The sequence below is a fragment of the Bradyrhizobium sp. OAE829 genome (genome assembly GCF_040546575.1).
In the GTDB taxonomy this organism is placed as follows: Bacteria; Pseudomonadota; Alphaproteobacteria; order Rhizobiales; family Xanthobacteraceae; genus Bradyrhizobium.
The window spans coordinates 4,695,080-4,807,207 of sequence record NZ_JBEPOE010000001.1 but is presented as its reverse complement, the minus strand read 5'-3'; the positions used below and the strand labels follow the sequence as shown (position 1 = coordinate 4,807,207).

Below are 112,128 nucleotides of genomic sequence, written 5' to 3'. Positions count from 1 at the left end.
GGTAAATCATCTCCTTCAATTCATGAAGGGGTTGGTTTTCCGATACATCGACAAATACCACGGTCTTCTTGTTGGCTTCGCCGGTGCGATAAATATCGTAGAGGTCTGAAATACGCCTGACTAACGTGACATCTTTAAAGCGACCCAATTTTTCGTGGGTGCTCGGGAGCAGAAATGACGTAGCGCGTTCGTCATGCGAGACAACGAAAATTTGGAACTGCCTGGTATCTTCAATTTTGACCAAGGGAAGCGGTTTGCTGGCTTCGCTCACAGTGGCCCCATCTTGGATAGTTTCGAAAGGGTATCGATAATCGAAGTGAGCTTACTGGCCCCCGCGAACGCAAGAATAAACGCTAAGATGATTAGTGAGCCAACCCACGCCCCTCCCAGCCAGATGGCGAGCAGCGACGCGAGAACAGCAAATACAAATAAGCCGGCCCTTAGGTAAAGTTCGGTCATGAGCCACCCGCTGGTAGATATGGCTCACGATAGACTTACAACTCTTACTTATGCGTAAACGCCGTAAGTTGTCATCTTAACTTGCTGAAAAAGGTATCTAGATACTTCAACCTCACACCGGCCGCTCGCCTTTCACCGTAACCCGCGTACCCGACCTTGTATGCGGCCAGTAATCCCACATCGCGCGGTGCTGGGCGCAGCGGTTGTCCCAGAACGCGATGGCGTTTTCGGTCCAGCGGAAGCGGCACTGGAACAGCGGATTTTCCGCGTGCTGATAGAGATAGGCGAGCATCGCATCGCTCTCGTCGCGGGGAACGCCGATCAGGAAACGCGTAAAACCGCGGTTGACGTAGAGCGCTTTCTTGCCGGTGACAGGATGCGTGCGCACGACCGGATGCTCGGCGCAGGGATATTCCGGACGGTCAGCCACGCCGTAATTGGCATAGAGCCCGCGATAGGTCTGCTCGCCGTCATGCAGCGCGGTGAGCCCGTCGAGATAGGCCTTCATGCGGTCCGACAGCGATTCATAGGCCGCATACATGTTGGCAAACAGCGTGTCGCCGCCGCGCGGCGGGCACTGTTTGATGTAGAGGATCGAGCCCATCGGCGGCTCGACGTCGCAGGACACGTCGGTGTGCCAGCCCTCGCCATTGGCGCGCGGTGAATCCTTGTCGGCGTAGATCTTCATCAGCGCCGGGTCCTCGCCCTCATGTGGCGCCGCCGGATGGATGTGCAGCTCGCCGAACTGCCGGCCGAACGCCAGATGCTGCTGCGGCGTAATGTGCTGGTCGCGGAAGAAGATCACGAGGTTTTCGGCGAGCGCACGATGGATTTCGTCCATCGTGCGATTCGACAAGGAGCTCGCAAGATCGACGCCCGAAATCTCCGCACCGATGATCGGGGTCAGCTTCTCGACGCCGATGGTCTCATAGGGCTCGCTCTCGCCGGCGATGTGCCGATAGCGGGGGCCCTGCTTGCTGGAGAGTGAACTCATCGGCGTTTCTCCCAATCATTATTGATTGGAAGCATCGTAGCTCAGGCGCGGCGAAGTGCAATGCAAGTAGCTCGTCGTCCCTGCGAACGCAGGGACCCATAACCACAGGAGCACGTTGTTGTGAAAGCTGGAGCCACAGCCCGGCATAACCACAAAGCCCTGTGGTTATGGGTCCCCGCGTTCGCGGGGACGACGTGTGGAGAGCGGCTACTCCGCCGCCGTCACCGGCGTCTTCGCTCCCGCCCCATAACGCTGGTCGATGTAATCGATCACCAGCGCCTTGAAGTCGGCGGCGATGGAAGGGCCGCGCAACGTGCGGAACTTCTTGCCGTCGACGAACACCGGGGCGGCCGGGGCTTCGCCGGTGCCGGGCAGCGAGATGCCGATATTGGCGTGCTTGGATTCGCCGGGGCCATTGACGATGCAGCCCATCACCGCGACGTTCAGGGCTTCGACGCCGGGATACTGCGTCTTCCAGCCCGGCATCTCTTCCCTGATGAAATCCTGGATCGAGCGCGCCAGTTCCTGGAACGTGGTCGAGGTGGTGCGGCCGCAGCCGGGGCAGGCCGCGACCAGCGGCACGAAGGTTCGAAAACCCATGGTCTGCAGCAGTTCCTGCGCGACCTGGACTTCCAGCGTGCGATCGCCGCCGGGTTCGGGCGTCAGCGAAATGCGGATGGTGTCGCCGATGCCTTGCTGCAACAGGATGCCGAGCGCCGCCGAAGACGCCACGATGCCCTTCGATCCCATGCCGGCCTCGGTGAGGCCGAGATGGATCGCGTAATCCGAGCGCTCCGCGAGCACCTCATAGACCGCGATCAGATCCTGCACGGCGGAAACCTTCGCCGACAGGATCATCTTGTTCTTGGGCATGCCCAGCTCTTCGGCGCGCGCCGCCGACAATAGCGCCGACTGCACCATCGCCTCGCGCATCACCGCCCGCGCATCGCGCGGGTTCGGCAAGAGCATGTTCTCGTCCATCAGCTTGGTCAGCAGTTCCTGATCGAGCGAACCCCAATTGGCGCCGATGCGGACCGCCTTGTTGTTCTTGTTGGCGATCTCGATGATGTCAGCGAACTGGGTGTCGCGCTTGTTCTTGAAGCCGACATTGCCGGGATTGATGCGGTATTTGTCGAGCGCTTCGGCGCAGGCCGGATAATCCGCCAGGAGCTTGTGGCCGATGTAATGGAAATCGCCGATCAGGGGCGTGGTGATGCCGCGCTTGCGCAGGCCGTCGCGGATATGCGGAACGGCGGCGGCGGCCTCGTCACGGTCCACCGTGATGCGGACCATCTCCGAGCCGGCGCGCGACAAGGCTGCGACCTGGGCGATGGTGCCGTCGATATCGGCGGTGTCGGTGTTGGTCATCGACTGCACGACGATCGGCGCACCGCCGCCGACGGCGACATTGCCGACCATGACCTGGGTGGTTTTATGCCGGGCGCTGGGGCCGGCGACGTCGTCTTGCGGCGGTTTTTCGGGCTTGTTCATGGCGTCTCGAATATCAGGTTTTGGTGACATTCACCAAGGGGACGGGAATGGGCCAGTCGGCCGCATCCGAATTTGAACTTTATCTCTGTATTTTCAATGGCTTAATCCGGCCATTGCGGTTCGAGGTGGGCGATCAACACTCGGCCTCCCCTGTCAGCTATATTGGACAGGAATCGCCGGATTGAAAGAGCTGCTTGCGCCGGGCAGCCCGGCTTTTCATCCGTCGCCGCACACCCTAGCATTGTTCAAATTAACGGGAGGTCAGCATGTCGGAGCTCATCAGCACGGTGGAACTTGCCGGCATCCTCGATCAGCCCAACCTGCGGCTGTTCGATTGTACGACCTATCTCGAACCGGCGCCCGCGGGCAGCGACGTGCCCTATATCGCGGTGCCCGGCGACCAGACCTTCGCGGCCGGCCATATTCCCGGCGCGGATTTTCTCGACCTGCAGGGCGAATTCTCCAAACAGGGTATCGAGCTTCGCTTCATGATGCCTGATATCGCGCAGCTCGAGGCGGCGTTCGGGCGGCACGGCGTCGGCCCGGACAGCCGCGTCGTGCTCTATTCCATCGGCACGCCGATGTGGGCGACGCGGTTCTGGTGGATGCTGAGATCGCTCGGCTTTGACAATGTCGCCGTGCTCGATGGCTGCTTCGACAAATGGAAGGCCGAAGAGCGGGAGATCGAGACCGGCGCGCCTAAGGGATACAAGAAGGCCAAGTTCAAGGCGAAGCCGCGGCCCGGCTTTTTCGTCGGCAAGGACGAGGTGCTCGCTGCTGTCAGGGATCACAGCGCCGTCGTCGTCAATGCGCTCGGCCCGCAATTCCACAAAGGCCTGGAGCCGAGCCGCTATGGGCGGCCCGGGAGGATTCCCGGCAGCTGCAACGTATCAGCCGCAACCTTGCTCGATCCATCGACGCGCGTTTTCGTGCTGCTTGCGGACGCCGAAGCGAAATTTGCCACGCAAGGCCTGCGCAAGGACAAGCAGGTAATCGCCTATTGCGGCGGCGGCATCTCGGCCACCATCGATCTGTTCCTGCTGCACCGGCTCGGCTACGACGACCTCACGCTCTACGACGCCTCGATGGGCGAGTGGGCCAAGGACGAGGCGCTGCCGATCGAGACGGATTAGGGCCAGTCGTCATACCCGGCCTTGTGCCGGGCATCCACGTCTTTGCCCGCCATTAAGCAAGAAAGACGTGGATGGCCGGGATATAGGCGAGCGCAAGCGACGCCGTCCTTCAGACGGCTATATGCCCGGCCATGACGGGTCAATCACACCCTCACACGTTCGGATCCGGCGCTACTTCCGCCCTTGCCGCTTCCGGCCGGTTGACGAGATAGAGCCCGGCGATGACCAGCAGCGCTGCGACGCCAAACGCGATCGTCAGCGTGTCGTGCAGGATGAAATACGCGGCCACCACGCCGAACAGCGGCGTGATGAAGGTGAAGGCCGACAGTTTGCTGGCCGAATAGGTTTTCACCAGCGCAAACCACAGCAGGAACGTCAGGCCCACGACCCAGAACGCCTGATAGGCCAGTAGCGCCAGCGACAGCGGTCCGGGAACGTGGGTGATGGTTTCGCCGGAAATCCACGCAGCCAGCGCCAGGATCGGGATCGAGATCGCCACCTGATAGCCGAGGCCTTTTTCCGCCGGCGCCTTGATCAGCGCGGTCGCCTTGACGATCAGCGTCGTGGTCGCCCACAGCGCGCCGCCGGCGACGATCAGCAAGTCGCCCATCAACACATTGGCATCGACATTGGCCTGGGGGACGCCGATCGCGAGCGCCACGCCGGCGAAACTCAAAGCGAGCCCGCCCCATTGCGAGGCGCGCAGGCGTTCGCCGAGAAAGACATAGGAGCCGAGGGCTACGAAGAACGGCGCCGTGTACAAAAACACCGCGGCCCGCGACGCCGACGTCAGCAGCAGGCCGCGATAGATCAGCACGAATTCAATGCCGAAGATCATGCCCGCAATGACGCCTGGCCACAGCGTGCCGTCGCGCTCGAAGAATCTGACGCCGCGAAACCAGCCGATGATCAGCAACACCGGCAGCGCGCCAAGCGAGCGGACCAGGGCCTGCAGCATCGGCGGCACGTCCGGCAATACCAGCTTCACCGCGATCTGATTGAAACCCCAGCTCAGGCACAGCATCAGCATCAAGGCGATCGCGCCCGGGGTGAGGGCACGCCCGGCGGCAGAAATCACAGGATTGGACGACATTTATCCTCGTGGCCGGCTTGGCGCCGTGTTGGTTACTGGCATGATCCCGAAAGGTGGCCTTCCGGTTTTCGGATGAGGACCATGCCAAAAAAATCTAAGAAGCTTTCTGACAATGCGCGCAGGTGCCGGCAATTTCGACGACGGAAAGCTTTGGCGCAAAGCCGGACGCGCGCGCCGCCGCATTGAGGCTTTGGGCAACCGGGGCTGCGGGAATTTCGCCGACCGAGCCGCAATGGTCGCAGATCAGGAACGCCACCATCGCGGTCGCGTCATGGTCATGCGCGCAGGCAAGGAAAGCGTTGCGGCTTTCGATGCGGTGGACGAGGCCGTTCTCCATCAGGAAATCCAGCGCGCGGTAGACCGTGATCGGCGCCGGCCGCGGCATCGTCTTGGCGAGTTCGTCGATCACCTCATAGGCCCCGAGCGGACGGTGGCTGGACAATAGCGCCTGCAGCACCTGACGCCGGATCGGGGTGAATTTCTGCGCCCGCTTGGCGCAAACCTGCTCGGCATGCGCGATCGCGTCCGCGGCGCAGCGGCCGTGATCGTGGTCAGGTGCGGGAAAGGTTGGTTTTGCCAGGGTCATTGCGTCGGGTTTGTAGCATTTTGGCGGCCAATCCCAAAGCCCGCTGGTTCCGCAGACACCAGCCATGTTCTGAGGGCGGAGCTGGTAACTGCTAACCCGGCATGCGGAATTCATAAGCAAGCTTATAATATCCAAAGCTTATGGAGGCTGGCGATGCGCGGTTCCGTGGATATGAACTTCCTGTTTACGCTCGGCGAGGTGCAGCGGATGATGCGCGCCTATGCCGACAAGCAGGCGGCGCGCTATGGCATCACCCGCGCGCAATGGGCGGTTTTGGCCAAGGTCGAACGATCCGAGGGCCTGAAGCAGACGGAACTCGCCGAACTGATGGAAATGCAGCCGATCACGCTGACGCGGCTGATCGACAAGCTCTGCGACAATGGCTGGATCGAGCGCCGCGGCGACGAGACCGACCGCCGCGTCAACCGGCTTTATCTGAAGAAGGCTGCGCGCCCATTGTTGGGCAAGCTCTCCGGCTTGCGCTCCGAACTCACCGCGACCGCGCTGGACGGCATCAACCCCGCCGATGCCCACCGCCTGCTGTCGCAACTCGACCTGATCAAGGAAAACGTTCGCAACGCGGTCCAGAATCCGCCCAGCGAACCGCCCCGAAAGGAGCAGCGTTATGGCTGATCCCGTGCTCAAATTTCCCCCTGAACAGAAGGCCGCCGAACAGAAGGGCGCCGAACCGACCCCGCGCCCGAAACTGGCGTCGGAGCCGCGCCGCCGGCTGATGGCCGGCATGCGCCGCTATCGGCGCTTCCTGCTGCTGGTGGTGCTGCCGCTGGTGTCAGCGACGGCCGGCATCACCTTCTATCTCAATGGCGGCCGCTACGTGACCACTGACGACGCCTATGTCGGCGCGCAGAAGGTGCTGATCACGTCGGACGTGTCGGGCAAGATCATCAACGTGACCGTGAAGGAAGGCCAGCAGGTCTCGACCGGCGACACCCTGTTCCAGATCGACCCGGTGCCGTTCCGGCTGGCGGTGGCGCAGGCGCGCTCCAAACTTGACGACGCCAAGGTCAGCCACGACACCCTTGTCGCCAATGTGAAGCTGTACGGACAGACCATCGAACTGGTCAACGCCGGCATCGCGCTCAAGCAAAAGGACGTCGAGCGCAAGAATTCGCTGGTCAAGAGCCAGGCCGGCTCGCAGCTCGATCTCGACAACAGCGCCACTACCCTGGTCACCGCACAGGCGCAGCGCCAGCTCGTCACACAACAACGTTCCAACGCGCTCAACCAGCTGCTCGGCGATCCCGAGCTGCCGCTCGAAGCGTTTCCGGCCTACATGCAGGCCAAGGCCGCGCTCGACGACGCCCAGCGCAACCTCGATTTGACCACCGTGCGCGCGCCGATGAACGGCGTCGCCACGCAGGTCGAACAGATCCAGCTCGGCCGCTTCGTGATGGCGGGCAGCCCGGTATTTTCAATCATCGACGTCGCCAACCCCTGGGTCGACGCCAATCCGAAGGAATCCGACTTCACCTATGTGGCGGTCGGCCAGAGCGTCACGCTCGACGTCGACGCCTTCCCCAACCATGTGTTCAAGGGCACGATCGGCTCGCTCTCGCCCGGCACCGGCGCGCAGTTCGCGATCCTGCCGCCGCAGAACGCGACCGGCAATTTCGTCAAGGTGGTGCAGCGCGTCCCGGTGCGGATCTATTTCGACAAGAACGACAAGTTCGTCCGCAAGCTCAAGGCCGGCATGAGCGTCTATGCCAGCATCGACACCAACCACCGCCGCTCGCTCGCGCACCTGCTCGGCCTCTCGCCGGCCGCGGCTAACCACGAAACCGACTGACCATGCCGGCGCCGGGCCCGACAGCAGCTGCGGTTCCCGGCCTGCGCCGGAACATGGTGACGATCTGCGCCATGACGGCGACGATCATGCAGGCGCTCGACACCACCATCGCCAATGTCGCGCTGCCCTACATGCAGGGCTCGCTGTCGGCCTCGCAGGACCAGATCAACTGGGTGCTGACTTCCTATATCGTCGCCGCCGCGATCATGACCGCGCCGGTGGGATGGATCGCCAACCGCTTCGGCCGCAAGCGCATCTTCATCATCTGCTCGGGCGGCTTCACGATTGCTTCCGTGCTGTGCGGCCTGGCGCAAGACATCAACCAGATGGTGCTGTTTCGCCTGCTGCAGGGCGTGTTCGGCGCGGCACTGGTGCCGCTGTCGCAGGCGGTGATGCTGGATTCCTACGCGCTGCATGAGCGCGCCAAGGCGATGGCGATCTGGGGCATGGGCGTGATGATGGGTCCGATCATGGGCCCTTCACTGGGTGCCTGGCTGACCGAAACCTATTCCTGGCACTGGGTGTTCTTCGTCAATTTGCCGTTCGGCATCTTCACCGTGCTCGGCCTTGTCATCTTCATGGACGAGACCGGAAAGGACCAGGACCTGCGCTTCGACTGGTTCGGCTTCACGGCGCTCGCGATCGCGATCGGATCGCTGCAGCTGGCGCTCGACCGCGGCGAGCAGCTCGGCTGGCTGGAATCCAACGAGATCGTCGCCGAATTCATCATCGCCGGCATCGGCTTCTATTATTTCCTGGCGCATTCGTTCACGACCTCGAAGCCGTTCATCCAGTTTGCGCTGTTCAAGGACAAGAATTTCGTCGGCGGCTGCGTGTTCATGGCGGTCATGGGCCTGGTGCTGTTTTCGACCATGGCGCTGTCGTCGCCGTTCCTGCAGAACGTGATCGGCTATCCCATCATCACCGCGGGCGTGCTGCTGGCGACCCGCGGCTGCGGCACCTTCGTCGCGATGATGCTGGTCGGCCGGATGATGCGCTTTGTCGAGGCGCGCAATTTGATCATCACCGGCCTCAGCATCACCGCTATTTCGCTGTTCTACATGACGGGGTGGACCGACCAGACCGGCGTCACCGAGATCGTCGTGATCAGCGTGCTGCAGGGCTTCGGCTTCGGGCTGGTGTTCGTGCCGCTGTCCACCGTGGCGTTCCTGACGCTGCCCAATCATTTGCGCACCGACGGCACCTCAATGCTGACGCTGATGCGCAACGTCGCCAGCTCGATCGGCATCTCCGTCGTGATCTCGCAGCTGACCGAGGGATCGCGGCGGGTCTATGCGGGGCTGTCGGAAAATATCAACCCGTTCAACCACGCCCTGCAGATGCCCAATGTGCGCGGCATGATCGATCTTGGCACCGACACCGGCCGCGCCATGGCCGACGCCATGGTCAAGGCGCAGTCGCAGATCATCGCCTTTTCGCAGGACTACCAGCTGGTGATGCTGTTCGTTCTGGTCTCGATCCCGCTGGCCATCATGATCGGTTCGACCAAGGCGACGCTGCGCGCCCAGTCGGTGGCGCCGGACCATGCGGTGATTGAATAGAGACTATCTCGCCTCGCCGGGTTTGGCCTGCAGGCACAAGTACATGCCGCCAAGCGATAGTGCGCCGCCGATCAGATGGACGATCGTCGGCGCCTCGCCGAGAAAGACGATCGACAGCACCGCACTGACGACCGGGCCGAGGTAGAGGCTGAGCGACGTCGATACCGCGCCGAAGCGCGCGCCGAGAAAGGCATAGGCTGCATAGGCAAACAGCCCGGGGACGAGGCCTGCGAAGAGATAGACCAGCGCGGCGCGGCCGGTGAAGGCGGCTGATGGCGTCTGCCAGATTTCATGGAGCGCAAACGGCAGCGAGAACAGCGCGCCGGCCGCCGCGAACAGGCCGATCCGTGCCAGGAAGCTGACGCCCTGGCCGACGCGATTTTGCATCAAGGTGTATCCGGCCCAGCCCAGCATCGCGAGCAGCGCCAGGAGATCGCCGGTGGAGAGGCCCGTCCCGACTGAGGCCTGTCCCTTGGTGATGATCAGGAGCGCGCCGGCCAGCGCGACCGCCATGCCGATGATTTGCCTGCGGGCGATGGATTCCCGCCCCGTGGCAAAGGAGAACAGCAGCACGACGATCGGCGAAAGCGCCATGATCAGCGCGAGGTTGATCGCCGACGTGGTGATCCCGGCGACATAGACCGGGCCGCCGCAGATGAACATGCCGAGAAAGCCGGCCAGCGCGATGCCCGGCCACTGCCCGCGCAACGCTGCGGGCTTCTCGCGCAGCGCCATCACGACGACGGGCAGCAGGCCAAGCGCCACGATGCTCCAGCGAAAGAACGCGATCGAGAACGGCGGAACGCTGCCGGCCACGCCGCGCGCCAGGATCATGTTGGAGACCTGGGCGGTGGCGACCAGCAGGAAGCCGAGCAGGCCCAGCACTTCGTGGGTCCGTGCGTCTGTTCCGGTTTGTGGTTCGCCCATGGTCGATCGTCTCTGATATCAACGGCGGCGCGATCACGCCCCGCCGTTCCTATCAGCTACCACACCGACCCGCGTTGCTCTACCGGCAGCTGAAGCTGGCGGCCTGCGTCACCGGCCCGCTGCCGTTCCACGTCGTTTTCAGCGGATAAACGCAGATCGGATAGCTGATGCTCTTGTCGCGCGAGGTCAGCAGGATGTCGCCGGGCGCTTCGGCCTTCTCGACCCAATCGACCAGCGCGGTGAAGAACTGGTCCTGATCGCGCGTCGGCGTCTGGTTGGCGTTGCCGGGCAATTTCGGCATCGGCACGGTGTCGTTCTTGCCACCGACCGTGTAGGCCCGGCCCTGCGAAGAGTGCGCGACGCCCGGCACCAGGTACATCCGCATGAACTTCGCCACCTCGGCGGGCCCGCCCATCTGAGCCAACACGCGCTCATGATAGTTGATGTTGCCGGCGGGCGGGATCGCATCGTCGACGAGGCCGGTCCAGATCACCACCTTGCGGCCGAGGTCGCGCAGTTTTGCGAGATCCGCCTTGTCGGTGACGAGGTTGCTGAACAGCGTCGGCTGCAACGCGACGTTCTTGGCGACGGCATCGGCCAATCCGGCATAATCGAGTTCGAGCCATTTGTTGCGCACGGCTGTCGATCCGTTGGTGATCGGCACTGCCGCGGTCGCGCTGGCATCGGCGGCATAGCTGACGTCCTGCATCGCCTGGGCCACGGCGTCCGCACCGGCGCTCGTGATCTGGCCGCCAATCCCGGTCCCGCGGGTGAACGCCCACCAGACCTGCTTGGGACCGAGCGACTTGCCGCTGCGGCTGTCCGGCGTCTGGGCGGCGTCGAAACTGCCATCCGGTGTGGCGCCGTACCAGATCCGGTTCAGCGCCATCGCCTCCTTTGCGCTCATGCAGGTCGCGGCATCCGAATTGCTGCCGGTCACGCCGTCGCCGGTCGCACCGGCACACAGCGCGGCGGCATCGCGTGCGGGGTTGTAGTTGCAGGCAAAGGGATCGAGCAGGAAGCCGAGCCCGGCGGTGTCGCAGGTGGCGACGGCGCGCTGGTTGGCGGCGGCGACCTTGGCGGCAAAGGCCTTCGCCGCGTCCTTGTTCACTGACGTGAAGCCGAGTTCGGTCTTCATCACGATCTGCGGATACAATCCGGATGTTCCGAACTTCGCGATATTCGGCGCGGGCTGCGCGATCAGATAGCCGTCGTAGAGTTCAGGATATTCCTGGAAGACCTTCATGCCTTGCCGGCCGCCCTGGGAATGGCCGTCGTAATAAGTGTATTTGGGCGCCTTGCCGTAATAGACGTTGACCAGCGCCTTGGTCTTGTTGGCCTGCTCCACCATCGCGCGCACCGAGAAGTCGCGCAGCGACTCGGTATTGAGCTTGCCGTCGGAGAGGAATGTGAACGAGCCGTCCTGATACCAGGGCTGCCCGGCATCGGTGGTGCCCGAGGCATAGCCGATATTGGCGTTGACGATCGCCGGAACCTTGCTGCCGATCTGCCCGGCGATGCGATGTCCGCCGCCGACCCAGCCGCCGCCGCCATAGTTGCGGATGCGCTCGTTCCAGTTGGCAGGCGCCGGCAGCCAGACCTCGATGCCGATGCCCTCGGAATACGAGCGCGCGGTCTTGTCCTTTTCGGCCGTGGCGCCGGGGCCCACCAGCAGCTTCACCAGGCAGATGTCAGCCGCCGCCGTCACCGGCTGCGGCGCATCGGGCGCCTTCAATTCCTCGCCCTTCTTCACCTGACGAACCGCAACAACGGTCGTCTCGGCGTCAGGCTTGAATGCCGTCTTGATGCCATCGTCGCAAGGGAGTTGCTGCGCCAAGGCAGGCGTGATCTGGCCGCAGGCAGCCAGCAACAGGACCGCCCAAATGCGGTTGCCCGGTGTGATCGACATCGTTTTCGCTCCCCTGATTTTTATGTAACTGTCGCTTATGCGGATGGCTGATCGATCGCGCCGCCGAGAAAGAGCTGGCCGACGCGGGGATTGCTGAGCACCTTGTCGGCCCTGTCGACGAGACGGGTCTGGCCGAGTTCGAGCACGATGCCGTAGTCCGAAATTTCCAGCGCCGAGCGCGCGTTCTGCTCGATCAGCAGGATGGAGACGCCGCGGTCGCGCAGATCCTGCAGGATGCCAAACGTCTGCCGGATCATGAGCGGGGAAAGCCCGATCGACGGTTCGTCGACCAGCATCAATTGCGGATTGAGCAACAGCCCGCGCGCGATTTCGAGCTGCTTCTGTTCGCCGCCCGACAGCGTGGACGCCTGCTGCGTCGCCCTCTTGCGCAGAATCGGGAATCGATCGAGCGCGGCTTCGATGCGCGCCGGCAGATCGGGGATATCACGTCCCGCGACCACGGCACCGAGCTCGATATTGTGGCGCACGGACAATTCCGGGAAGATGTTGCGGCCCTGCGGCACGTAGCAGATGCCGGATGTGAGCAGTTCGCGCTGGCTGAGGCCGGTGACGTCGCGGCCCTTGAACATGATCTTACCTTCGCGCAGTTTGAGCAGGCCGAAGATCGCCTTGAACACGGTGGATTTTCCGGCGCCGTTCGGCCCGATCACCGTGGTGATGGTGCCCGCCGGCACCGAGAAACTGGTGCCGTTGAGGATGGTCATTTTGCCGTAGCCACCGATCAGGCCTTTAACGTCGAGGATGGGTTCGCTCATCCGTGTTCCCTCATCCACCGGTTCAGTGACCGAGATACGCGTCGATGACGGCGCTGTTGGCACGGATTTCAGCGGGCGTACCGATCGCCAGCACCTTGCCTTCCGCCATCACCACCACGCGCGAGCACAGCGACATCACGAATTCCATGTTGTGCTCGATCACGACGAAGGTGGCGCGCTTCTCGCGGTTGATCTCGGCCAGCCGCGCCTTGAGATCGCCGAGCATCGTCAGATTAACGCCGCCGGCCGGCTCGTCGAGCAGCACCAGCCGTGGCCCGCCCATGAAGGCCATGGCCGCATCGAGCAGTTTCTGCTGGCCGTAGGACAATCCACCGGCCAGTTCACCGGCGAGATGGCCGAGCTTGAAAAACTCGATCATCTGATCGGCCGCCTTGCTGAGGCCCGCATCCGATGGACCCAGCAGCCGCGACAGCATGTTGCCCTGGTGCTCCTGGCCGGCGAGGATGAGATTTTCCCGCACCGACAGTTTTGGAAACACCTGTAGCAATTGGAAGGTGCGGCTGACGCCGAGCCGGTTCAAATCCGACGGCCGAAACCCGGTGACGACCTTGCCATCGACCTTCACCTCGCCGGCACTCGGCTGCAACTGGCCGAGAATGCAATTGAACAAGGTCGACTTGCCGCAACCGTTCGGGCCGATCAGGCCGAGGATTTCGCCTTCCTGCACGTCGAAGCTGACGCCATCGACCGCTTTGATGCCGCCGAAATTCTTTTTGATGTCGCTGATTTCGAGAACCGCGGTCATGGCGCCGGCTCCAGTCCTGACTTCGCGACCGCGCGCAGTGCGGAGGCGGCCTTGGTGCGGCGCTCGGTCAGATAGCGATCGAGGATGCCCAGAATGCCGCTCGGCGAATAGATCAGCAGCAGGATCACCGCGACCGCGTAGAGCATCAGATAATAGCCCTGGGTGAAGCGCAGCCATTCGGGGAGCAGCACCGCGATCATCGCGCCGAGGAACGGGCCGAAGAAGAAGCCCGAACCGCCGACGATCACCATCATCAGGAGATCGAGCGAAAGAGAAAGGTTGAACGGGACGGGATCAATGTACTGCGTCAGCGGCGCATACAGCGTGCCGGCGACGCCGCCCAGCGCCGAGCCGATCGCAAACGCCATCAAGGTGTAGCGCCGTGTGTCGATGCCGAGCGAGAGCGCCCGCACCGGGTTTTCGCGCAGGGCTACGAAGGCGCGGCCCCAGGGCGAGCGGATCAGCCACCAGGTCGCGAACGACACCAGAGCCAGCGAGCCGAGGCAGACATAGTAGAAGGGCAGCGGCCGGTTGGTCGGATAGCCAAAAATCGTGGGGCGCGGAATATTGCTGATGCCGTAGATGCCGTTGGTGAGCCAGCTCTCGTTGCGGAACACCAGGAAGGCGAGCGTGGAAAACGCCAGCGTCACGAAGGCAAGATAATGGTGCCGCACCCGCAGCGCCGGATAGCCGAGGATCCAGCCGATCGCGAAGCACAGGACGATGGCAACGCCGAGCCCCGCGATCAGTGGCATCCCGTTCGCGGTCATGATCGCCGCGGAATAGGCGCCGATGCCGACAAAGGCGCCCTGCGCCAGTGAGACCTGGCCGGCATAACCCAGCGTCAGGTTGAGCCCCATCGCGGCGATGGTCATGACAGCCCATTGGCTCAGGATGAACAGGCCGTAGCGATTGAGGTACATCGGCGCGATGATCAGGGCCGCGATCACGACCACACCGAGCGCGACGCGCCAATATCGGTTGAGTATGCTCATACCGTACGCTCCTCGGCGCGGCCAAGCAGTCCCTGCGGACGAAGCAGGATAATGAGAATCAGCAAAACCATCGGCACGGCCGCGCGATACTGCGTCGAGACATAGGCGGCGGCGAGATTGTCGACGACGCCGATCAGCAAGCCGCCGGCGATCGCGCCGCGCACCTGGTTGAACCCGCCGACGATTGCCGCGATGAACGCCGCCTGGCCCAGCACTTCGCCGCTGGAAAATTTGGCCAGATAGATCGGCGTGATCAGCAGCGAGGCCAGCGCCACCAGGAAGGCATTGATCAGGAACGTCAGCAGGATCATCCGCTCGACGGGAATGCCGATGATGCGGGCGACGGTCGGGTTCTGTGCGGTAGCCTGCATCTGATGGCCAATGGACGTGCGGTTCAACAGCATGGTCAATCCGACCACCGCGGCGATGGCGAGCGCGAGAACGCCGACGCTTTGCAGCGCGACCTGGCGGCCGAGGATCGAGATATCACCAGCCGGCACGATGGAGGGAAACGGCGAGGCTTCGGCGCTGAAGAACTGTTTCACGGCTTCCTTGATGCCGATCGCCAGCGCCATGGTCGCGATTGCCAGCGGCAGCACACCGTGGCGGAGCATCGGGTCGACCAGCAGCATCTTGAAGCCGAGGCCGAGCAGCAACAGCGACAGCAGCATGCCGATGACGATCGCGAGCCAGAACGGCGCGCCGACGTGCATCGCTGCCAGCATCAGGAACGCCGGCAGCATGACGAATTCGCCCTGCGCGAAGTTGATGGTCTGCGACGTCTGCCACAGCAGCGTGAAGCCGACCGCGACGATGGCGTAAATCGCCCCCGTCGCCAGTCCCGCTATCAGAAGATCAAGCAGATTGGACATGCTGGCCTCTGACCTTCAAAGCCCATGATTAACCGGAACAAGCCTCCACGTCATTGCGAGGAGCTTTTGCGACGACGCAATCCAGCCTTGCCTTGCGATTCTGGATTGCTTCGCTTCGCTCGCAATGACGAGAGAAAGAAGCCGCTACCTCAGTTCAGCTTCGGCAGCACCTGCTTGATGACCTGCTTGCCATCGACGATCTCGACCAGGAAACCCTGGCGATCGATGTCGCCGTTCTTGTCGAAGGTCGCGTCCATCAGGATGCCGGGCTCACTGGCCGCCTTGATGGTGAGGCCATGGAGGTTATCGGCGAACGCCTTGGAATCGACCTTGCCCATCTTCTCGGTGGTGGCCTTGATCATGTAGATCGCCAGATAGCCCTTGAGGCCGTTATGGTCAGGCACGTAATTGTACTTCTTGACGAACTTTTCCCGGAACGCCTTGATCAGATCGACCGGCGCGTCAGTGGTGAGGCCGACATGGCCGCGGGCGCCGTTCGCAGCATCCCCCGCCAGTTCGACCACCTTCTGGCCGACCAGCGTGGTTTCGCCGATCAGGGGCACGGTGACGCCCTGGCGCTTCAGCTCTTTCAAGATGCGGGCGCTTTCCTCTTCGTTCAGATAGATGAAGACCGCGTCGGGCGCAGCAGCCTTGATCTTGCTGACGTCGGCGGCGAAATCGGCCTGACCGGCTTCGGTGGAGAGGTCGGCAGCGACCTTGACGCCGAGCTTGGCGAATTCCTTGGTGATGACGTCGCGTCCGCCGCGGCCGAAATCATTATTCACCCAGACGATCGCAACCGATTTCGCCTTCACCTCGTCGTTGATGTATTTGGCGACCTTCGGCATCGAGGACTGCTGACCGAACGAGGTGCGGAACAGGAATTTGTTGCCGCCCTGCGTCAACTCGGCGGCTTCGCCGCCCATGATCTGGGCGATGCCGGCTTCGGCCGCGAGCGGCGCCGTGACCTTGACCGATCCGGAATAGCCGGGGCCGAGCAGGACGTAAGGCTCGCCGTCGAGCGCCTTCTGGACCTGGGCGCGCGCCACGCCGGGGTTGGATTGCGAATCGGCGTGGGTGACTTCCAGCTTGCGGCCGAGCACGCCGCCCTTGGCGTTGACTTCCTCGATCGCAAGATCGATGCCGTTCTTCCAGTTGGTGCCGACCGTGGCGCCGCCGCCGGACAGTTCGGCCACATTGGCGAGCTTGATGGGGGCGCCGGACTGCGCCAATGCCGCTGCAGCCGTCATGGTCGCGAGCAGGATACCTGCTAAAATTCCTGATTTCATTTCCATCCCCTGTTGTTTTGATCTTTTGATCTTGTCGACGCGAGCCTTGTCGTCGGCTACGCGTCCGATGTCGCAGAGTAGCGTCTTGCCATCACGGCGTCGAATGCATTTCCCATTTCGACGATCGACGGCTTCATTCCCGTGAACAATTCAAAAGCGTCCGCCGCCTGATGGATCGCGAGGTCGCGCCCGGTCATGACCTCGGCGCCCCTGGCTTTGGCCGCGGTCAGCAGCGGCGTCCAGAGCGGCGAATAGACCGCGTCGGCCACCCAGACGTCGCGACGGAGCAGCGCCTCCGGCACCGGCGTGCCGCGATCCGGCAGCATGCCGATCGGCGTTCCGTTGACCACGCCGACGGCACCCCGCAGCGCGTCTTCCACGGTTTGCGCAATCCGCACCGGTTGGCGACCGCGCAACTGTGCCGCGATCTGTTCGGCCTTGGCACAGTCGGTATCGAAGATGCTGAGTTCGGCGACACCGAGCGCGGCGAGCGCGTTAGCAATCGCCTTGCCGACGCCGCCGGCCCCGATCAGGGCAACGGGGCCATGACCCGATGCTTTCACAAGATTGCCGACCGCACGCTCAAAACCCGTGGCGTCGGTATTGTACCCGACCAGTCTTTTGTCGCGGACGACCACCGTATTGACCGCGCCGATCTCGCGCGCAGCCGGCGACAAATCGTCGAGCAGCGGAATCACGGCTTCCTTGTAGGGAAACGTCACGTTGACGCCGGCAAATCCGATGCGCTTGATGTTGTCGAGCAGCGTGCGCAGTTCAGCCGAGCCTTGGCCCGCGACCTCGATCAGTTGATAGTGACAACGGATACCGAGAGCAGCGGCCGCCTCTTCGTGCATCGCCGGCGACGCCGAATGCGCAATCGGGGCCCCGATCAGGCCGGTGAGAAACTTTTGACTGATCGAGGGCGGGCGTTTGGACACGTCGCTATGGTCTCGCAGTATCAACATGGGATTGCGCGGCTTAGAGCACCAAAACCGCGCAAACGATACCGCCTTTGCCAGATAACACAATTACCCATTTATTCCACAAACATAACTTGATGTTATTTTTTTCGGCCGCGCGATGCCGCCACCGCCGGACTTTTCCGGCTCGGCTCCAGTGCCCGCATTTCCGACCGCAGGCATTCGATGAAATGCTCGACATGCAGCGAGAGCGAGGCGCCTCGTTTCACCGCGATGTAGGTGTCGAACCTCGTGGGCTCCACGATCCGAAGCATTTCCACGCCGGGGTAGCCGCCATGCGCGACGGTGAACTGATCGATGACGGCAATCCCGAGCCCCGCCTTGACCAGCGCGCAGACCGTGGTGCCGAACCGCGCCCGGATCGTGATGTCGTAGGACAATTTATTGCGCGCGAAGATCTCGGCCATGATGCGCCCATAGGGATCGTTGGGGTCGATGCCGATCAGGGGGTAGCGGATGATCTCCGCGGCAGTGACCTGCTTTCGACCCGCCAGTTCGTGTCCCTGCGGCACGATGCAGAACAACTCACCCGACGCCAGCGGCATGAAATCGAGGCCCGGATGATCGAGCCGATAGCTCATGGCGACGCAATCGCCCTTGCCGAGCAACAAATAGTCGATCGCCTCCTCGATCTTGAGGATGTTGATGTCGATGTGCAGATCGGGATAGCGCCGACGGATGCGCTCGATCGCGCGCGGCACCATGATCTGGGAAATGCTCGGCACCGAGCCGATGCGCAGTTCCGACAGCGTGCCACGCCCGATCTTGGAGATGATTTCGGTGAGGTCGTCGACCTTCTTGTAGACGCCGTTGATGTGCTCGAAAATATTATGCGCTTCGGAGGTCGGGAAGTAGCGCCCGTTCTGGCGCTGGAAGAATCGGATGCCGAGCGAGCGCTCGGTATATTTCACCAGCCGGCTGATGCCCGGCGCCGACACGTTGAGCAGTTTTGCCGCCCCGCCGATCGTGCCCGTGATCATCACGGCCCTGATAACCTCGACCTGGCGCAGCGTCATCATATGCAGAAACTCCGACGGTGAACCTGAGAGATACTCCCATGTTCGATCGACGCAAATGACCTTATCAATGCCTTCTCAGGCTCGTTGTCAGAGTTTGGCCGCGGCGATCACCGCCTTGGCAGCATCCAGCGCGCGCTGGGCGCGGTCCTTATGGCCCATGGTTTTGGCCAGCTCGACGGTCGGGACTTCGAGGCTGACGGTGATATCCGCCGGCATGGCGCGCGCCAGCGAGACGAGGTCGATGCCGCCCTCGCCGGGAAACATCCGCTCATGGCGGGCGGCGTGGATCAGTTCTTCGTTCGTGGCGGGCCGCTCGGCCGGGCCGTCGCATAACTGCCAGTAATGCAGCCGGTCGACGGACACGCGCGCAAGTTCGGCGGTCGAACTCCTCGACCTGTCGAAATGCAGCGCATCGACCAGGATACCGGCATTGGCCTGCCCCATCGGCGCGACGATGCTGTTTGCTGTCGCCAGATCCGGGACATAGGTCCAGGGCATGAATTCGAGATCGGCCGTCAGCCCGTATGGGGTGGCGGCCTCGCAAAACCTCGCAAAGCTATCTCTGAACCGGGCGAGATCAGGATCGTAACCCGCGACCAGGATGTGCTTGGCGCCGAGCCCCGCGCCGGTCTCGAAGAACGCGGAAAAGCTGGCAATGTCGGTCTCGGGCCTGAGCGCGACCACTTCGAGGTCGGCTACTTTGATGCCGGTAGCGTCCAGCCGGGCCAGTGTTTCGTTCAGGCTCGCTTTGTCGTCCAGCGGATAGGCGATACCGCCGGGCATCGCGGGCAGCAGGCGAATCCCGACGGCGTCATAGCCGCAGCCAGCTGCAATGTCGATCAGCGCGGGAGGCGCCAGATCGAGGACGGTCAGCGCGGCGAGTGAGAACGACGGCATTATTCAAAGTCTGCGATACGGGCGTCGAGTGCGAACATGCCCTGATAGACCTCCGGCTCACCGCCGCCGAACAAGTCCGGCGTCATTTCGGTTGCTCGACGCAATGCGCCACCAAGCGCTGTCTCGTCAAGCGCCTCGATGATCACAAGGCCAGCAAAAATCCCTTCATCCTTCCGCATGCCCTTCTCGACCGTCGGCACCGAGGTGCGCGCCAGATCGGTCGTGCCGATCTGCACCGCAGCAATGCCGTCGAGTGCGACGAGCGCGTCCGCGAAGGCTTGCAGTTTTTCCGGCAGACGTTCGACGCGCAGTGCGGCGATGGTCGATCCCTCGCCGCGACCCGCTCGGGCCGTCATGACGCCGCCGCCGCGAATGAAATTGCCGAGCCGGGGCATGGTGCGTTGCGACCACGGCGTCGGGGCGTTGAGCCGCGCCAGATAGGCCGGGCCGTCGAGCACCTCGGGGGCTTCCAGTTCGTAGAGAATGAAGAACCTGGCGATGTCAGTTCGCGCGGCGCGGAACACGCGAACGCCCAAAAATCCCTTGGTCGTCACGCGCTCGGTGGTGTGCTCGCGCGTCAACCAGTGCCGGTAATCGGTCAGATGATCGGGCTCGACGTCGCTCCAGATCGCCAGAAAGCCTGCGCCGCGCATTCTCTATCTCCCCTTTAAGCCGTGCAGCGAGGCCGGAACCGCGTCCGGCAGCTTCCCGAGCCTTTGAACGGCGGCCAGCATCGCCGCAATATAGCCGTATGGGCCGAGACCGCAGATCACGGCGGTGGACGCGCTCGACGTGATCGAATGCCGGTGCAGCTCGTCCCGCGCATGGATGTTGGAGATATGGACCTCGATCTTGGGGCCTTCGAATATTTTCAGCGCGTCGATCAGCGCGATCGAGGTGAACGAATAGGCCGCCGGGTTCATGATGATCGCGTCATAATTGCCGTGCGCCGACTGGATCCAGTTGACCAGTTCGCCCTCGAGATTGGACTGGTGAAACGAGACCGTGACCCCGAGATACTTTGCTACTTCCTCGCAGCTTGTCTCGATCTCCTTGAGCGTGGTCGGGCCATAGATATGAGGCTCCCTGATCCCCAAAAAATTCAGGTTGGGTCCGTTCAGGATCATGATCTTGGTGGACATTGAGCCTCCCCCTTTACGCGCCTGATATGCCGCTTCTAGCCGGCAAGCCACTTGGCCGGGACCGTCACCAATGCCGGGAACAGCACCAGCAGAAACAGCACGATAAGCTGGGCGATCATAAACGGCCAGACGCCCTTGATGATATCTTCCATGCTGATCCTGGAGACGCCGCAAACGACATTCAGCACGATACCGACCGGCGGCGTAATGAGGCCGATGGAATTGTTGATGATGAACATCACGCCGAAATAGACCGGGTCGATGCCGGCCGCCTTGACGATCGGCATCAGGATCGGCGTCAGGATCAGGATCGTCGGCGTCATGTCGAGCGCGGTGCCGACAATGACGACGACGACCATGATCGCGAACATCAAAAGCGTCTTGTTGCCCATGAAGGGTCTCAAGAGGTCCACGACCTGGCTCGCTATCTCCGACACCGTGATCAGCCAGGAAGACACCAGCGCCGCGGCGACCAGGAACATCACGATGCTGGTGGTCAGGGCCGCGGAGACAAAGATGCCATACAGCTGCGAGAATTTCAGTTCGCGATAGATGCAGGTCGTCACGAACAGCGAATAAACCGCGACGACGACCCCGGCCTCCGTCGGCGTAAAGATGCCGAAACGCAAGCCGACGATGATGATCGCCGGCAACATCAGCGCCCAGAAGCCGTCGATCACGGCGTGGGCAACTTCCCTGAATGACGCCCGCGGCGGCGGCGTCAGGTTTTCCTTGTGGACCACCCACCACCAGGCGACACACAAGCCGGCACCCAGCATCAGCCCCGGAAAGATACCGGCGAGAAACAGCTTGGAGATCGACACGTTGGCGGCGACGCCGAAGATAACGAAACCGATGCTGGGAGGAATGACGGGACCGATGACGCCGCTCGCAGCCACAAGTCCGGCCGCGTATATCTTCTTGTGCCCCGCCGCAACCATCATCGGCACCAGCACGGCTGCGAGCGCCGCGGCATCGGCCGCGGCGGATCCTGATAGCGATGAGAGGATACAGGCCGCGAGGATCGTCACATAGCCGAGCCCGCCGCGGAAATGTCCGACCGCAACGAGGGCGACATTGACGATGCGCCTGGCCAGCCCTCCCTTGTTCATGATCTCGCCGGCGAGCATGAAGAAGGGAATCGCCATCAGCGGAAAGCTGTCCGCGCCATTGATGATGTTCTGCGCCACGATCTGCGAATCGAACATGTTGATCGTGCTCATCAGCGCGACGCCGCAGATGATCAGGGCGAATGCGATCGGCATGCCGAGCGCCATGGCGCCGAGCAACGAGATGGTGAAGACCGCGATGGTCATGTGCGGCGCCCCCGCGATGCCATCAGGCTTCCTCCTCCCTGACGGCGACCAGGTCCGATTCGCCGGCCTGGCCGGACACGACGCGGTACAGATCGTAAAGCAGCACGATGCCGGCGGAGACACCGAAGACGACACCGGCGAAATAGAAAATGCCGAGTGACAGGCCGGTTGCCGGCGCACGGTCGTCGAGGTTGATGATGGTCTGGCGCCAGCTTCCCGTCAGCAACAACCAGTCGGCAAACAGCATCAGGCAATAATTGACGATGAAGCAGATCCGTTTGCCTGCAGGGGACAGCATCCGGACCAGGCTGTCGACGCCGAGATGCGCGTGCTCGCGGACCGCCACGATGGCGCCGAGAAAGGTGAGCCAGACCAGCAGCCAGCGCGACAGTTCCTCCGAAATGGTAATGCCGGAGTTGAAGCCGTAGCGCAGCACGACATTGCCGAACACCAGCACGACCATGGCCGCAAGGCACAGCGCGATGACGAATTTGAGCATCGCGCAGTACAGGTCGAGAATGCGTGCCATCGGCGCCGTTCTTGAGCTGGAGTGGTTGCAAGACCGATCGAGACCGGCCCTGCTTTTTGCATATCAGCCGCGCATCACTTGACCGTTTTGCGGATTCGATCGAGCTCTTCGTTGAACAGCTTCACTGTTTCCGGCTTCAGGCTTGCGGAAACCTTTTCGACCACCGGCTGGACGGCCTTGCGCAGGCGCTCCAGCTCCTCCGGAGCCACGGCATTGTATTGCATTCCCTTGGCCTGCAATTCGGCGAGAGCCTTTTCGGTCTGCAGCAGCGTCTGTTCCTTCTGGTAGCCGCGGCTTTCCTCATAGGCTTCTTGCATCATCTTCTGCTCGGCCGGCGTCAGCTTGTCCCAGAATATCTTGCTGACGAGAATAATGTTCTCGGTGAAGGTGTGGCCGGTGGCGGAAACATATTTCTGAACTTCATAGAATTTGTTGGACAGGATGACGGTGTAGGGATTTTCCTGGCCGTCGACCGTGCGCGTTTCCAACGCCGAATAGAGTTCGCCGAACGCCATCGGGATCGGATTGGCTTTGAAGGCGCTGAACGATTCCAGATAGACCGGGTTCGGAATCACGCGCAGCTTGAGGCCGTTGAAATCCTCCAGCTTGGCGATCGGGCGCTTGCTGTTGGTGACGTTGCGGAAGCCGAGCCCCCAATAGCCGAGCGCGACCAGCCCGCGCTGCGGCAGCACATCCATCATCGCCTTTCCGAACGCACCCTGGACCAGCGCATCAGCCTGATCGGTGGTAGAGACGATGAAGGGGAAATCCAGCAGGCCGAATTCGGGAACGACCGTTGCGAGCGACGTGGTCGAAGCCGACAGCATCTCCTGCGTTCCGCCGCGCAGCGCCGACTGCTGCTGCAGTTCGTTGCCAAGCTGGGAAGCGGCAAACTCGCGAACGCTGAGCTTTCCGCCGCTCTTTGCCAACAGGATTTCGGCAAATTTCTTCACCCCAAGGCTGACGGGATGGTCGGTGTTGTTGAGATGTCCCCACCGGATGGTCCGCGCCTCTTGCGCGGAGGCAGCGCCGACCAGAAGCGTACCGGCGAACAGCGCCGCGGACAGACCTGTAAGCAGTCTCATTCATTCCTCCCTGAAACGATCCGGCGTCAGGCCCGCAGCTTGTTGCCGCGAATTCTTGTCTCAGCGCCGTCTTTTCGGTGGAAACCACATAACGAAATCATTGTCAAAGGATAATCACAATAATATATGATATATCTGATTTCATCATATGATCGTCGCATGCGGTAAAGCGGCCATTCGCGGTTATGTTGCCGGCGAATCGCCAGAGCCATGCCGGGCCCAACAACGGGATTAAGCATTGTCCATCCTGGAGCATCCCCAACCACCGATGTCAGCCGGCGACAGCGGCTATCACCGCATTCGCTCCGACATCATCTTCGGCGTGCTCAACCCGTCGGGACGGCTCAAGCTCGACTCGATGAAGGAGGATTACGGCCTCAGCGTTTCGACGCTGCGCGAGATCCTCAACCGGCTGGCTTCGGAAGGCTTTGTCGTTGCCGAAGGCCAGCGGGGCTTCGAGGTAGCTCCCGTCTCGATCCAGAATTTGCGCGAGCTCGCACAGCTGCGAATTCTGCTCGAACATCACGCGATGACCGAATCCTTCCGGGCCGGCGACATGGAATGGGAAGGCCGCGTGGTGTCAGCGCATCACAAGCTGGCGGCGACCGAGCGCGCCATCCTCACCGCGGGCGACGACCCCGAGCTTCGCAAGCGTTACGACGGCGAATTCCACCAGGCCTTGATATCGAGCTGCGGCTCGCGCGAACTGATGCAGACTCACTCGGTCGTGTTCGACAAATACTTCCGCTACGCCCTGCAATACCGCGGCAGCGCCACCATCGCGCAGCATCAGGCGCTGCTGGACTGCGCGCTGAAGCGCGACATCGAGGGTGCAAAGTCGATCCTGACCCAGCATATCAACAGCTGCGTGGCGCATGCGCTGGCGATCGGGACGCTGAAGTGAGTTGTTCGGTCGAGTTGTTGTGACCGGCCAAACAGATAACCGCCGGTGGGATGCCGAGACCGATTTGCTGGTGATCGGCGCCGGCGCGGCGGGCATGACGGCAGCATTGGTCGGCGCGCTCGAAGGCCTCCAGGTCATTCTGTGCGAAAAGTCCGACATGGTCGGCGGCACCACGGCGACCTCGGCGGGAACGGTGTGGATTCCCGGCAGCCGGCAGAGTGAGGCGGCCGGCGTGCCCGACAGCATCGAGGCCGCGAGAACCTACCTTGCGGCGATATTGGGCGATGACGCCAATGATGCGCGGCTCGCCGCCTTTCTCGCCACTGGGCCCGCGATGCTCGATTATCTCCAGCAAAGAACCAGCGTGGCCTTCGTGCCGCCGCCGGTGCATCCGGACTATCACGCACAGCCCGGCGCCGCGCTTGGCGGCAGGGCGCTGGGTGCCGTGCCGTTCGACGGACGAAAGCTCGGCGATGACTTCGCGCGGGTGCGGCCGTCGCGCCGTGAATTCATGGTGCTCGGCGGCATGATGGTCGGCAAGACCGACATTCCGTCGTTGCTGCACCCGTTTCGCTCCCTGGCAAATTTTTCGAACGCGGCTCGCCTGCTGGTGCGGCAAGCGCTGGACCGGATCAAGCATCCGCGTGGCACGCGCCTGATCATGGGCAACGCGCTGGTGGCGCGGCTGCTTTACAGTTTGAAGCAAAGCACGGTCGAAATCCGTTACCAGACGCAGCTCAGCGAGCTGATCGAGGACGATGGCAGACTCATCGGCGCGGTGTTCACCACAAACGATCGCGAGATCAGCATTCGCGCGCGACGGGGCGTCGTGCTGGCGGCAGGCGGCATCGGCTGGAGCAGCGAATTGCGCAACCGGCTGTTTCCGGACGGCACCCAGCGCTATTCGATGTCCCCGGACAGCAACACCGGCGACGGCATCCTTGCGGGCGAACGAGCGCATGGCGAGATTGCGCAGGACATCAGGAGCCCGGCGCTGTGGATGCCGAGCTCCGTGATGCCGCAGGACGACGGCCACCTCTCGGTGTTTCCCCACATCATGCTCGATCGCGCCAAGCCCGGCCTGATGGCGGTGAACAGTGCCGGCGTTCGCTTCGTCAACGAAGCCAATTCGTATCATGACTTCGTCGACGGCATGCTGCGGGCGCACCAGACGGTGCCCAGCATCCCGGCGTTCCTGATCTGCGACCGTGCTTTTATTCGCGATTATGGTCTTGGCCTGATCCACCCCGGGACGCGCGACCTCTCGCGTTTCATCAAGTCAGGCTATCTGTTCACTGGTAGCAGCATCGCTGCACTGGCGCTGCAAATCGGCGTTGATGGCGGCGCGTTCGCCGGTACCATCGAACGGTACAATCGCTTTGCCGAGACCGGTGTCGACGAGGATTTCGGCCGCGGCACCAGCGACCTCAACCGCTTCAACGGCGATGCCGGGAACAACCCAAATCCCTGTCTGCGCAAGATCGGCCCCGGTCCGTATTTCGCCGTCGCAGTCTGGCCTTCGGACCTCGCCAGCAGCGCCGGATTGCGCACCGACGCCAACGGCCGGGTGCTGACGTCTACAGGGCAGCCGATTCCCGGCCTCTATGCCGCCGGCGCCGACGCCGCCTCGATCTTCCTCGGCACCTATCCCGGTCCGGGGACCATGATCGGGCCGGCCATGGTGTTTGCATGGCGCGCGGCGATGGACATCTCAGGCAAGTCGAACGAGCTGGGCGTTACTTGATCGGCGGACGCGGCAGCACGGCTTCGCCGGCTTCCATCCGGTAGACATAGTCGAGCGAATACCAGGGCGAGCCGACGTCGGTTGCAGTCGGATGCGCCTCGTCATGCCGCACGAACTCGCCGATCAGCGCCTTGGTCACGCCGAACTGCACGTCACTGTCGATATGCGGGTCGGCGGGATCGTAGACCTGCGAAATCAGCACCTTGAATCCCGGCTTGAAGATCAGCGCATGCAGATGCGCCGGCCGATAGGGATGCCGCTGCTGCGCCTTCAAGAGCCGCCCGACCACACCATTGGTCGGAATGGGATAGCCGACCATCATCACCGAACGAAACGCGAAGCGTCCGTCGGCATCGGTCGTGAACTTGCCGCGCAAATTCATCTCGGCCTGTTCAGGATCCTGATTCTCGTACAGGCCGACCGGCGAGGCATGCCAGATATCAACCTCGGCGCCCGCAATCGGACGACCGGCGTGATCGACGACGCGCGCGGTGACGAACAGCGCCGCGCCCGGCGTGTCGGACCGGACGATCGAGCCGCCGTTTTCGACGCGCGGCGAGTTCAGCCGCCAGAACGGCCCGAGCAGCGATTGCGCCGTCTCGGTGTTGCCCTGATCGCCATTGTTCAGCAGGCATACCAGCGAGGAAACGCCGAGCGAGCCCGCGATCAGGATGACTTCGTTGTGCGTGTCTGTCGTTTGCTTGCCTAGCTCCACGAGGATAGCGGCGGCTTCGCGGAATTCGGCTTCGGTCAGCCGGACATCACGGACAAAGCCGTGCAGATGCTTGACCATCGACAGCATGATCTCGCGCAACCGTGGATCAGAGGTCCGCTCCATCACGGCAGACGCTGCAACCGTGACATCCTGCTCGCGCCCGATGATCATTCCGCGCTCCTTGCGGCCGCGACGGCGCCGCGCTTAGACGTCGAAGAACACCGTCTCGTTGTCGCCCTGCATGTGGATGTCGAGCCGGTAGACCGCGTTGCCGTTACAGTTGGCCTGCTGGGCGATCAGCGTTGCGCGACGGTCGGCCGGCACCAGCGCCAGCACGGGATCCGTGGCATTGCCTGCCTCGCCGCTGAAATAAATCCGCGTGTACAGATGCAGCAGCATGCCGCGCGCGAACACCGCGAGCGCTAGATGCGGGGCCTGCGGCTTGCCATCGGGATCGGGCACGATGCCCGGCTTGATGGTGTCGAAGGAATATCCACCATTGCCATCGGTCCCGCAGCGGCCAAAACCCTTGAACGACGAATTGGGCAGCGCGCGCTTGTCCTGCGGATCGGAGAAGCGGCCTTGCGCATCGGCCTGCCAGATCTCCAGCATGCAATCCACCATCGGCTTGCCGTCGCCGTCGAACACCCGGCCCTCGACGCGGACGCGCTCGCCTGACGTATCCGCCGTCACGAGATTGTTCGAGAAAGCGTCGTTCCAGTCATACTGGCCGTTCGACGTCAGGCCGTAGGCGAAATACGGGCCGACGGTCTGTGATGGGGTAACGCCTTCCGGCTTGCTCTGCGCCTTGGACACTTACTTGGTCTCCATCGGCGTGGCGTTGCGCCCGCGCAGCACAATGTTGAAGCGATAGCACAGCGCCCAATCCGGCTTGGTATTTTCGAGGTCGAAGTCGGACACCATCCGGTTGCGCGCCTTCTCGTCGGTCACCGAATTGAAGATCGGATCGAACGGGAACAGCGGATCACCGGGGAAATACATCTGCGTCACCAGCCGCGAGACGAAGGAATGCCCGAATACCGAGAAATGGATATGGGCCGGACGCCAAGCGTTGTGATGGTTGCCCCAAGGATAGGCCCCGGGCTTGATGGTGACGAAGCGGTAATAGCCTTCGCTGTCCGAGTGCGTGCGGCCAGCGCCGGTGAAATTCGGATCGAGCGGCGCGGGGTGCTGGTCGACGACATGGACATAGCGGCCGCAGGCATTGGCCTGCCACAGTTCGACCAGCGTATTGGGGACGCCGCGGCCGTCTTCATCGAGCACGTGGCCATGCACGATGATGCGCTCGCCGAGCGGTTCGCCCTTGCCCTGGAGCGTGAGGTCGTTGTCGTTTTCGCGCACCGTCTCGTGGCCGTAGACCGGCCCGGTCAGTTCCGACAGCGTATGCCGCATCGGGATCAGCGGCTTGGTGGGCGAGCGCTTCACCGTGCTCTTGTAGGCCGGCGACAACCGCGGCGGATGCGCCACAAGGCTTTGCAGCGGATAGGACAGTGTCATGACGAATTCCTCCCTGGCCTGACCGGTCGCCGCGCCGCAGATCCATTATATGACATAACTAATTTGGGGAAGGACGTTTTTACGTCCTCCCAAACCATTGCATCAATTGATCTTTTCGATCGCCATCGCGACGCCTTGGCCGACGCCGACGCACATAGTTGCCAAGGCAAGCTTGCCGCCGCGCTTCTCCATGCCGTGCACGGCGGTCATGGCCAGCCGCGCGCCGCTCATGCCGAGGGGGTGACCGAGCGCGATGGCGCCGCCATGCGGGTTGACGAAATCGGCATCGTCCTTGACGCCGAGTTGCCTGAGAACGGCGATTCCCTGCGAGGCGAACGCTTCGTTGAGCTCGATCAGATCGAAATCGCTGATCTTGATGCCGAGCCGCTCCATCAGCTTCCTGGTCGCCGGCACCGGCCCGATGCCCATGATGCGCGGCGGCACCGCAGCCGACGCTAACCCAAGGATGCGCGCCCGCGGCGTCAGGCCGTGCTTCTTCACGGCAGCTTCCGAGGCGAGGATCATCGCGGCCGCGCCATCATTGACGCCGGACGCATTGCCCGCCGTCACCGTGCCGGGATTGCGCACGATCGGCTTCAATTTCGTCAAACCTTCCAGCGTGGTTTCGGGGCGCGGATGTTCATCCTTGTCGACCGTGATCGGACCTGCCTTGCCGCCGGGCACCGACACCGGGGTGATTTCTTCGGCGAAATAGCCGGCTGCGATCGCAGCGCCCGCGCGCTGCTGCGAGCGAATTGCCATCGCGTCCTGGTCGGCGCGCGACACCTGGAATTCCTCGGCGACATTCTCGCCGGTCTCCGGCATCGCATCGACGCCGTACTGCGCCTTCATCAAGGGATTGATGAAACGCCAGCCAATCGTGGTGTCGAAAATATCAGCGGAACGTGAAAACGCTTCCGGCGCCTTGCCCATCACGAACGGCGCTCGCGTCATCGATTCGACGCCGCCGGCAATTGCGAGATCGATCTCGCCTGCGCGGATCGCGCGGCCGCCGGCACCGACCGCATCGAGGCCCGAGGCGCAGAGACGATTCAGCGTCTGGCCAGGAACCGAGTCGGGCATACCAGCCAAAAGAAGCGCCATGCGCGCGACGTTGCGGTTGTCCTCGCCAGCCTGGTTGGCGCAGCCGAAGAACACCTCATCGACCGCTTTCCAGTCGAGATTGGGATGCTTCGCCATCAGGGCCTTGATCGGGGCGGCGGCCAGATCGTCGGCGCGCACCTTGGCGAGCGAACCGCCAAAACGGCCAATCGGGGTCCGTACGGCATCGCAAATGAATACATCACGCATTGAATCTCTCCCTGAACGCCGCGTTTGGGCCGTTGACCCGCTGGATTTGATGGCGAGTTTTAGGAGCGGCGCTGCAAGAGGTCAATTGAGGCGGTTGCAAAGCAGACGATCTGTTCCCTCCCCCCTTGCGGGGGAGGGTTAGGGAGAGGGGTAAACCACACGCACTGCCGTTGCCGCCACCCCTCTCCCCGGCCCTCCCCCGCAAGGGGGGAGGGAGCGGATGGAGCGGGTCGTGTGGTCTTTTTTCCGGGCGTGGAAAACCGGGATGAAACGACCAAACCAATAGGACCAGACTTCAAAATTTTGTAGTTTGCGCCCCGCAATGACGATCCAGCAAAACATCCCCGCACCCCCGCCCCCCGAGGCAACTCCGGCCGCCGACGCGACAGCGCGCGTCACGCCGATGATGGAACAGTACCTTGAAATAAAGGCCGGCCATCCCGGGCTGCTGCTGTTCTACCGGATGGGCGATTTCTATGAGCTGTTCTTCGAGGACGCCGAGATCGCCTCCAGGACGCTCGGCATCGTGCTGACCAAGCGCGGCAAGCACCAGGGCATGGATATACCGATGTGCGGCGTGCCGGTGGAGCGCTCCGAGGATTATCTGCATCGCTTGATCAATGCCGGCCACCGGGTCGCGGTGTGCGAGCAGACCGAGAATCCCGCAGCCGCACGCGCGCGCGGCAACAAGAGCGTGGTGAGCCGCGGCGTGGTGCGGCTGGTTACACCGGGCACGCTGACCGAAGACACGCTGCTCGACGCCAAGACCAATAATTACCTGCTGGCGATCGCGCGGGCGCGAGGATCTGCCGGAGGCGACCGCATCGGCCTTGCCTGGATCGACATCTCGACCTCCGAATTCATGGTCACGGAATGTTCGACTGCAGAGCTTGCGGCGACCTTGGCGCGGATCAATCCGAACGAAGTCATCGTCACCGATGCGCTGTATGGCGATGCTGATCTGGGGCCGCTGCTGCGCGAACTGCCGGCGGTGACGCCGCTGACCCGCGACGTCTTCGACGGCGCCACCGCGGAACGACGACTGTGCGATTATTTCGCGGTCGCCACGATGGACGGTCTGTCCGCGATGTCGCGGCTGGAAGCGACCGCGGCGGCCGCCGCCGTCACCTATATCGATCGAACACAAGTTGGAAAGCGCCCGCCGCTGTCGCCGCCGTCGCGCGAAGCCGCCGGCACCACCATGGCGATCGATCCGGCGACCCGCGCCAATCTCGAATTGACCCGCACGCTGGCGGGCGAGCGACGCGGCTCGCTGCTCGATGCGATCGACTGCACCGTCACCGCCGCCGGATCGCGGCTATTGGCGCAGCGCCTCGCAGCCCCGCTCACCGACAGCGCTGCAATCGCGCGGCGGCTGGACGCCATCGCCACTTTCGTCGCCGACAGCTTTGCGCGCGAGGATATCCGCACCACCCTGCGCGCCGCGCCCGACATGTCGCGCGCGCTGGCGCGGCTGTCAGTCGGTCGCGGCGGCCCGCGCGATCTTGCAGGCCTCCGTGACGGCATCCTCGCCGCGGACCAGGCGCTGGCGCGGCTGGCGCAACTTGATGCGCCGCCGCCGGAGATCGCTGCCGTGATGGAGGCGCTGCGCCGTCCGTCGCGCGATCTTGCGCGCGAATTCGAGCGGGCGCTGGCCGAACAATTGCCGCTGATCAAGCGTGACGGCGGCTTCGTCCGCGAAGGCTATGAGCCCGCGCTCGACGAGAGCCGCAATCTGCGCGATGCCTCGCGTCTCGTGGTCGCCGCGATGCAGGCCCGCTATGCCGACGACACCGGCATCAAGGGCCTGAAAATCCGCCACAACAATGTGCTGGGCTATTTCGTCGAAGTGACGGCGCAGCATGGCGACAAGCTGATGACGGCGCCCTTGAATGCGACCTTCATCCATCGCCAGACGCTGGCCGGCCAGGTGCGCTTCACCACCGCCGAACTCGGCGAGATCGAAGCCAAGATCGCCAATGCCGGCGACCGCGCGCTCAACCTCGAACTGGAAATCTTCGAGCGGCTGTCGGTCATCGCGCTTGCCGCCAGCGACGATCTGCGCGCCGCGGCGCACGCCTTTGCACTGCTCGATGTCGCAACCGCGCTGGCAAAACTTGCGGTCGACGACAATTACGTGCGGCCCGAGGTCGACGGCTCGCTCGGTTTTGCCGTCGAGGGCGGCCGCCATCCCGTGGTCGAAGCCGCGCTGAAGCGCGACGGCCAGCCGTTCATCGCCAATGCCTGCGATCTTTCGCCCGGGCCGAGCCAAAAATCCGGCCAGATCTGGCTGATCACCGGCCCGAACATGGCGGGTAAATCGACCTTCCTGCGCCAGAACGCACTGATCGCGCTGCTGGCGCAGATCGGCAGCTACGTGCCGGCCTCGCGCGCGCGGATCGGCGTCGTCGACCGGTTGTTCTCGCGCGTCGGCGCCGCCGACGACCTCGCACGCGGGCGTTCGACCTTCATGGTCGAGATGGTCGAGACCGCCGTGATTTTGAATCAGGCCAGCGAGCGCTCGCTTGTGATCCTCGACGAAATCGGCCGCGGCACCGCGACCTTCGACGGCCTGTCGATCGCATGGGCAGCGATCGAGCACCTGCACGAAAGCAACCGTTGCCGCGCGCTGTTCGCGACCCATTATCACGAGCTGACTGCGCTCTCAGCAAAACTGCCGCGGATGTTCAACGCCACGGTGCGCGTCAAGGAATGGCAGGGCGACGTCGTGTTCCTGCACGAGGTGCTGCCCGGCTCGGCCGATCGCTCCTACGGCATCCAGGTCGCAAAGCTCGCCGGCCTGCCGCCGGCCGTGATCGCGCGCGCCAAATCAGTGCTGGCAAAACTCGAAGCCCAGGACCGCGGCCAGACCGCGCGGGCTCTGGCCGATGATCTGCCGCTGTTCGCGGTGCCATCGCGCGCCGCCGCCGAGCCGGCACCGCCGAGCGAGGCCGAGCAATTGCTCGCCGCCGTAAAGGCGCTGCATCCGGATGAGATGTCGCCGCGCGAAGCGCTGGATGCGCTCTATCGGCTCACGACGCTGGCGAAAGAACGCAAGGCTTGAGGCGCGCCGCGAAAGCGTTCGCGTGGATCGCGCTGGTGTACGGCGCGCCGCCCGTGCTGCTGTTGATCTCCGGGCTGTTTGAAGGCGGCTGGCGGATAATCGTGTTTCTCGGATTGATCGCGCTGCCGCTGTTGCCGCTGATCCTGATGCAGGATTCACGCGACTGGCGGACGCCACCGCCCAGCGTGCCGCTGGCGGTGGCATTTGTCTCGCTGGTGGCGACAACGCTGCTGTATTTGCGGCTCTTCGGCGTCATTCAGTGGAGACTGCCCTGGTCCGCAGCCGGTTAGCCAGCCGCCTCGGCGAACGGCTGGATCAACTTCAGCGTAGCGGCCAAGCGGATGCTGCGCTTGCCGGCCAAGGCGGTCGCCTCCATTTCGGCACCGTTGGCGTCGCAGCGGCCCAAGAAACCGATGCCGACTTCATAACCGCCGAACAGCGGATGCTCGGCCTTCGCCGGGGTGTGTTCCTGATTGACGAACTCGCCCTTCCAGCGGCCGTTCGCCGAGCTATAGGCGCCGAGATAATAGAAGAACGCGTCGCCGCCGAGAATGCGGCCGTCGTGCAGCAGCATCACGCCGGTATGCCCGCCGGCAAGACCATCCAGCATCCGGATGTTGATCGAGTAGAGTCCGCTGATGATACCACCGTCGCCGACCCTACCGGGCGGCGGAACGTCGTCGTTGCCGAGCGGCGTCATCACGGCGCGAAACACCGAACCTGTGTCCTCCACCACTTCACCTGCGAAGCGATAGGCCTCGCCCTCCGCCCTGCCGCGGATGCTGAGCGTGACCTGGTCGGAACTGACCAGCGATCTAGGGCGGGGCGACGGGCTGTGGCGCCGGGTCCTGAGCCTGGCGACGATTTCGCCGTCCACGATCTGGTAGCTGCCGAAATGGGCGAATGCCGTATTGCCGCCAAGCATCGTTCCGGCATTGGCGTACAGCACGCTGCGGCCGGAACCCTCATTGATGTCGTACTCGACCTTGTACAATCCCTCCACCGCGCTGCCCCAGTTCTGCTCTGCCAGCAACCTAGCGGGTCTGCCGGTGGCGGTAACCATCAATCTTCAGTTCAGCGACGAAATGCCTGATACCGCCGCCTACGTCTCTCGCAACCAGACCTCACCAACCGAGTGATCGGAACGCTTGCGGAGCACGACATCGGCACGTGTGCGGGTAGGCAGAATGTTCTCACGGAGATTTGCGCGATGATGCTCACGCCACAGCCTGTTCGCGACCTCGCGCGCATCGCTTGGTGGCAAATCCCTGTAGTGGTGGAAATATGAGGCGGGCTGCTGGAAGGCGGTCCGCTGCAGACTGAGAAAGCGCTCGACGTACCACGACTGGATATCGGCCTCGTCAGCGTCCAGGTAGATCGAAAAGTCGAAGAAGTCCGAGACGACCATGGGCGCCGTGCCGCGCGCATGCAGCACGTTGAGGCCCTCAAACATCAAGATGTCCGGATGCCGAACGACCTGATGCTCCGAAGGCACGATATCCCCGATCAGATGCGAGTACCCTGGCAGTTCGAGATCGCCCCTGCCCGCTTTCACCGCCGACAGGAACCGCAGCATTCTCGGCAGGTCGTAACTCTCAGGAAAGCCCTTCCGTCGCATCAGCCCTCGTTCCTCCAGAACCCGGTTGGCATGCAGGAACCCGTCAGTGGTAACGAGTTCGACCCGGCGATGGTCCGGCCACCGCGCTAAAAGCGCGCAAAGCACGCGGGCAAACGTGCTCTTGCCAACGGCAACACTGCCCGCCAACGCGACGATATAAGGCGCGCTGTGCGGTGCGCGACCCAGGAACGCACTCTTGACATGTGCAAGGCTACGCGCCGCGGTGAAATGAAGGTTCAGCAGCCGAGCTAGCGGCAAGTATATGTCGGCGACTTCGTCTGACGTGATCGGCTCGTTCAGGCCGCGAAGCGCCGTGAGGTCCGCTTCGGAGAGCGTCAGCGGTGTGTTGAAGCGTAACGCTGCCCACTCGCTTCGTCCGAAGGTCATATATGCCGAAAGCTCCTCGGATTGGCTCATCGGTTCCGTTCTCGGCAAAGGTGGACGCACTCGCCAATCTGGCCGCAGCAAATCCATGTTGCAACCCGGATTACGGAAGGGATCGTCACCGCGCCACCTTCCTTCGTCCCTTCCACCAAAGCGCCAGATTCCAGCTGACGCAGGTCGCGAGCCCGAGGCTCAGTCCGATCACCGAGCCGAACTGCAACGCGGCAACATGCAACACCGCAATGGCAAGGCCCAATCCGATCAGGCCCCAAGCGCTGTTGGCGAGCACGGCCGCGGTCGGCGGGCCGCCGATGCGAGGATGCAGGATCAACATCATGGAGGTGAACACGATCGGAAACAGCGCGATGATGCCGCTGATTTTCGGGCCGACCCAGCCTGACGTCGTGACCACGGTCGCAACCAGTGTCGCAACCAGCGAGGCGCGCAGGGGGATGTCGTACCAGCGCCGCGCGACCGGCGGCATCTTGACGTGACGGTAGCGCGCCAGCAGCGGCACACAGATCGCAAAGGCGATGGCGTTGACGATCAGGCCACCGGCCAGCGTCCAATGTACCGCGCGAATGATCGAGGCAAGCGCGATCCACACCGCGACCGCAGCAAGGCAACTGACGACCGCGCTCCGGCGCTGCGCCAGCACGACATAGGTCAGCCCCATAAAGATCGTCGCGGCGTTGATCGGCAGGCTAGCCAACGCGCCTTCGGCGATGAAGGCCGCGTCATGATCGAGCGCGAGAAACACATAGGACGGCCCCGCCGAAATCGGCAATGTCGCGATCAGCGCGCCGATCACCGGGCCTGACTTCTCGGTGATGATCGACGCCGTCACCACGAACGCCGCTGTTATCACCATGCGCAGGACGAGCGTCAGGAGGAAGATGGATTCGGGGGACATTATGTGCCGTCGTCCCGGCGAAGGCCGGGACCCATAGCCACAATTATTCGTGTGGCGCGAAAGGCATCGAACATCGGTTCTCGAAACGAGGGGCCGCGGCGTATGGGTCCCGGCTCAAGGCCGGGACGACACCATATTGCAGGCTCACACCCGCTTCATCGACACCGCGACCTTCGGGCCGTTGCGGATGGTCTGATAGACCACGCAATAGCGCTCGGTGAGCTTTAGCAAGAGATCTAGCTTGTCCTGCGGCGCGTCGGTTTCGACGTCGAAGCGCAGGCGGATTTCGGCGAAACCGACCGGGGCTTCCTTGTCGACGCCGAGCGTGCCGCGGAAATCCAGATCGCCCTCGGCAATGACGTGGCCGCTCTTGAGCGGAATTTCGACCGCGGTCGCGACCGACTTCAGCGTCACGCCGGCGCAGGCGACGAGCGCTTCCAGCAGCATGTCGCCGGAACACAGCTCAAGCCCGGAACCGCCGGTGGCGGGATGCAGGCCTGCAACGGCCAGCGCGCGGCCGGTTTCGACCTTGCAGGTCAGGCCTTCATTGTCGATCGAGCCCTTGGCCTTGAGCGTGATGACGGCGGCTGAGGGATCGGACTTGTAGCGTTCCTTGATCGGGGCCTGCATCGCACGGAGTTCGGCGGCGTCCATTTTTTTCTCCCGGATTTTTTGCTCTTTGTTTGCGCATGATCTTTTCGGAAAACCGGTTCCCACTTTTCCGGATCATGCGGCATTTAAAGCCTTATGGAGCCCAAGTCACCACCCAATGTCACCACCACATCGCCTCGCCCGCGGTCGATTTGGCATCGGCGTCGGGCACGTTGCGGTCGAGCGAGCGATCCAGCGCGGTCAGCACGCGGCGCTTGAAATTGTCGAAGTGCGGCGAATTACGGTCGCGCGGCCGCGCCAGATTGACCTTGATCTCTTCGAACAGCCGTCCCGGCCGCGGCCGCATCACAAGCACGCGATCCGCCAGCACCACGGCCTCGTCGACGTCATGCGTCACCAGCATGAGCGTTGGCCTTGTATCGTTCCAGAGATCGAGCAGATGGTCCTGCAGGTCGCGCCGCGTGAAGGCATCGAGCGCCGAAAACGGCTCGTCCAGCAGCAGCACTTCCGGCTGCGGCACCAGCGCGCGGGCAATCGCGACCCGCTGCGCCTGCCCGCCGGACAATTCGCGCGGCCAGGCGTTGGCCTTGTCCGCGAGGCCAACCCGGTCCAATGCACGCGCGACCTTTTCGCGCCGCGCGGCGGCGGACAGCTCAGAGAGGCCAAAGCCGATATTGTCGGCCACGCTCAGCCACGGCAGCAGCCGCGGCTCCTGGAAGATGATGCCGATTTTTGCGTGCGGGGCAGTAATTGCAATGTCGTCCAGCGTCACCGTGCCCGTGGTGGCACGGTCGAGGCCGGCGATGGCGCGCAGCAAGGTGGACTTGCCGCAACCGGAGCCGCCGATGATGGCGACGATCTCGCCGAGCTTAATGTCGGCGGAAAACCGCTCCAGCGCGTGGACGCCGTTCGGATAGGTTTTTCCAACGCGATCTAGCGCCAGCATCAAGCCGCTCCGCTTCTGCCGCCGAACGCATCCTGCCAGCGCAGCAGCGGCGCGGTGGCGATCTCGATCAGCCAGTCGGTGGTCTTGCCCAGGATGGCGAAGATCACGATCGCGGCGACGATCTGCGCCGGCTTGCCGAGCTGCTGGCCGTCGATCAGGAGATAGCCGAGCCCTTCGGACGCGCCCATGAATTCGGCGGCGACGACGAACATCCACCCCAAGCCAAGGCCGACGCGCAGCGCCACGACATAGGCGGGCAGCACCGCGGGCAACAGGATGCGGCGTATCATCGCCGGGCCACTGAGCCGGAACGTGCGGCCGACCTCGACGATCTTGCGGTCGACCGAGAGGATCGCGCCCATCACGCCGAGATAGACCGGAAAGAACACCCCGACCGCGATCAGCGCAACCTTCGAGGTTTCGAAAATGCCGAGCCAGAGGATGAACAGCGGCACCCAGGCGATCGACGGTATAGCGCGCAGCGCCTGCACGGTCGGATCGAGCAGCCGCCGCGCCAGGCCCCAATAGCCGGAGATCGCGCCAAACAACGTGCCGGCGACGACACCGATGACAAAACCCGAGGCGACGCGGCTCAGCGTCGCGATGATATGGCGCGAGAGCTCGCCGCTCCTGGCGAGTTCCACCATGGTGGCGAAGATTTTGGTTGGCGGCGGCACCAGCCGGCCGTTCGACAGGCCCGCCCAGACCGCGATTTCCCAGGCCACCGCGAGTCCCACCGGCAGCAGCAGCCCCAGCGCCGGCCCCGCATAACGCCGCAGTCGCGCCGACGACGCTTTCGTCTCGGGCGTCATCGCATCGGTCCGTTCCAGCGCTGGCAGTTCAACGGTCATGGCCATAGCAAGAACGCGTCTTTCGAGGGATTGCAAGGTGGCGGGTTATGGTGCGTCTTTATCCATTCGTCGTCCCCGCGAACGCGGGGACCCATAGCCACCGGCCTTGGTGGTGGAAGAAGGTGATAGACGCCACGAACCATAATGACGGCCGCGGCGTATGGGTCCCTGCGTTCGCAGGGACGACACCAATACTTCCTTCCCTCAATTCGTCGGCAGCGGGACCCGATCGTCGATCAGCGCATCCAGTGTCGCCTTGACGTCGACCGTGGCGGCAACGACCCCGGCCTGCTGCAAAGCAAGGCCGGCGGCGAGGATGGATTCGCGCTGCGGCGCGCCGATGCGGCTGTGGGTCAGTTCGGTGCGCTCCTTGAGCTGCTTGTCGACCACCGCGTCCGGCAGCTTGGTGATGCCGATGAACGTCTTCTTCAGGTCGTCGTAATTGGCCAGCGAATATTTGCGCGCCTCCTCATATACCGCGAGCACGCGGCGAACCGCGTCCGGATGGTCCTTCAGGAACTGCTCGCGCACATTGAGGATGCCCCAGGTGTTGGCGTCGGGCTTGCGGAAGAACAGTTTGGCGCCCTCCTCGACTTCGGCCTGCGCCATCATCGGGTCGAGCCCCGCCCAGGCGTCGACGTCGCCGCGGATCAGCGCGGTCTTGCCGTCGGCGTGTTGCAACAGCACCGGCGTGATGTCCTTTTCGGACAGGCCGGCGCCGAGCAGCGCGCGCACCAGGAAGATGTGCGGATCGGTGCCGCGCGTCACCGCAACGCGCTTGCCCTTGAGGTCGGCAATGCTGGCGATCTTGGAATCTTTTGATGTCACCAGCGCGGTCCATTCGGGGCGCGAATAGACATAGATCGACTTGATCGGATTACCGTTGATCTTGGCGACCAAAGCGGCCGAGCCCGCGCTCGATCCGAAATCGATCGATCCGGCGTTGAGGAATTCGAGCGCCTTGTTGGAACCGGCCGACTGCACCCAGACGACGTTGATGCCGTCCTTGGCGAATTCCTTTTCCAGGAGGCCCTTCTGCTTGAGGATCATCGACACCGGGTTGTAGGTCGCCCAGTCGATGCGAATTTCCTTGAGCGGGTCGGCGGCGAAGGCCGCACCGGGCAGCAAGGTCGAGGCTGCGATAACAGCACCAAACGCGCGCCGTGAAATCCTGAACATTCCCTGGTCTCCTCATATCCCCAAAAACTGTCTTTTGTTTCAATGAGTTAAGGTCAAAGGTCAACGAGAAAATAGCTGCCGCGAAAGCTGCGCCCTGAGAACAGGTTTGTCCAAAGCAGCACGAATCCAGCATAGAACTACTGCTGCCTCACAATCATCCGTGACAGCGTCTGCGCGGTCCGATATCGGGATAGATCATGGACAGCGTTGTGACCGAGGACCGCCCTGTGGCGGATGATCGTTTTGATACCGCGCGGATCACCGCCGCGATCGATGCGCTCGCCGAGAAAAATGCCGGCCGCGAGGACGTGTTTCGCACGGCGATGGCGCAATTGCTCAAGGCCGAGATGATCGCGGCACGCGCCACCGCGCAGGCCGTGCTGCTGAAGGACCGTCACGGCCGCCGCTGCGCCGAGCGATTGTGTTTCGTGCAGGACGAGATCATCCGCATTCTCTATTCCGCCGCGACGCGGCACCTCTATCGCTCGCATGTCCGATCGGGCGAAGAGCGGATGTCTGTCGTCGCCACCGGCGGTTATGGCCGCGGCCTGATGGCGCCGGAATCCGACATCGATCTGTTGTTCATCCTGCCCTACAAGCAGACGGCCTGGGGCGAGCAGGTCGCCGAAGCCATTCTCTATTGCCTGTGGGACATGGGGCTGAAGGTCGGCCACGCCACGCGTTCGGTCGACGAATCGGTCCGGCAGGCGCGCGGCGACATGACGATCCGCACCGCCATCCTCGAGACCCGGTTCCTGACCGGCGACCAGCCGCTCTACGACGAACTGGTCGCGCGCTTCGACAAGAACGTGGTGCAGGGCACCGCCGCGGAGTTCGTCACCGCCAAGCTCGCCGAGCGCGAAGAACGCCATCGCCGCGGCGGGCAGTCGCGCTATCTGGTCGAACCCAACGTCAAGGACGGCAAGGGCGGCCTCCGCGACCTGCACACGCTGTTCTGGATCGCGAAATATGTCTATCGCGTGCGCGAGACCGATGAACTGGTTGAGCGCGGCGTGTTCGACGCGCAGGAATACCGCACCTTCCGCCGCTGCGCCGATTTCCTTTGGTCGGTGCGCTGCAATTTGCACTTCGTCTCCGGCCGCGCCGAAGAACGGCTGTCGTTCGACATGCAGCGCGAGATCGCGGTCCGCCTCGGCTATACCTCGCATCCCGGCATGCAGGATGTCGAACGCTTCATGAAGCATTACTTCCTGGTCGCCAAGGACGTCGGCGACCTCACCGCGATCCTGTGCGCCAAGCTGGAAGACGAACAGGCCAAGCCGGCGCCGGTCTTGAGTCGCGTGGTGGCGCGGTTCCGGCCCGGCATCAAGCGGCGGCGGGTGCCCGACTCTGACGACTTCATCATCGACAACAACCGCATTAATCTCGCCGCACCCGACGTCTTCAAGCACGATCCGGTCAATCTGATCCGGATCTTCCGTCTCGCACAAAAGAACAACCTCGCCTTCCATCCCGATGCGATGCGCACGGTGACGCGCTCGCTGAAGCTGATCAACACCCAGCTGCGGGAAAACCCGGAAGCCAACCTTCTGTTCATGGAGATCCTGACGTCCGACAACGCCGAGACCGTGCTGCGGCGCATGAACGAGACCGGCGTGCTCGGTCACTTCATCCGCGCCTTCGGCAAGATCGTGTCGATGATGCAGTTCAACATGTACCACCACTACACGGTGGACGAGCATCTGATCCGCTGCGTCGGCTTCCTGCAGGACATCGAGCGCGGCGGCAACGACGAATTCACCGTCGCCAGCGACCTGATGCGAAAAATTCGTCCCGAGCACCGCGCGGTGATCTACATCACCACGCTGTTGCACGACATCGCCAAGGGCCGGCCCGAGGATCATTCGATTGCGGGCGCCAAGGTGGCGCGACGGCTGTGCCCGCGGCTCGGCTTCAACGCTGCCGACACCGAGACGGTGGCATGGCTGATCGAAGAACATCTGACCATGTCGACGGTGGCGCAGTCGCGCGACCTGTCGGATCGCAAGACGATCGAGAATTTCGCCGCCGTGGTGCAATCGGTCGAGCAGATGAAGCTCTTGACGATTCTGACCACCGCCGACATCCGCGGCGTCGGCCCGGGCGTGTGGAATGGCTGGAAGGCGCAATTGCTGCGCACGCTGTATTACGAAACCGAGCCGGTGCTGACCGGCGGCTTCTCGGAAGTGAACCGCGCCCAGCGCATCGCGGTGGCGCAGTCCGAATTCCGCGCGGCTTTTACCGAATGGCCGGAGCAGGAGCTCAACGCCTACATCGCACGGCATTATCCGGCCTATTGGCTCAAGGTCGAACTACCACGAAAAATCCGCCACGCGCGTTTCCTGCGCGCCAGCGAACAGGCCGGCCACAAGCTTGCGATCAATGTCGGCTTCGACGAAGCGCGCGGCGTCACCGAACTGACTATACTCGCGACCGACCATCCCTGGCTGCTGTCGATCATCGCCGGCGCCTGCGCGTCAGCGGGCGCCAACATCGTCGACGCGCAGATCTACACCACCACCGACGGCCGCGCGCTCGACACCATCGCGATATCGAGGGAATACGACCGCGACGAAGACGAGGGACGCCGCGCCACGCGAATCGGCGAGATGATCGAGCAGGTGCTGGAGGGCAAATTGCGCCTGCCCGAAGTGGTGGCGCGCAAGGCGGCCGCACGCGGCAAGGCGCGACCATTCGTGGTCGAGCCTGAGGTGACCATCAACAACCAGTGGTCGGACCGCTACACCGTAATCGAGGTCTCCGGCCTCGACCGCCCGGGCCTGCTGTACCAGCTGACGACGGCGATCTCGAAGCTCAACCTCAACATCGCCTCCGCCCATGTCGCGACCTTCGGCGAGCGCGCCCGCGACGTGTTCTACGTCACCGATCTGCTCGGTGCGCAGATCACCGCGCCGACGCGGCAGGCCGCGATCAAGAGCGCGCTGCTGCACCTGCTCGCGAGCGAGGACAACGCCGCCCAGCCGGCGGCGTAATCCGTCGCTCTCCTCAGAACTGGGTGATCGGCTCCAGCTTTTCGCCCTTGCGGAACGCGCGCAGCGGCGCGGTGTCGGTATAGACCCGCTCCTCGATGATCTTGCCATTCTTGATGCGGAACTTGTCGACGCCGCGCCATTCGAACCTGACGCCGCCTACGTTGCGCGTGGTCTGCCATTCGATGATCACGACGTCGCCGCGCGAGGTCCAGTCCAGCAATTGCCAGACGAAATCCGGCGCCGCCGCCGTCTGCACTTCCATCAGCCGGTCGAGTTCGTTGCCCGCCACGCGCCGGCCCACCAGCGGCGTATGAAGCGAGCCTTCGGGGTGCCAGAGATCGAGAAAGGCTTTTCCATCCCGCGCCGCCCAGGCGGCGGCAAATCGCGTCACAAATTCCTGAATTTCTGCATCAGTCATTGATCGTCTCCGTGGTTGAATGTGGGGAGACGCTAGGGGTGTCGCGCAAGTCTGTCTGGCGGTTTGCGGACCTGACATATGCATCGTCATTGCGAGCGCAGCGAAGCAATCCATCTCACCGCGGAAAGGAAGAATGGATTGCTTCGTCGCGGAGCCTGTCATCGGGCGCGCATTCGCGCGACCCGTTGGCTCCTCGCAATGACGGAGACAGATCGTAGGGTGGGCAAAGCGAAGCGTGCCCACCATTCGCGATGACAACGCAAGATGGTGGGCACGGCGCAAGAGCGCCTTTGCCCACCCTACGTTCTGAATCACACCTTCAGCCTCACGCCCTCATGCTCCAACAACCACCGCTTCCGCTCGAGGCCGCCGCCATACTTGACCAGCGCACCGTTGGCGCCGATTAGGCGGTGACAGGGCACGACGACGCTGATCGGGTTGGAGCCGTTGGCATGACCGACCGCACGCATGGCTTTTGGCGCGTTCAGCTTCGCTGCCAGTGCGCCGTAGCTCATCGTTGTGCCCGCAGGAATTTTTGGCAATGCGGTCCAGACCTTTTGCTGGAACGGCGTGCCCGCAACGCGCCACTTGATCGCGTTGAGGCGATCGAGATCGCCTTTGAAGTACCCTGTCAGCGCCACCCTCAACTCTTTCGGTGACCGCGCCTCCTCCAGATCGACTGCGCCATACTGCAGCCGCAGCAGCTCCTTCATGCGCGGCTCGTGCTCTTGCCAGTCCAGCGCGCGCAGCACGCCGCCGGAATCGGTCACCAGCAACGCGGTTCCGATCGGCGTTTGCAGCCGGTCGAGATTGAAGGTTTCAGGCGGCTTCACGCTCATCGATTTCCCCTGACAGCACGGGAGGCCGGACGCCCGCAGCCCACAGATGCAACGCCGCATAGGCGCGCCATGGCCGCCAGCGCTCGCTGCGTGTCAGCAATTCCGCAGGCGACGGGCGACGCCCTTCACCGTCGGTCATCGCGCGGAGTAAACCGATGTCGGCGGCGGGGAACGCATCGGGTTCGCGCAGCTCGCGCATCGCGATGTATTGCGCGGTCCATTCGCCGATTCCCGGCAGCGCCCTCAATTTCACGATCGCATCCTCAAGGCTGGCGCCGCGGCTGAAGATCGCGGGATCGGCGGCAATTGCCTGCGCGAGCGAGGTCACCGCCATCGCCCGCGCACCGGATATCCCGAGCGTTGTCAGATCGGAGCTCGCAATCCGAGTCGCAAGGGGAAACAGATGGCTGAGACCCTCGCTCTCCGTCATCGCAGACGGCAGCGGATCACCAATGGCCTGCACCAGTTTGCCGAGCAGTTTGGTCGCGGCAGGAACCGTGATTTGCTGGCCGAAGATCGCGCGCACCGCGAGTTCGAAACCGTCCCATGCCCCGGGGACGCGCAAGCCCGGCCGCGCCGCGACCAGCGGTGCCAGCACGGGATCGAGTGCGAGATGCGCGCCGATCGTATCGGGATCGGCGGCGAGATCGAACACCCGGCGAACCCGCGCGATGATCTGCGGCAAGGCCGCCATGTCGGGAAAGCGAACGCGGACGTCGATCCGGTTCTTCGGCGCGGGCACGACGCTGATCACGCCGCACTTGCCGCCGATCGCAATCGTGCGGCGATAGCTATCGCCGGCAACGATCTCGACACCGGGAATGGCGCGGGCGGCGAGGAACGACAGCATCGCGTCCCAATCATAGGGCGGCCGATACGGAAGACGAACCGACAGCGCGCCGGCTTCACGCCTGATCTTGTCGCGGGAACGCCGTAGCGCGGCCGGCGGACGCCCGAACAGCTCCGAGAAGGTTTCGTTGAAGCGGCGCACGCTGTTGAAGCCGGACGCCAGGGCGACCTCGGCCATCGGCAACGACGTTTCGTGGATCAACTGCTTGGCAAGCAGCACCCGTCGGGTTTGGGCAACCGCAATCGGCGAAGCCCCGACATGTTGACGGAACAGCCGCCGCAATTGCCGCCCGCCGACGCCGAGCCGACTAGCCAGACCTTCTACATCGTCGCCATCGAGCCCGCCGGATTCGATCAATGCCAGCGCACGCGAAACCGTGTTGGAGCTTCCGCGCCAGAATGCGAGGTCAGGCGACACTTCCGGCCGGCAGCGCAGGCAGGGACGGAAGCCGGCCTCCTGGGCTGCGGCCGCCGAAGCATAGAACGACACGTTCTCGAATTTCGGGGTGCGCGCCGGACAGATCGGCCGGCAATAGATGCCGGTGGTTTTGACACCGACAAACAGCCGCCCGTCGAACCTGATATCCCGGGTCGAGATCGCGCGGTAGCAAGCGGTACGGTCCATATCCATCAGGAAATCATCCATCATCGTGCAGGGCATGTCCCGCGCTATGCGCGCGGATACCCGCTCAGTTCTCGAAAATCAGGCAGGTCGTGGTGCCCTGGGCAAGCAAACGTCCCTTGCTATCGGTGATGCGCCCTTCCGCGGTGCCGACCCGCCGGCCGCAGCTGAGCACAATGCCCTCGGCCCTGATCGTGCCGGTCTCGGGCGTAATCGGTCGCACCAGCGAGATCTTGAACTCCAGCGTCGTCGATCCCAGACCTTTCTCCAGGGTCGACTGAATGGCCAACCCCATGCAGCTGTCGAGCAGCGTAGCCGAGAAGCCGCCATGCACGGTGCCGGCCGGGTTGAGATGGTCGTCGCTCGGTTCGGCAGTGATGACCACGCGCCCGCTCGCGGCTTCGGTGACATCGTAGCCCAGTGTGCGCGCGATCGTGTTGAGGGGCAGCGAGCCATCGGCGAGCCCCTGGACAAATTCCAGGCCGCTCATTTCCTTGCGCCTCATGGCGCTGACGGTGCCGTATGTTCTGTCGGTACGCATTCCCGTTGATTCCTCGCGCTGTCGCTCGATCGAAGCATCTGATATCGCGCCCCGGCTGTCTCGCGGTTTTCGGACCTCATCATTTTCTGCAAAATATCGGCACGCCGCCGCACTTTTCACGCTGAGCGTGCTAGCGTCCACCCGAATTCCGCTGTCGGTTGGGGGGCCGCCATATGAACATGATCGCCAATTGTCTGGTCGCGGTGGTCGCCGCGCTGCATGTCTATTTTCTGGTGCTGGAGATGTTTCTCTGGACCAAGCCGCTGGGGCTGAAGACCTTCCGCAACACGATCGAGAAGGCAACGGAATCGGCAGTGCTGGCCGCCAATCAGGGCCTCTATAACGGCTTCCTCGCCGCCGGCCTGGTCTGGGGCCTGATCCATCCAAACCCGGGCTTCGCGTTCCAGATCAAGGCATTCTTCCTGCTCTGTGTGATCGTGGCCGGTGCCTATGGCGCCGCGACCGTGAGCCGCCGGATCTTGTATGTGCAGGCGGCGCCCGCAGCCCTGGCATTGATCCTGCTCTGGTTGGCGTAAACGCCTGGCCGTTCTGGCTGCGCCGCTTCGTTCAGAGAGGAACTGGCGATGTCGTGTTCCGCACGGCATCGTTGTCCGTTTTCGGTATCAGGTGCGGGCTCCAATGCCCTATGTGGTGCCATTCGGAACGTGAACATGTCGATTGGATTCATTTTGGGCAGACTGCAATTGCTGCCCTCGAATTAACCTTGCCCTCGCCAGCCAGAAATCCCGGGCCGTTTCAGCTTGCGTCGCCTTGCATTGCAGCATCCGTTCCGCCACTATTCCAACCAGCGATGGCGTCCACCGGGTCATATTAAGTCCCAAGACAAGATCATCGGCTCAATCAACACATGAGGAAACGAAAAATATGAAGAATGGTATTTTCCATTTGGTCACCGGCACGGCGCTTGCGATCGCCCTGTCGGCTTCGTCGGCCTACGCGCAGAAGAAATACGACACCGGCGCGACCGATACCGAAATCAAGATCGGCCAGACCGTGCCGTTCTCTGGCGCCTATTCCGTCTATGCCAATATCGGCAAGACGCAGGCCGCCTACATGAAGATGATCAACGACCAGGGCGGCATCAACGGCCGCAAGGTCAACCTGATCCAGTATGACGACGCCTACAGCCCGCCGAAGACGGTCGAGCAGATCCGCAAGCTCGTGGAGAGCGACGAAGTCCTCCTCACTTTCCAGGTGATCGGAACCGCGGCGAACGCCGCCGTGCAGAAATATCTCAACGGCAAGAAGGTGCCGCAGCTGTTCGCCGCCACCGGCGCGTCGAAGTTCACCGATCCCAAGAACTTCCCCTGGACCATGGGCTACAACCCGAACTACTTCGTCGAGGGTCGCATCTACGGCACGTACATTCTGAAGGAACATCCGGATGCCAAGATCGGCATCCTCTACCAGAACGACGATCTGGGTAAGGACTATGTCAACGGGCTGAAGGCCGGCCTTGGCGACAAGGCGGCAAAGATGATCGTGGCCGAGGCTTCCTATGAAGTCTCCGACCCGACCATCGATTCGCAGGTGCTGAAGATCAAGGACGCCGGCGCGACCCTCTTCTATAGCGCTACGACGCCGAAGCAGGCGGCGCAGGCGATCCGGAAGATCCATGAACTCGCCTGGAAGCCGGTGCACATCCTCGACATCAACGCCAGCCCGGTCAGCGCCACGCTGCAGCCGGCGGGCCTCGAAGCGTCGAAGGGCGTGATCAGCGTCCAGTACGGCAAGGATCCGGCCGATCCGACATGGAAGGGCGATCCGGGCCTGCAGAAGTATCTCGACTTCATGGCGAAGTACTTCCCGGAAGGCGACAAGATGAACACAGTCAATACCTACGGCTATTCGACCGCGCAGCTGCTCGTGCAGGTGCTCAAACAGTGCGGCGATGACCTGACCCGTGAAAACGTCATGAAGCAGGCGGCCTCGTTGAAGGACGTCGTACTCGACCTCGGCCTGCCGGGCATGAAGATCAACACCGGCCCCAACGATTACCGCGTCAACAAGCAGCTGCAGATGATGAAGTTCAACGGCGAGCGTTGGGAACTGTTCGGCCCGATCCTCGAGGACGCCGGCCCGGCGGGCTAGCATCAACTTCCATCGATACGAACGATCGGCGGCCTCTCGAGGCCGCCGATTTGTTTTTGTAGGGTGGGCAAAGGCGCGCACTTCGCGGCGTGCCCACCATCTGCTGGACCGTCACCTTGAATGGTGGGCACGCTTCGCTTTGCCCACCCTACGCATCCGCTACGTCGGGATTTCCCCAAACGTCTTGCCAACGGGCAGCGCCGCGTGCCGGATCAGCCGCGAATCCTCGACCGCCGCCTGCCGGTGTTTTACGGCTTCCCGATAAACGGGGTCGCGGATCATCTCGGCGAAGGCGGCGACACTTGGGTATTCGGCGATGAAGCAATGATCCCAGCGCTCTTCCGCCGGCCCGATCAGCATCAGTTCGAACCGCCCCTGCCAGACGATGCGGCCGCCGAGCCGTTCGAACACCGGCCCGCTGTCCCGTCCATACGCCGCATAGGCTTCCGCGCCTGACGCCTTGCGGCCGTCGGGATAGGCAGCCTGTTCCCGCAACCGGACCAGATTGAGCATGTGGATCGGGCCCGGCCGGTCATTGGCCCGAAATTGTGCGAACACTTCCTTGGTCGGATCGATATGGCCCATAACGGTTCCCTTATGCTGACATGCCGTCTTTTATCACGCACCGCCGCACCTCCTAATCCCGCGTTAACCTCTCCGTAACCGACCCTTAAACTGCGGACGTTAGCTTGCATCGGCCGTGGTGTGAGCAGCGTTGACGTATGGCGTGGGGACGGAAAAAGAGCGGCGGCCGCAAGGAACCGCAATTCGGGCTCGCCGCCGCGCTGAGCGAATTGCGGCTGTCGCCGCAGGACCGCGTCACTGTAAGCGAAGACAAGCCGAAGAAATCTTCTGCGAAGCGCAAATCCGAGAACGAAAACGACGAGCCGCCGCGCGAACGCAAGCCCCGCGCAGGCCGTAGCGGCGCCAAGCGCCGGTCGACATCGCGGGGCGGATTCCGGATCGGACGGCTGTTCTATTGGGGCGCGGTGCTCGGCCTGTGGGCCGCGATCGCGGTCGTCGGCGTCGTGATCTGGGTCGGCGCGCATCTGCCGGCCATCCAGTCGCTGGCGATCCCAAAACGTCCGCCGACCATCCAGATCGTCGGTCTCGACGGCAGCGTGCTGGCCTCGCGCGGCGAAATGGCCGGCGCCAATGTCTCGCTGAAGGATCTGCCGCCCTATCTGCCGAAGGCATTCATCGCCATCGAGGACCGCCGCTTTTATTCGCATTACGGCGTCGATCCGATCGGCATCGCGCGGGCGGCGGTCGCCAACGTCATGCATCGCGGCGTCTCGCAGGGCGGCTCGACACTGACCCAGCAGCTCGCGAAGAACCTGTTCCTGACCCAGGAACGCACCGTCACGCGCAAGCTGCAGGAAGTGGAACTCGCGATCTGGCTGGAGCGCAAGCATTCCAAATCGGAAATCCTCGAGCTCTATCTCAACCGCGTCTATTTCGGCTCCGGCGCCTATGGCGTCGAGGCCGCGGCGCAGCGCTATTTCGGCAAGTCCGCCAGGAACGTCACGATCGCGGAAGCGGCGATGCTGGCGGGCCTCGTCAAGTCGCCGTCGCGGCTGGCGCCGAACCGCAATCCGGAAGGCGCGGAAGCGCGCGCCCAGATCGTGCTCGCGGCGATGGCGGATGCCAAATTCATCACAGATGCGCAGGCGCAGGCCTCGATCGGCCATCCCTCCTACAATGTGAAACCGGTCGGCGCCGGCACCGTCAACTACGTCGCCGACTGGATCGGCGAAGTGCTCGACGATCTGATCGGCCAGATCGAACAGAGCATCGTGGTCGAGACCACGATCGACCCCAAACTTCAGAGCGTGGCGGAAGCCTCCATCATCGACGAACTCGCCGCGAAAAGCGTGAAGTTCAACGTCACCCAGGGCGCGCTGGTGGCGATGACGCCAGACGGCGCGGTGCGCGCCATGGTCGGCGGTCGGAACTATGCCGAGAGCCAGTACAACCGCGCGGTTACGGCCAAGCGCCAGCCCGGCTCGGCCTTCAAGCCGTTCGTCTATCTGACCGCGATCGAGGCGGGATTGACGCCTGAAACGATCCGGCAGGATTCGCCGATCGATATCAAAGGCTGGCGGCCTGAGAACTACACCCATGAATATTTCGGATCGGTGACGCTAACCCAGGCGCTTTCGATGTCGCTCAACACGGTGGCGGTGCGGCTCGGCATCGAAGTCGGCGCCAAGAGCGTGGTGCGGACCGCGCATCGGCTCGGCATTTCCTCCAAACTCGATGCCAACGCCTCGATCGCACTCGGCACCTCGGAAGTCTCGGTCATCGAGCTGGTCGGCGCCTTTGCGCCATTTGCCAACGGCGGGCTTGGGGTTTCCCCGCATGTCGTGACCAAAATCCGCACCAATGAAGGCAAGGTGCTGTATGCGCGGCAGCCGGATCAGCTGAGCCAGGTGATCGAGCCGCGGCACGTCGCGATGATGAACACCATGATGCAGGAGACGCTGCTGTCGGGCACCGCGCGCAAGGCGGAGCTTCCGGGCTGGATGGCCGCCGGCAAGACTGGCACCAGCCAGGATTTCCGCGACGCCTGGTTCATCGGCTACACCGCAAACCTCGTCACGGGCGTCTGGCTTGGCAATGACGACAACTCGCCGACCAAGAAGGCGACCGGCGGCGGCTTGCCAGTCGAGGTCTGGACCCGCTTCATGCGATCAGCTCACCAGGGCGTGCCGGTTGCGAACCTGCCGAAATCACAAGCCGGCGGCGGTGGCCTGCTCTCAAATCTGTTCCCAGCCTCGCAGGTCAGCGCGCCGCCACAGCCATCGTATCAGCCATCCGCGCAGACGCCGGTGCCGCTTGCTCCGGTCCCCTCAGGCGGTGGCTATCGCCAGCCACCGACGCGCACGTCGGCGCCGCCACCGAATCCATCGGCCCGCCCTGAGGCGGCTGCGGGTCTGGATGGATGGCTGATGGACCGGGTGTTCGGCGGCAGGTGACAGCGCGCGCAGTCAGCTGTTCCGCTTTCATTCGATCACGTCGTCAGCAATAGCCAGCACCGCCGGCGGTATCGTTAAGCCGAGCGCCTTTGCGGTTTTGAGATTGATCAACAGTTGAAATTTCGTGGGTTGCTCGACAGGCAGATCGCCGGGGCGAGTTCCCCTGAGAATTTTGTCCACATAGTCCGCTGCTCGGCGATACCTGTCCTTTCGGCTGGAGCCATACCACATCAGCGCTCCCGCGAGCACGAAGTCACGAAGACCGGTCATTGTCGGCAGCCGTAGCCTGTTGGCTTGATCGACAATTGTCACCCGGATGCTGCTGGTGAGAGGGTCCTCGATGACAAACAGGCTTGTTACGCCGTCCGCAACCAGCGCGTCCATGCGAGCCGCCGTTAAGTCCGCCGGCCTTCTCACCTCCAGGAGTTCAAGCCGGATGCCCTCGTGATCCGCGGCCGTCCTTAACTCCTTCAGGGCCAACGCGCTGTAAGGCGTATCAGGATTCAAAAGCACGCCGACGACCCGTTGGTTTGGAACACACGTCAGCAGCAGTTGGAGCTGCTTGCTTTTGAAGTCCGCGGACTGGCCGCTAAGCCCGTCAGATTGCCGCCCGGCCGCGCAAGATTTTGCACGAGACCCGCTCCGATCGGATCGCCGACAGTTGCAAAAACAATAGGGATGGTAGCGGTCGCGGCCTTGAGTGCCTTTGGTGCAAGCGTTCCCCACCCCGCCACGAGGACGTCCGGCTTTGTCTGCACCAGTTCTTCGGCAAGGCCGGCTAGCCGCCGGGGCTCGCCCTCGGCGGAGCGATGTTCGAGGTTTAGGTTCTTTCCCTCGACATAGCCGAGGTCTCGCAGCGGCCCGGTGAATTGAGAGATTTCTTCGTCCGCTTCCAGGGTGAGAAGTGCCACCCGATGCATTCTGGACTGCGCCAGCGCCGCAAGGGGCCACGCCTGCGCTGCACCAACAACAAGGCCAATAAATTCACGGCGTTTCATGGGCGCGCCCAGGAGCCACGACCATCATTCTATTCGCTCGCCTCAGCACCTCCAACGTCCGATTTGGGGCAAAGCCGCTTGATTTTTGGCTTCAATGCCGGTGTTGCGTTGGCTCGAAGTCCGGGAGCGATCGGTGGCGCTTGGACTCCCGGATCAGCGCTTCCGCATGCTAATCCTCGACCCCGTAACGGTGCAGATCGTTGCCGTGGGTGTCGAGCCAGGACTTGGCGCGCTCGACGTGGCCGCAGACTTTCGCGACGACCCGCCAGAACCGCGCCGAATGGTTCATCTCGACCAGATGCGCGACCTCATGCGCGGCGAGATAGTCCAGCACAAAGGGCGGCGCGAGGATCAGCCGCCAGGAAAACGACAATGATCCGGCCGAAGTGCAGGAGCCCCAACGGCTCGATTGATCGCGGATCGACACCCGCTTGACCTTGACGCCGAGTTCTTCCGCATAGGCCAACGATGCCTTGTGCAGATCCTTGCGCGCTTCACGCTTGAGGTAATCATGGACGCGGCGGTCCATGTGATCGGCGCCGCCGGCGACGCAGAGAACTTTCTCGCCGCTGTCGCGGGTTTCGGTCCACACCGTGCCGCGCTCGCCGGCACGATGCACGATGCGGTGCGGAACACCGCGGAGCGGTACCACTGTGCCAGCTTGAAACGGCGCCGCCTTCGGCAGGCGGCCGAGACGTGCGGCGATCCATCCGCCATGCAGCTGCGCAAAGTCCTTTGCTTCCGCCAGCGTGCCGCGCGGCGGCATGGTCAGGATCGCCTCGCGATCGGTCGGATGAATGCGTAACGTGTAGCGGCGCGCGCGGCGGTGCCGGCGCAGCCGAATCGCAAAGAATTGCGAGCCGTGTTTGACCAAAAGAGTCGCGGGTTCGGCGGGCCGCCGATAGAGGAGGGCGCGAGTAGCCATGTCTGACAGTCCGGGGGGCAAGAGTTCGCCCGGATTCTGCCATAACCGCTGCCACTCAAGCCGCCACTGAAACCGTTCGGCGCAAAAACAAATCATTTGCCCAATATACAGGGGCTGGACTCTATTCCGCCCCTACCGGCAGGGGCTGGAACCGAAAATTTTTGGCTGAATCCAGCCTCACTCTTCGTTGAAAAAGTGAAATTACACTCACTTCTTCGGCGACGTGCGAATCCGAATTCTTTTAATCGATTCAGCGACTTAGTTGAGCCGCCAAATCGACGCTGAAATCGACACTATTCAGCAGCCCCAACCAATTTGTCTGATGCAGCGACCAATTTCGGCTTGGTATCGGCCGAAGACAGCATGAAATCGGAAATGCGCGGCACGATTTCAGAGCGGAACCGCGAACCGTTGAACACACCGTAGTGCCCGACGCCCTTTTGCACGTAATGCACGCGGCGATGATCGGGAATCGACGTGCACAGCGAGTGCGTCGCTTCGGTTTGTCCAAGACCGGAGATGTCGTCGTTCTCGCCTTCGACCGTCATCAACGCGACGCGGCGGATCTTCGACGGATCGACCAGCTTGCCGCGATGGATCATCTCGCCCTTGGGCAGCGCATGCTTGACGAACACGACGTCAACGGTCTGCAGGTAATATTCTGCGGTCAAATCCATCACCGCGAGATATTCGTCATAGAATTCGCGGTGCTTGTCGACCAGATCGCCGTCGCCCTTCACCAGATTGCTGAACAGCGCCTTGTGGGCGTCGGTGTGGCGATCGAGATTCATCGTGATGAAGCCCGAAAGCTGCAGGAAGCCTGGATAGACGTCGCGCATCACGCCGGGATGCGGGAACGGCACCTTGGTGATGACGTGATTGCGGAACCATTCGATACCGCGCTCGGCGGCGAGATTGTTCACGGAGGTCGGATTACGACGGGTGTCGATCGGGCCGCCCATCAGCGTCATCGACAGCGGCACGAAGGGATCGTTGGCGGCTTCCATCACGGAAACCGCTGCCACCACCGGCACCGAGGGCTGGCACACCGCGATGACATGCATGTTGCCGCCGAGCACGTGAAGCATCTCGATCACGTAGTCGACATAGTCGTCGAGATCGAAGCGGCCTTCCGCGAGCGGCACCATCCGCGCGTCGGACCAGTCGGTGATGTAGACCTCATGCGTCGGCAGGAAGGCTTCGACGGTACCGCGCAACAGCGTCGCGTAGTGACCGGACATCGGCGCCACGATCAGCACCCGCGGCTGCGGGCTGCGCAGCGGCCGCGTCAGCTTGCGATCGAAATACAGCAAGCGGCAGAACGGCTTTTCCCAGATCGAGCGAACCTCGACCGCGGTACGGACGCCGTTGACTTCGGTCGTGTCGAGGCCCCAATCCGGCTTGCCGTAACGGCGCGTGGTGCGCTCGAACAATTCGCAGGCCGCGGCGATCGATTTGCCAAATTCAGTGTGCGACCACGGGTTAAGCGGGTTCTGAAACAGGATCTTCGTGGCATCAGTCACGGCCCGTGCCGGATTGAGCGACGCGTGGCCCATTTCGTACATCCAGTACATCGGCGTCGTAAGCGCCGGACTGCCTTCGGCCACTAGCGGCGGTGCACCACCAAACTCACCAATCGGCATTGAATTCTGATCCCCTGTTTTGCGCCGCAGCATAGTGCCGGCTGCGCAATAATGCGTCAATGCACACCTCCGTATATATACGTACCGAAATGGCCAAAAACCTCAGAAATACACGGGAATTTGTGACTTATTCACCACCACCGAGCAAAGAACCGTGGTGTTTGGCGCTGCGCAAAAGGGCAAGAAAGATCGCAAATGACGCGATAAACAGCACCGCGTTGATCGCGAGCGACCACACCATCAGGTCGGTCCGGAACACGTGGTCGATCAACAGCGCGCGCATGCCCTCGAACACGTAGGTCGGCGGCAGCGTCCAGGCGAGATATTGCAGCCAGACCGGCAGCACCGACACCGGGTAATAGATACAGGCGAGCGGCATCAGGCCGAACATCAGGGTCCAGACGATGCTCTCGGCGCCGAGGCCATTGCGCAGCACCAGACCCGACACGAAGATCCCGATCGACCAGCTGGTGAAGATCAAATTGCAGAAGAACGCGATCAGCGGCAGGCCGATGGCGAAAAAATTGAAGTCGAAGCAGAACAGCGCCAGCAGCGTCATCGGGATCACGCCGATCGCAAGCCGGATCAGGCTCATCACCATCAGCGAGATCAGGAACTCGATCGGCTTCAGCGGGCTCATCATCAGATTGCCGAGGTTGCGCGCCCACATCTCCTCGAGGAACGAGATCGAAAAGCCGAGCTGGCCGCGGAACAGGATGTCCCACAGGATGACCGCGCCGATCAGCGAGCCGCCGGCCTGGGCGAAAAATCCCGACGTCTGCGAAATGTAGTTCTGCAGGAAGCCCCAGGTGATGATCTGCAGCGCCGGCCAGTAGATCAGCTCCAGAAGCCGCGGCCAGGACGACATCAGCAAATACCAATAACGCAGCACCATCGCGTTGATACGGTGCACCGAAATCCCATGATGGACCGCAACCCCGCTCATGGCGCGCCTTCCCTCACCCGTCCGCGCGCGACGTCGAGGAACACTTCTTCCAGCGTCGCGCGGTTGTAGCGGGCCATGATCTGATCGGGGCTGTCGTCATCCTCGATCCGGCCGCGCTTCATGATGATGACGCGGTCGCACAAGCGTTCCACTTCCAGCATGTTGTGCGACGCCAGCAATATCGTCGCGTCATGTGTCTTGCGGTAATCCTGCAGGTGCTGCCGCACCCAATCGGCCGTATCCGGGTCGAGCGAGGCCGTCGGCTCGTCGAGCAGCAACAGTTCAGGCTGATTGATCAGCGCTTTCGCCAGCGCAACGCGGGTCTTCTGCCCAGCGGAGAGTTTTCCGCTGGCGCGGTCGAGGAATTCCTCGAGATCAAGATCGGCGGCAAGCTGCGCGATGCGCTCGCGCAGGTTCTCCACCGCATAGAGCCGGCCGAAGATGGTGAGATTCTGCCGCACCGTGAGCCGCATCGGCATGTCGACATAGGGGCTTTCGAAATTCATCCGGCCCAGCACTTCGGCGCTTTGCTCGGGCATCGGATGTCCCAGCACCTGGATACGGCCCGACGTCGGCAGCACCAGCCCCATGATCATCGCAATCGTCGTGGTCTTGCCGGCGCCGTTGCCGCCGAGCAGGCCGGTGATGCTGCCGCGCGCGATGCGAAATGAGACGTCGTCTACCGCGCGGGTGGTCTTGTAGAGTTTGATCAGGTGCGCGACCTCGATCGCGGATCCTGCCGGATCGGCTGCGGGCAACGGCATTGGCGCGGCGTCGTTATTGACCATTTGGGCCTGTTCATTGGGCCATCAGGGCTGATAGCGCAAGGGTTCGGAGTGCCTGGCGGCAAGCGGGCCTGCATGGTTCGAGACGCGCGGCTCTGCCGCGCTCCTCACCATGAGGGTGAAAACTATCGCCTCATGGTGAGGAGCCGCGAAAGCGGCGTCTCGAACCATGCAGGCCCCCGACCGGACGGAATGACTGCGCGAATTTGTGATCGCGGCGCCACGCGGCTAAAGTTGCGGAATGACTGAAATTTCCGGCTCCGATTTTCGCCATCCGCTCCGCCATGTCCGTCTCGATACAATATTGCGGCTGCGCTGGCTGGCGGCGCTCGGCCAGCTCACCGCGATCTTCATCGTGGCGCACGGGCTGGAATTCGACGTTGCCATTATTCCTTGCGTCGCCATTGTCGGCCTCTCGGCGCTGGTCAATCTCGCACTGCAGATCGCGTTCAATCCGATGCAGCGGCTGGAACCGGTCTACGCGGCCGCCTTGCTTGCGCTCAACATCGTCGAACTTGCGGCGCTGCTGTTCCTCACCGGCGGGCTGCAAAATCCGTTCTCGTTCCTGTTCCTGGCCCCCGTCCTGATCTCGGCGACGGCGCTGCCGATCCGGCTGACGATTGCACTTGGTGTGCTCGCGGTCGCCTGCGCCTCCGCACTGGTGTTTTTCCATCTGCCGCTGCCGTGGGACAGCGACGACCCGCTGGTGCTGCCCCCTATCTACCTGTTCGGCGTCTGGCTCTCGATCCTGGTCGCGATCGGCGTCACCTCGCTCTATGCGTTCCAGGTCACCGAGGAGTCCCGGAAACTGTCCGACGCACTGGCGGCCACCGAACTGGTGCTGACCCGCGAGCAGCACCTTACCCAGATCGACGGCCTTGCCGCCGCTGCCGCGCATGAACTCGGCACGCCGCTGTCGACGATCTTCCTGATTTCGCGTGAGCTCGAAAAGACCGTTGATGGCAACGAACAGCTCGCTGGCGACCTCAAGACCCTGCGCGAGCAGGCGCAGCGCTGCCGCGAAATTCTGGCCAAGATCACCCAGCTCTCCTCCTCCGGCGCACCGTTCGATCGCATGCCGCTGTCGACGCTGATCGAGGAAACGGTTGCACCGCACCGCGATTTCGGCGTCGCCATCAAGGTGCGGCTAGCGGTCGCAGCGACGCGTGAGCCGGTCGGCGCCCGTAACCCCGCCGTCCTCTATGGCGTTGGCAACATTCTGGAAAATGCGGTCGATTTCGCCCGGACCACGGTCGAGGTTAACGCCTGGTGGAACGCCGAAACGGTCGAGATGATCATTTCCGACGATGGCCCGGGCATCGCACCCGACATGCTGAAACGCATCGGCGAACCCTATTTATCGCGGCGGCGCGGCACCGATGAGGACCAAAGCGCGCGGACCGGCCTTGGGCTCGGCATCTTCATCGCCCGTACCCTGCTGGAGCGCACCGGCGCCAAGGTCTCGTTTACCAACCGGACCTTTCCCGATCACGGCGCTGTGGTACAAATCGTCTGGCCGCGCGAACGGTTCGAGGCGGACGACACGGCGCCGGAAACCGACTCCTGGAATGGTTCCAGCGACCGCGAATGACAGCCTGATCGACTATTGAGGGCCTTGGCAGCGCCGTCAGGTAACGCCATATCGTAGTTGTCTGTTTTGACGCGTTTTCTTCACGCGAACCGGTACCCACTTCGCTCGAAAACGCTATAGTGCACCTGCAACCGGGGGATACCCGACTTTGAACGCCATCACCGAACTGAACGATCTCACCGACCGCTCGCTCCTGATCGTCGAGGACGACAAGCCGTTTCTGGAACGCCTGTCGCGCGCGATGGAGAGCCGCGGCTTCGCCGTGACGTCGTGCGATACCGTGTCCGACGGTCTGGCCCAGATCGGCCGTTCCGCGCCGGCTTTCGCCGTCGTGGATCTGCGGCTCGGCGACGGTAACGGGCTCGACGTGGTATCGGCGCTGAAGCGCAAGCGCCCCGAGGCGCGCGCGATCGTGCTGACCGGTTACGGAAACATCGCCACCGCCGTCACCGCGGTGAAGATGGGCGCGGTGGACTATCTCTCGAAGCCCGCCGACGCCGACGACGTGGTCGCAGCGCTGCTCGCCAGCGGCACCGAGAAATCCGAACTGCCGGCGAACCCGATGTCGGCGGACCGCGTGCGCTGGGAACACATCCAGCGCATCTACGAAATGTGCAACCGCAACGTCTCGGAGACCGCTCGGCGCCTGAACATGCACCGCCGCACCCTGCAGCGGATTCTGGCCAAGCGCGCGCCGCGGTAACAGCAGCTAGCCAATTCAAAATTGGTCGTCGTCCCCCGCGAAAGCGGGGGCTCCAGTACGCCGCGGCCCAACGATTCAATCACGGCCGTCTCTGGAATACTGGGCCGTCCGCACGTTCATCTCTTGGACCCGTCATCCCCGTGCAACGGCTATGCCGTTGTCGCTGGAGGTGCGTGTTCTTGCGCGCCTCAAAGGACGACGGCCGGACCAGGACATCTGCGCATTGCAGCAATCTTGCGGACTTGAGAAGAAGATAGAGAAAGCAACGGGATAACAGCACAGATGCTGCACGGCTCATTGCTCAACTGGAGGATGATGTTTTCCAATCTTTCTCTCAATCGAAAGTTCGCCACATTGCCGCGACAATGGAGTTGGTATAATCTCCCGCTGCTCAGCTGATTGATACACCGGCTTTCGTTCGCCCCTTTCGTTGCGTTGCAAGAAAAGGAAGCACAGCATGCCGATTACCTCGCTGAAGGTTCTATCGACCGTCCTGCAACTGCATGGGCCCGGCGCAACGATCCAGAGCGATCATCAGGGCATCGAGGCGCTCCTGAATGATCTGCGTGGGCAAAATGAGGTAGCACCGACCGAGGTTTACTTCAGACGCGGTTTTGCTCGCGGCCGCGGAGGGTACGGCGGTTTTCGTAAAGGCGGAGGATACTACGGCGGTGGCGGGTTCCGCAGGGGCGGATTTATCCGGTACTAGGCTTCTTATATCCGCTAACTAGCCTTGCTTCGTAGTTTCCTCGTGCCACCCGGTATCGGCATGTCGGCTGACGATACTAATCCTTTGCCAGATGCTTTGGGCTTCAAGGAGCAGCCGATCTCGCAGATGCTTGTCAAGGTTGCCTCGCGATGCAACATCGACTGCTCCTATTGCTACTGGTTTCGCGACGCGGCGGTTTATGACAAGCCGAAGCTGATGAGCGACGAAGTGCTGCAGCAGTTATTGCTGCGCATAGAGGAGCATGTCGCCAGGTATTCCCTCATCGATTTCCCGATCATTCTGCACGGCGGCGAACCCCTGCTATGGGGAGTCGAGAATTTTCACCGCATTGCCGAAGCTTGCGAAGGCATCTCGTCACGAACCGGCTGCGACATACCGATAGCGGTGACTACCAACGGCGTGTTGATCGACGATGAATGGCTGGACTGTTTCGAGGCTCGCAACATTTCGGTCGCGATCAGCCTGGATGGGCCCGAACACATTCACGACATTCATCGCCGGACGTTTCAAGGCACCGGCACCCATGCCGCGGCGGAACGGGCCGCGCGGATGCTTGCATCGCGCGACATCGGCATGACCGCCCTCGCCGTCTGCAATCCCGCTTACCCGCCAAAACAGTATGTCGAGTTTTTCGCGGAATGCGGAATTTCCAGCTACGACATCATGATCCCCGACGCGACGGTGGATGAGACCCCCGCGTCCGTTGGCTCGTTCTACAACGGCCTGTTCGACCTGTGGCTGGAGGCCAACCGGACCAAACCCACGGCCGACATCCGGATCATCAGCGACATGATCACCGCCATGCTCGGCAACAATTCGCCGACCGAGGGCGTCGGCTACAAACCGATCGAACTCTGCACCGTCATGACCGACGGTTCCGTCGAGGCGCACGATGTGTTGCGGATTGCCGGCGACGGCCTCACGCGGACGAAATTCAACATTTTCGAACATGCGATCGACGACGTCCGGAACGAGCCGCGCTGGAAAGCCGCGCGCGAAGCCTCCATCAACCTTTCCGAGAAATGCCAGCGTTGCAAATTCATGAACGCCTGCGGCGGCGGCTATCTTCCGCATCGTTTCTCCAAAAAGAACGGCTACGACAATCCGTCAGTCTACTGTGACGACCTCTATTCGATGTTTGAGAACATGCAATCGGTGCTGGCTAACCATCTTTACGTCAGCAAGCCGGACGGGCAACGCCTCGACGTGCGCGACGTACTGGCTGGCGCCTGATCCGTCCGTCACACTCGCCCGCCGTCGACGACATAGTGCTGACTGGTGCACGCGCTCGCTTCTTCCGAGGCCAGGAACACCACGACCCGGGAGATGTCGTCCGGATAGAGCTTGCGCTTGAGGCACTGCGCCTTCATCAGGTCGGCCTCGCCTTGCGGCGTCACCCATTTTTCGATCTGACGCTCCGTCATGATCCAGCCGGGAACGACGGCGTTGACGCGGATATTCCAGGCGCCGTAATCGCGCGCGAGCCCGCGCGTCAAGCCAAGCACGGCCGACTTCGAAGCGGTGTACACCGGCATCCCGCCCTGCGCGGTCATCCAGGAGATCGATCCGAAATTGACGATAGCGCCGTCTTTCCCGGCTTGCATGTCCGGCAGGACGGCTTGAGCGGCAAAGAACTGGTGCTTCAGGTTGACGGCAATTCTGTCATCCCAATATTCCGGCGTGACGCTCTCGACCGAATGCCGGTCATCATGCGCCGCGTTGTTGATCAACACGCGAATCGGCCCAATGCCGGCCCTGATCCGGCCGATCGCGGCGCGCAATTGATCGATGTTGGTCACATCGCAATATTGATATCGAACTGCAAAGCCCTGTGCAGCGAGTTCATCGACCAACCGCGTCGAAGGATCTCTGGCGATATCCAGAAAGCCGACTTTGGCCTTCTGCCGCGCGAAGGCACGCACGATCGACGCGCCTATGCCCGACCCACCGCCCGTGACCAGGACAGACTTGCCCTCGAGATCTGGATAGATTGCAGCCATCAAATGATCCACCGTTGCTGGACGCCGGCGTCGATGCCGGATTCCATTTTGATTTCGAAGCCCGCTGTGCAGCGACAGATAGACCACAACTACTCGCGTTCGTCATCTCGGCACAGCTCGCAGCGGCGGCATACCGGTTGTGCGGCAATGCGGGTTTGCGAAGGGCGCACATGATTCAGATCAATGAGCCACCAGCTTCGAAGCAAACGCCCGCACCCTCGATTTTGCTGCCGCGCACACAACGCATGCCTTGAGACGGCAAGCGCCTTGACAGTTGAAATGTTTCGCGCGCACATTCTTACACTAAGTAAGAATGACGACAGGGACGGAAATGCCGGAGCAGCCGAGAAGTCGGCGGCAGACGCGTGCGGCCATTCTGGGGCATCTGCTTCAGTCGGGCGGCATGTTTCGACCGCCTTTGGCCAAAGCCGTGCGCCTCTCCGAGGCAAGCCTGTCGCGTATCCTGTTTGATCTGAAGGCGGAGGGCCTGATCGAGGAAGTGAGGCGGCCTGCGCCTTACTTCGGTGGCCCGACCGGTTTGGTATCACTCGACAGCTCGGTAAGGCTGGCCGCCATCGAGCTGACCGGCCAGCGGCTGACCGTTGGGGTCGGCGGGCTTTCCGGCGAGCTGCATTATACCGACCGTCTGCCACTGCCGAAATCGCCAACCGTCAAATCCGTCAGCCGGCTGTTTCAGCAAGCGCTGCAGTTACTGCAGCACTGGACGCGGCAGCATCGGGTTCAGCTCTCGCAGATCGGCGTTTCGGTCCCGGGGCTTGGCCGATTGAGCGAGCTCGTCAATCCGATCATTCCCTGCGACGTCAAGCGCGTTCGCGGCATGCTTGCCGAGATGTTTGCGGACGTGCCGGTCGCGATCACCAATTCGGTGGTGGCGCACGCCACGTTTCATCGCTGCCGCACGGAAGATTATCCGTTTACCGGCCCGCATCTGTTCGTCTTTGTCGGCCAGGGCGTCGCAGGCGCCTGGATGGACGACCCGATCGAGGCCGATGCGTTGCAGCCGGTCGAGCTCGGCCACATGGTGTTCGACGACGGCGGTCCGCCCTGCCGCTGCGGCCATCATGGCTGTGTCGAGGCCTATACGTCGCTTCCGGCACTGGCCGGGCTTCTCGGTGTTGGCGAGCCGGAACTGCTGCAGCTCGGCGACGAGTGGGTGAATGTAATCTCGATTTCCGCCCGCATGCGCCAGGAACTGCGTCGACGGCTGTTCCGGCTTGGCCTTGCGATCGGCAATACGCTGAACGTCAAGCCTTGTGCCGGCGTGGCCATCAGCGGCTGGCCGTCTGTTCTCGCGGAAGCAGATCGAAAGGCGTTGATCGACGGGATCGATGCCTGCGTGATGGGCGGGCGGAAATTCGCCCAGGTATCACTCGCTTTCGTGCCGCCTTCGAGCGGCAATGATCCGAATGCCGCGCTGGCCTTTGCAGCCTGCTGTCTGGCTTGCCGCGGCGGCATGCCGGCCTCATCGGCGGAGGCCGCCTGACAAGCAATGAACGGCGCGGCCAACGCGTCAAGGTTTTGAAACCGGGAGGAACGTACCATGCCAATGATCACAAGGCGCCGTCTGCTCGCTGGATCCACGGCCGCGCTCGCGCTACCGACGTTCGCCCGCGCGCAAAGCGCGACCAAGCCGCGCCTGACCGCCATCTCACAATGGTCTGCCGGCAGCGATGGCGCGGCTATCACGGCGCTCGGCAAGAAATTCGAGGAGAAGGGCGGGATTTGGCAGCACTCGCCCGTCCCCGGGTTCACCACCGAGATGATGAACAAGCTGCGCGCCCAGATCATGGCCGGCGATCCGCCCGCCTGTTCGCAGCTCAAGGGACCCGAGATTGCGGCCTGGTCGAAGATCGCCCCGACCGTGAGCCTCGATGAGCTGGTCGCTGCCGCCGGCTACGAAAAGGTCGTTGCCCCGGACCTTGCGAAACTTCACAAGCCCGGTGGCAAGTGGATTGCGCTGCCGTTGCAGATCTACAGCACCAACATGCTGTTTCTGTCCAAGCGCGCGATGGACAAGGCCAAGGCCGACAAGATCCCCGTCACATGGGCAGACTTCAACGACCTGGCCGAAAAAATGAAAGCGGGCGGAGTCGCCTATCCCATCGCCAACGGCGGCACCCGCCCCGATGACGGGCAGAAATTCGAAGCCTCCCTGGCAGGCATCAGTCCCGCCGCATACCGCGCAGCCATCATGAACCTCGACAAGAAGGCCCTCGAGGGCCCCGAGATCAAGGCCGCCTTCGTCCAGGTGCGGAAGATCGCCGACTGGATGGACCCCAACGTCGGCGCCCAGCACTTTTCGACCAACCTGAAGCGCTTCGTCGACGGTGACATGGGCATGATGATCATGGGCGGGTGGGCGCAGGGTGTGTTGCGCAATGCCGGTTTCAAGTTCGAGGACTTCATGATTGCGCCCGGCCCCAGCGACAACGGCAAGCCGGTGTTCCTGTTGAATGCCGACGCGTTCATATTCTGGCAGCGCAAGGAGCCCGACCTGCAGGCCGGCCAGGCGCTGATGGCGCAACTCGTCATGGATCCCGCCGTCCAGACCATGTATTCGCAGATCACGGGATCGATACCCGTGCGTACCGATGTCGATCTTTCCGGCGAAGGCTGGTCGGACGGTCAACGCCGAACCGCAGCAGCGCTGAAAGACGCGATCGCCAGCAATCAGGCGGTTCTCAGCGTCGCGCACAACATGGCACAGGAAAACGGCCTGACCGCTGCGTTGATCGACGTGATCACGGAGTATGTGAAGAACAAGACGATCAAGCCGGAGCAGGCGGTCACCCGCCTCGCCGAGGCCGTCGAGAGCGCGCGTTGAGAGACGCCGCGGCACCGCGAGCAGGGCGCCCGACGACACCAGAAATGGTGCGCCGGCTGCCCGAGTATCTGACGATCTGGGTACCGCTGCTGTTGTCGGCCGCGCACCTCGTTTCGTTTTCGCTGTGGACCATCTGGATCTCATTCACGCCGTCCACGCTGGTCCCGGTGTCGGGCTGGGTCGGTTTACGCAACTACACCTCGGTTTTGGCGTCGCGTAACTGGCAAGTCGCCTTCGACAATCTGCTGCTGTTCGGCAGTGCGTTCGTCCTGCTCAGCCTGGTGACGGGTCTCATACTCGCGATCCTGCTCGATCAGCGCATTCGCGGCGAGAACGCACTGCGATCCATCTTCCTCTACCCCCTGGCGGTATCGTTCGTGGTCACCGGCACGGTCTGGAGCTGGCTGCTCAATCCCGGCATCGGGATCCAGAAGCTCGTCCACGATTTCGGCTGGACTTCCTTCCGGTTCGATTGGCTGATCGACCGCGACATGGCGATCTGGACGATCGTCATCGCTGCGATCTGGCAATCCTCGGGCTTCGCCATGGCGCTCTTCCTCGCCGGCCTCAGGTCCGTCGATGCCGACCTGATCAAGGCGGCGCAGATCGACGGCGCCGGACCGGTCCGGATGTACCGGCGCGTCATCCTGCCGACGCTCTGGCCGATCACCATAACTGTCATCGTGATCCAGCTGCAGTTCGCCATTTCGACATTCGACCTCGTCCGCGCGCTGACCAACGGCGGCCCTGGAATCGCGACCCAGTTGCCGGCCCTTGTCGTCTACGACCTGATGTTCCAACGCAACCTGCTCGGCCGGGGGGCGGCGGCGGCCGTGCTGATGTTGCTGATTCTTCTCGCGGTGCTGCTGCCGTACGCGGCATGGCAATATCTTTGGCGAAGGCGGGCCACCCATGCGTGAGCGAACGTTGGCGCCGAGCCGTTTGCTGATCTATCTCGTCGTGTTGCTGGTCGCAGTGGCGTATCTCGTGCCGCTGATCGTCGTCGTGCTGAATTCGCTGCGCAGCAATGAGGAAATCGTCCAGACCTCGATGATCGGCTGGCCGCGGCAGTGGGCCTTTGGCAACTACCTCACAGCCTGGTCCGACTTCTGCGTGGCGCAGACCTGTGTCGGCATCCGCCCCTACATGTTGAACTCCGCGCTCGTCACCATCCCCGCGACGATCTTTTCCACCCTGCTTGGTGCGGTCGCCGGTTACGCGGTTTCGCTCTGGCGCTTTCGCGGCGACAACTGGATCTACGGCATCGTCACGCTGGGCATCTTCCTGCCGCAGCAGATGCGCTTGCTGCCCTGGACCATCGTGCTGCGCGATACCGGCCTGATGAACACGCTAACGGGCCTGGTGCTGATCCACACGATCCAGGGACTCTCCTTTACCGTCTTGTTCTGCCGAAACTACTACGTTGCCATCCCGCAGGAGTTGATAAGGGCCGCGCGCATCGATGGCGCGGGGTTCTTTCGTATTTTCTGGCGCATCATTCTCCCACTCTCGCCGCCCATCCTGGTTGTCACCGTGATCTGGCAGTTCACGCATATCTGGAACGAGTTCCTCTATGGCGTGACATTCACGACCGGCCAACAGCAGCCAGTCACCGCTGCGCTGATCGCGCTCTCGGCCGCGGTCGCGGATATCCCGCATCATGGCGTGCAAAGCGCCGCGGTGATGATCGCGGCCCTGCCCACCCTGTTGATCTATCTGATCGGTGGCAAATACTTCGTACGCGGCCTTACCGCCGGCGCCGTGAAATGAAGGGGAAGTCGTTGAAGGGGAAGTCATGGCAGCGTTGAGCATTCGTGCCCTGTCGAAGCGGTACGCCAATCTGGAAGTGTTGAAGGGGATCGACCTCGACATCGAGAGCGGTGAATTCACCGTGCTGGTCGGGCCATCCGGCTGCGGAAAATCCACCTTGCTCAACATCGTCGCCGGACTGGATCGCCCGAGCGCCGGGACCGTGGAAATCGGCGGGCGGGTCGTCAACGACATCGCGCCGAAGGACCGCGACATCGCGATGGTGTTCCAGTCCTATGCGCTCTATCCGTCGATGACGGTGCGCCAGAACATCACGTTCGGCATGGAATGCCGCCATGTTCCGAAGGCGGAGCAGGAGAAGGCGGTAGCGAATGTCGCGCGGCTGCTGCAGATCGAGCCGTTGCTCGGCCGCAAGCCGTCGCAATTGTCCGGCGGCCAGCGCCAGCGCGTGGCGATGGGGCGGGCCCTGGTGCGCGATCCCCTGCTGTTCCTGTTCGACGAACCGCTCTCCAATCTCGACGCCAAGCTGCGCGTCGAGATGCGGATGGAGATCAAGCGGCTGCACCAGCGCATCGGCGCCACCATCGTCTATGTCACCCACGACCAGATCGAGGCGATGACGATGGCGACGCGGATCGCCGTCATGCATCACGGCGAGGTGCAGCAATTCGCCGATCCGGATACGGTGTACCGCTATCCGGCCAATTTGTTCGTCGCGCGCTTCATGGGATCGCCGCCCATGAACACAATGCCGGCACGGCTGGTGGCGGAAGATGGCGGGCCGGTGGTGGTGATCGGCGCCGGGCGGCCGGACGAGGTCCGCCTTCCCCTGCAGGGGTACGATGCGGCCGCAGCCTTTGTCGGCCGCGACGTGGTGCTTGGCATCAGGCCGGAATGCATTGCCGAGGGCGGCCGCAGTTTTTCGGGCGCATCGGGCGCCCCGATCGTCGTCCAGGCGCCGGTCGAGATGGTCGAACCCACCGGCGCGGAGACCATCGTGTTGCTGCGGCTCGGCGGGGAGCAGGTGCTGGCGCGCATCACGCCGGACATCAGGCCTGAGCCCGGTAAGCTTGCCGCCTTCGCGCTCGACACGCGACGGATCTGCCTGTTCGACCCGGTGACGGAGCGCCTGATCGCATGACCCATGCCCTTTACCCCAGCCTTGCAGGCCGTGTCGTGTTGATCACCGGCGGCGCCAGCGGCATCGGCGCCGCGTTCGTCCGTGCGTTCGCGGTACAGCAGGCCCGTGTCGCTTTCCTCGACATCGACGCCGCCGCCGGCGAAGCGCTGGTGCGCGAGGTGACGGACGCGTCCGGTTCCGCGCCGCTGTTCGTGCCCTGCGACTTGCTGGATATCGACGCCTTGCGCGCCGCGTTGGCCAAGGTCCATGCTGCGCTCGGCGATGCCGCGGTGCTGGTCAACAACGCCGCCAACGACCAGCGCCAGGTGCTCTCAGAAGTGACGCCTGAAGAATTCGACTGGTCGATCGCCGTCAACCTCAAGCACGTTTTCTTCGCCGCACAGGCGGTGGTGCCGCAGATGCGGGCGCAGGGCGGCGGTTCGATCATCAACATGTCGTCCGTGGCATGGACGCGCGGCGCACCGGGGCTGCCGGTCTACGCGGCGGCGAAAGCGGCGATTGTCGGTTTCACCAATTCGCTGGCCCGGTCGGTCGGCCCCGACCGCATCCGCGTCAACGCCATCGCACCCGGCATGGTGATCACCGAGCGCCAGCGCCGGCTGTGGTATCCGGACGAGCAGAAGATCGCCGAACTTCGCACGCGTCAGGATATTCCCGACGCGGTGACGCCCGACGACATCGCGCGCATGGCATTGTTTTTGGCGTCCGACGAGAGCAGGCGCATCACGCGCCAGTGCTTCACGGTCGATGGCGGCCTAGGCTAGCAGGGAATCCACATCGTCGATCGACGCTCGTTTTGCAAGGCAGGAGAAAACAGACATGGCAGGCATTCTTGAGCGCAAGGTGGCGCTGGTAACGGGCGGAGCTTCGGGCATCGGACGCGCGACGTCGCTGGCAATGGCGCGCGAGGGCGCGCGGGTGGCGGTGGCCGACCGCACCGAGGAAAGCGCGGCCGGCACCGTCGCCCTGATCAACGCGGCCGGCGGTCAGGCCATTGCGATCGGCGGCGACGTCACTGCGGAAGCCGACGTGGCCGCGATGGTCGCGCGCACCGTGGCGGCCTATGGACGGATCGACTGCGCGTTCAACAATGCCGGCGTTGCCGGCGGATCGGTTGGCCCCGGACGCCAGCGCCTGCACGAACTCAGCCAGGTCTCGTTCGACACCATGCTCGCGATCAACCTCACCGGCGTGTGGCTCTGCATGAAGCACGAGATCGTGCAGATGCTGGCGCAAGGCGGTGGCGGCGCCATCGTCAACACCGCCTCGATCGCCGGGCTGATTGGTCTTGCGACATCGGGGCACTATGTGGCGGCAAAGCACGGCGTAGTCGGGCTGACGAAGACCGCGGCGATCGAATATGCGCAGGACGGCATCCGCGTGAACTGCGTCAATCCCGGCTATATCACCACACCGATGACCAAGGAGGTGGTGGAGACGCGGCTCGATGCCACGTTGGCAAAGGTGCCGATGAACCGCATGGGCGTGCCCGAGGAGATCGCGGAAGCCGTGGTCTGGATGTGTTCCGACAAGGCGTCGTTCATGACCGGCGCATCGCAGGTCGTCGACGGCGGGTACTTTGCGGCGTAGGATCGGCGAAATACCGGGAGGCTTTGTTGAAAGTCTGGCAGGTCGCACGCGAATGGTCGATCGACGCCATGGAACTGGTCGACCGGCCCGATCCGGAACCCGGCCCCGGTCAAATCGTGGTCCGGATGCGCGCGGCATCGCTGAACTATCGCGACCTTATAACCGTGACGGGCCAGGGCGGCGCGTACAGGCTTCCCCTGATTCCGTTCTCCGACGGCGCGGGTGAAGTTGCCGCCGTGGGACCAGGCGTGAGCCGGGTCGCGGTCGGGAATCGCGTGTGTCCGATGTTCTTTCAATCATGGTTCGACGGCGGGCCTTCGGCCAGCGGCCGCCGTCTCGCACTCGGCGGCACGCGCCCGGGCGTGCTGCAGGAACTGCTGCTGCTTGACGCCGAAGGCGTCACGCGCGTCCCCGATCATTTGAGTTTTGTGGAGGCCGCCACGTTGCCATGCGCGGCACTGACCGCCTGGCGGGCGCTGTTCGACGAAGCCCATCTGCGGCCCGGTCAGACCGTCCTGGTGCAGGGCACCGGCGGGGTTTCGATTTTCGCGCTGCAGTTCGCCAAGATGGCGGGGGCCACGGTCATCGTGACGTCGTCGAGCGACGAAAAACTCGAACGCGCAAAAGGGCTGGGCGCGGACCATACGATCAACTATCGCGCGGTCGCCGAATGGGGCAAGGCCGCCGCGGACTGGGCCGGCGGCGGCGTCGATCACATCGTGGAAGTCGGCGGCAAGGACACCTTTCAGCAATCGCTCGAAGCGGCGCGCGTCGGCGGCACCATCCTCGTGATCGGGGTGCTGTCGGGCTTTTCCCAGCAGGTCTCGATCCCTGCCCTGTTCAGCAAGAATCTGCACGTGATCGGACTCTCCGTCGGCAGCCGAAAAATGTTTGAAAACATGGCCGCCGCGATCGGGCAGAACCGCCTGAAACCCGTGATCGACCGAACGCTCGATTTCACCGAAGTGCCGGACGCGCTGCGGCTGATGCAGCAGGCCGGCCATTTCGGCAAGATCACGATCGCGTTTCCGTAGGCTGAGGTATCCCTTCCACCTCGTCGCAAGACGGGTGTAGTCTGGTTCCGCAGGGCGTCCAGATGGATTGCAAATCCGCGACGTAGCGCACTGTGGAGGAAGCATCATGAAATTTCCCCGCCGCACATTCTTGCAGCTGGCCGTGGGTGCTGCGGCGCTGCCGGCCTTGCCTCGCACTTCGTGGGCGCAAGCCTATCCGTCCCGGCCGGTACGCATCGTCGTCGGCTTCGCCGCCGGCGGGGCCACCGACATCCAGGCGCGCCTGATGGGTCAATGGCTGTCGGATCGCCTCGGCCAGCAATTCATCATTGAGAACCGCGCCGGCGCCAGCGGCAACATCGGCACCGAGGCGGTCGCCAGGGCGCCCGCGGATGGCTACACATTGCTGCAGATCGTGACGCCGCATGCGATCAATGCAGCGCTCTACAGCAATCTCAGTTTCGACTTCATCCGCGACATCGCGCCGGTGATCTGCTCCGCGCGACTGGCATATGTCGTCGTGGTGCATCCGTCAGTCCCCGCCACGACGATCCCGGAATTCATCGCCTACGCCAAGGCCAACCCTGGCAAGGTCAATTACGGGTCGGCTGGGCCCGGCACCCCGCAGAACATTGCTTGCGAACTGTTCAAGATGATGGCCGGGGTGAATCTGGTCCACGTCCCGTACCGCGGCGGCGCGCCTGCGACCACCGATCTGGTCGGCGGCCAGATCCAGGTGATTTTTGCTCCGATGTCCGAGTCGATCCAATACATCAAGGCGGGTACCCTGCGTGCGCTCGCGGTAACGACCGCGAAGCGTCTGGACGTGTTGCCGGATGTTCCAACGGTGGCAGACTTCGTGCCTGGTTATGAGGCCAGCGGCTTTGCGGGCATTGGCGCGCCGAGGGACACCCCGGTCGAAATCATCGACATGCTGAACAAGGAGCTCAATGCCGGTCTCGCCGACAGCAAAGTGAGAGCCCGGATCGTGGAGCTGGGCGGCACAGTGCTCGGAGGCTCGCCTGCGGAATTCAGGACGATCATCTCGGATGCCACCGAAAAGTGGGCGAAGGTGATCAAGTTCGCGGGCATCAAGGCTGAATAGGACCGGTCGCACTGGACTCCAAACCTGCGTTCGTGAGGCCGCACGACCGCACTTCCGTGTTGAGCCGAGAGTTGAGCTGACACGAACCTCTGCATTTGGTGGCAGTCGTTTCGCAAACGAACCGGACGCAATTGTACCGGACCGTGCACTTAGATTTGAATCGCCTCCTAACAGCCGGCCGTCTATGGTGCGCTCATGTCGCGCTTCGTGCTCTTCTTGATTGCTGTTGTCCTGTCGCTCCTGCCGGTCGTCGCGCCGGCTGCCCCGGCTCATAAGCGGCCGGCGCCACGCTGGCAGGGCTACGGCTTCCTGCCGGGCTACCACCAGCCTCCGAACAACAGCCGCCCGGCTTACACCCAGAGGGCCGCGGTTTTGCGCGCCGCGCGCCGCAACCAGCGTCCCTGGTATATCGATCCGGTCCCAAGTTATTACGGGTACGATGGCGCCTGGCACTATTTCGGCCGGCCCGGCTTTTACGGCGGCCGCTACAATGGCGGCAGTTTTGGGCCTTGCTGGACACGGACGCCGGTCGGAGCGGTCTGGAACTGCGGCTGATCAAGTCATTGCCTGCAAACCCCGTCCGCTGTCGGTCAAGTGCCAGGGAATACACGTCCCCTGCCTTGAGTCGTCCACATTGACGATGGATAAGCAGCCGGATTATGGCGCCGGTTTATTGAACAATGGGCATTTGGGGGACGATGACGCGACGCGCCGTTGGTGGATTGGCCGCAGGCTTTCTGCTGCTGGCGGCGCCGGCGATGGCCGCCGAGTCGCCGGCTGACCTGATCTCCGGCTTTCGGCTCAAGCATGGCCAGGTCCGCGTCGTGCGCGATGCGACCCTCGACCGCATCGCGATGGATCAGGCGCGAGCGATGGCGGCGAAGAATGAGCTTAGCCACGATGTACTCGGCCCGTTCACCAAACGGGTCGCGCCGGCGGGTGCGGGTCGCGCCGCCGAGAACATTGCCTATGGATACGAGAGTTTCGAGAAGACGCTTGGCCAGTGGATCGACTCCTCCGGGCACCGCAAGAACCTGCTGTTGCAGAATGCCTCACGCGTCGGGATCGCGAGCGCGAGAGATGCCAGCGGCAAGCGCACCTACTGGGCCATGGTGATCGCCGGCGATTACGAGCCGAAGCGCCCCAAGGGCAAGAACAAGAAAGAGACGGAGCCGCTCGTTGCTGTGAAACGGGATGCCGCACCCGCATCCAAGCCAAAATCAAGCGACTGCCGCATCAAGATACTCAGCCTTTGCATTTGAAGCGGAGCCCGGCGGCGACAGTTGCCGCAAGCCTGGCACGAAGTGGAATACTTCGAGTCGAGCCGGCAGGAGAAATCGCACCAGGTCGCCTCAACAAACCGGCCGCTGCGCGATAGGATCGCCCGGTCATTCGAAGGCCACGTCCATGGCAATTGGTGCTTCCCCGCGTTTCGGTCTCCGCTTCACCGCCGGCGTGATTTCGGCGATCTGGACATTTCATGCCGCGCTTGCGGCGTCGCCGATGCCCGACCAGGTGTCGCTCAGCGAGCAGGCGATCCATTGGAGCACCGTCAAATACGCGACCTCCGAACAGAACGGTTTCGTCAACGGGTCGCTCGACAAGAACACCATCGTCGATCGCAAGTTCAAGGGCCGGGTGCTCGAGAACCGCTATCTGAAGGTCGTGCTGCTGCCCGAATTCGGCGGGCGCATTCTCTCGATCATCTACAAGCCGACCGGCCATGAGCAGCTTTATCGCACCGAAGTCGGCGTGCCCTACGGAATGGGCGAAGGCAATTTCTATTACGACTGGCTGATGGTGTATGGCGGCATCTTTCCTACCTTTCCGGATGCCGAGCACGGCAGGACGTGGTCGAAACCCTGGGATTTCAAAGTTGTGAAAGAGAGTGCCGACGAAGTGACGGTGTCGATGTCGCTGACGGATAATTTCGAATATGCGGCGGCACCGGAGAAGTTCGAGAAGGGATCGAGCGGCATCGAAGCGACTTACTTTGTGACGCTGAAAGCCGATCGTGCCGCGGTCGATGCACGCCTGGTGCTGAAGAACTCAAGCGACAAGACAATCCCGTACGAGTACTGGACCTGCACGACGCTGGCGCCGGGATCGGATCCGAACAATCCGAAGACCACCGGCGGCGCCGAGATCATCGCGCCGATCGCGGCCTACCGCACGCCCGCCTGGTCGAAGAATATAGCCGACGGCGACGCGGGTGCCGGCTCGGGCACCAGCCGTTTCGAAAAGCTGCGCCACTTCAAGAACTGGCCGACGATGGGCATCGCCTATGCGGCGCCGGACATGCAGGGCGGCAATTTCTGGGGCGTGATCAACCACGACAATCAAGAAGGGATCATCCGCATCGCGGACAACACGATCACGCGCGGCCTGAAAATGTGGACGTGGGGATTTCCCTCGTTCACGAACGAAACCGACCAGCGCAAGGATCCAAACCCGGCGCGGCCTTACGTCGAGTTATGGGCGGGGGTGTCGGACGAGTTCTTCCACAGCGCCGAGTTTCCGGCGCGGAGCGAGGTGTCGATTCCGGAGACCTACAGCCCGACCGTCGGCATGAGCAATGTGACGCATGCGAACGCGAGTATCCTGATCAATCTTGTCGCCGAGGCGTCCGGTGCCACCCTTCAGTTCTTCAGCATTGAACCTGTGACGCCGCTGCGCATCATCATGAACCGCGGCGACGCTGTCTTGTTCGACGATGCCGTGACGGCCGACCCGAAAAACGGGAATCGCATCTTTGCGCCGATCTCCGCAGGCAGCAGCGACGAGCCGGTCCAGCTGACGATCACGACCGCGGCAGGTAAGGAACTGATTGCGGCTACAGCCAGGGTGAAGTGACGCGGAAGGGGCCCGCGCCCTCACCCGCTTGCGGGGCGATATCAAGAGATGGATACCGGCGATGTGAATCAGAGTCCTTCGACGCCAACCAGGCGGGCCGAACTGCAGGCGTCCCGGATGCTTTTCAATCCCTGATAGGTCGGACCGTTATAGAACGCCTCCCAGGCGGCGACGGAGGGAAATTCCAGCAGCACAATCCGGCGCGGCTCCCAGTCCCCTTCGTAGACCTTGTGAGGGCCCCCGCGCGCCAGATATCTGGCGCCGGCCGCTTCCAGCGCCGGCTTCACGCCCGACATGAACTCCTGGTATTGCGTAGCGTCCCTGATTTCGACATCGAAGATCACGTAAGCAGGCATTCCATTTTTCTCCCTGTTTACCGACAGCTTAGCGGCAAGCGCGGCGGTTCGAAAGCCGTCCGGACCCATGTCCGCATTTGCCTGGTTTCACCGGTTTTGCTACCGCCTGCCGTCTGCTAACGAGTACGGCAGTGCCGGCATCTTCAAGTGCCGGCGTTCAGCAATGGAGGCGCGAGCAATGATTGAAACAATTGGCATCATCGGGGCGGGTACGATGGGTAACGGCATCGCGCAGGTCTGCGCCGCGGCGGGGCTGAAGGTCACGATGATCGACATCTCGGATGCCGCAGTGGCGCGGGGGATGGCGACGCTGACCGGCAGCCTGGAGCGCCTCGTCAACAAGCAGAAGATGACCGATGCCGACCGGCAGGCCGCGTTGGCGCGCATCACCGCGACGACGGACAATTCAAAGCTTGCCAATTGCGACCTCGTGATCGAGGCCGCGACCGAGCGGGAAGACTTGAAAATCAAGATCCTCAAGGACCTTTGCGCGACGCTGAATCCGCGCGCGATCGTCGCGACCAACACTTCCTCAATTTCGATCACCAAACTCGCTGCCGCGACCGACCGTCCGGATCGCTTCATCGGCATGCACTTCTTCAACCCGGTGCCGCTGATGGCGCTGCTGGAGCTGATCCGCGGTTTGCAGACCTCCGACGACACCCACGCCCTGGCTGAAGAATTTGCAAAGCGGGTCGGCAAGGTGCCGATCACGGCGAAGAACAGCCCGGGCTTTGCAGTCAACCGCATCCTTTGCCCGATGATCAACGAGGCGATCTTTGCGCTGCAGGAAGGCATCGCCACCGCCGAGGACCTCGACGCCGGCATGAAGCTCGGCTGCAACCACCCGATCGGTCCGCTGGCGCTGGCCGACATGGTCGGCCTCGACACCATGCTGTCGGTCATGGAGGTGTTCTATGAAGGCTTCAACGACCCGAAATACCGGCCCGCGCCGCTGCTGAAGGAAATGGTCGCCGCCGGCCATCTCGGCCGCAAGACCGGCAAGGGATTTTATAATTACGGCAAGTCCGCTTAGGCGGTTCGGCCTGCGCCAACGCCGATGGTCCGCCTGCCGGCGGGCCATTGGGGGGGCTTGGCCAGCGACAACTTTCAAGCTCTCTCCGCAGACTTCTCCGCGTGACATCGGTCACAGCGGCTATCCGTGTCACCGCCTAGGGTTTGCGAACGGCAGCAAGTCCTTCAGCCGGGACAAGGGAGAGACGAACATGATCGCGACCGACCACGAGACCCGCGAACTGACTCTGCAGGAACTCGATATCGTTGCCGGCGGCGGACTTGCGACCCCGAAAGGCAGCATCATCATCTTCGGCTACGGCATCCAGTGGAACGATCGCAGCATCTGCATCGTCACGCCGACCCAGGACACCATCATCAACCGGCCGCAGTGAACGCGCGCGTCTCTTAAAACTCCGAATGTCCCTGCGGATCGACCAGCCGGTTGATCCGTTGCGCCGCGGCCATCGCAAACCGCACCGTCATCAGTTTGCGGGTCGGCGCCGCCAGGCGATGCTCGGGCGCCTCGCAATGCAGATGGGCGCCATAGGCATCGGCAACGATCAGGCCGGTGCCTTCAGGGAAAATCTCGCACGGCAGATCCTGCGTGAACGCGAAGAACAGCCGGTCGCAATGCATCCGGTAGTCCTGCCATTTCTGGTCGGCGCGCAAATCCTCCACCGACGATTTGATTTCGACGATCCAGATCTCGCTTTTCTCGTTCAGCGCCACCAGATCGGCGCGCCGCCCGGACGGCAAAGGCAGTTCGCTGATGCAGGAAAAACCCAATGTTCGCAGCATCCTGGCGGTACCGCGCGCGATCGCGAGCGCGGTCTCCGACTGGCGGCGGTCCGGCGGCGGTACGAGGCTGACCTGGCGGGCGGGCGATTCCATGCTCCCTAGCCTATCCGATTCCGCGGCGGTCGCCATCCGGGGTGCGGCGCGGAATGCGCCGCAAATTCGTACCCAAGGCGCCTTGATTTGGACCACACGCCACCGCGAAGCCGAGGGAACCTGGGTTCCGAGGGACGGAACACATGGAGGAGAAACCATGAAGCAACGCTTCAGGGCTCACGGCATCACGCTTCGCTCACTCGCCTTCGCTCTCGCGACCCTACCCCTGTCCGCCGGCCTGTCACAGGCCATCGCCAAGCCCACGGTCGAAGTCGCGTTCGTTCTGGACACCACGGGCTCGATGGGCGGCCTGATCGAAGGCGCCAAGCGCAAGATCTGGTCGATCGCGACGGCAATCGTCGATTCCAATCCCGACGCCGAGATCCGTATGGGCCTCGTCGCCTACCGCGACATCGGCGACGACTACGTGACCAGGAAGGTCGAACTCACCCGCGACATCCAGGATCTCTACGCCAATCTCCTGGAGCTGAAGGCCCGTGGCGGCGGCGACTGGCCGGAAAGCGTCAACGAGGCGCTCGATATCGCCGTCAACAAGATGCAATGGACCGACGGCGGCGACGTCAGGCGGATCGTGTTCCTGGTCGGCGATGCGCCGCCGCACATGGACTACGCGCAGGACACCAAATACCCGGTGACGCTGAAGGTGGCGAAGCAGAAGGACATCATCGTCAACGCGGTGCTCGCCGGCAACGCCGTCGACACCGAACGGGTGTGGCGCGATATCGCCCAGAACGGCAATGGCCGCTTCATTCCGATTCCGCAGGACGGCGGACAGGTGGTCGTGATCGAAACGCCTTACGACGAGGACATCATCATCCTGCAGCGCGAGATCAACGGCACCGTGATCCCCTATGGACCGCGGGCGATGCAGAAGCGCACCGAAGACAAGACTCTGCAGTTGTCGAAGGTGGCAGCCGCAGCACCTTCGCAGGCCTCCGAAATGGCGAGCTTCATCAACAAGCGTTCCAAGGCGACGTCGGAAGCCGTCACCGGCGACGGCGATCTGGTCGCCGACGTTTCGGCCGGCCGCAGCAGCTTTTCCTCGATCAAGGAGGAAGACCTGCCGGACAATCTGCGCGCGATGAAGCCCGAGCAGCGCGTCGACGAAGTCAACAAGCAGATGCACCAGCGCAAGGCGCTCAACGAGAAACTCGGCGCATTGGTGGCGAAGCGCGACAAATACGTCGCCGATGCGCGCGCCAAGGCGCCGCCGAAGGCGTCATCGTTCGACCGCGTGGTCGAGGATACGCTGAAGGCGCAGATCAAGCGGTAAAGCCGGCGCCGTAATCCTTGCGTGTCGTCGCGGCCTGGTGCCATCGCGCACCGGGCCGGGACGGCGGGCCTTGGGGCGGGATGCCGGCAACCGATTAAGCCTTGCCGAATCTTTTGCTTGGCGGGAGGCCAAAAATCGGCAATCTGCCGCCATGACCCAGGAAAATCAGAACCAAAATCAAGACCAGAATGAAACTCCGCCGAAGGCCGGCGCGATCATCGTTCCGGTGACGCTGTTCGAGCAGAACTGCACCATCATCTGGCACGAACCTTCGAAGAAGGCCGTGGTGATCGACCCCGGCGGGGACGTGCCAAAAATCCAGGCAGCGATCCAGCAGACCGGCGTCACGGTCGAGAAGATCTGGCTGACCCATGGCCATATCGACCATGTCGGCGGTGCGGCCGAATTGCGCGACGCGCTGGGCGTGAAGATCGAAGGGCCGCACATCGCCGACAAATACCTGCTCGACAATGTCGTCTCGAGCGGCGAGCGTTTCGGCATGACCGGCGTGCGCAATTTCGGGCCGGACCGTTGGCTCGACGAGGGCGACCAGGTCTCGATCGGCGATCTGACTTTCGACATCCTGCACTGCCCCGGCCATTCGCCGGGCAGCGTGGTGTTCTACAACAAGGAATTGCGCTTCGCCCATGTCGGCGACGTCTTGTTCGCCGGTTCCGTCGGCCGCACCGATCTGCCCGGCGGCAGCCATGCCACGCTGATCAGCTCGATCAGGGAAAAGCTGCTGCCGCTCGGCGACGATGTCGGCTTCGTCTGCGGCCATGGCGCCGGCTCCAGCCTCGGCCAGGAGCGGATGACCAACCCGTTCCTCACCGGCGAGATGTGAGCCGCAACTAATTGCGTGAGGCTGCGCTACTTCATCAGCCCCGCAGCGGTCAGCGCGCGGGTGATGACACTACCGACATCGATGCCGCGACGCCGCGAGGCATCCTGCGGCTTGGCGCGCGGCCATAGTACCGTCGCCAGATCCGGCTCCGGCGCGGGCACTGGAACGGTCATCGCGATGGCGCGCTCGCGCGCAACTCCCGTAGGCGCCTTTGCGGGGGTCTTTGGCGCGGTCTTCTGTTCGACCTTGGGGGCGCGAATCCGTTCGGTCAGGCCGAAGAAATTCGCGATGTGATAGGACGACGAAATCCCCGCCTCGATCAGGAACGCGCCTTCCGCGCCATACGGTTCGTCATTGCCGCTGATGCCAAGCGGTGTGCCGTGGGCCATGTCGGTAATGGTGTAGGATTCGACGATGGTCTCGCCATCGGCATTCCACCAGACGTCGCGTGGATGACCGTCGACTTCGCCTGACGACATCGGCTCATGCGGCAGCCCGTGCAGATCGAGCCACTGCTTGACGATCTCATCGGCATTGGCCGGGTTCACGGTACGATCGGCGCTGCCGTGCCACACCGACAATTTCGGCCACGGGCCCTTGTGCGTGGAAGCGTTGCGCACGAGGTCGCCCAGTTCGATTGCCGGACGTGACGGCGACTGCATCATGCCGCTCAGCGCTTCGCGCACATTGCTGGCAATGCCGAAAGGAAGGCCGGCGATGACGGCGCCGCCCGCGAACACCTCCGGATAGGTCGCGAGCATCACCGAGGTCATGGCGCCACCGGCGGAGAGCCCGGTCACATAGATGCGGCGTGAATCGATGTTGTGATCGCCGACCATGCGCGCGATCATTTGCCGGATCGAACCGGCTTCACCACCATCGCGCGAAATGTCTTCCGGATTAAACCAGTTGAAACAGGTGTTGCCATTGTTCGATGCCTGTTGTTCGGGCATCAGCAAGGCAAAACCGTAGCGCGTCGCCAGCGTCGACCAGCCGGTGCCGAGATCGTAGCCGGCCGCGGTCTGGCCGCAGCCATGCAGCACGACGACCAGCGCCGGCGCAGGCGAGAGGTGTTCCGGTACGAACGAGAACATCCGGAGCGCGCCCGGATTCGGGCCGAATTCGTTAATTTCCACCAGTGGGCTGGGCCCAGCGCTCCTGCCATGCCCGGCCAAGCCACTGAAGGCGTTCAGCTTCGGAAAATGGCGCAGGAATTCGACGTTCTTGACGAGGGACAAACTGCAGCTCCTGGGGAGGGTCGTTCAGCTAACGACACACCAAACAGATAGTTGCTGCAGTGCAAAATAAAAAGACCGTGCACTGTCGTTCCCCAGAATTGAATTTTCGTTATCGACGTTAATTTGTCATCCCGGAGTCTCGAGCCGCGATCCCGGAGTCGCGAGCCGCGATGCCGAGGTCGCGTGCCGCATCCATGTCAGGAATGCGGCACATGCCACGATCGACAACGCGAACAGCGCGCACGCGACAAGAAGGGCCGGTCGCGCCGCGCCCGCGGCTTCGATCGCAAAGAACACCGCGCCGATCGCGGCAACACCGGCAGCGTTGGCGATCTGCGCCATGGTGCCGTACATGCCGGAGCCCGCGCCCGCACCCGAAGGTTTTACGGTCGATAGTACCGCGCTCGACAACGGCGCCATCACTAATCCCTGGCCGTAGCCGAAGATCGTCAGCACCAACGCCAGTACAATGGCTGATGGCGCGCTGACCCATTCGATCACAGCCACCAGCGCGGCAAGGCCGGCGAGCTGCACCGCGCAGCCCTCGATCAGCACCAGCGTGCCGCGATGCTTTGCGCGCACGCCGCTGTGGCGCGACGCGATCACAAAGGTCAGCGCCAGCGGGATGAAGACGAGCCCGCCCTGCAGCGGTGGAATCTGCAACGCCTTCTGCATGAACATGGTCATGACCAGATAGAACGACAGATTGGCAAAGAAGAAAAAGAACACGGCCGATAGCCCGCGCATGAACGCGGGGTCCGACAGCAGCGAAAGATCGATCAGCGGCATGCCGCCGTTTCGCGCGACGGCGTGTTCGAGCCGCAGGAACGCGGCGATGATGACGATTCCGGCTGACATCACCAGCCACACCCATGGCGACCAGTGCAGATCATGGCCGAACAGCAGCGGGCCGATCAGGCACAGCAAGCCTGCGAACAGCACGATGGTGCCGGGAATATCCAGCCGCGTGCCCGCGCGCCGCGGCGCCACCGGCATCAGCTTTACAGCAGCGGCAATGATGACCGCGCCAAACGGCACGTTGACGAAGAACACCGCGCGCCAGCCGAGGCCGGCGAGATCTGATGTCACCAGAATGCCGCCGAGCAGAAAGCCGGCAGCTCCCGCCAGCCCCAGCACGATGCCGTAGATGGCAAAGGCGCGGCGGCGCGAGCTATCGGCAAACAGCAAGTGGATGGTCGCAAGCACCTGCGGCACCATCAGCGCCGCAGTGGCACCCTGCGCCAGCCGCGCCAGGATGAGTTCGGGACTGGACTGCGCGAGCCCGCACCACAGCGAGGTGACGGTGAAGCCGAACACACCCGATATGAACACGTTGCGCGTGCCGTAGATGTCGCCAAGCCGACCACCGGTAACCACCAACGTGGCGTAGGCGATCAGATAGACCGCGATTACGGCCTCGATCTGCGCTGCGCTCGCCCTCAGTTCGGCTGCAATGGTCGGGATCGCGACGTTGACGATGAAGGCGTCGACCCCGAACATGAATTGCGCGGACACCACGATCGCGAGCACCCACCAGCGGCGCCAAGAATCGACGGGGTTATCGACGGAGTTATCGACGGGGTTATCGACGGGGTTATCGACGGGGTTTGTGACGATCTGGTGCATTGGCGGCGGCCTGTCCGAAATCTGTTGCACGCATCCGTTACAGCTTTCGGTCATGCGAGCGATTACTCGGGAGGTAAGAGTCCCGCGAATTTGGCCCGATTGCTGCATGGCATTCCGGGCTTCCTCCAGTTTTTCAGGCATTTGCGCGTTCGGGACGGCCTTCAATGTACGACTATGACATGCTGGTGATCGGGTCCGGCCCTTCCGGGCGCCGCGCCGCCGTGCAATTCGCCAAGCTCGGCAAATCGGTGCTGGTGGTCGAGAAAGGCCGCCGGGTCGGCGGCGTTTCCGTGCATACCGGGACCATTCCCTCCAAAACCCTGCGCGAGACCGTGCTCAATCTGTCCGGCTGGCGCGAGCGCGGCTTTTACGGCCGCTCTTACCGGGTCAAGCAAGACATCGCCGCCCAGGACCTGATCGTGCGGTTGCAGAAGACGCTCGATCACGAGGTCGAGGTGCTCGAACATCAGTTCAGCCGCAATTTGGTGCGGACCGCCGCCGGCGAAGGCCGCTTTGTCGGCCCGCATCAGATCGAAGTGACGGCGGCGAACGGCGAAACCCGCACTGTGACGGCCGCGCATATCCTGATTGCCTGCGGCACGCGGCCGTTCCGTCCGGATTACGTACCGTTCGACGGCAAGACCGTGTTCGACTCGGACGAGATCATCGACCTGCCGAAACTACCGCGCAGCCTCGCCGTGATCGGCGCCGGCGTGATCGGGGTCGAATACGCCACCATCTTCTCAGCGCTCGACGTCGCCGTGACCCTGATCGAGCCGCGCCCGACGTTTCTCGACTTCATCGACAAGGAACTGATCGAGGAATTCATGCACGAGCTGCGCGACCGCAACGTCGCATTGCGCCTCGGCTCCGCGGTGAACTCGATCGAGCACAGCGCGGGTGGCGGCATCCAGACCAAGCTCGCCGATGGCCGCGTCGTGACATCGGAGATGCTGTTGTTCGCGGCCGGGCGCGTCGGCGCCACCGACCGGCTCAATCTCGGCTCGGCCGGGATCGAGGTCGATCACCGCGGCCGCATCACGGTCGATCCTTTGACGCTGCAAACCTGCGTGCCGCATATCTACGCGGCCGGCGACGTGATCGGATTTCCGAGCCTGGCCTCGACCTCGATGGAGCAAGGCCGGGTCGCGGCCTGCCATGCGCTCGGCATGGAGCCGCTGGCGCCGCCGGAATTCTTCCCCTACGGCATCTATTCGGTGCCGGAGATTTCGACCACCGGACTGACGGAAGAAGAGGTGCGCACCCGCGGCATTCCCTATGAGGTCGGCGTCGCGCGGTTTCGCGAGACGTCGCGTGGCCACATCATGGGGCTGAACAGCGGCATGATGAAGATGATCTTCTCGACCAAGACCCGCCGCCTGCTCGGCGTGCACATCCTCGGCGAAGGCGCCACCGAGCTGATCCATATCGGCCAGGCCGTGCTCAACCTCAAAGGCACGATCGACTATTTCATCCAGAACACTTTTAATTACCCGACGCTGGCGGAAGCCTACAAAATCGCCGGGCTCGATGCGTGGAACAGGATGACAAGGTAGCGTCGACGCACTCCCCTCGTCATTGCCTGCGACAAACGCGAAGCGTTTGCGCAAGGGAGCGAAGCGACGAAGCAATCCATCTATCCGTTTTGCCGTGCCATGGATTGCGTCGCTACGCTCGCAATGACGGTCCTGGCTACTTCCGTAGTTTCTCTTTGAACGCGATTTCCTTTGCGCGCGACCAAGCAGCGACGCTGCCGTTTCGCCAAGGATCGTTCATGAAATTCGCATCGAAGCTGCTCCTTCCATTGATGGCCGGAGCGCTTTTCGTTTCATTCGCCGACGTCGCATCGGCAACAAAACCGTGGCCGCCGGGCGTAGCGACGCCGGTCCCGATTGCCGAAGAGAGCCAATCCCCGCCCCCGCGCGCGCCCCGGCAGATCTTTCCGGAAAAGCGCGTCCAGCCACTGACGCCCGAGATCGAAGCGTCGCTCATTCCAAAGGACAGTTTCAAGGAATGCGATGTCTGTCCTGAAATGGTGGTGGTGCCGAAGGGCTCGTTCATGATGGGCACGCCCGCCGATGAGCCGGACCGTTTCAAGGGCGAGGACCCCGTTCATCGCGTCAGTCTTGCAAAACCGTTCGCAGTCGGCCGCTTCACCATTTCGTTCGACGAATGGGACGCCTGTCTCGCCGATGGCGGCTGCGGCCGCGACAAGGGCGACGACAAGGGTTTTGGCCGTGGCCGCATGCCGGCGCAGGGCATCAATTTCGTGGCCGCGAAATCCTATCTGGCGTGGCTGTCGAAGACGGTCGGCCGCACCTACCGGCTGCCGAGCGAATCCGAGCGCGAATATTTCACCCGCGCCGGCACCTCGACGCCGTTCTGGTTCGGCAACGCCATCACCGCGCAGGATGCCAACTACAAGGCATCGATCCCCTATGGCGCCGGGCCGCGCGGTGCTGACAGCAAGGGGCCCGTGGTGGTGGATTCTTACGCGCCCAACCCGTTCGGCCTTTATCAGGTGCACGGCAACGTGTTCGAATGGACCGAGGACTGCTTCAACAAGCGCTACAACGAAGACACGCCGGTCGACGGCTCACCCTGGCTCGAGGGCAATTGCCAGCGGCGCATGCTGCGCGGCGGCACCTGGGACTGGATGGCCAACATGGTTCGCGCGGGCTATCGCGAAAACGGCATCGTTGACGGCGGCGGCTATAGTTTTCGCGTGGTGCGCTCGCTGAACGTGCCGGTGCAGTAAGGCAATGATCAGCCCAGCCATCGAGATGGTTCGGTCATGAAATAACAGGCGACGCCGCTGAGTACGGCGCCGCCTGCGGGTAGCTGATTCATTGGAGACTGGAGAGAAGAGCCCGGCTCGACCGCCACAGAAGGACCGGGACCTTCGCGTTCTGTTCTGGAATGCTGATGCTAGACGTAGTCAAAGTTCCTTAAGCCTTTATGCATCGCCCTCCGTAGAACTACGATGGAGTCTTCCGTCAGGAATGCGCAGGTTCGAGCGAACCGGTGAGCGAGGCGCGTTGCGACAGCTCGATCCAGTTACCGTCGGGATCGCGCACCATCGATATCCGTGCCGTGGTCCCGAGCGTCACCGGCGCGCGCGCTTCGCGGCCGCCATGGGCCAGCACATGGGCGTGCTCGCGATCGACCTCGAACACCTGGAACGTGATGTAGCGCCAGCCCTTGCCTTCGAAGGCCGCATCATGCGGCGCGTCGGCCGCGGGCGCGACGATCAAGACGGTATCGCCCGCGAGGAACGTCAGCGCGCCATCGGGCGCGTTCGCCGCGCCCTGCGGTAAGCCCAGCGCCTCCATGTAGAAGCGGCGATGTGCCGCGACGTCGCGCACGCCAAGGCGAATGCCGATCCGTTCGATGCCGTACATGCCGCGCGGCACCAGCACGACGCGGTTGCCTTCGGGATCGGCCATTGGCTGCGGCGCAATGAGGCAATCGCGCGCGATCAGCAATTCACGATAGCCCGACGGCGGATTGTCCGGCAGCGGTTCATAGACCTGATTGATCTTCAGGACCGAGCCACAAAGATCGTGGCGGTGCTGCTTGTAGCCGCGGCGGATCGGCTGCGTGTGGTCGAACGGCAGCCCGATTTCATTCTGCCAGAAGGCGAGCGCGGCGGGAGCGTGATTGGTGGCAAAGCCGACGTCGATGCGGGGTTTCGCCAGATTCATTGGATGAGACCGCGATTCATGGTGATCCCTCAGGCAAGCAGGAATCCTGATAATTCCGGCCGACGGTATGTCAGCCAAACTTGCGCGACAACCATGCACCAGCGGCGGGCTTGGAGGATTGCCTTGCCTTGCCCCACCCCGTAGTTTGGACCTGAGCAATTCCAAAGAACAATAAATCCGGAGAGAAAACCCCATGGCGCGCCTCAAATTCGGAGCCTTTCTCGCCCCGCATCACCCGATCGGAGAGAATCCGCTGCTGCAATTCCGCCGCGACCTTGATTTCGTCGAGCAGATCGACACGCTCGGCTTCGACGAGTTCTGGTGCGGCGAGCACCATTCCTCGGGCTGGGAGATGATCGCCTCGCCGGAAATGTTCCTGGCCGCCGCCGGCGAGCGCACCAAGCGCATCAAGCTCGGCACCGGCGTAGTGTCGCTGCCCTATCACCATCCCTACAATGTCGCGCAGCGCATGGTGCAGCTCGACTGGATGACCGGCGGCCGCGCCATCTTCGGCTCCGGTCCGGGGGCGCTGGCCTCCGACGCGCACACGCTCGGCATCGATCCGATGACGCAGCGCGACCGCCAGGACGAAGCGATCGCGGTCATCCGCCGGCTGTTCAAGGGCGAGCGCGTCACCGCCAAGAGCGACTGGTTTCAGATGAACGACGCCGCGCTGCAATTGCTGCCGCTGCAGGAAGAGATGCCGTTCGTGGTGGCGTCGCAGATTTCGCCGTCGGGCATGACGCTGGCGGGCAAATACGGCATCGGCATCATCTCGCTGGGTTCGATGTCGACACAGGGCCTGATGGCGCTGCCGACGCAATGGGGCTTTGCCGAGGACGCCGCCAAGAAGGCCGGCACCACCGTGAGCCGCGCCGACTGGCGCGTGCTCTTGAGCTGGCACATCGCCGAGACCCGCGAACAAGCCTATCGCGAGGCCGGCCAGGGGCTGATGAAGTGGCACAACGAATATAATGTCGGCACGCTGCAGCGGCCGGGCCTCGAGCCGTTCAAATCACCCGAGGACGCGCTTGAGAAGACTGCGGGTGGCGAAGCCGCCGCTTCCACCATCGGCACGCCCGACGACCTGATCAAGACCATCAAGAATCTGATGGCGGTTTCCGGCGGCGTCGGCACCATCGTCGGCTTCGTGCATGACTGGGCCAATCCGGAAAACACCCGCCGCAGCTGGGACATGGTGGCGCGCTACGTGATCCCGGAGATCAACGGCTACGTGAAGGGACTGCGCGAGTCGCAGAAATTCCTGGTCGAGAACCGCGCGGTGTTCGAGCGCGCAGGGCAAGCCGTGATGGCCAAGATCATGGAAAACGACAAGGCCGCCGCGGCCCTCGCGGTCACCGGCCCCGGACGTGTCGCGATCCCCACCATCAATGCGCCGGACCTGCAAAAGGAAGCTGCCAAGCGCAAGGCTTGAGGCGATACGCTATCTCGCCGTCATTGCGAGGAGCAACGCGACGAAGCAATCCATCCGTTATGCCGCACGATGGATTGCTTCGCTTCGCTCGCAATGACGAAGTTGGCGGCTTTGCCAAATGGTTGATTCAAGACGCCGCTACTTCGCGTAATAGCTCTGCACGGTTTCCCACGCCACGGTTTGCAGGAATTTCGCGGTCGGCGCATCGATGCCGGCGATATACGGGTTGCCGACCGGCGAGCGTCCGGTCAGTGATGCAAACACCACGCAAGTCGCGAGATAGGTGCCGGCCAACGACGGATGGCGCTTGTCCGGCGCATAGAGGTTGAGCTCGGGCTGCTTGCTGATGGCGAGTGCGAAGGCAAGGCCTGCGGGTATCACCAGCGCATTGTTCTCGTTGCCGGCAATCGTGTAGGCCTCGGCCAATTGCGCCGTCATCTCCGGCTTGTCGGCATAGGCCCAGGACATGAAGAACGCGGGCTTGGCGCCCTTGGCGCGCGCGATGGTGCTGTTCTTCTTCGCATAGTCGGTGAATACGGTTTTGAGCGTGGGATGGATCGGGCACTGGCTGCAATCCATCATGACGGCGACGTCGAACAGCCGATCGAGCTTGTTGAAGACGACGTTGTTGTTCGGGTCGAAGGAATAGCTGCCGATCGCATTGGGCCGGAAATAGCTTTCGATATCGTGCCAGTCGAAGCCGGAACCGCCGATCGTCACCATGGTGTTGCGATAGGCCTGCAAATTCTCGGGGTCGGCGGCCTTTTCCATCAACGACAGATGACCCGGCAGGCCGTTATTATAATAGAAGAAGCTGTTGCCGATGAAGATTCCGGTCTTGGGGAAATCCGGACCGAAGCTGGTGATGGCGGGCCTGGTCTGTGCCTGTACGGCGATTGGTCCGGCGACGATCGCCGCCAGCGTGACGGCAATCACACCCAATAGTCTCGACATATCAGTTCTCCCTGCCCGGCTTGATTTTGCCGCACCCTAGCACGGCCCGCGGCTTTGTGGCGCGGTTTGGATGAACCGGCGCGCCACCCGCAGCTAACGGCTTTGCACCGACGCAACAAAGCGTTATTTTCCGGCCTTGGTTATGCCGATGATCCCACGCATACTGGGCCAGAGCCAAACCGGAGCAATCGCGATGTCGATGCAGAATGTGGCTTCTCCCGCGCTTCCCTTCACTCCGCCGAAGCGTAATTCACTCAAGCACATACCTGGCGACGAAGGCTGGCCGGTGATCGGAAAGACACTGGAGGTGCTCGCCGATCCCAAAGGGCAGGTCGAGCGGATGCACGCCAAATATGGCCCGGTCTATCGCAGCCACGTGTTCGGCGAGACCAGCATCAACCTGCTCGGCCCCGAGGCCAACGAACTGCTGCTGTTCGACCAGGCCAAGCAATTTTCCTCCACCCATGGCTGGGGTCCGATCCTGGGCCGGCTGTTCCCGCGCGGGCTGATGCTGCTGGACTTCGAGGAACATCGTTTGCACCGCCGTGCGCTGTCGGTCGCGTTCAAGTCGGGACCGATGAAATCCTACCTCACTGATCTCGATCGCGGCATTGCCGTGCGCGTCAAGCAATGGAAGGCGCAACCGGGCGAGATGCTGGTCTATCCCGCGATGAAGCAGCTCACGCTCGATCTGGCGGCAACATCGTTTCTCGGCGCCGAGATCGGCCCCGAGGTGGACGAGATCACGCGCGCCTTCGTCGACATGGTGGCGGCGGCCGTGGCACCGATCCGGCGCCCGCTGCCGTTCACGCAGATGGGCCGCGGCGTCGCGGGACGCAAGCGGATCGTCGCTTATTTCTCCGAGCAAATTCCGATCCGCCGCGCGCGAGGCGGCGGCGACGATTTGTTCTCGCAACTTTGCCACGCCACCCATGAGGACGGCGCGCTGCTGTCTACCCAGGACGTCATCGATCATATGAGTTTCCTGATGATGGCGGCGCATGACACGCTGACGTCGTCGTTGACGTCCTTTGTCGGCGAGCTTGCCGCGCATCCAGAGTGGCAGGCGCGGCTGCGCGAGGAAGTCAAAGGGCTCGGCATCGAGGCCAACGACCCCTCGAGCATCGACAATCTTGAGAAAATGCCGCTGAGCGAGATGGCGTTCAAGGAGGCGTTGCGGAAGAAGCCGCCGGTGCCCTCGATGCCGCGCCGCGCGGTCCGCGATTTCACCTTCAAGGGCTATGCAATCCCGGCCGGCACACTGGTCGGCGTCAATCCGCTGTTCACCCATCACATGGCCGATATCTGGCCCGATCCGGACAAATTCGATCCGATGCGCTTCTCCGACGAGGCGCAGCGCAACCGTCATCGCTTCGCCTGGGTGCCGTTCGGCGGCGGCGCGCATATGTGCCTCGGGCTGCATTTTGCCTATATGCAGGCCAAATGCTTTGCGCGGCATTTCCTGCAGAATCTCAGCGTCTCACTGGAGCCCGGCTACAAGCCGGACTGGCAGATGTGGCCGATCCCGAAGCCAAGGGATGGATTGAAGGTCGTGCTGAAGGCGGTATGAGTCGAACCGTCATTGCCGGGCACAGCCGTCTGAAGGACGGCGTCGCTTCCGCTCGCCTATGACCCGGCAATCCATCAATCTTGAACGATTCTTTCAGATGGATGCGCGGGTCAAGCCCGCGCATGACAAGGTCATTCCACAAACGTCGTGAGCTGCGCGCCTTCATCGGCGACGAATACCGCGATCAATTCCGCAGGCTCTGTCATGCTGGCATTGGCCGAGACCAAGTGCACGGCACCGGGCGGTTCGAAGAACGACTGGCCCACCTTGAACGTCTCGACCACGCCGCCGGCAAGCTGCGAGCGGATTTCGCCCTTGGTGACATAGGCGGTGACGGAGCCGGCATGCCGGTGCGCACGGGTGAACCCGCCGGGCCCGTAGAACACGCGCACGATCGTCACCCGTTTGCCCGGCACGTTCGGCAGCGCGTACGAGCCGATCGGCTCGACGGTATCGAGCGGCGAGCCTGCGGCCGCAGCGTTCGAACATAGCGGCTCGATGATCGCCGAGATCACATCCATCGTGGATGGCAGCGTCTTTCCGATCACGAAGGCGCAGGCGAGCCCGGCGATCACGGCGAGATAAAACGGCCGCCCTTGGCGGCTGGCGGGTGACAAACCAAGTGTTGCAGACATTTCTTCTTCTCCTTCCACTATCTCGTCGTCATTGCCTGCGACAAACGCAAGCGTTTGTGCAAGAGAGCGCAGCGAAGCAATCCATTCTTTCCTATTGTGGCGCGATGGATTGTTTCGCGGACCTTGTCATCCGGCGGCTGCGCGCCGACCCGGTGGCTCGCAACGACGGCAAAGTCCCCTATCCCTGATCGAATGCCTTGCGCAGCGCGACATAGCCCTGCTGCTGCTGGCTCCAGTTGCGGCCGCCGGTGATGGCGCCGTCGACCACGAGATCGTGGCCGTTGATGAAAGAGGATTCGTCGCTGGCGAGGAACACCGCGGCATGCGCGATATCCTCAGGCAATCCGGCGCGCGGGATCGGCTGCGCGGTCTTGTAGACCTCACGCATCACACCAGGGGTCTTTTCGGCGGCTTCCACCGAAAGGCCCAGCGCCTTGCCGAAGATGCCGGTCGCGATTGCACCCGGCGAGATCGAATTGACGCGGATGTTGGATTCGCCGAGCTCCATCGCCGTGCATTTGGTGAGGTGGATGACGGCGGCCTTGGCCGCGCCGTAAACCATCGATGACGAGAAGCCGGCAAGCCTGCCTGCGATACTGCCATTGTTGATGATGCTGCCGGAGCCTTGCCTGCGCATCTGGGGTGCTGCGTGCTTCATGCCGAGCATCACGCTGCGCACCAGCGTCGCCATCGCCGCATCGAAGCGATCGACCTCAAGGCTTTCGATGCCGCCGGTCTGGGCCGGGCCGCCGGCATTGTTGAACAGACAATCGATCCTGCCGAACTTATCCACGCAAAGCGCGATCAGCGCCTTCATCTGCTCCTCGACCGTGACATCGGTCTGACGAAAGATGCAGGCAGCGCCGAGTTTTTTCGCCAGCGCCTCGCCCTCCGGCGCGCGGCGTCCGGCGATGACGATCTTCGCGCCCTCGGCGACAAAAATCTCCGCCGTATGCAGCCCGATGCCGCTGGTCGCGCCCGTGATCACCGCGACCTTGCCGTCCAGCCGTCCCATTTCACCACCCCTTTGCGAAACCTGAGAAATCCTAGTTGATGATCGCGGACTGGACCATGGTCCGGAACTGATTGCGCAGCATGATCCGCACGCCGTCATCGACCTGCACCATGTAAATCGCGATCAACTGTTCCTTGGGGTCGATCCAGAACAGCGTGCCGGCGTTGCCGGCCCAGCCATACTCCCCGAGCGAGCCCGGCAGGGCGGCGTCGCCGACGCTGGTGCGAACCTCGAAGCCAAGACCAAAACCCAGCCCCGGCGGCCGGCCCGGCCGCGCCAGAGTATGATCCGCTGTCATGAAATCGACGGTCTTGTTGCCGAGCAGGCGCTTGCCGGCGAATTCGCCGCTATCGGCGAGCATGATCGCAAAGCGCAGATAATCGTCCATCGTGCTGGTGAGGCCGCCGCCGCCGGATTCGAAACGGGGCTTTTGCGCCACGTCGAAGCGCGGCGTCATCGGCGGCGATTCGGGCATTTGCCAGGGCTGTGCGGCGCGATTGAGCTTGTCTGATGGCACCGAGAAGCCCGTGTCGGTCATGCCGAGCGGCGTCAGGATGCGCTCGTTCAGGAATTCGCCCAGCGTCTTGCCCGAGACGACTTCGACCACGCGTCCCAGCACGTCGGTCGACACCCCGTATTCCCAGCGCTCGCCGGGGGAAAACCGCAGCGGCAGCTTCGATAATTTCGCGACAAACTCCTCGTTGCTGGCATCACGGCCGCCGATCCTGGCCTCGATATAGGCCGCATTGATCAGCGATTTGCCGCGCGTGCCGTAGATCAGCCCGGAGGTGTGCCGCAACAGGTCCTGCACCGTCATCTCGCGGGCGGGATCGGTCAATTGCAGCACTGCCTTGTCGTTCTCGGTGGTCTCCTTGCCCACCTTCATGCGGCCGATTTCCGGAATATATTTCGAGACGGGATCGCTGACCTGCATCTTTCCCTCCTCGACCAGCATCATGGCCGCGACCGAGACGATCGGCTTGGTCATGGAATAGATGCGGAAGATCGAGTCCGGTCGCATCGGGTCTTTCGCCGCCCGGTCGCGGAAACCCATGGTCTTGTGCCAGGCGATCTTGCCGCGCCGCGCCACCAGCATCACGGCGCCCGGCACCAGCCCGGTTTCGACGTATTTCTGGGTCACCGCCTCGATGCGCGCCAGCTGGTTGGAGGACAGGCCGACGTCTTCGGGCGTCACGGCCATGGGGAGCACCGGGTCCGCCCAACTGTTCCCGGTCGCTGCAAGGATAAAGAGAGCCGATGCGCCGAACGCGCGAATGAGACGGTTCATCCATTCCTCCCGTTTTTGTTGATGCCAATATTCCCGCCCGCCGGGAACAACGCAAGCGAGCTTATCGCGCTGACTTCGCCATGGCAGAACCGCCTTATCGTTGCCAGCGGGCTCGAAATCCCCGGTTTCCGTCAGGGTCGGCCTTATTTTGGATTCGCTGATCACGTGAAGTGACAACACCGATGACGAAATTGATCGACGAGTTCAGGCGCGGCTGGCAGGGAATTTCCCAGCCCTCACTGCTGTTCAGCACCGCTTTTGCGGTCTGCTGCCTCGTCTTGGCGACCCTGGCGCGGTGGGGACTGGCCCAGATCCGTCCCGACGTGTTCTTCACGCCGTATTTTCCGGCTGTGTTCTTTGCCACCGCCTTTGGCGGCTTCCGAATCGGGATCGCAACGGCGCTTGCCGGCGGCACGCTGGGCGTCGCCGTCAATTTCAGCGACGCCGTGGCCGATTCCGCCCGCCTGGCGCTGCTGCTAATTTTCTGGGCGGTCTGCGGCATCACGATATGGGGTGTCGAGCACTACCGGACCCTCGTCGCGCAACAGCGGCAGATCACCAAGCGCCTGATCGAGGAAGAAGAATACCGCAAACTGATCGTCGAAGAGCTGCAGCACCGGCTGAAGAACAAGACATCGACGATCCACGCCGTTCTGCATCAGGTCTTGCACGAAGAACCGCAGGCCTGGAACAGCATCGATCACCGGATCCGCGCGCTGTCGGCAACCGACGACCTGATCGCACGGATCGATGGCAGCGGCTGCGATATCAAGGACTTGCTGCGCTCCGAACTCGGGCCTTACGGCCATGTCCGGTTCAACCTGAACGGCGATCCGCTATTCCTTCCGGCCAAGCTGGCGGTCAGCCTGGCGCTGATCTTTCACGAATTGGCCACCAATGCCGGGAAGTACGGCGCGTTTTCCGCTGCGAATGGCATGCTGCAGGTGTCGTGGACGGTGTTAGACGACAAACTCAATGTGGCCTGGCTCAAGATCACCTGGGACGAAACCGAGGGGCCCGCGGTCGAAAAAATCGGAGCGCCAGGCTTCGGCACCAAGCTGTTGCAATCGGCACTCCGCTCGTTCGACGGCAGGACCGAAGTCAGTTTCCTGAAGACCGGCGTTCATTGCACGATGCAGTGTCGCATCCCCGCGAGCTGAACGCGGCTGCACAACCTAAAGGCACAATTCGCAGTTACTGCAAGCGGCCGAAGTCTGAATTGAGATTCTGTTAATGACGATTGCGGCCGTATGGTCCGAAAGCGCCAACTTGTAGGAGTGTCGCGGTTTTTCACAGTTCCACTTAACCAAAATTAGAAGGGACTTTGGCAAGCTCCGCGGCATGCATAGTCCCTATAAACATGATCTTCAGGCGGCCGCGACCGAGGCCGGTAATGAAGACACTTTTGATACCGAATTGAGCATTTTGCGGGACATCCTCAGATTGCTTCCGACCGCCGTGACGGTTCAGGACGAGCAAGGCGAGTTCCTGCTGGTGAACGACGCCGCCGCGACGTTATTGCAGATGGCCGCGGCAGCGCCTGCGCCCTCGCAATTGAGCGATCGCCAGGAGACCTGTCTCGAATTGCTCCGCAGCGGCCACGCGGCCACACTGGAAGAGGCCGTGACATCAGGTCCGGCCAAGCACGTATTTCTCACCTCACACCGGCCGATCCAGATCGCCGGACGCAATTTGCTGCTCTCGAATTCCGCCGATATCACCGAACAGAAGGCGTTCGAGGACGCGCTGTTCCGCTCGGCCTATTATGACGAACTGACGGGACTGCCGACCCGGCGGGTGATCGAACACCGCGTCAACACGCTGCTTTCGCGCGACAGCGCCCAAGGCCATTCGCAGCAAGGCCGTTTGCAACACGGCAATGTCCAAGGCCACTTCGCGCTCGCGTTTCTCGACGTCGACAATTTCAAGCACATCAACGACTATTACGGCCACGCGATCGGCGACGCCTTGCTGGTCGAAATGGCCAAGCGGCTGGGCATGGATTTGCGCGAATCCGACATCCTGTCGCGGATCAGCGGCGACGAGTTCATGCTGCTCCTCAATCCGGTCCAGAGCGAGAGCGAAGTCGCGGAATACATCCATTTCATCCTGCAACGGTTGAAGGCGCCGTTCTTCATCGACGAATCGGAGATATTCGCCTCGACGTCGATCGGCGTCAGCCTTTATCCCGAGCACGGCAAGACCTACGACGCGCTGCGCCAGAACGCCGATATCGCGATGTACCGCGTCAAGAACGGCAGCAAAGGCGGGGCAGCGTTCTTCGACTCCAGTATGGAGCGCGAGGCGCTGGCGCGGATGAAGGTCGAGCAATCGCTGCGGCTGGCGATCCTGGAAAAGCGCTTTTGCTGCGCGTTCCAGACCAAGGTCGATATCCGCACCAAGGCGATCACGGGCATCGAAGCGCTGGTGCGGCTGAGGGACGATGAGGGCGTGATTCAGGCTCCCGGCACCTTCATCAACCTCGCCGTCGAACTGGGGTTGATCGACGAACTGACCCATCTGGTGCTGGCGGAAATCGTCAAATCGATCGACCTGATCAACGAGACCTTCGGTCCCGATACCACGATCAGCATCAACGTCGCGGCCAAGCAGGCCGGCAATCCCGAATTCATGCGGCCGTTCGCGCAGGCGCTGGAGGCCACCGGATTTCCGAAGCGCTTCATGATCGAGGTGACCGAAGACGCTTTCGTCACCAAGACGCATTTCCAGGATGAAATCCTGCCGATCTTCCGCAAACTCGGCGTCGGCATCTCGATCGACGATTTCGGCATCGGCTATTCGTCGCTGTCGGCGCTGGCCGACATCACCGCCGACGAAATCAAGATCGATCGTTCCTTCATCACCGACATCCATCTGCGGCCGCGCAGCCAGGGCATTTTGCGGGCGATCGAATCGCTGAGCGATGCGCTCGGCATGACTGTGGTCGCCGAAGGCCTCGAAACCTTCGAGGAACTGGCCTATCTGCAGGCCGCGACCAAGATCCGCTATGCTCAGGGCTATTACTTCTCCAGGCCGATCTTCCTGGAAGACCTCAGGCCGGCCGCACCGCTCGCCAGCGAAACCCGCGCCAGCCTGTCGAGCCGCCCGGCGCAGGAAACCCGCCCGGCGTTTTCCCGCGCCAGCGGCTATCGCCGCTGAGGCTGCCCAGCGTCCGCGGATCGCCCCGCCGCCCCCGATCTCGAAAGTTGTATAAGACGAAAGATACCACTCTGCGCACCGCGCGGCCGGACATACGCGCAAACGGTGCTTAGAGGGCCGGATTAAGCCTTAGGTAACCGGATTTCCTAACGGCTTATGACATGAGCGCATCGTATGTAGTTCCCGGGGAGAAGGGGGAATGCGCGTTCTGTTTCACAACCTAAGGGATACCGTGTCCCGAGCCGCGGCGGCCAGCCGGCGTCTCGGCACGACGATCCGTGGTCCGGTGCTGTGGCTGACCGTTTGCGGCGCGCTGCTGGTTGCGGCGATTTTTGCCGGCACGATCATGATGGTCGCGGAATTCCGCGAGCGCGCGCTGGCCAACAGCGAACGCGAACTGCAAAACACCGTCCTGCTGCTCACCCGTCACTTCGACCAGCAATTCGAGGACTCCGACACCATCGCCGCCGACGTGATAGCGCGGTTGCACGTTCCCGGCATCGCTTCGCCGCAGGCGTTCCGGAAATTGATGTCGAGTTCGGAAGCTCACGAAATCCTCAGATCCAAAGCCGGCGTCCTGTCCTATCTCGGCGACATTTCGATTTACGACGCCGACGGCGACATCATCAACTGGTCGCGGCCGTTACCGACGCCGGCCCTCAACATCGCCGAGCGCGCCTACTTCAAGACCTTCAAGTTCAGTCCGCGATCACCGTCGATCCAGACCGAGGCGCTTCGCAGCCTTATCAGCGGCAGCCTGAACACGGTCGTTGCCCATCGACTGACCGGCGAAGATGGTGTCTTTCTCGGCGTGATGACGCGGCGCATCGATCCTTCCAATTACGTGAAGTTCTTTGCTTCCGTTGCGATCGGAGCGGACGCTGCCGTTTCGATGTTTCACACCGACGGCACCCTGCTGGCGCGACATCCGCGCGCCGAGCACCTGGTCGGACAGAAATTCAGATCGGCGCCGCTGCTGCAGCGTGTCCTGACGCATGGCGGTCAGCAGACGCTGCGCGTCAAAAGCCCGATCGACAGCAAGGACAGGCTCGGGTCCGCGGCCCCGTTGAGCCGCTTCCCGATCATCGTCGTCGCGACCAATTCGATGACCGCCGCGCTGGCCGATTGGGAGGCCCAGACCAGGTTCCTGGTCAGCGCCGCCATCTTGTCGGCAGCGACGATCGCGTTGATCCTGTTCCTCATCATCCGGCAGATGACCCGGCAAAGCAAAGAGGCGCAGCAGCGGCTGGAATCGGAACGGCACCGGCTCGACACCGCGCTCAACAACATGATCCAGGGCCTGGTGATGTACGACGCGTCTGCGCGCATCGTCACCGTCAACCAGCGCTACATCGACATGTTCAACCTGTCGCCGGACATCGTGAAGCCCGGCTGTCATTTCTACGACCTGATCCAGCATCGCAAGGACAGGGGAGCCTTTAGCGGTGACGTCAAGGAATTCTGCTCCAATGTCTTGCGGAATATCGCACAGGGCCAAATCGATCAGAGCATGATGCTGTGCCCGGACGGGCGAAGCTTCCTGGCCATCAGCCGGCCGCTGGCGCATGGCTGCTGGATCGCCACCATCGAAGACGTCACGGAGCGTCGCAAGCTGGAGCAGGAACGCGACCGCAACCATGCCTTCCTGAGCCAGATCATCGATCACATCCCCTCGCAGATCACCGTGAAGGGCGCCCAGGATCGCCGCTACCTTCTGGCCAACCGCGTGGCCGAGACTCAATTCGGCATTTCCCGCGACAGCATCATCGGCAAGACCGCCTTCGACATATTTCCGCAGGCGTCCGCCGAGATCGTCACGGCCGACGACGACAAGGCGCTGCGATCCGCCGACGGCCTGTTCAAGGACGAGCATCTCTGGGAAACCCAGGCGATGGGCCGTCGCTACATCACCTCCAGACGGCTCGGAATTCGCAATCAGGCCGGCGAGCCCAGCTACATCGTCCATGTCGTCGAGGATGTTACCGAGCGCCGCCGCGCCGATGAAAAGATCGCCCATCTTGCGCATTACGACGCGCTGACCGACCTGCCGAACCGGGTGCTGTTCCGCGAACAGATCGAGCGCGAGTTGCAGAAGGCCGTCGGCGGCGAGCAATTCGCGCTGCTCTATATCGATATCGACGAGTTCAAGGGCATCAACGATTCGCTCGGGCATCATGTCGGCGACGAACTGTTGAAGGCCGTCGCCTCCCGCATCAAGGACTGCCTCAAGCCGACCGACCTGATTGCGCGGCTCGGCGGCGACGAGTTCGCCGTAATCCAGACCGCGGCCGGCGACCGCGACAACGTCATCGAATTCGTCGCGCGGATCCAGGAGGCGATCCGGCAGCCGCATCACTGCCTCGGCCATCACCTCTCGACCGACGCCAGCATCGGCATCGCGCTGGCGCCGCAGGACGGCACCGATCTCGACCAGCTGATCAAGAACGCCGATCTGGCGATGTACGGCGCCAAGGCCGGAGGACGCCGCACCCATCGTTTCTTCGAACCGGTCATGGATGCCCGCGCCAAGGCGCGGCTGACCATGGAGCAGGACCTGCGGCAGGCGATGGTCGATGGTGGTTTCGAAATTCACTATCAGCCGCTGCTCGATCTCGGCAGCAACGACGTGGCGGGCTGCGAGGCGTTGCTGCGCTGGCGCCACCCCGAGCGCGGCATGGTCTCACCGGCGGAATTCATCCCGCTGGCGGAAGATATCGGCCTGATCAACGAACTCGGCGATTGGGTGCTGCAGACGGCGTGCATGGAGGCCGCAGGCTGGCCATCCCATGTGCGGCTGGCCGTCAACGTTTCGCCGGTCCAGTTGAGATCCCAGACGCTCGCACTTCGGATCATGGGGGCGCTTGCTTCCTCCCGCCTCCCGCCGGACCGGCTGGAGATCGAAATCACCGAAGCCGTGCTGATCCATGACGACGAGACCGCGCTGGCGATCCTGCATCAGCTCCGCGACATCGGCGTGCGCATCGCGCTCGACGATTTCGGCACCGGCTTCTCCTCGCTGAGCTACCTGAAGCGCTTCCCGTTCGACAAGATCAAGATCGACCGCTGCTTCGTCAGCGACATCGAGGTCGACGGCTCGGAGACGATCGTGCAGGCGGTGGTGAACATCGCGACCTCGCGCAACATGATCACGACCGCCGAGGGCGTCGAAACCGAACAGCAGAAGGCCCTGCTGAAGAGGCTCGGCTGCACCCAGATGCAGGGCTATCTGTTCAGCAAGCCGCTGCGGGCCTCTGACGTGCGGCGATTGCTCGGCGTTGGCAGCGAAGCCGCGCTCGCCTCGGCCTGACCCGCGATGTCAACCCGCGCGACCCTACGCAGCCCAGCGGCCCCGATTGTTCTCGGCGAGGATGGGACGGATCAGTCGCCCAAAGCGCTCAGCTTCCTCGTCATGGAGATAGCCGGACAGGCAGAACGAATGGCAGCCAGCATCGATGAATTGCTGCAGCGTATCCGCGCATTGCGCGGGATTGCCGACGACGGCGATGCCGGCACCCGGACGAACCTTGGTGATGCCGGTCCATAGATGCGGCAGCAGCAGGTCGCCATGTTCGCGGGCAAGCTGCTGCACGCGCTGGTTCGCCTCGGATTTATTGTAGAGCGTCTTCATCTCCTGCTTCTGCCGTTCGGTGGCATGGCGCACCAGCTGATCCGCGGCCTCCCAGGCGTCCGCTTCGTTTTCACGGCAGATCACCTGCAGCCGCATGCCGAAGCCGATGTCGTTCTCGCGGTCATAGGCGCGGGCCATCTGCCTGATCTCGGCGATATTGCCGGCGATCCGCTCCGGCAGGTCGCCCCAGAACAGATGCACGTCGGAATGCTTTGCGGATAACTCCCAGGCCTGGCGCGAGCCGCCGCCGAGATAGAACTTTGGAAACGGCTGCTGCAAGGGACGCGGCCTGATATGCGCGCCCGACAGTTTGTGGAACTTGCCTTCGAAGGTCACGGGGCCGCGCGTGGTCCACAGCGCCTTGAGGATCGAGACCTCCTCCTCCATCAGCGCGTAGCGCTCCTCCTTGGCGTAACGCACGCCCTCGCCTTCGACCTCGCTCTCGTTCTGGCCCGCGATCAGATTGATGCAGATACGCCCGCCCGACATCTGGTCGAAGGTCGAGATCATCTTGGCCAGCAGCACCGGATTGATGTAGCCCGGCCTTGCTGCAATCAGCGGCTTGATCGCCCGCGACCGCGCCGCCATGAACGCGCCTGTTATCCACGCCTCCCAGCACACCGAGCCCACTGGAATCAGCAGATACTCGAACCCGGCCGCTTCCGCCGCCTGCACCACGCGGTCGCAGAGTTCAGGCGAGCCCGGGATCTGCGCCTCCATCAGCCCATAGGCCGTGGTGTCGCCATGCGTGGGCAGATACCAGCCGAATTCGAGCGGACGCATCGACGCTTCTCCCTGCAAACGCCGGTCTATCCGGCTCGTGTTGCTCATCAGTCTAGCGTCCCCCGGGCGCACACCGCAAATCGGGTTCCGGACGACGCATCGTGATTTGATTCAATTCAGCTGACGGCTTTTTGATACCCATGACATCAAGGGCGCGCTACAGATAGCACCCATGTCACCGGTCTCACTCCTTCTGAATATTGTCTGGATCGTGCTTGGCGGCGCGTGGATGGCATTCGGCTGGCTGGTGGCCGCCGTGATCATGGCCATCACCATCATCGGCCTGCCCTGGGCGCGGGCGGCGTTCAATATCGCGGCCTACACGCTGTTTCCGTTCGGGTTCAGGGCGGTGTCGCGCGACCTCCATACTGGTGAGGAGGACATCGGCACCGGACCGCTCGGCGTCGTCGGCAACATCATCTGGCTGGTGCTGGCGGGATGGTGGCTGGCGCTCGCGCATGTCGTCACGGCGGTCGTGCTGGCCGTGACCATCATCGGCATTCCCTTCGCCTGGGCACACCTCAAACTGGCCGGCATCGCGCTCTGGCCGATCGGCAAGATCATCGTTCCGGCGTAGCGATCTCTCCGATCGATCCGGCGCGGGTGCAAACCTGAGCCTAGGCGGCCGTCTCGGCCGGCGGCTTCAGCCGCTCGAATTCATCGTCGCTGATCTCGGTCTGGGCGACCAGCACGCTGCAGCGCAGCCGCTTGACCAGATAGCTGCCGACGGAACCGAACCACCGCGCCAGCGGCCCTTGCGGGCGATGCCCGACGACCACGAGATGCGCGCCGATTTCCTCGGCCACCTCCGCGATCTTTTGCCCGGCATCCCCCACCTCCAACCGCGAGGTCGGCGTAAAGCCCACCGCCTTCAGCCGTTCCGTGCCTTCGGCCAGGATCGCCTTGTAGTCTTCGGTTTGCAGCTCGATCGGAATGGTGAGCCCGGCCTCCGGCGTCATGATCGAGGAAACCTCGACAACCGCCAGCAGGAACACCTCGGCACGGCACATTTGCGCGAGCTTGGCGCCCTCCCGCAGGGCGCGCCGGCCCTCAACGGACCCGTCATAGGCCAGAAGAACCTTCTTATACATCGGACGTCCCCATCGATGGTCGAGAAGATCAACGAACCAAGACTAGCACCAATCCGGCAGAACGGATCAGATTTTTGACGGGGGATGAGGGTCCGCGCCTTGCCACCTTAGTCTCAGCTGTCCCCGCAAGGCGCGAACCCCTTGCACCCGCAGTTCGGCTGCATGGAGCCTTGTTACCCGAAGCTGGATCGGCGAGCCGGATACTCCCTCAAGTAACGGCGCCTGTTCCAGGGCGGCACATCATTTCGGATCAGAAGAACACCCCGGGCAGGTTTGGCAACACCCGCCGGCGGCCGGCTTGACAACCGGAAATTGCCAGCCTCTCCGAGGCAATCAATGTCCGACCACACCCTTCAATCCGGCATAGATCGATCCAATTGCAGTAGCAGCCGCACCGGCGAGAGGTCCGACGGTCCGCAACAAATCCTGCATGAGACGCGCTCTTCGACGAAGCTGCTCCTCCCCAACATGAGGTCCGAGAAGGCGAGCAAGCCTGAATGCGGCTGGGTTTGGACGGCCACCGCGCAACAGCGTGTTTGGCAGCACCTGGAACACCAGAACACTCAAGATGTTTCCGGTGATGAATGCCAGGCAGATGCTGGCCATATACTCCGCAACTTCACGCCACTCCACTTGCGAAGCTGGAAGGATGGGTACGCCGTCGTTGACACCCGTTATGACAAGCATGAGAGCGACGCTGACCGCCGCAGCGAGTACTCCTAACAGGAATGCTCCACGTAATCCCAGCCGACTTATCGTATAGGCGAGAAAACCAAAAGGAACAGGAATGATGACGGACGCCAGGCGCAAATAGATTGGCTGGATGTTGAATACGATCGTTACAAGGACATGAGAGATAACCAGCAAGAAGACCGGGGCGAAGATATATAGAACTGAATAGGTAACAAAGCAGCGAAAAGGATGCTTGATTCGCTCGAGCTTGGCGCCCGTTCGATCAAGCTCTTGCTGCAACTTGTCAAACTCGAAGACGAGTTCTTGAATTTCCAGGAGTACCGGGCGAACGATTCGAAGATCTCGTGAGCAATGCTTGCAAACGATCGCTTCGTGTTTGACGGTTTCAGCGCAGAAGGGACATTCCATCAGCTTCGGCTACGCTTCTTGGCGCGCATAAGGGAGTCAATTTCTTCCCTCATCCTGAAAAGCTCGTCGCGAGCGCCATCTATTTTTCGTGCGAGGTCATCTCGCTCCGCGATCAACGACGCCGGCACGCCGACGTCGCGAGAGCAGGAGCTGCAAACAAGAACGGAAGGCTCAATTTCGAACGCGCAATATGGACAATTCATTTTCATCCAATCGAATGTTGAATTCAAATGTAGCCACGAAGCCGATACGTTCCCTGCGCCCGTCAGGGCATGACCTTGAGCTTGATGATTTTGGAGAACGCTCGGCCATCCGAGTCTTTGATCCCGAACTGTATAAAGTGCTCGCCCGGCGGCAGCTGCGCGTCAGGAATGTCTATGCCCGATTGTTGAGCGAACGGCCTAATTCGAGGGGTCAGGTCAACTGTTGGGTTCTTGATATACGTTGCCCGAAATGCATCCAGGTCGATGGCCGAACCGCCGAACGTTCTAAACTTCAACTTTAGATGCATGGGCGCGCGAAGCGCAGCCTTTTCTTCCATATCAAGCTCGATCTTCGGGCCGCGCGTAATGCCGCGGTCAGACGGAGGGGGCATTTCTTTCGGAGGGGGCAGTTTCGCTTCTTCCTCCGTGACAATTACAGTCTTGGCGAAACTTGGCTGCCCCGTCATCGCCACAAGGCAACTTGCCATTGCGGCGGCAAGCGCGGCTCGCAGGGTCATCTGACAAGGCATTTCCAAACCTTTCTCCGGTCGCTGATCCCTGGCTAGCCTCGAAGGAGCCGGCTCCCGAACGGACCCACGGGTATCATAACACTCTCGCGGCAAGGATTGTCGCGCGCCCTTGGGGAGAAGCTGATAGCATTGGTCTCGTATTTGCTGTTGTAAGAGGTGGGCACACCATGTCGGCCAGCAATAATCGTTTGATAGAAGTTTTTTCTCGCACAATCGCTTTTTCAATTCTTGCATTGGTAGCATTGTTTGCCAATCCCGCTCTTTCACAATCGGGGAATCCAGCGCTCCAAAGGTGCCGAGAAACGGTTGGGAGACCAATCGTAATGCCTTGCATGAGAGCGGGTGGAAACCTTGAATCATGTCGAGCTCTCGCAACTCCAAAGGTCAGAGCATGCGTTCAAGCCGCTATGGGCAATGCGGCAGGACGACCACACGGCTCACCTCCAGGACAAAAGCGCTCAGCAGCAGGGCCGGCAGTCGGTCGGGCGAGAGCACTCATTGAACAGGGAAAGTTCGCGGCGGCAATCACCGAGCTTGATCAGGCGGTCAAACAGGATCCCCAATTTGCATTTGCGTTCGCTTGGCGCGGCACGGCCAGGAGCCGAATGGGACAGTTCAGCGAAGCAATGCCAGACCTGAACGAGGCGTTGCGACTTGATCCTCGAAACGTGCTCGCGCTCGTCCAGCGCGGATACGGCTTTTTCTTGTTGAGGGATAATGGAAAGGCGCTGGCCGACCTAAACGCTGCTGGAGAAATTGACCCCGCCGCGCCCGGGCCTTATGCTTTTCGAGGCTTGGTCTACTCGGATATGGGAGAGCAGGAGCGAGCTCTCACAGACCTCAACAAAGCCCTCAAACTGAATCCGGACTTTGCGGTGGCCCACGGGGGAATCGGAGGCGTCTACAACAAGCAACAGGAATACGAGAAAGCTTTGTTGGCATTCAACAAGGCCCTCGCGCTCGCTCCGCGACACGTGCCGAGCCTTAGCGGAAGAGGCTTCACCTATTTCAGCCTTGGCGAATATGATCGAGCAATCGCTGACTTGAATGAATCGATCAAACTCATTTCCAAATTCTCGAGGCCCTACGTAAATCGCGGCCGATCCTATCTTGCCGTTGGCAATTTGCCGGCTGCGATAGCGGATTTTAATGAAGCGCTCAGGCTGGAACCAAAAAATCTGACGGCTCTGCTTCAACGCGCTCTTGCGTTCGAGCGCTCGCGAGAGCTGGAGAAGGCGCGCACTGATCTTCAGGCTGCACTCGGCATCGCCCCATCGCATCCTGTAGCCGTGGCAGGCCTCGAGCGGATCGATACGAAGCTCGGTGCGACGCGTCCATCAAATGAGCGGTCGGGCGGCCGCATCGCATTGGTAATCGGCAATTCCAAATATGAAAGTTTCGATTCGCTCGCGAATCCGAAACGAGACGCGGAACTGGTGGCGGATGCGCTTGGAAAATCGGGCTTCCAGAGCGTGAAATTGTTGACCGACGCAAGCCGGGAGACGCTCTCGGCCGCCCTCCAGGCTTTTTCCAATGACAGCAAGAATGCCAACTGGGCCGTGGTTTATTTTGCCGGGCACGGCATTGAGCTCGATGGCAGCAACTATCTTGTCCCCGTTGATGCAAAGTTTGAAACCGACGCCGACATTCCCAAGGAAAGCGTGGCCCTCGATCAAATCCTCAACGCCGTCAGCTCGGCTGATAAGATGCGCCTTGTGGTCCTGGATGCATGCCGGGAAAATCCGTTTGGTGAAAAGAAGTCACTTTCAGTGGGGAGGGGTCTAGCGAGGATCGAGCCCGAAAGCGGAACACTCGTCGCATTCGCGACGAAGCACGGTCATCTCGCGACAGATGGCGCAGGGGAAAACAGCCCGTTTACGACGTCTCTCATTCGACGAATGGATGCTCCCGGACTGGAGATCAACCAATTGTTTCGTATGGTCCATGATGACGTTTACACAAGCACGGGAAAGAAGCAGGAACCTTTTACGTATGGGCAATTGTCGGCGCAGGGCTTCTATTTCAAGGCGAGATAGATCCAAATTGCGTTGCAACGCGCCGGCCATCTGCAGGCCCGATGGACCATCGGAATGTCTAAGACCCGGATAATTGACCCGCCATAGTCCCGGCCGGCTTGGCGCGCTTTCGCGGTCCCGGCACCATTCGATGAACGGTTGCCTTAGGGCCCTGCTTCCCGAAATAGCCCCAAAGGCCGTTGCCGATGCCGGACCAATCGGCTAAATGAAGCCCCACTGCACCCGTAGCTCAGCTGGATAGAGCGTTGCCCTCCGAAGGCAAAGGTCACACGTTCGAATCGTGTCGGGTGCGCCAATAAAGTGCACCCCAATATCCTTGTTCCCCGGGGTCACGCAGCGGAGTGATGAGTGACCCGGAATGGCTGAAGCTGATCTAGACGCCGTAATCCGGCAACTCGCCAAAGCACAGAACAAGAGCCTGATGGCCGCCGCCAAAAAGCGGCAGGGCCTGTTTATGGCCAAGGCCGCCTCGGCCAAGGACAAGGAAGCCAAGGCGCGGTTCAAGCTGCTGGCCCAGAGCGCGATGCTGCACGGCACGGCGGCGGCGAAACGGCTGCAGAACTCCGCCGACAATGCCGCCGACAGCTACGCGCGGGCGGTTAAATACGCGGCGGAAGAAATCGCGGCGATCGCCAAGAAAGCCGAGAAGGCTGAGACGAAGGTCGAGAAGCAGCCTGCGAAGGCCGCGAAGAAGGCCAACAAGGCCGCCAAGAAAAAGGCCAGAGGCGGCTAGCCGCGCAGCATTTCCTTCAGCTTCAGCACCGCGCTGTCAGGCGTGGTGACGACCGGCCGGCCTGAGGCTTTCGCGACCATCTCGGCGGCGGGCGCCATGCTGTATTGGGCCAGCGCGATCAGGTCGCAATCGCGCAAGTCCCTGGACGCCTCCACCACCAGACGGTCATGCGTGGCGCGATCGCCGCGATCGAGGGCGGCCATGGCACCATCAGCCAGTTTCGGCACCAGTTCGATTGAAGCCGGAAATTCCCGCGGCATCGACACCAGCGTCGGCGGGAACGAGGACAGCAGACCGATTTTGCGGCCCCTGGTGACGGCCTGCTCGATCATCGCCTCGTTCGGCTTGAGCACCGGCATCGGCGCATGCGCGCGTGCCACCGCTTCGATGCACGGACCGAAGGCGGAACAGGTGAACAGGATCGCATCCGAACCGGTGCCCGCCGCGTAGCGCCCAAGCTGCAGGAAGCGCTCGGTCATGGCCTCGGTGAGCCCCCCATCGCGCGCCAGATCGGCCGACAGGCTGTCGTCCAGCAAATTCATCAGCTCGGCGTCAGGCCAAAGTTTTGCAAACGATGCCTCGATTGGCACAATCGAGTGTTTCAGGGCGTGGATGAGGGTAATGCGCATGCTGATCAGTGTGGCGGCGACGCGATCGGTGTCAACCCGGCGCGCCGCCATTGTCCCCGCCAGCGCCGGGGCGAGAGGCGATTAACGCCGATTCGACCTTGCCGGGCCGCCCCGCCGGGCGAACCCCCAAGCCCATTGAACCTGTCGCCGACGGTCTCCGACCAAGAGGCTCGTTCGGAGATAATACGATGGCGCTTGCCCAATCAATCGACGCCTGCATGACCTTCGCCGCCGGGATCCTCGCGGCCTATTACGGCTGGCGCCCGGTGCCGGCCGGCCCGAAGCATCTCGAATGGATCGCCTGGCAGGAACGCTGGGGCATGCCCTGCCGCATCGCCGGCGTCTTCCTGATCATCACATCACTGATACAGATCCTGGCAAAGGCATTGTGATCTGCGCGACGGTTCGGAGATTGTCCATCGCAGCCTACGCTGACGCTGAACACGGACTGACGACGCCGGCACCTTACACGTTTGAATCGTGGCGCGGACGCCGGCGCTGATTACGTTGTAGCTGGGCGGGGTCGCGATCCCTGCGGGTGCGATTCTTGAAACGGTGACCGACGACGATGAGGGCGCCTTGACGACGCCCGGCGCCATCGGGCGCTGCAGGCAAATCCACTTCAGCCGGCTGATTATCCTGACTCACGGCTTCGAGCGCCGCGAGAAAATCGCGGCCCGCGGTTGTGATTTGCCATCCGTCGTCGTCACGCAGCACATAGCCTGCGCCAAAGATGTCGATCGCCGGAACGCGTCGGGCCAGGCGCTTGATGCGCGCGTCCCAGTCCGGGCCGCTGGCGGAGAGAATAATGATGTCCCGCTTGAGCGAAGCAAGCGTGGCCCGGCCGCTGCCGTGACTGGCCAAGACCTTAAGAATAGCAACCTGTATGCTCACGCCAACGCCTCGGACCGCGACGGTTCTTTTTGTTCTGTGCGATCGGAGGCGACAGTATTTCCTCGTTGAGGCGCCCGTCCAGCAACCGCGGCCAGTTATCCGCAGCCTTGAGAAGGGCTTACGCATGCTTTCGCAAGCAGCCGCCTCCGCAATTCCGCGGGGCGGCATGCGCGGGCTTTCACGCAGCCTTGCGCACGCCGACGCGACGTTCGGGCCGCGCTGATGACATCGGCTCCTCCTCGCTGTGTACTTTGGTGATGTACTAAAGGCTCGGCACCTCTTCCGGCGCGATCGCCTGCAGGCCGCCGAAGCGGCGTTCGCGACGATGGAACGCGCCGAGGGCTTCGGCAAGATCCTGCGCCTCGAATTCCGGCCACATCCGTTCGGTGAAGTGCAGCTCGGCGTAGGCGCCTTCCCAGAGCAGAAAGTCCGACAACCGCTTTTCTCCGCTGGTGCGGATGATGAGGTCGACGTCGCGAAGGTTTTTTTCGCCGGTGATGAGTTCGGCGAGCCTCTCGCGGGTGAGATCGATAATGCCCGCCGCGCGCGTTGCGGCGTTGAGGATGGCGTCGCGGGCCGAGTAATCGATCGCGATGCGCAGGTGCAGCGCGTCGCCGGCGGCGGTAGCCGCTTCCGCGCGGGCGATGGCATGGGCGATGCCTTCGGGAATGCGATCGCGGCGTCCGATCACGGTGAGACGAACGCCGTTGCGGACCAGCGCCTCGACCTCGTTGGCGAGATAGAATCGCAACAGCGCCATCAGCGCAGAGACCTCGGTCTTCGGCCGACGCCAATTATCGCTGGAGAAGGCATACAGCGTCAGGGCACCGACGCCCTGCCCTGGCGCCGCCTCGACCACGCGCCGGATCGCTTCGACGCCGGCCTCGTGGCCGCGCAACCGTGACATCCCGCGCCGCGTCGCCCATCGGCCATTGCCATCCATGATGATGCCGACATGCAGCCGTGCGTCGGGTGTGGCTTCGAGTTTGGGGGAGAGGTTACTTTGCATTACAAAGTCTCCGATTAAAAAAGGGGATCGCGGTCAGACAGGCAGGATGCCGAGCCGGGCGATGGCGGTGTCTTCCTTGCCGGCGGCCTTGGCGGCGTCGCGCACCAGACGCTCCAGCACGGCGAGATAATCGAGGAAACGGCGGCGGCCGCTCTTGGTCAGGCGGCAGGTGGTGTGGGGACGGTTGCCTTCGTAACCTTTGGTGACCTCGACCAGGCCCGCCTCCTGCAGAACCTGCAGATGCCGGCTGAGATTGCCGTCGGTGAGGCCGCAGAGTTGCTTGAGGTCGGCGAAGGCCAATCCCTTGGGATGAGCCATCAGCGAGGTCAGGAGCCCGAGCCGCGCCTTCTCGTGGATCACGCGATCGAGCCCGTCATAGGAGAACGGCGCGCTGTTGGCTTCAGTCTTCGGCATCATTCTCTCCGGACGCAAAATGCAGCAGCGCGGCCATCAGGAGCTGCCCGACCGCGAATGGCACGCCCATCATCCAGGGTGACAGCAGATGGTTTTGGCTGGCGAGCAGCAGGACCGTAAAGCCCGACAGGAAATACCAGGCACCGCCGAAGGCGATGCTGCGCGGCAGTGTGCGCACCGAGGCGAACACGCCAAGGCTGACCAGCACCTGACACAGCCCCGGCAGCATCCACAGCGTTTCGGGCGCGAACTTCCACAGCATGATCCCCAGCAGCAGGCCGGCGACGCCGGGTGGGAGAAATTGCTCGAACGCCTGCTGGATCATGGCGTCGGCGAGACCCGAATGATGCCGGCGCGAGCGCGCCAGCATCTCGATCCAGATCAGCGCGCCGGAAAACAGCGCGGCGGCCGCCCAACCGGCGAAGAACATGACCGGTTGCCCGGTCGGATCGTTGAGCCAGAGGAATTGCACGATCGCGGTAAGCAGAGCGATGCCGCCGGTGGCGGCAACCGTTGCCGGACCATAGCCGCGAAACGCGGTGCCGGCCGCAATCTGGCTACGGATCGCCAGGATATCAGCCAACGCCTTGTCGAGGTCGCGCATCGCCCACCTTACTTTGTATCGCAAAGTATACCGGATTACAAAGTAGATGCAAGCGGGATGCGCGAAGCCGCGATTGCGCGGTTACCTCAACAGCTTATTGGCGTGTGACACCTGGCGGCGGCTTCAGACCTTCACCAGGCTCTCGAAGCCGCCATAGATCATCCGCTTGGGGTCGAACGGCATCGACTTCATATCGCCCATCGATGACTTGAGCCTGGGATCCGCCATGACCTTGGCATTGATCTTGTCGCGCTGCGCGCGTGACTTGTAGGTGATCCAGGCGAACACCACGGTCTCGCCCGGCTTCTGCTTGACGCTACGCGGAAACGACGTGAGCTTGCCGACCTTGACGTCGTCCGCAACCCATTCGCGGTAATCCAGCGCGCCGTATTCGCGCCAGATCTTGCCGGCCTTGGTGGACATCTTGCGATAGGCCGCGATGTTCTTCTTTGGAACTGCGACGATGAATCCGTCGACATAGGCCATGGGTTTTGTTCCCTCTGTTTGTTCGCGTCATTGCGAGGAACGCAAGCGACGACTTCTGTTAGGAGTGGCAGCAGGATGCCTGAACCGGCGCCGGTGTGTATTGGTCACGTAGCCGCACCCAATCCATCGGATATGGCAGTTCCTCCTCGTGACGACCGAGCGGTGTCAGGTCGAGATAATGATAGGCGGCGTTCATCATGTCGAGGCCACGCGCGAAACACGAATAGGTGTGGAAGATGTTCCCGGCCTCGTCGCGATAGAACACGCTGATGCCGGGCGCTTCCTCCGTGCCGAAGCGGGTGGTGCCGAAATTATACCTGTTGTCACCCGACTTGAGCGCCTCCGGCGTGAACGACACCTCGTAATCGTAGTTGAAATCGTTACCCCCCGACGACAGCCAGTCGAAGGTCCAGCCCATCCGCGCCTTGAACGCGGCAAGTTTTTCGACCGGCGCACGCGAAATCGCGACCAGCGTGGTGTCGCGCGCAGCGAGATGCGGAATGATGCGCTCAAATCCATCAGCCCAGAACGAGCAGTGCTTGCAACCTTCGTTCCAGTCCGGCGCGAACATGAAATGCTGTACCACGAGCTGGCTGCGCCCCTTGAACAACTCGGCCAGTGTCATCTGGCCGCCGGGCCCGTCGAACACATAGTCCTTGTCGACCTTGACCCAGGGCAACGCGCGACGTTCCTCACTCAAGCGCTCGCGCGCCTGCGTCAGTTCCTTCTCGTGCGCAAGATGGGTTTTGCGCGCGGCGATCCAAGCTTCGCGCGAGACGACGATATGCGGCTGCATAGGCGGCTCCTGTGTTGATCGTTCAGCTCACAAATTGTTCGAGCTTGCCGAGCAATTCGGTCCAGCCCTTCTCATGGCCGTCGCGCGCGGCCTCGTTGAAGAACTGCTCGTGATGCAGCGTCAGCAGCGTGCCGGCGCCGTCCGGCTTGAGCGAAATGGTGAGCTGCGATTCGCGTTCCGGCGTCGAATGCCAGGCCCAGCTCATCACCAGCCGTTCGTTCGGCACGATTTCGCGGTAGACGCCGCCGGCCTGAAAATACTCGCCGTCGGTGGCATAGAAGCTGATGCGGTAGCGGCCGCCGACGCGCAGATCGGTCTCCGCCTGCACCGAGCCTTCCCTGACCTTCGAGGGCCCGAACCACGCCGCTAGTTTTTCCGGGTCGGTCCACGCGGCGTAGATTTTCGCCGGCGCCGCATTGATACGACGCTTGAGGGTGAGGCTTGGGCTGGTTGCGGGACCGGTGTCGCGGCGAGATTCTGACTGGATGCTTGACTGGGTGGCCATGGGTCTTCCTCCACAAAAGCTGCAAGACGGTCGAGATTGTCGGACCAGAAGCGCTGGTAACGGTTCAACCAGTCCATCGCCTGCTCCATAGGCTTGGCGGTCAACCGGCACGCCACGGTGCGGCCGGTTTTCTCGCGCGCGATCAGGCCGGCATCCGACAGCACGTCGAGATGCTTCATGATCGCGGGCAGCGACATCGCAAAGGGCTGCGCCAGTTCGCTCACGGAAAGGCTTTCGCGGTCGCCGAGCCGCGCCACCAGTGCGCGCCTCGTCGGATCGGCGAGGGCTGCGAAGGTACGGTCCAGGACGTCTTCTTGATACTTAACCATATGGTTTAGTATATGCGCAAAAGATCGGGCGTCAAGCGCCTGCTGCTGGTTTTCCTGATCAGTAATCCCGATAGACCCGGCCGCGCCGCGGCTGCTGGTTCAACGCCGCGCGCGGATTGACGTTGCAATAAACGCCGCGCCCGGCGGCGGAGGCCATGCACTGCTGATAGGTCTGGTAAGAACAGTCGCCGGGAATGCCGACGCCCCGGCCCTGAACGCAATAGGGGTCATCGTAAGCAGCGGCGGGGGTCGGGCCACCCACCGTGGCCGATCCCGCCGCCAGTAAAACCAACATGGTCAGTTTCGCGTTGCGCATGATGGAATCCTCCTCCACGGCAATTATACCGCGTCACCGGGTCGCCTCAGTTTCAAAACCTCGCGACCCGGAGAAGGTTCCCGAGAGGCGCGTTACTGCACCTTCTCGATATTGGCGCTGTCGATCACTTTCTTCCACTTTTCGGTTTCTTCCACGATCATCTTGCCGAACGCGTCGGGCGGCCCGATCAGCGGCTCACCGCCGAGATCGATCAGCTTCGCCTTGATCGCAGGCTCCGCCAGCACCGCATTCACTTCCTTGTTCAGTTTCTCGATGATTTCCTTGGGCGTGTTCTTCGGAGCCCCCATGCCGAACAGTGCGCTCGCCTCGTAGCCGGGAATGGTGTCGGCGAGCACCGGGACGTCGGGCAGCAGCCCGGACCGTACCGTCGAGGTCACCGCCAGCGCGCGCAGCGAACCGGCACGGATATGTTGCAGGATCGAGGGCATGTTGTCGAAGATCACCTGAACCTGGCCGCCGAGCAGATCGGTAATCGCGGGCGCGGCGCCGCGGTAGGGCACGTGCTGCATCTTGGCGCCCGACATCATCATGAACATTTCGCCGGACAGATGCACCGACGTGCCGTTGCCCGATGACGCCAGGTTCACCTTGCCCGGATTGGCCTTCACATAGGCGATGAACTCGGCAACCGTCTTCGCCGGCACGTTATTGTTGACCGTCATCACGTTCGGCACGCGATTGAACGCCGCGACCGGCGCGATGTCGCGAACGACGTTGAATTTCAGGTTGGCGTACAGCGACGCGTTGATGTAGTTCGCCGGATTGACCAGCAGAAGCGTGTAGCCGTCCGGTTCGGCGTTGATCACCGATTCGGTGGCGATGTTGTTGCCGGCGCCGGGCTTGTTTTCGATCACGAATTGCTGGCCGAGCCGCTCCGACAGCCGCTGGCCGAGCAGGCGCGCAATGATGTCGGTGGCGCCGCCGGGCGGATATCCGACCACCCACTTGACCGGCCGCGTCGGATAATCCGCCGCCAGGGCAGTGCCGATCGAAGCGGTCATCGAAAGGCCGATTGCCGTCAGGCAGATCGCGGTACGGCGTGAGATCATGAGTTATTCTCCCTGGGGGCCCGGGTTCACCCGGGCCGTTTCTATTGAACTGAGCAAGGGCCGCGTTGTAACAAACAAACATCCATGCGACCAGTGCGACGCAACGCCCTCAAGGCGCGACCAAAGGATTAGGCATGTCCGTCAAGGTGAATGCGCTCGATCATCTCGTGATCAATGTCTCCGACGTGGCGCGCTCCGCCGAGTGGTACCGGAACATCCTCGGCATGGAGATCAAGGTGTTCGATCCGGGCCCGGGCAAAACGCCGCGGACCTCGCTGGTGTTCGGGAACCAGAAGATCAACGTGCGGCCGCGCGATGCCGACAAGGTCGAATGGTTCACCGCCGATCACGAAACCGCCGGCAGCGACGATCTGTGCTTCCTGACCGCGAGCACGCCGGACCAGGTGGTCGCGCACCTCAAAACCAACGGCGTCGCGATTGAGGAAGGCCCGGTCGCCAAGCAGGGCGCGCGCGGCACGCTGCGTTCGGTCTATTGCCGGGATCCGGACGGGAGTTTGATCGAGATTTCGTCGTATGAGGATGGTGGGGCGTAGTCCTCGGCGTCATTC

General features: G+C 62.6%; 112 protein-coding genes and 1 tRNA gene (1 of these 113 running past the window's edge). 45 read left to right on the top strand and 68 right to left on the bottom strand.

What is annotated here, in order from left to right:
* The 3 genes from ABIE49_RS23200 to ispG all read right to left on the bottom strand — a co-directional run.
* Positions 1-271: the 5' portion of a hypothetical protein gene (locus tag ABIE49_RS23200; protein ID WP_192736433.1), read on the bottom strand. It extends 494 nt beyond the left edge of the window; the window shows 271 of its 765 coding nt (coding positions 1-271); the start codon lies at positions 269-271; the stop codon falls past the left edge of the window.
* Between the two features lie 300 nt (positions 272-571).
* Positions 572-1,453, bottom strand: a complete 882-nt coding sequence (locus ABIE49_RS23195) for a TauD/TfdA dioxygenase family protein (RefSeq protein ID WP_192736432.1) — start codon at positions 1,451-1,453, stop codon at positions 572-574.
* Between the two features lie 207 nt (positions 1,454-1,660).
* Positions 1,661-2,944 (bottom strand): flavodoxin-dependent (E)-4-hydroxy-3-methylbut-2-enyl-diphosphate synthase, encoded by a 1,284-nt coding sequence (gene ispG, locus ABIE49_RS23190; RefSeq protein ID WP_192736431.1) that lies wholly within the window; start codon positions 2,942-2,944, stop codon positions 1,661-1,663.
* A 266-nt stretch (positions 2,945-3,210) separates the two neighbouring features.
* Between ispG and ABIE49_RS23185 the strand changes: the two genes are divergently transcribed.
* Entirely contained in the window at positions 3,211-4,077 is an 867-nt protein-coding gene (locus ABIE49_RS23185; protein WP_192736430.1) for a sulfurtransferase, read from the top strand.
* Positions 4,078-4,228: 151 nt separating this feature from the next.
* Here the strand turns inward: ABIE49_RS23185 and ABIE49_RS23180 are convergent, their stop codons facing one another.
* A complete protein-coding gene (locus ABIE49_RS23180) occupies positions 4,229-5,170 on the bottom strand; it encodes a DMT family transporter (protein ID WP_192736429.1) in 942 nt (313 codons plus the stop codon).
* Between the two features lie 94 nt (positions 5,171-5,264).
* The gene (locus tag ABIE49_RS23175) at positions 5,265-5,756 is read right to left on the bottom strand and encodes a Fur family transcriptional regulator (protein WP_192736428.1); all 492 of its coding nucleotides are present in this window, start codon (positions 5,754-5,756) and stop codon (positions 5,265-5,267) included.
* A 153-nt stretch (positions 5,757-5,909) separates the two neighbouring features.
* Between ABIE49_RS23175 and ABIE49_RS23170 the strand changes: the two genes are divergently transcribed.
* Genes ABIE49_RS23170 through ABIE49_RS23160 form a run of 3 tightly spaced genes read left to right on the top strand, consistent with a single transcriptional unit; the run spans position 5,910 to position 9,125 of the window.
* A complete protein-coding gene (locus tag ABIE49_RS23170) occupies positions 5,910-6,389 on the top strand; it encodes a MarR family winged helix-turn-helix transcriptional regulator (protein WP_192736427.1) in 480 nt (159 codons plus the stop codon).
* Positions 6,382-7,563 (top strand): HlyD family secretion protein, encoded by a 1,182-nt coding sequence (locus ABIE49_RS23165; protein ID WP_192736426.1) that lies wholly within the window; start codon positions 6,382-6,384, stop codon positions 7,561-7,563. Before ABIE49_RS23170 ends, ABIE49_RS23165 begins: the two co-directional genes overlap by 8 nt.
* Positions 7,564-7,565: 2 nt before the next feature.
* The gene (locus ABIE49_RS23160) at positions 7,566-9,125 is read left to right on the top strand and encodes an MDR family MFS transporter (protein ID WP_192736425.1); all 1,560 of its coding nucleotides are present in this window, start codon (positions 7,566-7,568) and stop codon (positions 9,123-9,125) included.
* 3 nt (positions 9,126-9,128) lie between these two features.
* On the opposite strand, the gene ABIE49_RS23155 is transcribed toward ABIE49_RS23160, so the two are convergent.
* The 15 genes from ABIE49_RS23155 to ABIE49_RS23085 form a co-directional block, all read right to left on the bottom strand.
* Complete coding sequence (locus tag ABIE49_RS23155) at positions 9,129-10,052, bottom strand: DMT family transporter (RefSeq protein WP_192736424.1); 924 nt, start codon at positions 10,050-10,052, stop codon at positions 9,129-9,131.
* Positions 10,053-10,131: 79 nt separating this feature from the next.
* Positions 10,132-11,961, bottom strand: a complete 1,830-nt coding sequence (locus tag ABIE49_RS23150; protein WP_192736423.1) for a tannase/feruloyl esterase family alpha/beta hydrolase — start codon at positions 11,959-11,961, stop codon at positions 10,132-10,134.
* Positions 11,962-11,996: 35 nt separating this feature from the next.
* Positions 11,997-12,737, bottom strand: coding sequence for an ABC transporter ATP-binding protein (locus ABIE49_RS23145; RefSeq protein WP_192736422.1), 741 nt, complete (start codon positions 12,735-12,737; stop codon positions 11,997-11,999).
* A 22-nt stretch (positions 12,738-12,759) separates the two neighbouring features.
* Positions 12,760-13,503 (bottom strand): ABC transporter ATP-binding protein, encoded by a 744-nt coding sequence (locus ABIE49_RS23140; RefSeq protein ID WP_192736421.1) that lies wholly within the window; start codon positions 13,501-13,503, stop codon positions 12,760-12,762.
* Positions 13,500-14,498: a branched-chain amino acid ABC transporter permease gene (locus ABIE49_RS23135; RefSeq protein WP_192736420.1), complete on the bottom strand. Its 999-nt coding sequence runs from the start codon at positions 14,496-14,498 to the stop codon at positions 13,500-13,502. The genes ABIE49_RS23140 and ABIE49_RS23135 overlap by 4 nt, the downstream gene beginning before the upstream one ends.
* On the bottom strand, positions 14,495-15,370 hold the full coding sequence (locus ABIE49_RS23130) for a branched-chain amino acid ABC transporter permease (protein ID WP_192736419.1): 876 nt from the start codon (positions 15,368-15,370) through the stop codon (positions 14,495-14,497). The genes ABIE49_RS23135 and ABIE49_RS23130 overlap by 4 nt, the downstream gene beginning before the upstream one ends.
* 149 nt (positions 15,371-15,519) lie before the next feature.
* The gene (locus tag ABIE49_RS23125) at positions 15,520-16,659 is read right to left on the bottom strand and encodes an ABC transporter substrate-binding protein (RefSeq protein ID WP_192736418.1); all 1,140 of its coding nucleotides are present in this window, start codon (positions 16,657-16,659) and stop codon (positions 15,520-15,522) included.
* A 56-nt stretch (positions 16,660-16,715) separates the two neighbouring features.
* Positions 16,716-17,597, bottom strand: coding sequence for a shikimate dehydrogenase (locus ABIE49_RS23120; protein ID WP_354066932.1), 882 nt, complete (start codon positions 17,595-17,597; stop codon positions 16,716-16,718).
* A 122-nt stretch (positions 17,598-17,719) separates the two neighbouring features.
* A complete protein-coding gene (locus ABIE49_RS23115; RefSeq protein WP_192736416.1) occupies positions 17,720-18,658 on the bottom strand; it encodes a LysR family transcriptional regulator in 939 nt (312 codons plus the stop codon).
* A gap of 87 nt (positions 18,659-18,745) precedes the next feature.
* Positions 18,746-19,555, bottom strand: coding sequence for a sugar phosphate isomerase/epimerase family protein (locus ABIE49_RS23110; RefSeq protein WP_192736415.1), 810 nt, complete (start codon positions 19,553-19,555; stop codon positions 18,746-18,748).
* Positions 19,555-20,208 carry a hypothetical protein gene (locus ABIE49_RS23105; RefSeq protein ID WP_192736414.1) on the bottom strand — a complete coding sequence of 218 codons (654 nt, stop codon included), beginning with the start codon at positions 20,206-20,208 and terminating at the stop codon, positions 19,555-19,557. The genes ABIE49_RS23110 and ABIE49_RS23105 overlap by 1 nt, the downstream gene beginning before the upstream one ends.
* A gap of 3 nt (positions 20,209-20,211) precedes the next feature.
* The gene (aroQ, locus tag ABIE49_RS23100) at positions 20,212-20,697 is read right to left on the bottom strand and encodes a type II 3-dehydroquinate dehydratase (RefSeq protein WP_192736413.1); all 486 of its coding nucleotides are present in this window, start codon (positions 20,695-20,697) and stop codon (positions 20,212-20,214) included.
* Between the two features lie 35 nt (positions 20,698-20,732).
* Positions 20,733-22,013, bottom strand: coding sequence for a TRAP transporter large permease subunit (locus tag ABIE49_RS23095; protein WP_192736412.1), 1,281 nt, complete (start codon positions 22,011-22,013; stop codon positions 20,733-20,735).
* Between the two features lie 22 nt (positions 22,014-22,035).
* On the bottom strand, positions 22,036-22,542 hold the full coding sequence (locus ABIE49_RS23090) for a TRAP transporter small permease (RefSeq protein ID WP_192736411.1): 507 nt from the start codon (positions 22,540-22,542) through the stop codon (positions 22,036-22,038).
* Positions 22,543-22,616: 74 nt separating this feature from the next.
* Positions 22,617-23,627 (bottom strand): TRAP transporter substrate-binding protein, encoded by a 1,011-nt coding sequence (locus tag ABIE49_RS23085; protein ID WP_192736410.1) that lies wholly within the window; start codon positions 23,625-23,627, stop codon positions 22,617-22,619.
* Between the two features lie 268 nt (positions 23,628-23,895).
* Between ABIE49_RS23085 and ABIE49_RS23080 the strand changes: the two genes are divergently transcribed.
* Together ABIE49_RS23080 and ABIE49_RS23075 are read left to right on the top strand one after the other, a co-directional pair.
* Positions 23,896-24,531, top strand: a complete 636-nt coding sequence (locus ABIE49_RS23080) for a GntR family transcriptional regulator (RefSeq protein WP_192736545.1) — start codon at positions 23,896-23,898, stop codon at positions 24,529-24,531.
* Positions 24,532-24,550: 19 nt separating this feature from the next.
* A complete protein-coding gene (locus ABIE49_RS23075) occupies positions 24,551-26,275 on the top strand; it encodes an FAD-dependent oxidoreductase (protein WP_354066931.1) in 1,725 nt (574 codons plus the stop codon).
* Here the strand turns inward: ABIE49_RS23075 and ABIE49_RS23070 are convergent.
* From ABIE49_RS23070 to pcaF, 4 genes are all read right to left on the bottom strand, one after another.
* Entirely contained in the window at positions 26,268-27,161 is an 894-nt protein-coding gene (locus ABIE49_RS23070) for a dioxygenase family protein (RefSeq protein WP_192736409.1), read from the bottom strand. The genes ABIE49_RS23075 and ABIE49_RS23070 overlap by 8 nt on opposite strands.
* A gap of 33 nt (positions 27,162-27,194) precedes the next feature.
* Positions 27,195-27,806 (bottom strand): protocatechuate 3,4-dioxygenase subunit alpha, encoded by a 612-nt coding sequence (gene pcaG, locus ABIE49_RS23065; protein WP_192736408.1) that lies wholly within the window; start codon positions 27,804-27,806, stop codon positions 27,195-27,197.
* The gene (gene pcaH / locus ABIE49_RS23060) at positions 27,807-28,508 is read right to left on the bottom strand and encodes a protocatechuate 3,4-dioxygenase subunit beta (RefSeq protein ID WP_192736407.1); all 702 of its coding nucleotides are present in this window, start codon (positions 28,506-28,508) and stop codon (positions 27,807-27,809) included.
* A gap of 102 nt (positions 28,509-28,610) precedes the next feature.
* On the bottom strand, positions 28,611-29,819 hold the full coding sequence (pcaF, locus tag ABIE49_RS23055; protein ID WP_192736406.1) for a 3-oxoadipyl-CoA thiolase: 1,209 nt from the start codon (positions 29,817-29,819) through the stop codon (positions 28,611-28,613).
* Between the two features lie 322 nt (positions 29,820-30,141).
* Here pcaF and mutS point away from each other — a divergent pair, with 322 nt between their 5' ends.
* Together mutS and ABIE49_RS23045 are read left to right on the top strand one after the other, a co-directional pair.
* Complete coding sequence (gene mutS / locus ABIE49_RS23050; protein ID WP_192736405.1) at positions 30,142-32,883, top strand: DNA mismatch repair protein MutS; 2,742 nt, start codon at positions 30,142-30,144, stop codon at positions 32,881-32,883.
* On the top strand, positions 32,880-33,173 hold the full coding sequence (locus ABIE49_RS23045; RefSeq protein WP_192736404.1) for a hypothetical protein: 294 nt from the start codon (positions 32,880-32,882) through the stop codon (positions 33,171-33,173). Before mutS ends, ABIE49_RS23045 begins: the two co-directional genes overlap by 4 nt.
* Here ABIE49_RS23045 and ABIE49_RS23040 read toward each other — a convergent pair.
* From ABIE49_RS23040 to ABIE49_RS23010, 7 genes are all read right to left on the bottom strand, one after another.
* Positions 33,170-33,946, bottom strand: coding sequence for a hypothetical protein (locus tag ABIE49_RS23040; RefSeq protein ID WP_210337288.1), 777 nt, complete (start codon positions 33,944-33,946; stop codon positions 33,170-33,172). The genes ABIE49_RS23045 and ABIE49_RS23040 overlap by 4 nt on opposite strands.
* 39 nt (positions 33,947-33,985) lie before the next feature.
* On the bottom strand, positions 33,986-34,918 hold the full coding sequence (gene coaA, locus ABIE49_RS23035; protein WP_192736403.1) for a type I pantothenate kinase: 933 nt from the start codon (positions 34,916-34,918) through the stop codon (positions 33,986-33,988).
* A gap of 85 nt (positions 34,919-35,003) precedes the next feature.
* Positions 35,004-35,798, bottom strand: coding sequence for a hypothetical protein (locus ABIE49_RS23030; RefSeq protein ID WP_192736402.1), 795 nt, complete (start codon positions 35,796-35,798; stop codon positions 35,004-35,006).
* A gap of 144 nt (positions 35,799-35,942) precedes the next feature.
* Positions 35,943-36,452: an OsmC family protein gene (locus tag ABIE49_RS23025; protein ID WP_192736401.1), complete on the bottom strand. Its 510-nt coding sequence runs from the start codon at positions 36,450-36,452 to the stop codon at positions 35,943-35,945.
* 118 nt (positions 36,453-36,570) lie between these two features.
* Positions 36,571-37,356: an ABC transporter ATP-binding protein gene (locus tag ABIE49_RS23020; RefSeq protein ID WP_192736400.1), complete on the bottom strand. Its 786-nt coding sequence runs from the start codon at positions 37,354-37,356 to the stop codon at positions 36,571-36,573.
* Positions 37,356-38,213: an ABC transporter permease gene (locus ABIE49_RS23015; RefSeq protein ID WP_192736399.1), complete on the bottom strand. Its 858-nt coding sequence runs from the start codon at positions 38,211-38,213 to the stop codon at positions 37,356-37,358. Before ABIE49_RS23015 ends, ABIE49_RS23020 begins: the two co-directional genes overlap by 1 nt.
* A 198-nt stretch (positions 38,214-38,411) precedes the next feature.
* The gene (locus tag ABIE49_RS23010; RefSeq protein ID WP_192736398.1) at positions 38,412-39,386 is read right to left on the bottom strand and encodes an aliphatic sulfonate ABC transporter substrate-binding protein; all 975 of its coding nucleotides are present in this window, start codon (positions 39,384-39,386) and stop codon (positions 38,412-38,414) included.
* A 197-nt stretch (positions 39,387-39,583) separates the two neighbouring features.
* On the opposite strand from ABIE49_RS23010, the gene ABIE49_RS23005 reads away from it, so the two are divergent.
* Positions 39,584-42,379 (top strand): [protein-PII] uridylyltransferase, encoded by a 2,796-nt coding sequence (locus tag ABIE49_RS23005; protein ID WP_192736397.1) that lies wholly within the window; start codon positions 39,584-39,586, stop codon positions 42,377-42,379.
* Between the two features lie 13 nt (positions 42,380-42,392).
* Here ABIE49_RS23005 and ABIE49_RS23000 read toward each other — a convergent pair whose 3' ends face one another.
* From ABIE49_RS23000 to ABIE49_RS22985, 4 genes are all read right to left on the bottom strand, one after another.
* Positions 42,393-42,797 carry a nuclear transport factor 2 family protein gene (locus ABIE49_RS23000; protein ID WP_192736396.1) on the bottom strand — a complete coding sequence of 135 codons (405 nt, stop codon included), beginning with the start codon at positions 42,795-42,797 and terminating at the stop codon, positions 42,393-42,395.
* A 311-nt stretch (positions 42,798-43,108) separates the two neighbouring features.
* Positions 43,109-43,636, bottom strand: a complete 528-nt coding sequence (locus ABIE49_RS22995) for a methylated-DNA--[protein]-cysteine S-methyltransferase (protein ID WP_192736395.1) — start codon at positions 43,634-43,636, stop codon at positions 43,109-43,111.
* On the bottom strand, positions 43,617-45,134 hold the full coding sequence (locus ABIE49_RS22990; RefSeq protein WP_354066930.1) for a DNA-3-methyladenine glycosylase 2 family protein: 1,518 nt from the start codon (positions 45,132-45,134) through the stop codon (positions 43,617-43,619). The genes ABIE49_RS22995 and ABIE49_RS22990 overlap by 20 nt, the downstream gene beginning before the upstream one ends.
* Before the next feature lie 40 nt (positions 45,135-45,174).
* On the bottom strand, positions 45,175-45,648 hold the full coding sequence (locus ABIE49_RS22985; protein WP_192736393.1) for a PaaI family thioesterase: 474 nt from the start codon (positions 45,646-45,648) through the stop codon (positions 45,175-45,177).
* Between the two features lie 173 nt (positions 45,649-45,821).
* On the opposite strand from ABIE49_RS22985, the gene ABIE49_RS22980 reads away from it, so the two are divergent.
* Together ABIE49_RS22980 and ABIE49_RS22975 are read left to right on the top strand one after the other, a co-directional pair.
* Entirely contained in the window at positions 45,822-46,184 is a 363-nt protein-coding gene (locus tag ABIE49_RS22980) for a DUF1304 domain-containing protein (RefSeq protein WP_192736392.1), read from the top strand.
* Between the two features lie 349 nt (positions 46,185-46,533).
* Complete coding sequence (locus ABIE49_RS22975) at positions 46,534-47,760, top strand: ABC transporter substrate-binding protein (RefSeq protein ID WP_192736391.1); 1,227 nt, start codon at positions 46,534-46,536, stop codon at positions 47,758-47,760.
* 159 nt (positions 47,761-47,919) lie between these two features.
* On the opposite strand, the gene ABIE49_RS22970 is transcribed toward ABIE49_RS22975, so the two are convergent.
* Positions 47,920-48,345 carry a DUF1330 domain-containing protein gene (locus tag ABIE49_RS22970; protein ID WP_192736390.1) on the bottom strand — a complete coding sequence of 142 codons (426 nt, stop codon included), beginning with the start codon at positions 48,343-48,345 and terminating at the stop codon, positions 47,920-47,922.
* Between the two features lie 137 nt (positions 48,346-48,482).
* Between ABIE49_RS22970 and ABIE49_RS22965 the strand changes: the two genes are divergently transcribed.
* Entirely contained in the window at positions 48,483-50,738 is a 2,256-nt protein-coding gene (locus ABIE49_RS22965; protein ID WP_192736389.1) for a PBP1A family penicillin-binding protein, read from the top strand.
* A gap of 27 nt (positions 50,739-50,765) precedes the next feature.
* Here the strand turns inward: ABIE49_RS22965 and ABIE49_RS22960 are convergent, their stop codons facing one another.
* The 6 genes from ABIE49_RS22960 to ABIE49_RS22935 form a co-directional block, all read right to left on the bottom strand.
* On the bottom strand, positions 50,766-51,251 hold the full coding sequence (locus ABIE49_RS22960) for an ABC transporter substrate-binding protein (RefSeq protein WP_354066929.1): 486 nt from the start codon (positions 51,249-51,251) through the stop codon (positions 50,766-50,768).
* 29 nt (positions 51,252-51,280) lie between these two features.
* The gene (locus tag ABIE49_RS22955) at positions 51,281-51,736 is read right to left on the bottom strand and encodes an ABC transporter substrate binding protein (RefSeq protein ID WP_192736388.1); all 456 of its coding nucleotides are present in this window, start codon (positions 51,734-51,736) and stop codon (positions 51,281-51,283) included.
* 169 nt (positions 51,737-51,905) lie between these two features.
* Entirely contained in the window at positions 51,906-52,757 is an 852-nt protein-coding gene (locus ABIE49_RS22950) for a M48 family metallopeptidase (protein WP_192736387.1), read from the bottom strand.
* A 197-nt stretch (positions 52,758-52,954) separates the two neighbouring features.
* Positions 52,955-54,304: a polyhydroxyalkanoate depolymerase gene (locus ABIE49_RS22945; RefSeq protein WP_192736386.1), complete on the bottom strand. Its 1,350-nt coding sequence runs from the start codon at positions 54,302-54,304 to the stop codon at positions 52,955-52,957.
* A gap of 127 nt (positions 54,305-54,431) precedes the next feature.
* The gene (locus ABIE49_RS22940) at positions 54,432-55,250 is read right to left on the bottom strand and encodes an ABC transporter permease (RefSeq protein ID WP_192736385.1); all 819 of its coding nucleotides are present in this window, start codon (positions 55,248-55,250) and stop codon (positions 54,432-54,434) included.
* On the bottom strand, positions 55,247-56,038 hold the full coding sequence (locus ABIE49_RS22935; protein ID WP_192736384.1) for an ABC transporter ATP-binding protein: 792 nt from the start codon (positions 56,036-56,038) through the stop codon (positions 55,247-55,249). The genes ABIE49_RS22940 and ABIE49_RS22935 overlap by 4 nt, the downstream gene beginning before the upstream one ends.
* Before the next feature lie 238 nt (positions 56,039-56,276).
* On the opposite strand from ABIE49_RS22935, the gene ABIE49_RS22930 reads away from it, so the two are divergent.
* From ABIE49_RS22930 to ABIE49_RS22915, 4 genes are all read left to right on the top strand, one after another.
* Positions 56,277-57,626, top strand: coding sequence for an ActS/PrrB/RegB family redox-sensitive histidine kinase (locus ABIE49_RS22930; RefSeq protein WP_192736383.1), 1,350 nt, complete (start codon positions 56,277-56,279; stop codon positions 57,624-57,626).
* 148 nt (positions 57,627-57,774) lie between these two features.
* Positions 57,775-58,329, top strand: a complete 555-nt coding sequence (locus tag ABIE49_RS22925; RefSeq protein WP_192736382.1) for an ActR/PrrA/RegA family redox response regulator transcription factor — start codon at positions 57,775-57,777, stop codon at positions 58,327-58,329.
* Between the two features lie 457 nt (positions 58,330-58,786).
* Positions 58,787-59,038 (top strand): hypothetical protein, encoded by a 252-nt coding sequence (locus tag ABIE49_RS22920; RefSeq protein ID WP_192736381.1) that lies wholly within the window; start codon positions 58,787-58,789, stop codon positions 59,036-59,038.
* 84 nt (positions 59,039-59,122) lie between these two features.
* Positions 59,123-60,292, top strand: coding sequence for a radical SAM protein (locus ABIE49_RS22915; RefSeq protein ID WP_354066928.1), 1,170 nt, complete (start codon positions 59,123-59,125; stop codon positions 60,290-60,292).
* Positions 60,293-60,300: 8 nt separating this feature from the next.
* Here ABIE49_RS22915 and ABIE49_RS22910 read toward each other — a convergent pair whose 3' ends face one another.
* A complete protein-coding gene (locus ABIE49_RS22910; RefSeq protein WP_354066927.1) occupies positions 60,301-61,059 on the bottom strand; it encodes an SDR family NAD(P)-dependent oxidoreductase in 759 nt (252 codons plus the stop codon).
* Positions 61,060-61,390: 331 nt separating this feature from the next.
* Here ABIE49_RS22910 and ABIE49_RS22905 point away from each other — a divergent pair, with 331 nt between their 5' ends.
* The 12 genes from ABIE49_RS22905 (at position 61,391) to ABIE49_RS22850 (ending at position 73,376) form a co-directional block, all read left to right on the top strand.
* Positions 61,391-62,563 carry an ROK family transcriptional regulator gene (locus tag ABIE49_RS22905; RefSeq protein WP_192736542.1) on the top strand — a complete coding sequence of 391 codons (1,173 nt, stop codon included), beginning with the start codon at positions 61,391-61,393 and terminating at the stop codon, positions 62,561-62,563.
* Positions 62,564-62,620: 57 nt separating this feature from the next.
* The gene (locus ABIE49_RS22900) at positions 62,621-63,904 is read left to right on the top strand and encodes an ABC transporter substrate-binding protein (RefSeq protein ID WP_192736378.1); all 1,284 of its coding nucleotides are present in this window, start codon (positions 62,621-62,623) and stop codon (positions 63,902-63,904) included.
* A 44-nt stretch (positions 63,905-63,948) separates the two neighbouring features.
* Complete coding sequence (locus tag ABIE49_RS22895; RefSeq protein ID WP_192736377.1) at positions 63,949-64,824, top strand: carbohydrate ABC transporter permease; 876 nt, start codon at positions 63,949-63,951, stop codon at positions 64,822-64,824.
* Positions 64,817-65,674: a carbohydrate ABC transporter permease gene (locus tag ABIE49_RS22890; RefSeq protein ID WP_192736376.1), complete on the top strand. Its 858-nt coding sequence runs from the start codon at positions 64,817-64,819 to the stop codon at positions 65,672-65,674. Before ABIE49_RS22895 ends, ABIE49_RS22890 begins: the two co-directional genes overlap by 8 nt.
* 25 nt (positions 65,675-65,699) lie before the next feature.
* The gene (locus tag ABIE49_RS22885) at positions 65,700-66,815 is read left to right on the top strand and encodes an ABC transporter ATP-binding protein (RefSeq protein WP_192736375.1); all 1,116 of its coding nucleotides are present in this window, start codon (positions 65,700-65,702) and stop codon (positions 66,813-66,815) included.
* Positions 66,812-67,579, top strand: a complete 768-nt coding sequence (locus ABIE49_RS22880) for an SDR family NAD(P)-dependent oxidoreductase (protein ID WP_192736374.1) — start codon at positions 66,812-66,814, stop codon at positions 67,577-67,579. Before ABIE49_RS22885 ends, ABIE49_RS22880 begins: the two co-directional genes overlap by 4 nt.
* A gap of 55 nt (positions 67,580-67,634) precedes the next feature.
* Positions 67,635-68,405: a glucose 1-dehydrogenase gene (locus ABIE49_RS22875; RefSeq protein WP_192736373.1), complete on the top strand. Its 771-nt coding sequence runs from the start codon at positions 67,635-67,637 to the stop codon at positions 68,403-68,405.
* 26 nt (positions 68,406-68,431) lie between these two features.
* Positions 68,432-69,439, top strand: a complete 1,008-nt coding sequence (locus ABIE49_RS22870; RefSeq protein ID WP_192736372.1) for a zinc-dependent alcohol dehydrogenase family protein — start codon at positions 68,432-68,434, stop codon at positions 69,437-69,439.
* A gap of 106 nt (positions 69,440-69,545) precedes the next feature.
* Entirely contained in the window at positions 69,546-70,523 is a 978-nt protein-coding gene (locus tag ABIE49_RS22865; protein WP_192736371.1) for a Bug family tripartite tricarboxylate transporter substrate binding protein, read from the top strand.
* 195 nt (positions 70,524-70,718) lie between these two features.
* Positions 70,719-71,078 (top strand): hypothetical protein, encoded by a 360-nt coding sequence (locus ABIE49_RS22860; protein ID WP_192736370.1) that lies wholly within the window; start codon positions 70,719-70,721, stop codon positions 71,076-71,078.
* Between the two features lie 125 nt (positions 71,079-71,203).
* Positions 71,204-71,785, top strand: a complete 582-nt coding sequence (locus ABIE49_RS22855) for a CAP domain-containing protein (RefSeq protein WP_192736369.1) — start codon at positions 71,204-71,206, stop codon at positions 71,783-71,785.
* A 145-nt stretch (positions 71,786-71,930) separates the two neighbouring features.
* Entirely contained in the window at positions 71,931-73,376 is a 1,446-nt protein-coding gene (locus ABIE49_RS22850) for a DUF5107 domain-containing protein (protein ID WP_192736368.1), read from the top strand.
* A gap of 68 nt (positions 73,377-73,444) precedes the next feature.
* Here the strand turns inward: ABIE49_RS22850 and ABIE49_RS22845 are convergent, their stop codons facing one another.
* Positions 73,445-73,732, bottom strand: a complete 288-nt coding sequence (locus ABIE49_RS22845) for a DUF1330 domain-containing protein (protein ID WP_192736367.1) — start codon at positions 73,730-73,732, stop codon at positions 73,445-73,447.
* Between the two features lie 178 nt (positions 73,733-73,910).
* On the opposite strand from ABIE49_RS22845, the gene ABIE49_RS22840 reads away from it, so the two are divergent.
* Together ABIE49_RS22840 and ABIE49_RS22835 are read left to right on the top strand one after the other, a co-directional pair.
* Positions 73,911-74,768 (top strand): 3-hydroxybutyryl-CoA dehydrogenase, encoded by an 858-nt coding sequence (locus ABIE49_RS22840; protein WP_192736366.1) that lies wholly within the window; start codon positions 73,911-73,913, stop codon positions 74,766-74,768.
* A gap of 190 nt (positions 74,769-74,958) precedes the next feature.
* On the top strand, positions 74,959-75,141 hold the full coding sequence (locus tag ABIE49_RS22835; RefSeq protein WP_192736365.1) for a hypothetical protein: 183 nt from the start codon (positions 74,959-74,961) through the stop codon (positions 75,139-75,141).
* Positions 75,142-75,154: 13 nt separating this feature from the next.
* Here the strand turns inward: ABIE49_RS22835 and ABIE49_RS22830 are convergent, their stop codons facing one another.
* Complete coding sequence (locus ABIE49_RS22830; protein ID WP_192736364.1) at positions 75,155-75,640, bottom strand: MmcB family DNA repair protein; 486 nt, start codon at positions 75,638-75,640, stop codon at positions 75,155-75,157.
* Positions 75,641-75,797: 157 nt separating this feature from the next.
* Here ABIE49_RS22830 and ABIE49_RS22825 point away from each other — a divergent pair, with 157 nt between their 5' ends.
* Positions 75,798-76,934, top strand: coding sequence for a vWA domain-containing protein (locus ABIE49_RS22825; RefSeq protein WP_192736363.1), 1,137 nt, complete (start codon positions 75,798-75,800; stop codon positions 76,932-76,934).
* Positions 76,935-77,085: 151 nt separating this feature from the next.
* Positions 77,086-77,778: an MBL fold metallo-hydrolase gene (locus tag ABIE49_RS22820; RefSeq protein WP_192736362.1), complete on the top strand. Its 693-nt coding sequence runs from the start codon at positions 77,086-77,088 to the stop codon at positions 77,776-77,778.
* 26 nt (positions 77,779-77,804) lie between these two features.
* Here the strand turns inward: ABIE49_RS22820 and ABIE49_RS22815 are convergent, their stop codons facing one another.
* Both ABIE49_RS22815 and ABIE49_RS22810 read right to left on the bottom strand, forming a co-directional pair.
* Positions 77,805-79,016 carry an extracellular catalytic domain type 1 short-chain-length polyhydroxyalkanoate depolymerase gene (locus tag ABIE49_RS22815; RefSeq protein ID WP_192736361.1) on the bottom strand — a complete coding sequence of 404 codons (1,212 nt, stop codon included), beginning with the start codon at positions 79,014-79,016 and terminating at the stop codon, positions 77,805-77,807.
* Positions 79,017-79,142: 126 nt separating this feature from the next.
* Positions 79,143-80,642, bottom strand: coding sequence for an MFS transporter (locus ABIE49_RS22810; protein ID WP_192736360.1), 1,500 nt, complete (start codon positions 80,640-80,642; stop codon positions 79,143-79,145).
* Between the two features lie 164 nt (positions 80,643-80,806).
* On the opposite strand from ABIE49_RS22810, the gene sthA reads away from it, so the two are divergent.
* Complete coding sequence (gene sthA, locus ABIE49_RS22805) at positions 80,807-82,198, top strand: Si-specific NAD(P)(+) transhydrogenase (RefSeq protein WP_192736359.1); 1,392 nt, start codon at positions 80,807-80,809, stop codon at positions 82,196-82,198.
* Positions 82,199-82,334: 136 nt separating this feature from the next.
* Here sthA and ABIE49_RS22800 read toward each other — a convergent pair whose 3' ends face one another.
* A complete protein-coding gene (locus ABIE49_RS22800) occupies positions 82,335-82,703 on the bottom strand; it encodes a hypothetical protein (RefSeq protein ID WP_354066926.1) in 369 nt (122 codons plus the stop codon).
* Between ABIE49_RS22800 and ABIE49_RS22795 the strand changes: the two genes are divergently transcribed.
* Positions 82,702-83,400, top strand: a complete 699-nt coding sequence (locus ABIE49_RS22795) for a formylglycine-generating enzyme family protein (protein WP_354066925.1) — start codon at positions 82,702-82,704, stop codon at positions 83,398-83,400. The two genes, ABIE49_RS22800 and ABIE49_RS22795, sit on opposite strands and share 2 nt — an antisense overlap.
* Before the next feature lie 238 nt (positions 83,401-83,638).
* On the opposite strand, the gene ABIE49_RS22790 is transcribed toward ABIE49_RS22795, so the two are convergent.
* The gene (locus ABIE49_RS22790; protein WP_192736357.1) at positions 83,639-84,346 is read right to left on the bottom strand and encodes a VOC family protein; all 708 of its coding nucleotides are present in this window, start codon (positions 84,344-84,346) and stop codon (positions 83,639-83,641) included.
* Between the two features lie 193 nt (positions 84,347-84,539).
* Here ABIE49_RS22790 and ABIE49_RS22785 point away from each other — a divergent pair, with 193 nt between their 5' ends.
* Entirely contained in the window at positions 84,540-85,781 is a 1,242-nt protein-coding gene (locus ABIE49_RS22785; RefSeq protein ID WP_192736356.1) for an LLM class flavin-dependent oxidoreductase, read from the top strand.
* A gap of 138 nt (positions 85,782-85,919) precedes the next feature.
* Here the strand turns inward: ABIE49_RS22785 and ABIE49_RS22780 are convergent, their stop codons facing one another.
* Entirely contained in the window at positions 85,920-86,735 is an 816-nt protein-coding gene (locus ABIE49_RS22780) for a hypothetical protein (protein ID WP_192736355.1), read from the bottom strand.
* 193 nt (positions 86,736-86,928) lie between these two features.
* Here ABIE49_RS22780 and ABIE49_RS22775 point away from each other — a divergent pair, with 193 nt between their 5' ends.
* Positions 86,929-88,305 carry a cytochrome P450 gene (locus tag ABIE49_RS22775; RefSeq protein WP_192736354.1) on the top strand — a complete coding sequence of 459 codons (1,377 nt, stop codon included), beginning with the start codon at positions 86,929-86,931 and terminating at the stop codon, positions 88,303-88,305.
* Between the two features lie 131 nt (positions 88,306-88,436).
* Here ABIE49_RS22775 and ABIE49_RS22770 read toward each other — a convergent pair whose 3' ends face one another.
* From ABIE49_RS22770 to ABIE49_RS22760, 3 genes are all read right to left on the bottom strand, one after another.
* Positions 88,437-88,940: a cupin domain-containing protein gene (locus tag ABIE49_RS22770; protein ID WP_192736353.1), complete on the bottom strand. Its 504-nt coding sequence runs from the start codon at positions 88,938-88,940 to the stop codon at positions 88,437-88,439.
* Positions 88,941-89,118: 178 nt separating this feature from the next.
* Positions 89,119-89,955 carry an SDR family NAD(P)-dependent oxidoreductase gene (locus ABIE49_RS22765; protein WP_192736352.1) on the bottom strand — a complete coding sequence of 279 codons (837 nt, stop codon included), beginning with the start codon at positions 89,953-89,955 and terminating at the stop codon, positions 89,119-89,121.
* Between the two features lie 31 nt (positions 89,956-89,986).
* Positions 89,987-91,243, bottom strand: a complete 1,257-nt coding sequence (locus tag ABIE49_RS22760; RefSeq protein ID WP_192736351.1) for a serine hydrolase domain-containing protein — start codon at positions 91,241-91,243, stop codon at positions 89,987-89,989.
* Positions 91,244-91,425: 182 nt separating this feature from the next.
* Here ABIE49_RS22760 and ABIE49_RS22755 point away from each other — a divergent pair, with 182 nt between their 5' ends.
* From ABIE49_RS22755 to ABIE49_RS22745, 3 genes are all read left to right on the top strand, one after another.
* Positions 91,426-92,403, top strand: a complete 978-nt coding sequence (locus tag ABIE49_RS22755) for a sensor histidine kinase (protein ID WP_192736350.1) — start codon at positions 91,426-91,428, stop codon at positions 92,401-92,403.
* Positions 92,404-92,584: 181 nt separating this feature from the next.
* Entirely contained in the window at positions 92,585-94,402 is a 1,818-nt protein-coding gene (locus ABIE49_RS22750) for a putative bifunctional diguanylate cyclase/phosphodiesterase (protein WP_192736349.1), read from the top strand.
* Between the two features lie 199 nt (positions 94,403-94,601).
* A complete protein-coding gene (locus ABIE49_RS22745; protein ID WP_192736348.1) occupies positions 94,602-97,709 on the top strand; it encodes a bifunctional diguanylate cyclase/phosphodiesterase in 3,108 nt (1,035 codons plus the stop codon).
* 24 nt (positions 97,710-97,733) lie between these two features.
* On the opposite strand, the gene ABIE49_RS22740 is transcribed toward ABIE49_RS22745, so the two are convergent.
* Positions 97,734-98,813 (bottom strand): LLM class flavin-dependent oxidoreductase, encoded by a 1,080-nt coding sequence (locus ABIE49_RS22740; protein ID WP_192736347.1) that lies wholly within the window; start codon positions 98,811-98,813, stop codon positions 97,734-97,736.
* Positions 98,814-98,985: 172 nt separating this feature from the next.
* Between ABIE49_RS22740 and ABIE49_RS22735 the strand changes: the two genes are divergently transcribed.
* The gene (locus tag ABIE49_RS22735) at positions 98,986-99,390 is read left to right on the top strand and encodes a YccF domain-containing protein (protein WP_192736346.1); all 405 of its coding nucleotides are present in this window, start codon (positions 98,986-98,988) and stop codon (positions 99,388-99,390) included.
* A 40-nt stretch (positions 99,391-99,430) separates the two neighbouring features.
* Here ABIE49_RS22735 and ABIE49_RS22730 read toward each other — a convergent pair whose 3' ends face one another.
* The 3 genes from ABIE49_RS22730 to ABIE49_RS22720 all read right to left on the bottom strand — a co-directional run bounded on the left by ABIE49_RS22730 (position 99,431) and on the right by ABIE49_RS22720 (position 101,726).
* Positions 99,431-99,904, bottom strand: coding sequence for a universal stress protein (locus ABIE49_RS22730; protein ID WP_192736345.1), 474 nt, complete (start codon positions 99,902-99,904; stop codon positions 99,431-99,433).
* 333 nt (positions 99,905-100,237) lie between these two features.
* A complete protein-coding gene (locus ABIE49_RS22725) occupies positions 100,238-101,005 on the bottom strand; it encodes a hypothetical protein (protein ID WP_192736344.1) in 768 nt (255 codons plus the stop codon).
* Positions 101,006-101,270: 265 nt separating this feature from the next.
* Complete coding sequence (locus tag ABIE49_RS22720; protein ID WP_354066924.1) at positions 101,271-101,726, bottom strand: hypothetical protein; 456 nt, start codon at positions 101,724-101,726, stop codon at positions 101,271-101,273.
* 419 nt (positions 101,727-102,145) lie between these two features.
* On the opposite strand from ABIE49_RS22720, the gene ABIE49_RS22715 reads away from it, so the two are divergent.
* The 3 genes from ABIE49_RS22715 to ABIE49_RS22705 all read left to right on the top strand — a co-directional run bounded on the left by ABIE49_RS22715 (position 102,146) and on the right by ABIE49_RS22705 (position 104,507).
* The gene (locus ABIE49_RS22715; RefSeq protein WP_192736343.1) at positions 102,146-103,774 is read left to right on the top strand and encodes a tetratricopeptide repeat protein; all 1,629 of its coding nucleotides are present in this window, start codon (positions 102,146-102,148) and stop codon (positions 103,772-103,774) included.
* A 218-nt stretch (positions 103,775-103,992) separates the two neighbouring features.
* Positions 103,993-104,069: transfer RNA gene (locus tag ABIE49_RS22710), tRNA-Arg, on the top strand.
* 63 nt (positions 104,070-104,132) lie between these two features.
* Entirely contained in the window at positions 104,133-104,507 is a 375-nt protein-coding gene (locus ABIE49_RS22705; protein ID WP_192736342.1) for a hypothetical protein, read from the top strand.
* On the opposite strand, the gene ABIE49_RS22700 is transcribed toward ABIE49_RS22705, so the two are convergent.
* The gene (locus ABIE49_RS22700) at positions 104,504-105,136 is read right to left on the bottom strand and encodes an aspartate/glutamate racemase family protein (RefSeq protein ID WP_192736540.1); all 633 of its coding nucleotides are present in this window, start codon (positions 105,134-105,136) and stop codon (positions 104,504-104,506) included. The genes ABIE49_RS22705 and ABIE49_RS22700 overlap by 4 nt on opposite strands.
* 188 nt (positions 105,137-105,324) lie before the next feature.
* Here ABIE49_RS22700 and ABIE49_RS22695 point away from each other — a divergent pair, with 188 nt between their 5' ends.
* Entirely contained in the window at positions 105,325-105,528 is a 204-nt protein-coding gene (locus ABIE49_RS22695) for a hypothetical protein (protein WP_192736341.1), read from the top strand.
* 73 nt (positions 105,529-105,601) lie between these two features.
* Here ABIE49_RS22695 and ABIE49_RS22690 read toward each other — a convergent pair whose 3' ends face one another.
* The 10 genes from ABIE49_RS22690 to ABIE49_RS22645 form a co-directional block, all read right to left on the bottom strand.
* Positions 105,602-106,030, bottom strand: coding sequence for an aminoacyl-tRNA deacylase (locus tag ABIE49_RS22690; RefSeq protein WP_354066923.1), 429 nt, complete (start codon positions 106,028-106,030; stop codon positions 105,602-105,604).
* Between the two features lie 262 nt (positions 106,031-106,292).
* Positions 106,293-107,039, bottom strand: a complete 747-nt coding sequence (locus ABIE49_RS22685) for a di-trans,poly-cis-decaprenylcistransferase (RefSeq protein WP_192736340.1) — start codon at positions 107,037-107,039, stop codon at positions 106,293-106,295.
* Between the two features lie 33 nt (positions 107,040-107,072).
* Entirely contained in the window at positions 107,073-107,453 is a 381-nt protein-coding gene (locus tag ABIE49_RS22680; RefSeq protein ID WP_192736339.1) for a transcriptional regulator, read from the bottom strand.
* Positions 107,440-108,057 carry a hypothetical protein gene (locus ABIE49_RS22675; protein WP_192736338.1) on the bottom strand — a complete coding sequence of 206 codons (618 nt, stop codon included), beginning with the start codon at positions 108,055-108,057 and terminating at the stop codon, positions 107,440-107,442. Before ABIE49_RS22675 ends, ABIE49_RS22680 begins: the two co-directional genes overlap by 14 nt.
* A 123-nt stretch (positions 108,058-108,180) precedes the next feature.
* Positions 108,181-108,543: a DUF1428 domain-containing protein gene (locus ABIE49_RS22670; protein ID WP_192736337.1), complete on the bottom strand. Its 363-nt coding sequence runs from the start codon at positions 108,541-108,543 to the stop codon at positions 108,181-108,183.
* Positions 108,544-108,601: 58 nt separating this feature from the next.
* Positions 108,602-109,339 (bottom strand): DUF899 domain-containing protein, encoded by a 738-nt coding sequence (locus ABIE49_RS22665; protein WP_192736336.1) that lies wholly within the window; start codon positions 109,337-109,339, stop codon positions 108,602-108,604.
* Positions 109,340-109,361: 22 nt separating this feature from the next.
* Entirely contained in the window at positions 109,362-109,739 is a 378-nt protein-coding gene (locus ABIE49_RS22660; protein WP_354067578.1) for an SRPBCC family protein, read from the bottom strand.
* The gene (locus tag ABIE49_RS22655; protein ID WP_192736335.1) at positions 109,706-110,173 is read right to left on the bottom strand and encodes an ArsR/SmtB family transcription factor; all 468 of its coding nucleotides are present in this window, start codon (positions 110,171-110,173) and stop codon (positions 109,706-109,708) included. Before ABIE49_RS22655 ends, ABIE49_RS22660 begins: the two co-directional genes overlap by 34 nt.
* Before the next feature lie 58 nt (positions 110,174-110,231).
* Positions 110,232-110,489: a DUF3551 domain-containing protein gene (locus ABIE49_RS22650; protein ID WP_192736334.1), complete on the bottom strand. Its 258-nt coding sequence runs from the start codon at positions 110,487-110,489 to the stop codon at positions 110,232-110,234.
* Between the two features lie 92 nt (positions 110,490-110,581).
* On the bottom strand, positions 110,582-111,559 hold the full coding sequence (locus ABIE49_RS22645) for a Bug family tripartite tricarboxylate transporter substrate binding protein (protein ID WP_192736333.1): 978 nt from the start codon (positions 111,557-111,559) through the stop codon (positions 110,582-110,584).
* 134 nt (positions 111,560-111,693) lie between these two features.
* On the opposite strand from ABIE49_RS22645, the gene ABIE49_RS22640 reads away from it, so the two are divergent.
* Entirely contained in the window at positions 111,694-112,113 is a 420-nt protein-coding gene (locus tag ABIE49_RS22640; protein WP_192736332.1) for a VOC family protein, read from the top strand.
* Positions 112,114-112,128 lie beyond the last annotated feature (15 nt).

What these genes read in the sequence shown, in the direction of transcription:
- ABIE49_RS23110 (WP_192736415.1), bottom strand. Translation starts at nt 19,555, where the DNA reads ATGCCGTCGTTCTCACTCGCCGCGCTGACCGTCCTCGATCTGGCGCCT.
- ABIE49_RS22885 (WP_192736375.1), top strand. Translation starts at nt 65,700, where the DNA reads ATGGCAGCGTTGAGCATTCGTGCCCTGTCGAAGCGGTACGCCAATCTG.
- ABIE49_RS22820 (WP_192736362.1), top strand. Translation starts at nt 77,086, where the DNA reads ATGACCCAGGAAAATCAGAACCAAAATCAAGACCAGAATGAAACTCCG.
- ABIE49_RS22640 (WP_192736332.1), top strand. Translation starts at nt 111,694, where the DNA reads ATGTCCGTCAAGGTGAATGCGCTCGATCATCTCGTGATCAATGTCTCC.
- ABIE49_RS22965 (WP_192736389.1), top strand. Translation starts at nt 48,483, where the DNA reads ATGGCGTGGGGACGGAAAAAGAGCGGCGGCCGCAAGGAACCGCAATTC.
- ABIE49_RS22920 (WP_192736381.1), top strand. Translation starts at nt 58,787, where the DNA reads ATGCCGATTACCTCGCTGAAGGTTCTATCGACCGTCCTGCAACTGCAT.
- ABIE49_RS23150 (WP_192736423.1), bottom strand. Translation starts at nt 11,961, where the DNA reads ATGTCGATCACACCGGGCAACCGCATTTGGGCGGTCCTGTTGCTGGCT.
- ABIE49_RS22740 (WP_192736347.1), bottom strand. Translation starts at nt 98,813, where the DNA reads ATGCGTCCGCTCGAATTCGGCTGGTATCTGCCCACGCATGGCGACACC.
- ABIE49_RS23195 (WP_192736432.1), bottom strand. Translation starts at nt 1,453, where the DNA reads ATGAGTTCACTCTCCAGCAAGCAGGGCCCCCGCTATCGGCACATCGCC.
- ABIE49_RS22830 (WP_192736364.1), bottom strand. Translation starts at nt 75,640, where the DNA reads ATGGAATCGCCCGCCCGCCAGGTCAGCCTCGTACCGCCGCCGGACCGC.
- ABIE49_RS23040 (WP_210337288.1), bottom strand. Translation starts at nt 33,946, where the DNA reads ATGGTTACCGCCACCGGCAGACCCGCTAGGTTGCTGGCAGAGCAGAAC.
- ABIE49_RS22835 (WP_192736365.1), top strand. Translation starts at nt 74,959, where the DNA reads ATGATCGCGACCGACCACGAGACCCGCGAACTGACTCTGCAGGAACTC.
- ABIE49_RS22940 (WP_192736385.1), bottom strand. Translation starts at nt 55,250, where the DNA reads ATGAGCGGGGTTGCGGTCCATCATGGGATTTCGGTGCACCGTATCAAC.
- ABIE49_RS22770 (WP_192736353.1), bottom strand. Translation starts at nt 88,940, where the DNA reads ATGTCTGCAACACTTGGTTTGTCACCCGCCAGCCGCCAAGGGCGGCCG.
- ABIE49_RS22755 (WP_192736350.1), top strand. Translation starts at nt 91,426, where the DNA reads ATGACGAAATTGATCGACGAGTTCAGGCGCGGCTGGCAGGGAATTTCC.
- ABIE49_RS22730 (WP_192736345.1), bottom strand. Translation starts at nt 99,904, where the DNA reads ATGTATAAGAAGGTTCTTCTGGCCTATGACGGGTCCGTTGAGGGCCGG.
- ABIE49_RS22700 (WP_192736540.1), bottom strand. Translation starts at nt 105,136, where the DNA reads ATGCGCATTACCCTCATCCACGCCCTGAAACACTCGATTGTGCCAATC.
- ABIE49_RS23070 (WP_192736409.1), bottom strand. Translation starts at nt 27,161, where the DNA reads ATGATCATCGGGCGCGAGCAGGATGTCACGGTTGCAGCGTCTGCCGTG.
- ABIE49_RS22665 (WP_192736336.1), bottom strand. Translation starts at nt 109,339, where the DNA reads ATGCAGCCGCATATCGTCGTCTCGCGCGAAGCTTGGATCGCCGCGCGC.
- ABIE49_RS22760 (WP_192736351.1), bottom strand. Translation starts at nt 91,243, where the DNA reads ATGAACCGTCTCATTCGCGCGTTCGGCGCATCGGCTCTCTTTATCCTT.
- ABIE49_RS22790 (WP_192736357.1), bottom strand. Translation starts at nt 84,346, where the DNA reads ATGAATCTGGCGAAACCCCGCATCGACGTCGGCTTTGCCACCAATCAC.
- ABIE49_RS23170 (WP_192736427.1), top strand. Translation starts at nt 5,910, where the DNA reads ATGCGCGGTTCCGTGGATATGAACTTCCTGTTTACGCTCGGCGAGGTG.
- ABIE49_RS22855 (WP_192736369.1), top strand. Translation starts at nt 71,204, where the DNA reads ATGGGCATTTGGGGGACGATGACGCGACGCGCCGTTGGTGGATTGGCC.
- ABIE49_RS22980 (WP_192736392.1), top strand. Translation starts at nt 45,822, where the DNA reads ATGAACATGATCGCCAATTGTCTGGTCGCGGTGGTCGCCGCGCTGCAT.
- ABIE49_RS23155 (WP_192736424.1), bottom strand. Translation starts at nt 10,052, where the DNA reads ATGGGCGAACCACAAACCGGAACAGACGCACGGACCCACGAAGTGCTG.
- ABIE49_RS22685 (WP_192736340.1), bottom strand. Translation starts at nt 107,039, where the DNA reads ATGCAAAGTAACCTCTCCCCCAAACTCGAAGCCACACCCGACGCACGG.
- ABIE49_RS22810 (WP_192736360.1), bottom strand. Translation starts at nt 80,642, where the DNA reads ATGCACCAGATCGTCACAAACCCCGTCGATAACCCCGTCGATAACCCC.
- ABIE49_RS22990 (WP_354066930.1), bottom strand. Translation starts at nt 45,134, where the DNA reads ATGATGGATGATTTCCTGATGGATATGGACCGTACCGCTTGCTACCGC.
- ABIE49_RS22785 (WP_192736356.1), top strand. Translation starts at nt 84,540, where the DNA reads ATGGCGCGCCTCAAATTCGGAGCCTTTCTCGCCCCGCATCACCCGATC.
- ABIE49_RS22715 (WP_192736343.1), top strand. Translation starts at nt 102,146, where the DNA reads ATGGGCAATGCGGCAGGACGACCACACGGCTCACCTCCAGGACAAAAG.
- ispG (WP_192736431.1), bottom strand. Translation starts at nt 2,944, where the DNA reads ATGAACAAGCCCGAAAAACCGCCGCAAGACGACGTCGCCGGCCCCAGC.
- ABIE49_RS23145 (WP_192736422.1), bottom strand. Translation starts at nt 12,737, where the DNA reads ATGAGCGAACCCATCCTCGACGTTAAAGGCCTGATCGGTGGCTACGGC.
- ABIE49_RS22865 (WP_192736371.1), top strand. Translation starts at nt 69,546, where the DNA reads ATGAAATTTCCCCGCCGCACATTCTTGCAGCTGGCCGTGGGTGCTGCG.
- ABIE49_RS23160 (WP_192736425.1), top strand. Translation starts at nt 7,566, where the DNA reads ATGCCGGCGCCGGGCCCGACAGCAGCTGCGGTTCCCGGCCTGCGCCGG.
- ABIE49_RS22910 (WP_354066927.1), bottom strand. Translation starts at nt 61,059, where the DNA reads ATGGCTGCAATCTATCCAGATCTCGAGGGCAAGTCTGTCCTGGTCACG.
- ABIE49_RS22745 (WP_192736348.1), top strand. Translation starts at nt 94,602, where the DNA reads ATGCGCGTTCTGTTTCACAACCTAAGGGATACCGTGTCCCGAGCCGCG.
- ABIE49_RS22880 (WP_192736374.1), top strand. Translation starts at nt 66,812, where the DNA reads ATGACCCATGCCCTTTACCCCAGCCTTGCAGGCCGTGTCGTGTTGATC.
- ABIE49_RS23180 (WP_192736429.1), bottom strand. Translation starts at nt 5,170, where the DNA reads ATGTCGTCCAATCCTGTGATTTCTGCCGCCGGGCGTGCCCTCACCCCG.
- mutS (WP_192736405.1), top strand. Translation starts at nt 30,142, where the DNA reads ATGACGATCCAGCAAAACATCCCCGCACCCCCGCCCCCCGAGGCAACT.
- ABIE49_RS22900 (WP_192736378.1), top strand. Translation starts at nt 62,621, where the DNA reads ATGCCAATGATCACAAGGCGCCGTCTGCTCGCTGGATCCACGGCCGCG.
- ABIE49_RS22795 (WP_354066925.1), top strand. Translation starts at nt 82,702, where the DNA reads ATGATGGGCACGCCCGCCGATGAGCCGGACCGTTTCAAGGGCGAGGAC.
- coaA (WP_192736403.1), bottom strand. Translation starts at nt 34,918, where the DNA reads ATGAGCCAATCCGAGGAGCTTTCGGCATATATGACCTTCGGACGAAGC.
- ABIE49_RS22695 (WP_192736341.1), top strand. Translation starts at nt 105,325, where the DNA reads ATGGCGCTTGCCCAATCAATCGACGCCTGCATGACCTTCGCCGCCGGG.
- ABIE49_RS22840 (WP_192736366.1), top strand. Translation starts at nt 73,911, where the DNA reads ATGATTGAAACAATTGGCATCATCGGGGCGGGTACGATGGGTAACGGC.
- ABIE49_RS23005 (WP_192736397.1), top strand. Translation starts at nt 39,584, where the DNA reads ATGGACAGCGTTGTGACCGAGGACCGCCCTGTGGCGGATGATCGTTTT.
- ABIE49_RS23000 (WP_192736396.1), bottom strand. Translation starts at nt 42,797, where the DNA reads ATGACTGATGCAGAAATTCAGGAATTTGTGACGCGATTTGCCGCCGCC.
- ABIE49_RS22850 (WP_192736368.1), top strand. Translation starts at nt 71,931, where the DNA reads ATGGCAATTGGTGCTTCCCCGCGTTTCGGTCTCCGCTTCACCGCCGGC.
- ABIE49_RS23025 (WP_192736401.1), bottom strand. Translation starts at nt 36,452, where the DNA reads ATGGACGCCGCCGAACTCCGTGCGATGCAGGCCCCGATCAAGGAACGC.
- ABIE49_RS23020 (WP_192736400.1), bottom strand. Translation starts at nt 37,356, where the DNA reads ATGCTGGCGCTAGATCGCGTTGGAAAAACCTATCCGAACGGCGTCCAC.
- ABIE49_RS22935 (WP_192736384.1), bottom strand. Translation starts at nt 56,038, where the DNA reads ATGGTCAATAACGACGCCGCGCCAATGCCGTTGCCCGCAGCCGATCCG.
- ABIE49_RS22650 (WP_192736334.1), bottom strand. Translation starts at nt 110,489, where the DNA reads ATGCGCAACGCGAAACTGACCATGTTGGTTTTACTGGCGGCGGGATCG.
- ABIE49_RS22950 (WP_192736387.1), bottom strand. Translation starts at nt 52,757, where the DNA reads ATGATTTGTTTTTGCGCCGAACGGTTTCAGTGGCGGCTTGAGTGGCAG.
- ABIE49_RS23105 (WP_192736414.1), bottom strand. Translation starts at nt 20,208, where the DNA reads ATGCGCGGCGCAGGCTTTCTGGCGATCTGGAGCGACGTCGAGCCCGAT.
- ABIE49_RS23015 (WP_192736399.1), bottom strand. Translation starts at nt 38,213, where the DNA reads ATGGCCATGACCGTTGAACTGCCAGCGCTGGAACGGACCGATGCGATG.
- ABIE49_RS23185 (WP_192736430.1), top strand. Translation starts at nt 3,211, where the DNA reads ATGTCGGAGCTCATCAGCACGGTGGAACTTGCCGGCATCCTCGATCAG.
- ABIE49_RS22750 (WP_192736349.1), top strand. Translation starts at nt 92,585, where the DNA reads ATGCATAGTCCCTATAAACATGATCTTCAGGCGGCCGCGACCGAGGCC.
- ABIE49_RS22705 (WP_192736342.1), top strand. Translation starts at nt 104,133, where the DNA reads ATGGCTGAAGCTGATCTAGACGCCGTAATCCGGCAACTCGCCAAAGCA.
- ABIE49_RS22985 (WP_192736393.1), bottom strand. Translation starts at nt 45,648, where the DNA reads ATGCGTACCGACAGAACATACGGCACCGTCAGCGCCATGAGGCGCAAG.
- ABIE49_RS22975 (WP_192736391.1), top strand. Translation starts at nt 46,534, where the DNA reads ATGAAGAATGGTATTTTCCATTTGGTCACCGGCACGGCGCTTGCGATC.
- ABIE49_RS22645 (WP_192736333.1), bottom strand. Translation starts at nt 111,559, where the DNA reads ATGATCTCACGCCGTACCGCGATCTGCCTGACGGCAATCGGCCTTTCG.
- ABIE49_RS22995 (WP_192736395.1), bottom strand. Translation starts at nt 43,636, where the DNA reads ATGAGCGTGAAGCCGCCTGAAACCTTCAATCTCGACCGGCTGCAAACG.
- ABIE49_RS22765 (WP_192736352.1), bottom strand. Translation starts at nt 89,955, where the DNA reads ATGGGACGGCTGGACGGCAAGGTCGCGGTGATCACGGGCGCGACCAGC.
- ABIE49_RS22720 (WP_354066924.1), bottom strand. Translation starts at nt 101,726, where the DNA reads ATGACCCTGCGAGCCGCGCTTGCCGCCGCAATGGCAAGTTGCCTTGTG.
- ABIE49_RS23030 (WP_192736402.1), bottom strand. Translation starts at nt 35,798, where the DNA reads ATGTCCCCCGAATCCATCTTCCTCCTGACGCTCGTCCTGCGCATGGTG.
- pcaH (WP_192736407.1), bottom strand. Translation starts at nt 28,508, where the DNA reads ATGACACTGTCCTATCCGCTGCAAAGCCTTGTGGCGCATCCGCCGCGG.
- ABIE49_RS22655 (WP_192736335.1), bottom strand. Translation starts at nt 110,173, where the DNA reads ATGGTTAAGTATCAAGAAGACGTCCTGGACCGTACCTTCGCAGCCCTC.
- ABIE49_RS22780 (WP_192736355.1), bottom strand. Translation starts at nt 86,735, where the DNA reads ATGTCGAGACTATTGGGTGTGATTGCCGTCACGCTGGCGGCGATCGTC.
- ABIE49_RS22670 (WP_192736337.1), bottom strand. Translation starts at nt 108,543, where the DNA reads ATGGCCTATGTCGACGGATTCATCGTCGCAGTTCCAAAGAAGAACATC.
- ABIE49_RS23130 (WP_192736419.1), bottom strand. Translation starts at nt 15,370, where the DNA reads ATGTCCAATCTGCTTGATCTTCTGATAGCGGGACTGGCGACGGGGGCG.
- ABIE49_RS23115 (WP_192736416.1), bottom strand. Translation starts at nt 18,658, where the DNA reads ATGATGACGCTGCGCCAGGTCGAGGTTATCAGGGCCGTGATGATCACG.
- ABIE49_RS23080 (WP_192736545.1), top strand. Translation starts at nt 23,896, where the DNA reads ATGTCAGCCGGCGACAGCGGCTATCACCGCATTCGCTCCGACATCATC.
- ABIE49_RS22675 (WP_192736338.1), bottom strand. Translation starts at nt 108,057, where the DNA reads ATGCGCGACCTCGACAAGGCGTTGGCTGATATCCTGGCGATCCGTAGC.
- ABIE49_RS23135 (WP_192736420.1), bottom strand. Translation starts at nt 14,498, where the DNA reads ATGAGCATACTCAACCGATATTGGCGCGTCGCGCTCGGTGTGGTCGTG.
- ABIE49_RS22875 (WP_192736373.1), top strand. Translation starts at nt 67,635, where the DNA reads ATGGCAGGCATTCTTGAGCGCAAGGTGGCGCTGGTAACGGGCGGAGCT.
- ABIE49_RS23165 (WP_192736426.1), top strand. Translation starts at nt 6,382, where the DNA reads ATGGCTGATCCCGTGCTCAAATTTCCCCCTGAACAGAAGGCCGCCGAA.
- ABIE49_RS22860 (WP_192736370.1), top strand. Translation starts at nt 70,719, where the DNA reads ATGTCGCGCTTCGTGCTCTTCTTGATTGCTGTTGTCCTGTCGCTCCTG.
- ABIE49_RS23010 (WP_192736398.1), bottom strand. Translation starts at nt 39,386, where the DNA reads ATGTTCAGGATTTCACGGCGCGCGTTTGGTGCTGTTATCGCAGCCTCG.
- ABIE49_RS23125 (WP_192736418.1), bottom strand. Translation starts at nt 16,659, where the DNA reads ATGAAATCAGGAATTTTAGCAGGTATCCTGCTCGCGACCATGACGGCT.
- ABIE49_RS22930 (WP_192736383.1), top strand. Translation starts at nt 56,277, where the DNA reads ATGACTGAAATTTCCGGCTCCGATTTTCGCCATCCGCTCCGCCATGTC.
- sthA (WP_192736359.1), top strand. Translation starts at nt 80,807, where the DNA reads ATGTACGACTATGACATGCTGGTGATCGGGTCCGGCCCTTCCGGGCGC.
- ABIE49_RS22680 (WP_192736339.1), bottom strand. Translation starts at nt 107,453, where the DNA reads ATGCCGAAGACTGAAGCCAACAGCGCGCCGTTCTCCTATGACGGGCTC.
- ABIE49_RS22895 (WP_192736377.1), top strand. Translation starts at nt 63,949, where the DNA reads ATGGTGCGCCGGCTGCCCGAGTATCTGACGATCTGGGTACCGCTGCTG.
- ABIE49_RS23175 (WP_192736428.1), bottom strand. Translation starts at nt 5,756, where the DNA reads ATGACCCTGGCAAAACCAACCTTTCCCGCACCTGACCACGATCACGGC.
- ABIE49_RS22945 (WP_192736386.1), bottom strand. Translation starts at nt 54,304, where the DNA reads ATGCCGATTGGTGAGTTTGGTGGTGCACCGCCGCTAGTGGCCGAAGGC.
- ABIE49_RS22735 (WP_192736346.1), top strand. Translation starts at nt 98,986, where the DNA reads ATGTCACCGGTCTCACTCCTTCTGAATATTGTCTGGATCGTGCTTGGC.
- ABIE49_RS23085 (WP_192736410.1), bottom strand. Translation starts at nt 23,627, where the DNA reads ATGAGACTGCTTACAGGTCTGTCCGCGGCGCTGTTCGCCGGTACGCTT.
- ABIE49_RS22845 (WP_192736367.1), bottom strand. Translation starts at nt 73,732, where the DNA reads ATGCCTGCTTACGTGATCTTCGATGTCGAAATCAGGGACGCTACGCAA.
- ABIE49_RS22905 (WP_192736542.1), top strand. Translation starts at nt 61,391, where the DNA reads ATGCCGGAGCAGCCGAGAAGTCGGCGGCAGACGCGTGCGGCCATTCTG.
- ABIE49_RS22955 (WP_192736388.1), bottom strand. Translation starts at nt 51,736, where the DNA reads ATGAAACGCCGTGAATTTATTGGCCTTGTTGTTGGTGCAGCGCAGGCG.
- ABIE49_RS22725 (WP_192736344.1), bottom strand. Translation starts at nt 101,005, where the DNA reads ATGGAATGTCCCTTCTGCGCTGAAACCGTCAAACACGAAGCGATCGTT.
- ABIE49_RS22800 (WP_354066926.1), bottom strand. Translation starts at nt 82,703, where the DNA reads ATGAACGAGCCCTTCGGCACCACCACCATTTCAGGACAGACATCGCAT.
- ABIE49_RS22890 (WP_192736376.1), top strand. Translation starts at nt 64,817, where the DNA reads ATGCGTGAGCGAACGTTGGCGCCGAGCCGTTTGCTGATCTATCTCGTC.
- pcaF (WP_192736406.1), bottom strand. Translation starts at nt 29,819, where the DNA reads ATGCGTGATGTATTCATTTGCGATGCCGTACGGACCCCGATTGGCCGT.
- aroQ (WP_192736413.1), bottom strand. Translation starts at nt 20,697, where the DNA reads ATGTCCACCAAGATCATGATCCTGAACGGACCCAACCTGAATTTTTTG.
- ABIE49_RS23140 (WP_192736421.1), bottom strand. Translation starts at nt 13,503, where the DNA reads ATGACCGCGGTTCTCGAAATCAGCGACATCAAAAAGAATTTCGGCGGC.
- ABIE49_RS22775 (WP_192736354.1), top strand. Translation starts at nt 86,929, where the DNA reads ATGTCGATGCAGAATGTGGCTTCTCCCGCGCTTCCCTTCACTCCGCCG.
- ABIE49_RS22825 (WP_192736363.1), top strand. Translation starts at nt 75,798, where the DNA reads ATGAAGCAACGCTTCAGGGCTCACGGCATCACGCTTCGCTCACTCGCC.
- ABIE49_RS23095 (WP_192736412.1), bottom strand. Translation starts at nt 22,013, where the DNA reads ATGACCATCGCGGTCTTCACCATCTCGTTGCTCGGCGCCATGGCGCTC.
- ABIE49_RS22970 (WP_192736390.1), bottom strand. Translation starts at nt 48,345, where the DNA reads ATGGGCCATATCGATCCGACCAAGGAAGTGTTCGCACAATTTCGGGCC.
- ABIE49_RS23090 (WP_192736411.1), bottom strand. Translation starts at nt 22,542, where the DNA reads ATGGCACGCATTCTCGACCTGTACTGCGCGATGCTCAAATTCGTCATC.